Genomic DNA, 107971 nt, shown 5'->3' with positions numbered 1-107971 from the left:
GCCCTGTTCGGCTTCGGCAACGCGATCCTGACGGCGCTGGTCGTAACCCTACGTGGCCGAGGTCCTGCACGCAGCAGCGCAGACCCTGGGCCTGCTGTTCGGGGCCTTCGGGATCGGCTTCGTCGTCGGCGCCCCGATCAGCCATGCCGTGAACAGCAGGTATTCCTCACGGGCGGTGATGGCCTGGGGCTTGGTGCTGGGCGCCGCGTGCTTCGCCGTCACGTTCAACGTGCACGACGCCGCCTGGGACGGCCTGCTGTTCATGCTCATCGGGCCGCCGATGGTCTGCTACATGGTGGCCGCGGGCACGATCCTGCCCAGGTCGACCCCAGACCGCCTCATGGGCCGGGTCGGCGCGAGCTACGGCGTGCTTCAGGCGGGGGCCTCGTTGGCCGGCATGATCGCGGGTTCCTACCTCGGCCAGCGGCTCGGCATCATCGCCTCCATGAACCTGGGCGCGGGGCTCGTCGCCGTCTCGGCGCTCCTGGCCCTGCGACTGCCCCCGGGACCGTCCCAGCCGATGGCGCAATCGCCCGCTCTCGGTTCCCCGGACAGTACCGTCTCCACCCCATAGCCAGGACCTCGGCAAAGCCGCGTGGCCCCCGTTTCGTGATCACGCGAGTCCGAGGAGGCTGGGCGCCTACCGTTGAGCCCTGGGCAGCAGGCGAGTCAAGTGGTGCTTCGAGCCGGCCCTACCCCGGTCGACCGGCGACGGGCCCGTGTGGAGCCCCCCTTTTTTAGAGCCCGGACGTGGGAGGAGTCGACCACGCAGCGGGACCAGTCCAGCCGCAAGGCCGCGTTCAACTCGGCCAGCAGAACTTCGTGGAGCCGTTGCCAGACGCCGGCCTCGTTCCAGTCCCGCAGCCGCCGCCAGCAGGTCATGTCCGAGCCGAAGCACAGCTCTTTGGGCAGGTGATCCCACTGGATGCCGGTGTGCAGCACGTACAGGATCCCGCACAGCACCTCCCGGTCCGGCAACGGCTTGCGGCCGGATACCGGAAGCGCCGCTCGCGCTGCGGCAACAGCGACTCAAGGCGATCCCACAGCTCATCCAACACGATCCACGGCGACATCCCCACGCCGCACCGAACGCTCAACTCCCGGCCTGGACACGACCATCAGGACCGATCCACCTCATCGTGTCAGCCCCTGTAAGTGGCAGTTACAGTAGGTCGACCAAGTGTCACCTAGTGAGAAAAGTCGCAGTCAGGGCAGCGTGAGGACGCGGGGGCCGCCCTCGGTGATGGCGATGGTGTGTTCGATGTGGGCGGCTCGGCTGCCGTCGATCGTGCGCAGGGTCCATCCGTCGGGGTCGGTGCGGTAGTCGTTGCGTCCTCCAGCCATGAGCATGGGTTCGATGGCGAGGGCGAGGCCGTGGCGCAGGGGGAAGCCGCGGCCCGGGCGTCCGTGGTTGGGGACGTGGGGGTCTTCGTGCATCTGGCGTCCGATGCCGTGGCCGCCGAAGTCGGCCGGCATGCCGCAGGCAGCTTTGCGGGCGACCCTGCCGATGGCATACGAGATGTCGCCAATGCGGTGACCGACGGTGGCCGCGGCGATGCCGGCGTCCAGTGCCTGCTGGGTGGCGGCGATAAGTTCCAGGTCGGCGGGACGGGGGGTGCCGACGGTGAAGCTGATCGCGGCGTCGCCGGTCCAGCCGTCGAGTTCGGCTCCGCAGTCGATGCTGACCAGGTCGCCGTCGCGCAGACGGTAGTCATCGGGGACGCCATGCACGAGGGCGTCGTTGACGGAGGCGCAGATGACCGCTGGGAAGGGGACGGGAGCGAAGGAGGGCTGGTAGCCCAGGAACGGAGAGCGCGCCCCGGCCTTGGTCAGGACGGTGCGGGCGGCTTCGTCGAGCTCGCGCAGCCGAACTCCCACGGCTGCCGCTGCGCGGGCGGCCGCGAGTGCGTGGGCCACGACCCGTCCGGCTTCTCGCATCGTCTCCAGCGCCGCGTCGGTCTTGATCTCCACCATGTGTCGTGACTCCCTGCGTTGCAACGCTACCCAATACTTATACCGGTATTAGTATCACGGGTATGGTGAGAGTTCCTTTGAGTCCGCAAGAGCGGCAACGTGGAGAGCGTTTCGGGGCCCTGCTCCGCGAAGCCCGCGGTGATCGCAGCATGGTGGACGTAGCAGCGGCAGCCGGGGTGTCCGCTGAAACACTTCGCAAGATCGAGACTGGCCGGGCCCCGACCCCGGCCTTCTTCACCGTGGCGGCTCTGGCCCACGCGCTGGACCTGTCGCTGGACGACCTGGCCGCAGCCTGCGCGGAGGATGCCGACGGCGGCGGGCAGGCCATGTCGGCGTGAACGTCAGGCGCGCGCAAACTGGATCACCGGCAGGTGGCCAAGCATGTCCAGGCCGTCGCCGATGCTGCGAGCGGGATCGACTGGGACATCGACGTCGGCTCCACCCCGATCCGCGCCCACCAGCACGACGCCGGGGCCCTGAAGGCCCCACCGCCGGCACCGTCCGGTGCCTCAAAAAGGGGCCGTGGAAAGATCGGCTCACGTGCGCGCGCACTTGCGCCTGCGTCCGTTCCTGGAGGAGGTGAGGCGCTCGGTCCGTCCCGCGGTGGACGGTGATCAACAAACTGAAGCAGTTCGGGGCTCTCGCCACCCGCTGTGACTAGCGCGGATACGTCTACCTCGGCACCGTCACCGCCGCTGCCCTGTTGAAATGGCTCCGACCTGACCGCGGAGCGGACAGTAGATCGCGGCTGGCGCCGCGCCGGGTCCTACTTGCTGTGCACGATCTGGATCAGGTTGCCGCAGGTGTCGTCCAAAACCGCAGTGGTGACCGGGCCCATCTCCAGCGGCTCCTGGGTGAAGTGCACCCCGAGTTCGCGCAGCCGGTTGAACTCCGCAGGTACGTCGTCCACGGCGAAGGAGGCGGCCGGGATGCCGTCCTCAACCAGCGCCGTCTTGTACGGCTGCACCGCGGGATGGCTGGAGGGCTCAAGCAGCAGTTCGGTCCCGTCGGGATCCTCCGGCGAGACCACGGTCAGCCACCGGTCCTCGCCCAGCGGGACGTCGTGCTTCTTCACGAAGCCCAACGCGTTCGTATAGAAGCGCAGGGCCTTGTCCTGGTCATCGACGAAGACGCTGGACAGGTGGATCTTCATGGGGTGCTCTCCGGTGCATCGGGCCTGAGCCATCGGGTCACGATGAGATCAAGGGGTTCGGTGTTCAGATCGTGGAACTTGTAGCGGCCCTGGCGCCGCGAAAGGACCAGACCCGCGGATTCCAGTACGGCCAGGTGCTGGCTGATCGCCTGGCGGGACAGTCCCAGACCGTGTTTGGTCACCAGCCGTGTGCAAATCTCGAACAGGGTCTGGCCGTCCCGTTCCACCAGCTCATCAAGGATGCGCCGACGGGTGGGGTCGGCCAGTGCTTTGAAGACATCCTCCGCCATAACCCACACCATAGGCAAGTGACAGCTTGCCTATCAAGCGCCCTGGAGGCGGCGACAGGTTGGCGAGGTCCACAGGTCATCCGGCCCGGCCGTGCTCCGGGCGCTGATCCTTGTCCTCGGCGAGCGGACCGCCGCCGTACCGGACGCGCTCGCGCACGACGCACGCGCCCAGCGGCCCTGAATAGCGCGCACGGCAGGAGTGCTCCGAGCGGCTCAGGAATATCGTGGAGACATGTCCGTTTATGTGAAGCTGGTCCACGAGGCCCTGGAGCCCGCGGAGCCATCCCGCGGGCCACTGGACATGCAGTACGAAGACAAGCCCGGGACCGTTACCTACGAGTACGACCTGCATCCGAGCGGGGCGTTGCGGATCCTGCGCGTCTCCGAGAACGCCCCCCACGTCGTCCAAGGATTCTTCGGGCCCGGAGCCTGGCTCCAGGTTTCCGGCACATACCTGCGAAAGGGTTCCGAGTACTGACGGGCGGGCGCTGGGTAGCGAGCAGGGGGCGGTCCTCGACGCGGGCGGCCACAAGGTCGGCACACGGAGGCGATCTACGTCGACACCCGAACCGACGAGCCCTTGTCTCCTGGGGGCGTAGGGCGTCGGCGAAGCGGCAGAAGCCCGGGTCGCAGAGGCCGGCTGGTCGACCGTGGGGCAGCGAGGCGGCGCATTCAGGCTGGCGATGCGGACCTCAAACGGCCCCGGCGCATTCACGCAGTCACACCGAGGCCGTCCCTTCCGGGCCGTTCCACGTGAGAGTGGACGACCCACTTTCCAGGCTACCGCTCCAGGCCGCGCTTGCCGCTCGGCGGTCAGGCAGCTCGCGGCGGCGTCATCATCCGGCCACGACTCCGCCCGACGATGGCGCCACGTCAACCGAAGGGGAGCACCGTGGAGTTCACGGCTGCGCCGCCGGCAGATCTCCTGATGCCCGGGATGACCGCACCGTCATCGTCGTTGGCGTGAGCCTGGACGTCCCTTCCGGTTCCGTCGGCCGACTCCTGGCAGGACATCGCTGTAGTGGAAAGCCGTGATCCTCTCATCGTGCTGCGTGTTGAGCCGATGGATCACGAACATTCCCACGATGACGACAGTGATGATCGCAGCCACGATAATGAAGGTCTGCGCGTCCTCACCTCCCGCGGACTGAGGCCGGCGACCCGACCGGGGTCCTGACCCCCGAGGCGGCGCCGCCTTCGGTCTCCCACTCCTCTTCCCTGCTCAGCGCCTCGCTCGCGTCACGGGTGTCCTCGCTTGTCATCAGCCCACTTTCGCTGAGGAGGCCGCCGGGGGTGGCCGCGGCGGACATCAGCCGGGCGGCGGCAGCCGCACCGGTCTCCGGCGGGATCACCAGCAGGTCCCATCGGCCCACCGTGTAGGAGAGGAGGATCAGTTTGTTCGCGTCCTGCTCGGCACCGAAACAGCCCACGCCCACCGCGCGCCCGCTCACGGGCACCTCGTGCGGGATCACGGGCCAGTGCGCCGGGTTCACTGCGATGTGAGTGATCCGCCCCCAGCGCACGTCCAGCACGTCCGTAAGGGCAGGGAGTTCACGGGAGAGATCGCGAGAGCGGGGCCACCACGCACCGTCCAGGAGACCTGGAGCCGACCCCGCCGGGGTCAGAGACAGGCGAACCGGTGGTGAGGGCACGCGCTCATTGATGGCTGTACGGTCGCTCGTCGCGGTCATGGCGCGAACCCATCCCCGGGCTCGTCTCCGACGTCCCGGTATTGTTGCTCACCGTGAACGACACCGACGTGGTAGCCGGTGTCCGAAGTTCTCCCGGTCCTTCCACTTTACTCCGGTCGGTAGTCCGTGAATGGGCGTGTGACCAGCTATTTTCCCGGAAGGACGGGCCGTGTGCGGACGTCGGTCCGGTCGGCTTCGCGGAGCACACCGAGACAGTGCCGGCTGCCAGCGACGTTCATGGGCTGCGCCCATGCGAGTGATTGCGCTCGCCGATACCGCTGGCCGCCTTGCTTCGGCATGGGCCCGGCTCCAGCCTCGTACCGTCCAAGGCACCCGTTCACAGCGCGAGGAGCAACCGACGATGGCGGTATGCGAAGTCTGCAGCAATGACTACGAGATGGCATTCGAGGTACGTGCAGCGGGAGTGCTTCACATCTTCGACAGCCTGGAGTGCGCGGCCCAGCGGATCGCTCCGGTCTGCGAAAACTGTCAATGCCGGATCCTCGGCCACGGCCTTCAGTCAGACGGCCGGTACTTCTGCTGCGCACACTGCGCACGGCAGCAAGGCCACGCGAAGCTCGTCGACCACGCTTGACCGGCTTGACGGCCTGTGTATCGGGGATGGTCACTGTCTGTCTGCGACGGGTGAAAAGTGGACCAGCAGCGATGGCTGGGTTCTCGGGTTTGTCGCAACACGCCTGATCATGTGAGGCGCGTTGATGGCGAGACCTGGACCCAAGCGCACGCTCGATCTCGAGTCGGAATATTGGCGGCTGCTGCCGTCTGGGGTCAGCACGGTCGAGGCGTGCAAGGTGGTGGGGATCGGCCGGAAGACGGGCTACCGATGGCAGGCGGAGAACGGCGGTCTGCCGCCGCAGCGGCTTCCCGAGTCCCCTCGTTCTGGCCGGTATCTGTCGCTGTTGGAGAGGCAACGCATAGCGACTCTGCGGGGCCAGGGCCCGGGCATTCGGAGGATCGCCGAGCCCCTGGGGCGATCCCCGTCGACCGTTTCCTCCGCGTGGGCGGTGAATCCGCTGTCGGCGAGGGCTGGCTGGTGTCCGTGCTGCGGGAGCCGGGTTGGCGTCGGGAAACGGTCTGCGCCGCCAGGTCACCAAGGCCGGGAGCGGTTGGGACGGAGGGAGGGATTCACTGTTCTGCTCGTGCGTCGACGCAGATCACTGTCTGCTGGCCTGTGGCAACGAGTGACCGCTCGCTGCCTTGGATGCCGAAGACTTCCAGTCGGCATACGGTCAGCGTGCGGCCGGATCTCAGGACCGATCCCACGGCCTCGATGTGGTCGCCCACGGCGGGCGCCAGGAGATTGATCTTGTATTCGACTGTGAGCACCGAGGTGTTCTCGGGGAACAGGGTGAAGGCCGCGTAGCCGCCCGCGCTGTCGGCGATGGCGCTGATGGCACCCGCGTGGAAGTAGCCGTGCTGCTGGGTCACTTCGGACCGGCTGGGCAGCACGATGTATACACGCCCTGGTGCGATGTGCGCGATGCGTGCACCGAGATGACCCATCAGCCCCTGGCGTTCGAAGCTGGCCTGGATGCGCTCCTGCACCTCGGGGCTCGCCTGTTCCTGCTGCGTCTGGTCTTCCACGTGCTCTCCTTGAGCGGACGTCTCGGTGTGCGGCCTTGTCTTCCGGGGGATCGGGCGCGGCGAGGCCGTCAGCGGGCCAGGCGTTCCAGGAGGAGGAACCCGCCGATGGCGATCATCATGGCACCGCTTACCCGGGTGACTGCGCGAGCCGCTGCCGGCCGGGTCTTGAGCACGGTGCGTGCCAGGACGCCGACGGTGAGGTAGACGACGGCGCAGCCGGCCATGTGGAGTGTGCCGAGCAGGCCGGTCTGGGCGGCGACGGGCCAGGTGGCTGCGGGGTCGATGAACTGGGGGAACAGGGAGAAGTACAGCAGCAGGGCCTTGGGGTTCAGGCCGCTGATCCCGGCGCCTTTCAGCATGATCTGCCAGGGTGAGGCGGCCACGGCGTCCGTGGAGGGGTGGGGGCCGGCAGGCCGTGCCAGGACGCTCCATCCGAGCCACATCAGGTAGGCGGCCCCGAGGACGGTCAGTGCGGTGAGCGCAGTCGCGGAGCTTGCGACGATCATGACCAGGCCGGCCACGGCGAGCAGGGTGTATCCGGCGTATCCGGCTACCAGCCCGGCGACCGCGGGGACGACCGACCTGCTCCGCAGACCTGCCGCGATCGCGTAGGCCCAGTCCGCGCCGGGGGTGAACACCAGCAGGAGGTCCACTGCCAGGAAGGCCGCCACTGTGCCCAGGTCCATGAATCGATCCCTCTCCTCGTCGCTACGAGAGGGAAGATTAGGTGCTTTTCGCCCGAAGGTGTTCCTGTATTTTCCCCGAAAGTGCGCCAAGTGAGGGAGAATCTTCTCCATGGATGCCGTGGATCGGAAGATTCTTACCGAGCTTCAGCAGGACGGCCGTCTGACGGTGACCGAGCTGGCCGCCCGCATGCAGCTGAGCGTCTCGCCGTGCCACCGGCGCGTGCGCGACCTTGAACGCACAGGCGCGATCCGCGGCTACCGTGCTGTCGTCGACCCGGCCGCCGTCGGCCTGAACTTCGAGGCCCTGGTGTTCGCCACCCTGCGCTGGGAGGACCGAAACACCGTCGCCGACTTCGAACAGGCCGTAGCCGCCCTCCCACACGTGATCCAAGCCCAGCGCCTGTTCGGCGAACCCGACTACCTCCTGCGCGTCGCCACCGCCGACCTCGCGGCCTTCCAGCAGCTCTACGACCAGCAGCTGGCCACCCTCCCAGGCGTCCAACGCCTGACCTCCACCCTCGTCATGAAGCACGTCGTCAACGACCGCCCGCTACCCGAGTAGCCAGGCCCAGCCAGGCGCGCACAGGTCCGGTCATCGCCAACTGCTCCGTCCCGAGCCCCGGCGTCCGCCACGCCCCGGCAAAGCCGGGCCGCACTCTGTCCCGGGCCATCGTCGGCGCGACGACGTCGAACCACTCCCGCACCGGATAGCTGTCACCGCGGCGCAGCACCCAGGAACGCGAGATGCGGTACTCGTCGGCCTCCACGCCGGTGTCCCGTTCGCGGCCGTCGGCTGGTGCAGCCGAACACCGTGTAAGGGTGCTGTGCACCATCTCCAGGTGGGCTTCCGGGGTCGGAGGCACCCTCCCTAGGCTGCCATGGACATGACGGTAAGTCAGATGGGGGCGGTGCTGACATGCGGAGCGGACGTACGCGTCGGCGTTTTCTGGCGGAAGCGGGCGTCATCGGGGGTACGGCCGTGCTGGGCGCGCCATACCCATCGGCGGCGGCCGAACGCACGACGGGGACCGCGTCGGTGGCTGTGCTCGGCGGTGGAGTGTCGGGGCTGAGCGCGGCGCAGGAACTGGCCGAACGCGGCTACGCGGTCACGGTCTACGAGTACCTCACAGCCCTCGGCGGCAAGGCGCGGAGCATGGACGTGCCCGGCACGGGCAGCGGGGGCCGCAAGCCGTTGCCAGGGGAGCACGGCTTCCGGTTCTTCCCCGGCTTCTACCGGAACCTGCCGGACACCCTGCGTCGTATCCCCGTTCAGGGGAACGCGAACGGCGTCCACGACAACCTGCGCAACGCCACGGACACCGTGATGGCCCGCAACGGCGGCCGTCCGGATCTGCATCTGCCGTTCCGTACCGCGACTGCGCCCCCCGACCCCGGCGAGCTCACCCCCGAGGCGCTGCGCGAGACGATCGCGGGGCTGTTGGACACCGGGCTGAATCTGCCCGCCCATGAGGTCGCCTACTTCGCCAACCGCCTCCTGGTGCACCTCACCAGCTGCGACCTGCGGCGCGAGAAGCAGTGGGAGAAGGTGCCGTGGTGGGAGTTCATCCGGGCCGGGGAGATGAGCTACGACTACCAGCGGCTGCTCGCCGTCGGCCTCACCCGTAATCTCGTCGCGACCAAGGCCGAGCAGGCGAGCACCCGCACGGTCGCCCGGGTCATCGTCGAGGCGTTCCTGATCAACGGGCTGCTCGGCCTCGGCCAGGACGGCCAGATCGACCGCGTGCTCAACGCGCCCACCAGCGAGGCGTGGATCGACCCCTGGGTGGCCCATCTGAAGTCCCTCGGCGTCGCCTTCGAACTCGGCACCGAGGTGCACGAGGTGCTCTACGACGACGGCCGGATCACCGGCGTGAGCGTCGCCGCGGCCGACGGTAGCGCCGCCCGTATCGTCACCGCCGACTACTACATCTCAGCGATGCCGGTCGAACACGCCCGCACGACCTGGGGCGCCGCACTGCGCGCCGCCGACGCCCAACTGGCGGCCTGCGACAAGCTGAACACGGACTGGATGGTCGGGGTGCAGTTCTATCTGCGCGAGCCCGTACGGATCATTCACGGGCACGTCGACTACCTCGACTCGCCCTGGTCGCTCACCACCATCAACCAGGCGCAGTTCTGGGACGTACGCGACTTCCCCGCCGACTACGGGAACGGCGACGCCGCCGACTGCCTGTCGGTGTGCGTCTCCGAGTGGAACCTGCCCGGGATCCTGTACGGCAAGACCGCCAAGGAGTGCACCCGGGACGAGGTGATCGAGGAGGTCTGGGCCCAGCTCAAGGACTCCCTCAACGACAGCGGCCGCACCGTCCTGGACGACGCGAACCTACGCTCCTGGTTCATTGACCCCGCCGTCACCGGAATCGGCGGCCCCGACCCTCACAACCGCGAGCAACTGCTCATCCACCCCACCGGCACCCTCTACAACCGCCCGGCCGCGGCGACCGCCGTCCCGAACTTCTTCCTCGCCGGGGACTACGTAAGAACCGACGTGGACCTCGCCACCATGGAAGGGGCCAACGAGTCGGCCCGACTCGCGGTCAACGCCCTGCTCGACGCGGACGGCTCCGGCTCCGAACGCTGCCGGATCTGGAAGCTCTACCGGCAGCCGGCGATGGAGCCGCTCAAGCGCGTGGACGAGGTCCGCTACCGGCTCGGGCTGCCGAACACCTTCGACCTGGGGTGAACGCGGTGACGAGGAGAGCGAGGGGCCGCGCTTCGCCGTCACGACCTGTTCCGGTCAGCGACGGCCCCCCGTGTTCCAGGAACGTCACCTCGATGCCGGCGGCGAAGTCGATGGTGCCCGGGCCTCCTTCGCGACGGCCGTCCCCGCCCGGAGCGCGGCAACGGGGTCAGCCGCCTCGTCCAGCTCGATGAGCACGATGCCGGCACCGGGAGTGAGTGACATCGCGTCGGCCCATCCTCTCCAGTCCACGATGCCCGTGCCCAGTTCGGTCATATAGGGCTGCTGCTGAGCGAAGACCGTTTCGTCGATGGTGAGTTCGACATCGATCGGCTTGACCGCGTCCTTCCAGTGCGCCAGTGCGATGCGCTGGGAGTGGCGACGCGCGACGGCGACGGGGTCACCTCCCCCGAGTGCGATGTGGCAGGAGTCGGGGCACAGCCACACGTAGCGTGGATCGGTCAGAGCCATGAACAGGTCGATGTCCCTCTCGTACCAGAGCGTGCTGTTGGACTCCGTGTGGAAGGCGAGCTTCGCGCCCTGCTGTGCGACGGCCTCGCCGACCACGTGGGCGATGTCAGCCATCCGGGTCATGTACGCGGCGTCGACGAAGAAGGGCGGGCGCGTCCCGAACGACGCGCGCATGGGGAGTCCGGCGACGAGAAGTTCCGCCCCCACGTCGGCGAGGAAGGCCGCACGTCGCTCGGCGTCGGCGACGATCACGGGCAGGTTCTCGCTGTGCCGCCAGTCGGGGCATTCGCTCGCGGCGATGAAGGCGCTCACGACGGACAGGCCCCGGGCCTCCAGTTCCCGGCGGAACGACAGTGCGTTGCCGAAGGCTCGCAGGACCGAGTCGATGTCGCCGGGCGCGAAGGTCAGCTCGATGCCGGTGACACCGGCCTCGGCCAGCGCGTCCATCACCCGCTCCCAGAAACTCTCAGGGTTCTTGACGGCCCAGTCGCGAAAGGCGCCGGCGGAGTCGAGTCCCCAGAAACCCGGGTGGTAGAAGGTCACGATGTCGGTTGCGAAACGTGGTGCCACGATGTCTGTCTCCGGGCGGATCGGTCGTGTCATTCGGCGCCTCCGCGGGCGTTGTAGACGACGACGCCGTGGGCGTCGAGGGCGTCCCGGTAGTTGCGGAACACGGCGAGCGCCTCGTCTCGGAGCACGTCCCGCACGACCTTGATGCCGCGTGCCTCGAACTGCTCGGCCCAGTCCGCGCCGAGCGGGCCCTCGTCGAACGTGGTGATCTCCTCGAGTTCCGGGCCGTTGCCGGCGACTACGAGGCCGCGGACCCCGGACCACATCGCCGCGCCGTAGCACTGGATGCACGGACGCCAGTTCACGACCAGTTCGTGCGCCGGCATTCCGTCGCCGCCGAGGTCCCAGCCGCCGGTCGCCGTCTGGGCCAGTCCGAGGGCGACGACCTCGGCGTGGGCGCTCGAGACGCCGGAGGCGAGTACGACGTTCACGCCGACCGAGACGATCCGGCCGGTGTCCTGCTCGGCGACGAGTGCCGCGAACGGGCCGCCGTTGCCCTCGCGCCAGTTGCGGTCGGCGAGGCGGTGCACGAGGCGCATACGGTCGTGGCGTTCGGGGATGACGGCGGGAACGTCGGTCAGCTCATCGTCGATCCAGGACGGCAGCGCCACCCGGTATTCCTTCTCGATTTCGATCATGATCGAGCTTCCTCTCAATGTGCGGCGAGCGCGGCGTTTCGTGCGGCGATGGCACAGGCCGCCCGTACCGCGGTCACCGCGCCGGTCAGGGTGACATTGGCGGCCATCGCGGTGGGGATCACGCCGTTGCCGGCCACGTACAGGTTGTCGAAGCCCCACACCCGGCCATCCGGGTCGCACACGCTGGTGCCGTCGTCGGCGACGCCGGCGCGGACGGTGCCGGTCTGGTGCAGCGACGAGCCGGGCGGGAGCAGCGCACATTCGGTCGCGGGATCGAACGAGCCGAATTCCTCGGCGATCGACCGGACCTCGTCGAGTGCCTGCCGGATCAGCGCGCGGTCGGCGTCGGAGTAGCCGAACTCGACGCCGATCCGCGGCATCCCGGCGAGGTCGGTCCCGGTCTCCGAGAACACGAGCCGGTTCTCGGGGCGTGACTCGACGGGGGCGAACAGCGAGAGGCCCACGGAGTGCGCCAGGGGGCGGCCGGCTTCATCCACGTACGTTCGGTTCATGATCTGACCGTGGAACGGCTGCGCCGCTCCGTTCTGGGGCAGCCAGAGCGAATCCGTGCTGAACTCGCCGGGTCGCGGCAGGGGCAGGGCGTCGAGGCCGATGCCGAACCGGTCGAGGTCGAGCAGCACCTGGGAGGTGATGAACGCGTGCTCGTTGAGGTAGCGGCCCAGCGCCTCGGGCCGGATGCCCGAAGCGAACAGCAGTTGCGGGGTGCGCAGTGCGTCGGCGCACACCACCACGACGTCCGCGAGGAGTTCCGACTCGGCTCCGTCGGCGACGCGACGTAGCCTGGCGCCCGCGACCCGGCCGCCCGAGACGATGAGCGACGTCGCGAGCGTACCGGTCACCAAGGTGAAGGCCGGGTCCCCGCCCGTCGCGATCGCGGGGAAGATCGTCCCCGGAGCCGTGCGCGGCATGGGACCCGATGCCGTCGCGGTGACTGCCATGGGCATCGGCTGCGGCCGACGGTCGTCCGGCCCGACGCCGTCGAAGCGCCGGCCCAGAACGTCGAGCACCATCCGGCCGGCCTCGGTCGGGCCGATCGCGGAGGGCGTGACCGCGAGCACCCGGTACGCGGTGTCGAGATCCGCTGCCCAGCGGGCCGGGTCGCCGAAATCGAATACCTCGTCTCTGGCGGGCCAGGGCGTCGCGGCGGTCCAGTGCACCCCCATACCGCCTGCGTTCCACGCGAGCGCTGTCGCGGGCATCGCCTCGGCGTCCTCGCCGAAGGCGAGTGCGTGGAACATGCCGGGCGGGAGATCGGTGAGGCTTCCCGCGACGTCGCGAACCACCTCGGCGCCCGTGTACATGCCTTGGATGCCGCTGACGACCTGTTCGTTGTAGCGCGACCAGAGGACAGGATCATCGACGTCGTGCAGGTGCAGGCCAGGGGCCTTGCCGATCGTACTGCCGCCGTCGACCATGGTGATCTCCAGCGCTGGATCGGTCTCTCGTAGCAGTCGGGTCACGACGGATCCCATGATGCCGCTGCCGACGATGAGGACGTCGGCGTGAGTGGTGTCGGTCACAGTGAGACTCCATGTGTTGTGTCACGGGTGCTGATGCGGAGGCGCGGTGCGCGATCACGTGCTCGGGACGAGCGGACCGAACAGCTCGGTGTCCATACGGTCGAGTGCCAACTTGACGGCGCCGACGAGCGCGGCGTCGCGGCCCAGGCCGGTGGCGCGCAGTTCGACCGCAGGGGTGCGGGCATTGCGCAACGCCTCGTGCACGCGGGGCAGCAGCACATCGGCCGCGTCTTGCAGACCGCCGCCGAGCACGATGAGGGACGGTGCGACAGTCCACGACAAGGTCGTGAGGATCGACGCGATGTTCTCCACGAATTCGTCGACCTCCGCGAGCGCGGTCGCATCGCCGGCACGAGCTGCGTCGAAGCGGTCAAGGGCGACTTTCCGTTGGGCCGGTTCCGGTGAGGTGAGCCATGCCACAGGGCGGTCTTGGATCGAGTCGGTCGGCATCGACACCGCCTCGACGATCTCGCCCGCGGCGCCGTCGAGACCGCGGTGCACGGCACCTCGGATGAGGATGCCGAGACCGGTCCGGTTCCCGAGTACCGCCCACACGACGTTGTCGTGATCACCCGCCACGCCCCGCCAACGCTCCGCGAGCGCACCGAGATTGCTGTCGTTGTCCGCGAACCAGGGCACCCGGATGCGTCGCGTGAGTTCTTCGGGCAGGTTCACGCCTTCCCATCGTGTCGTGTGCACCAGGCGCCGTACGACTCCGTCGTCGTCGATCGCACCACCGCCTGCGACCGCGCCGGCTTGAAGACGGTCTGTCGACCCGCCCGCGTCATCGAGCGCCTCCAGCACGAGCGCCGCCGCGTCGTCGAGCGTGGTCTGCGGATCCTGGTAGGCGCGCAGCGGCCGGTGCGCCCGGCCGAGGATGCGGCCGCGCACGTCGGCGATGACCGCGGTCACGTCCAAGGTGGTGATGTGCATGGCCGCCAGGAGTGCGTGTTCGGCCCGCAGCTCGTACCGTCGGGCGGGGCGCCCGGCACAGCCGCTGGTCGGCACGCGGTCGAGCTCGGTCACCCAGCCCGCTTCGACGAGTGAGTCGAGGATGAGCTCAATGGTGCGGCGGGAGAGGCTGGTCTGCTCGGCGAGCGTGGTCAGCGTCGTCGGCTCGGCCGAGACCGCCAGTGCGCGGAGGATGACCGAGGTGTTGACGCGTCGGACGGCGCTCTGGTTCATTCCGGACATCAGCACGCCTCCGCCTCCTCGGACACCGCCCGTACCACGGGATTGAACACACCCGTGGTGTCGGCCGCGAGCGCTGCGCCGGGCCGGCCGTATTCGCGCGCCGGATCGCCGAGCGTCCCTCTCGCCCTCGCCCAGGCCGGTGCTTGGCCCCGGACGAACCCGACCAGATCGGCGTGCATCAACGTGGCCAGTTCCGCAGGCGCGTTCGGTCCGAGTGCCTCGGCGACGCCCGTCGCGTCGAGTACGTCGAAGGAGAACGGGATGTCGATGCAGTGCGTGGCGCCCCCGAGTACGGGGGAGGGCCATTCGAAGGAGTAGAGCCAGGTGCCGGCGGGGGCGTCGCGGCGGGAGAGCGCCGTGCGCGGGCAGGCGGCGCGGAACAGGGTGTCCGTCACGCGGGTGCCTGCCGCGCGGGTGGCGGCGAGTTCGGCGGCGTTGTAGGGGCTCGGGTGCGGGTTTTCCGGTGTGGAGGCGCCGTCGAACTCGTCGCCCGTCGCGCCGAGCAGCAGAGGTACGCCATGCCCGTGCACGGTGAGTCCGTCGGTGATGGACACCGGCAGGATGTCGTCGCCGACGAACGGGCCGAGCACGAGCGTGTCGTGACCCCACTCGCTCCACAGATCGATGACCCCCCGCTGGATGTGCTCCACGGTGCGGCCGGCGAATCCGGCTCGCGTCGGCGGCACGCCGAGCCTGTACCCGAGCCGTTCGAGGAAGTCGTGTGCGGCGTCTGCGCCTACTTCGAAGGTGCCACCGGACAGGCTGACCGCGCGGTGGAAGCGGCCGCTTCCGGCGGGCGACGACAGCAGCGCGAGCACTGCCGCGCCCCCGGCCGACTGGCCGGCAACGGTGACCCGGTCCGGGTCACCGCCGAAAGCGGCGATGTTCTCCTGTACCCAGTCGAGGGCGAGCAGCAGGTCACGCAACCCGAGGTTCGGGGGGACATCGTCCAGTGGGGCGAATCCGTCGACGCCCAGCCGGTAGCCAACGGTGACGCAGATGACGCTGTCGCGGGCGAAGGCGCGGCCGTCGTACCACGGGCTGGCCGGGCTTCCGCCGAGGAAGCCGCCGCCGTGGATCCACACCATGACCGGGAAGGGCGCGCCGTCGTCGTCCGCGGCGGGAGCGACGATGCCGAGGTTGAGTACGTCGTCGCCCGGCACCGACGGTTCCGGCACGGTGGTCGTGGCGAACAGCGGCACGGCTTGCGAGGTGGCACCGTGCCGGGACGCGTCGAAGGGTTCCGTGAACCGGCCGCGGGGGGCCGGTGCAGCGAACCGCTGTGCACCGGTGGGTGCTTCGGCGAACGGGATGCCGAGAAAGCGCCGTACCCGGCCGATGCGACGGCCGACGATCACGCCTGCGGGAGCGTGCACGATCACGGTCCCCCAGCCTTCGGCCGGGGGGACCCCCATCTCGCTTCGCTCGCCGGGCGCGTCGAGTGAGTCCGTCCGGTCGTCCATCTCGGTCACCGCATTCCCGTTCCGGCGATGCCCTGCACGAAGTAGCGCTGCAGGAGCAGGAAGAGCACAAGCACCGGCAGCATCACCACGATCGCCCCGGCGAGCATCAGGCCGTAGTCGGTGACGTGCGCCGCCGCCTGACTGGTGGCGGCCAGACCCACTGGCAGCGTGTAGCTGGATGTGCTCTGAGCCACGATGAGCGGCCAGATGAAATTGTTCCACGAGCTGAGGAACGACATGATCGTGATCGTCGCGACAGCAGGTCCGGCCAGCGGGAGGAAGATCCTGAAGAAGATCCGGAACTCGCCCGCGCCGTCGATCCGGGCCGCCTCGAGGAGTTCGTCCGGAATCGACATCGCGTACTGCCGCATGATGAAGACGGACATCGGCATCGCCACGCCGGGCAGTGCGATACCGGTGAGGGTGTCCGCCAGGCCCATGTCGACCGTGATCACGAACTGCGTGACGAACACCGTGGTGAACGGCACCATCATCGCCGCCATGACCGTGGCGAACGCGATCCACTTGCCCGCGAAGTCGAACTTCGCGAGCGCGTAGCCGGCGGCCGACGCCGCCACTATGTTGCCGACGACCACGATGACCGCGACCACGATGCTGTTGGTCAGGAACTGGGCGAATCCTTCGGTGTTGAACAACCGTACGAAGTTGTCGAAGGTGACGTCCTGCGGGAGCCAGGCACCGGGGTCGGAGCGTATGTCGTCGAGGCTGCGCAGCGACCCGCTGATCACCCAGATGAACGGCAGCATCGTGAGCAGCGCGCACAGCACCAGCGCCCCGTACAGCACGGGCCGGGCGAGGGACCGGCGGCGTACGGCGGTCCGGTCGGTGGTCATGTCGGCGTTCTCCCATGCGGCGACGGCGGTCATGCGCGGGGCCTCAGCAGCCGGAACTGGACGACGCTCACCAGCATCACGAGGACGAGCATCACGAAGGACGCGGCCGAGGACGTCCCGAGCTGGCCGACCCCGAACTGGTGGTAGGTGTACAGCGCCACCGATTCGGTGGAGCCCAGCGGGCCGCCGTTCGTGAGCAGGTACGGCTCGTCGAACACCTGGAGGTAGAAGACGGTCAGCAGCACCGAAACCATGAGGGTGGTGGGCACCAGCAGCGGCAGGGTGATGTGCCTCAGCTGCCCCCACCGACCGGCCCCGTCGAGGGCGGCCGCCTCGTACACGTCCTCCGGAATGGCCTGGAGCCCGGCGAGGAACAGCACCATCGCGATGCCGAAGTTGCGCCAGACGCCGAGCAGGACGACCACGGGCATGGCCAGGTGCTGGTCGTCCAGCCAGTTCGGTCCGGCGAAGCCGACGGCGCCGAGCACCTTGTTGACGGTGCCGTTCGCGTTGAACGCGTACTGCCAGATCAGCGCGACCGCCACGATGTTGGTGACGACCGGTGCGAAGAAGACCGTGCGGAACACGCCGCGCATGCGCCGGATGCCGGAGTTCAACGCAACGGCCAGCGCGAAGCCGATCCCCATGGTCAGCGGCACGCCGACGACCACGAACAGGGCTGTGTTCAGGATGTCCCGCCGGAAGCTCTCGTCCTGGAACAGACGGACGTAGTTCTCCAGGCCGGTGAAGTCGACCGCGAACGGATGACGCAGATCCGTGCCCCGCAGGTCGGTGAGGCTGAACCCGAGCGCGGCGACGGTGGGTATCGCCGTATAGAGCAGGAACACGAGGGTGAACGGCGCGAGGAACAGCCAGGCGACCGCCGTTCGACGGGAGCCCCGGGAGCGACGCGCCTTGCGTGCCGTCCCCGGGACGATCGTGGTAGTCATCCGCGGATCACCCCGTACCCGCGCCGAGGCTCTCGGCGTACGACTGGATGTTCGAGGCGGCCTTCGCAGCGGTCTCCGTGCCCTTGGCCACGGCCTCCATCTCCTTACCCAGCCGGGTCGCGACCTGCTGCCAGGTGCTCACCTGCGGGAACGCCCGGGTGTTCTTCAGCTGCGTCAGGAAGGCGTCCAGCAGCGGCTGGCCCGCGATGGCGGAGTCGTCCCAGGCGGAGATGACCGCCGGCAGCGAGCTGTACGCCTTGTACTGCGAAATCTGGGTGCTCGGCTTCGAGATGTACCGGACGAGCTTCCACGACGCGTCCGCGTTGCCGCTGTCGGTGAGCACGCCCCAGCTGCCTCCGGCGGAGAAGGAGACGCTGCCTGAAGCCCCGGCCGGAAGCGGTGCGGTGGCGACGTGGGACGCCGTCCAGCCGTCCTTTTTCGCGGCGGTGTCGAGCTGGCCGACGACCCACGGGCCCGTGATCATCGTGGCGGTCTTGCCGGCGACGAAGTACGGCTGCGCGTCGAGGAACGTGGGCGTGGCGGTGTCGGCGGCGCCCGACGTGAAGAACGACGCGTTGTACTGGAGCGCGTTGACCATCGCCGGCGTGTCGAGTATCCACTTGCCGCTGGAGGAGAGCAGCGAGCCCCCGGCCTGCCATGCGTACATCGCGACGTCTTGGCCGTTGAAGATGTCCCAGCCGTTGTCGGCCCCGAGGCCGCGCCCGGCTCCGACGCCCTGGAGCGCCTTGAAGAACGGCACCATCTCGTCCCACGTGGTCGGCGCCTTGACGCCCGCCTTCTTGGCGAGATCGGAGCGGTAGACGAGCGCATAGGTGTACGCGTACCAGGGCACCGTGTAGGGGATGTCCTTGACCACACCGGCGTCCCAGAGACTCTTGAAGAAGCTGTCCGGGTTGACGAGGCCATCCGGAACGGCCTGCAGGATCGACGGATCGAGGAACTGCGCCTGAGACTCGGGGAAGAACTGGGCGACATCAGGCCCCTTGCCCGCCGCGATCGCCGACTGGAGCTTGGTGTAGTACTCGGCGTTCGGGATCAGCGTGAACTTCACGTCGACGTCCGGGTTCGCGGCCTCGAAGGGCTTGATGACCTTGTCGAGCACGTCGGCGTCGCCCTGGGCGGCCCAGACGTTGACGGTGCCAGTGGCCGGGGAGTCGTCGATGGGCTTGGCGGAGGCTTTCGCGGCGGTGGTGTCAGCGCCGCGCCCACAGCCCGTCAGGGCGAGGGTGCCGAGGAGAGCTGTGCCGGCGGTCAGTCTGAGGACGCCGCGTCGGGAAGGATTGGACACTCGGGGCTCCTGTCACATGAAGGCGCTGAGGGCAGCAATGTGATTTCCGGCGAAAGCAGCATTTTTGGTCTGATGGACCTCATGAGATCGATGGGTCCTAAGCGACTGATAGTGACGGTATGAATGATGTGTTTCGGCCACATGGCTGACCCATCACGAATAATTTCGGAACTTGTAGCGAAATCGACCCGTACGTTTTGTCGGAGCAGTCGCCTGCCTCACCTGGAGCTTCGACGCGCGGTCGGCCGCAGCCTGGTTGAAGGGTTGTCAGCCGGGAGGGCCGGCGGGCTCGCGCCAGACGTCAGGGGCGACGACGCCTAGGGAACGCCCGTACGGATCGAGGATGTGGCCGAGCAGCTTGTCGTGGCGCAGAGTGATCTCGCGCTGGACGACATCGAGGGTGGGGTGGGCGGCAGCCAGATGTGCCTCGAAGCGCACGATGTCGGCCACGGAATGGAGGCTGGCTTGCAGGATGAGGTTGTGCGGGCCGCTGATGGCGGCACAGTTGCGGGTTTCGGGGAGCCGGACGTCGAGGGTGTAACGGGACAGGGCGCGCAGGTCGGAGGCGGCCACCGTGGCGAGGAGGGAGTGGTCGCCGGCCGAGCGCTCGATGGTGAGCATGTGCGCGTGAGCGCAGAGCGCGCGGGCAACGCCGTCGGTCCTGCCCGGGACGGAGTCGATCTCGACGAAGGCGGCGCAGACCTGCTCCCAGATCCTCGGGCCCGGTGAAAGCCCGATCCATGCCTCGCCACGCTCGGCCAGGCGGCTCCAGCGCCTGGCCACAGTGACCGGATCCACGTCGAGAGCACGGCCGAGATCGGTCCAGGAGCCACGTGGCTGCAGTTGCAGGGCGTGGATGAGCGCCAAGTCGTCCTCGCTCAGCAGCCTGGCACTACCCTGCATTCTGCTCCGCCGGGTGCGAGATTCCTGCGTTATCACAGCGTCCCGTAAGCAGTCTTGCACAGTGGTCACGAGCGCGCCGGAGGGTCCGGGCCCGAGTGAGAGGACGTGTGTCATGGAGAAGGCGTTCGGTTCCTACCAGGACGAGATCTACCTCGACGGACTGCTCGGCGTCGTGCCGCAGTTCCCGATCGGCTACGAGGAGCTAGAGGCAAGGGCCCAAGCCGCGCTGCCGGCGTCCGTGCGCTCGTATGTGGCCGGGGGCGCCGGGAACGAGCACACCCAGCGGGCCAACGTCACTGCGTTCGAACGCTGGGGGCTGTTCCCCCGCATGTTCGTCGGGGCCGCGCAGCGGGATCTGTCCGTCGAGCTGCTGGGGCTGACGCTGCCCTCTCCGCTGTTCATGGCCCCGATCGGCGTCATCGGCCTGTGCGCCCAGGACGGGCACGGCGATCTGGCCACCGCGCGGGCCGCCGCTCGCACCGGCGTCCCGATGATCGCCTCCACCCTGTCCGCCGACCCGATGGAGATGGTCGCCGCAGAACTCGGCCCCACCCCAGGGTTCTTCCAGCTGTACACCCCCACCGACCGCGAACTGGCCCAGAGCCTGGTCCACCGTGCCGAGACGGCCGGCTTCAAGGGCATCGTCGTCACCCTCGACACCTGGCTCACCGGCTGGCGCCCGCGCGACCTGAGCACCGGAAACTTCCCGCAGCTGCGCGGCCACTGCCTGACCAACTACACCTCCGACCCCATCTTCCGCGCCCAGCTGGAGCGCACCCCGGAGGAAGACCCGCAGCGCGCGATCCTGCACTGGGCCCAGGTCTTCGGCAACCCGCTCACCTGGGACGACCTGCCCTGGCTGCGCTCGCTCACCAGCCTGCCGCTGATCGTGAAGGGCCTGTGCCACCCCGAGGACGTGCGCCGAGCCAAGGACGCGGGCGTGGACGGCATCTACTGCTCCAACCACGGCGGCCGCCAGGCCAACGGCGGCCTGCCGGCCCTCGATGCCCTCCCGGCCGTGGTCGCGGCCGCCGACGGCCTGCCCGTCCTGTTCGACTCAGGTATCCGCAGCGGCGCGGACATCATCAAGGCCCTCGCCCTGGGCGCCACCGCGGTCGGCGTCGGCCGGCCCTACGCCTACGGCTGCGCCCTCGGTGGCACCGACGGCATCGTCCACGTCCTGCGCTCGCTCCTGGCCGAGGCCGACCTGATCATGGCCGTCGACGGCTACCCCACCCTGGCCGACCTCACCCCCGAAGCACTCCAGCGCATCCACTGAGGGCCGTCGCCCCCCTCGCACCGCAGGACCTACGCGGCTCCGCGTTCGGCATGCTCGCCACATGGATGGTGCTCGCCCTCGTCGGCTCTGGGCCACCCGCACCGGCGGCTGGGACGCGTGACTCACGCCCGGCAATTCATGCGAGGTCGCTCTTGTGGGCGATGTTGCGGGAAGCGTTCAGGTCGGCGTGCGCAACGACGCCGCACGACCCGCACTGGAACCGGGCCCGGGAGGCCCGGTTCCGTTCGTCTGCGTAGCCGCACTCGCAGCACGGCCGGCTGGGAGACGTCAGGGCGGTCGGAGTGTGTGTCCTGCGGCTATGCCAGGCCCAGGCCCAGCCGTACCGCGCGCTCGACGGGGGAGTGGGCGCCATCGTGGCGGTCCAGGTCGAGCGGACCGGTCGGCATCAGCGGGGGCTGGGCCATGAACCGTGGGACAGTGCCGCGGTTGGCCTGGGCCGCGTGGACAAGGAACGGGTGGCAGAGGTAGACGTCACCGGCCAGCCCGGTGGCGAGTGCCAGCGGGCTGGCCGGTGACGTCGAGCCTGTCCGCCTTGTTCATGGCCACGCAAAGGGCGAAGACATCCATGCCCTTGTCACCGGCGGACTGCAGGAACGACGGGACGTCCAGGTGTGAGCCGACCTTGATCCTGGTCGGCCCGGTCTCGGCGTCCACGTCGGAGAAAAGGAACAGCATCAGCAGCGCCCGGCCGTGGGAGTTGAGGTTGAGCCAGTATCCCGTTTCTCCTTCGGGGGTGTAGCCGGCGTCCATGTGCCAGCCGGTGTCGCCTGGGTCGGCCGGGTGCGGGAACCGGATGAGAAAGGTGCCGAGACCGACGCGTGGTGCCCACCGGCCCGGGCCGACGAGTTGGTCAAAGGCGCCGTGCAGGCGCTCGGTGGTGACCGCCCGCTGGAACGGCTCGTCCGAGTAGCCGCCGAGCCTGACGACGGGCTCGGTCCAGGTCGCCGGGTCGTCCGCGTCGAGCCGGGTCTCGCGCCACAGAAATGCCCGGCACTCCTCTGCCAGTGAACGCGGGAACGCCTCCGGAAGACGGACGAAGCCGTCCGTGACGAACCGCTCGATCTGATCCGCTGTTAGCACACCACCCATACGGCCGATTCTCGACACGCTCGCGAAGATCGGCAACCGTGTTTCCCCGGAGCCCACCGACCGCCCATGGCGACAGCGATCCCCTGTCAGCGGCACGCCGGACCAACGATCCGATGATCGGAAAGAAGCGGCCTAGGTGCCGTGTATGCGCAGCCGGTGCTCGTAGGCGAAGATGACGACCTGCACGCGATCGCGGAGCTGCAGTTTGGCGAGGATGCGGGTGATGTGGGTCTTGACGGTGGCTTCGGTGAGGAAAAGGCGTTCGGCGATCTCGGCGTTGCTCATACCGGCGGCGATGAGGTGGAACACATCTTTCTCACGGGCTGTCAGCTGGCCGAATTGCGCGGCGGCGTTGTTGTTGTGGGGCCACGGGGCGATCTGGGCGAAGCGATCGACAAGGCCGCGGGTGATACGCGGGGTGAGAACGGCGTCGCCGGAGGCGACGGCGCGGATCGCCGCGTGCAGCGCGTCCGGGACGACGTCCTTGAGGAGGAATCCGCAGGCTCCGGCGCGGAGGCCTTCGAAGGCGTATTCGTCGAGGTCGAAGGTCGTGAGGATGAGGACGCGGGAGGCCGTCGCGTCTGTGATGTGATGGGTCGCTTCGATGCCGTCCATGACGGGCATGCGCACGTCCATGAGGACGACGTCCGGCAGCGTCCGCCGCGTGATGTCGACCGCTTCCTTCCCGTTGGAGGCTTCGCCGAGGACCTTGATGCCCGGCATCGTGTTGAGGAGGCTACGGAAGGCCATGCGGACGAGTGCCTGATCGTCGGCGAGGAGGACCGAGATGGTCATCGCGGCTCACCCAGCCTCAGCTCACCGGAGACGACCCAGCCTGATGCGGTGGGACCCGCACGGAGGTCGCCGTCGAACATCGCGACCCGCTCCCGCATCCCGGTCAGCCCGTTCCCGGCACCTCCCTCAGCGTCGGCATTGGGGGCCGGCCTGCCGTCGTCGGTGACGCTGAAGCCGACCGTGTGGGAACCGACGTGCAGAACGACGTCCACCTTGGACGCGCCCCGGGCGTGCTTGACGACATTCGTGAGTGACTCCTGCAGAATCCGGTAGATCGTCGTCTGGACGGCCGCACTGAGGGTTTCCCGTGGGCCGGTTTCGGTCAAACGGACGTCCAGACCGGTGCCGCGGGTCTCGTCCACGAGAGCCTTGAGCGAGTCGAGGTCCGGCTGAGGGGTCCGGTCGGCATCGCCGTCCGCCCGCAGTACGCCGAGCAGCCGACGCATCCCGGCGAGGGACTGCCGCCCGGTCGACGCGGCCTGGAGCATCTTCCCGCGAGCGCCCTCCGGATCGGCCGCCGTGGTCGCGGCCGCGGCTTCGGAAAGAGCGACGACGACCACCAGACCGTGGGCGACTATGTCGTGCATCTCCCGCGCGATCCTGGTGCGCTCGGCCGCCGCGGCGAGCTGTGCCTGCTGGGCCCGCTCCTGTTCGAGGCGTTGCGCACGGTCCTCGATGGAGGCGAGGTACCGGCGCTGGGCCCGCACGGTGGTGCCGAGGAAGAACGCCGCGGCGGCCAGGCCGCTGAGGACGACGAAGGCGTCGTTGACACTGTCGGACGGCGCGAAGCGCACCGCCACCAGGATGACCCCGAGCTCGACGGCCGCCGCCGCGCTGAGCGAGTACCGCAGGTCCCGGTGGGCGGCCACGGTGTAGAGCGCGACGAGCACCGCGAACTCGGAGAACGAGACGGTGCCGAGCGCCCAGGTCGCCATCGCTACTGCCCAGCAGAAACAGAACACGACGACCGGTGCCCGGCGGCGCAGCACGAGGGGCCAGATCACCGTGATCGCCAGCACCCAGTTCAGCATTCCGGACCGGTTGTAGAGCAGCTCATGCGCTGCGGCGACCGTGCAGATGACAGGCGGCCCGAGAAGCAGCACGGGTGAGAGCGTCAGGCGCGCCCGAACCAGCCGGCGGCTCTGTCGCAGGTATTCCACCTGGCCGAGTACGTCGGAATGGCGGTCGTGGGCAGTGGAGCCGCGCCGCGACCGTTGAGCAGCGGCGGGAAGCTCCGGGCCGGGTGGGATCACTGTGCCGAGATTACGGAATAGCAGGCTGCGCGGCATCAACCGAAGGTCGTACATCTTCGGGAAAGTCACCACCCACGTCGGATCTGCAGCGCCCGACTCAACAGAGGTCAGACGAAGGTCGTATGACGGCCACCGAGATCAGACCGCGTGCTGACGACTGGCGCAACCGCTGCTCCTAGCGTTGTGAGTGCACGAGCGGATCGGCCAATGGTTGCCCTGCTGACCGCGTTTGGGTTTCGCCGTGTGTTGAATGACGCCCTGGCCTTCTCCCAAATGGAAGAAAGTGATATGAGAACACGACCCGAGACCATGGCCATGAAGGTGCCGGAGATCGCACTCATCTTCTGGACAGCGAAGCTGTGCACCACCGGCTTCGGTGAGGCTTTCTCGGACTACGTCTTCTTCAACGACTACATCGGGCAGCATCGGGCGATGGTCATGGGTCTCGGACTGCTCCTCGCATGCTTGGCCATGCAGATCGCCACCACGAAGTACATCCCATGGGTCTACTGGCTTGCGGTGACAGCCGTGAGTATCTTCGGGACGATGTCGGCGGATTTCCTCAACAAGGATCTGGGCATGCCGCTCTACTCCTCCACGCTGATGCTGGTGGTCGTCCAGATCGCCGTCTTCGTCGCCTGGTACGCAACACAAAGAACCTTGGACGTGCACAGCATCAACAATCGTCCGCGGGAGCTGTTTTATTGGCTGACCGTTCTGTGCACCTTTGCACTCGGGACGGCCGCGGGCGACTTCGTGGCCACCACTCTGGGGCTCGGCACCTTGGCCTCGACCTTCGTCTTCCTGGGGGTCATTCTGGTCCCGGCAGTCGGCTACCGCTGGTTCCGTCTCAACGAAGTCCTGGCTTTCTGGTTCGCGTACACCATCACCCGACCTCTGGGCGCCTCCTTTGCGGACTGGCTCTCTGTACCTGCTCCGTATGGGGACGGCCTTCAATGGGGAACCGGACCCATCAGCCTGATCTTCGGGATTCTGCTGGTGGGAGTCATCGCACTGATCAGTTCGCAGCACCGCCGATCAAACTCCCCGAAGGAAGCGCTCCTGGAGGTGACTGCTCAGGACGGTTGATCACGCGGTGAGGGCAGCAGCGAGAGGTTTCCGGTGAAGAGGTCGCGGAGGAAGGTGAACGGGTTCCGGCCGTGGGTGGCGGTGGACAGGTAGGAGCGCGCCAGAAGCCGGCGGTCGCAGTCGAGGGTGCGCCGGCACCGCCGTCGGTATTCGGATTCTCGAATACCGACGGCCCGCTGTCGTCACGCTGCTTGCGGATCCATCACGGAAGCGACGAGGCGATTCACTGCGACAGGAGGAGGTAGTCGATGTTGAAGCCGCCGGTCTCGCAGTAGAGCGTGACCACCTGGTCTCCTTCGGAGAGGCTCACCGGCACATGCACGGATTGGTAGGAACCCCAACCGCCTGTGTCCGGTACGGACACCGTGGCCAGCGTGGTACCGCTGCTGTCGCGGAAGGACAGAGCGTTCGGGACGACTGGATCGCTGCGCGCAACACCTGCGAGGTCGTCTGCGGGAACCGCTGTCACCACGATGCCCGGGGAACCCGCGGAGCCGGATATGGGCCGGAGTCGACGCCGGCAGCCGACCCCACAGATGGACGCAGATCGGCGGGCGGAATCAGTACGGTCGCTCCGACTCGGCTGTGTTCGCCATGGCATGCCCCCTCTGCCGGCCTCCGAGGGGAGTGCGCGCGGACGTGTTTCCGGTGGTGCGGCTCAGTGGGCGCTGTGATCGACTCATGCCACCGCCGGATGAACGGCGAACGCGGCGCTGGGCGACAGGCAGCGGAGATCCGCGATGCCGACCTGGGGGTGCATCTCCGTCTCCGTAGGACGTCAAAAGATTCCTTCCAGGTGGAGAGGTCAGCACGCCGGCCGGTGGGGCAACGGCCGACTTGGCTGAGTGTCCACGAATATGACGAGTCATCAAACCACCTCCGCCTGCCAACTGCCTCATCGAGACGAGCAGATCGAAACAGTCTGTGAACCTTCTGTCAACGCTTGAAGAAAGTGCCTCCTTCGTCTTCGGCGCCCCTGGCCCGGCGGCCGCCGCCGAGGTGCTCGGCACGGGCTCACGCTTACAGCTGGACCGGTGAGCTGCCAGGGTCGTGAACTCACACGGCGGTGCCGTCGAGGTGGCCGGCGGTCCGGGACACAGCGCCTTCCGCGTGACACTGCCGGGGGCCGGCACACCGCTGCTTCACCGACCCCGTAACTTCATACATCCGATGGATGAGAGAAGAGAGTTGCCTATGTCCTGTAAGAAGCATTGACAGGGCATCACAACGCTCCAATCATCGGATGTCATGACCGAACTTCCCAGACGTCAGGTACTCGGAATGACGGCAGGAGCGGCAATCGGCGCCGCTCTGATCAGCCCGGCTACAGCCGAGGCGAGTCCGCTCCTGGGGGACTCGTCGACAGCCCAGGCACCGGCGGAGCCAGGTGACGGCTGGGGCACAGTCCCCGCGGCCGTCCCCGTGCCGCTGGAGTCCTGGTTCGACAACGACGGCATCGACACCGCCGACGCCCGTGGTGGCGACTTCGACGGCTCCGGCTACACCTTCCCCGGCGAGGAACTCCCTGCGGGCGAGCTGGAGATCGACGGGATCACCTACGCCTTCCCGGCTTCCGGGGCGGGGGCCGAGAACAACATCGTGGCCCTCGGCCAGCGCGTCGATCTGCCGCAGGGCCGCTACCTCTCCGCCCTCTTCCTCACCTCCTGCAGCTACGGAGCGGCGTCGGGAACGGCCACCGTCCACTACGCCGACGGCACCACCTCCAGCGGCGGACTCGGCGGATCCGACTGGTACTCCGGCAGCGGCGCCCTGACCGCCCCGTACCGCTACGACCCGAACGGCAACAAGGACCAGCACCAAGTGGTCATCGGCACCTCCGAGCTCGCCATGGACCCGTCCAGGGAAGCTGTGGCAGTCACCCTGCCCGTCACCCACAGCGCGACCGAGGGCAACGCGTCCCTGCACATCTTCGCGCTCTCCCTCCAGCCGGCCGCGCAAGGACGTGCGTTGTCCCTGCGCGACACCCACTCGACGACGTCGCTGCTCGACCACGGCGCGCAGAGCGTCGAGGCCACCGTCGTCAACGCGGGCACCGTCGGCATCCTCGCGTCCGACGCGCTGACTCTCACGGTGGAGGTCCCCGGCGCCCGTACCGTCGCCCCGGCCACGATCGCCAGGCTCGCTCCAGGCGACCAGGCCCGGGTCAAGATCGGCATCCGCTCCTCGCCGGGCACCGCACCCGGCACCAGCAGCAGCGGCCGCATCACCGCCACCAGTCACGGGCGCCGTGCCGCTGAGAGCACCCGCGACCTGACCCTCGGCATGCCCGACTACCAGCCCACGGACGCCTCCCTGAACACCCATCAGGCACCGTACTGGTTCCAGGACGCCAAGTTCGGGATCTTCATCCACTGGGGCGTCTACTCCGTGCCCGCCTGGGCGCCGGTCGGTGTGCAGTACGCCGAGTGGTACTGGGCGCAGATGCAGGACCCGAACAACCCCACCTACGCCTACCACCGCGACACCTACGGCGAGTCGTTCGCGTACGACGACTTCATCCCGATGTTCCGCGCGGAACGCTTCGACCCGCGCGCGTGGGTGGAGCTCTTCCGCGACGCGGGCGCCCAGTACCACGTCCTGACGTCCAAGCACCACGAGGGCTTCGCGCTCTGGGACACCAAGGTCTCCGACCGCAACTCCGTGAAGAAGGGCCCGAAGCGGGACATCATCAAGGAACTCTTCGCCGCATCAAAGCGGTACACCCCCGAGCTGCACCGCGGCCTGTACTTCTCGATGCCCGAGTGGTTCAACCCCGACAACCCCTGGCAGGGGCACGGCCCGCGCAACCCGTACACCCTCGAACCCCTGCCGTACACCGGCTACACGGCCGGGAAGGACTACGTCAAAGACCTCCAGGCCCCGCAGATGCTGGAGCTCATCGACAACTACGACCCCGAGGTCATCTGGTGTGACATCGGCGGCGACAACGACAGCCACCACGTCCTCGCCGACTACTTCAACCACGCCAAGGACCGTGCGCGGCCGATCGAAGTGACCGTCAACGACCGCTCGGGAATTGGCCCGCACGACTTCACCACGCCCGAATACACCACGTACAACACCGTCGTCACCGCGAAGTGGGAGGCAAGCCGGGGCCTGGACCCGCGCTCGTACGGCTACAACCGGGCCACCCCCGACGACCGGTACATGACGACCGAGGAGGTCATCCACTCCCTCGTCGACATCGTCTCCAAAAACGGCAACTTCCTGCTCGACATCGGCCCCCGCGCGGACGGCACGATCCCCGAGATCATGCAGACCAGGCTCCGCGAGACGGGGCAGTGGCTCAAGACCAACGGCGAAGCGATCTACGGGAGTACGTACTGGGCGCGAATGCCGCAGCTCGGTGACGACCTGCGCTTCACCATCAAGCCGAACCAGGCGTTCTACATCCACTCCCTCGCCGAGCCCGCCAGCACCCTCACGGTCGAGGCCCCTGTCCCGGTCCGGCCCGGAGACCGGATCACCATGCTCGGCCACGACCGGCCGCTGACCTGGCGTACGACCGGCGACAAGCTCGTCGTCGACGTGCCGGCAGCTGCCCGGAGGGCGGGGCAGCACGTCTGGGTCTTCAAGATCGACTGGAGGTCCTGACGGGCTTCCCGGCGCTGTCGACAACGCCCGGCCGGGATCGGCCCTGACGTCCTCGACGTGATCGACGCGACGAACTCCCCTCGTGACAAGGGCGATTGGCCGCCCCCACTCGAGTTCATCGTCTGCTCGCACTATGGCTGCCGTCCTGGCAGGGCGCTCCACTGGAGGAAAACGATGAGAAAGCCAATCCGCGGAGTGCTGGCCGCGTTCACCGGAGCGCTCCTGCTCTCCACGGGGATCGCCGCGGCCGGGGGACCGACGGCCAAGGCCGAGGACAACGGCCTCGGCGCTAAGCCCGCCATGGGCTGGAGCAGCTGGAGCTTCATCCGCCGCAACCCGACTGCCCAGAACATCGAGGCGCAGGCAAAGGCGATGAAGGACAGCGGCCTGACCAAGTCCGGCTTCATCTACGCCAACGTCGACGACTTCTGGTACCACTGCCCCGGCAGCCAGGGCCCGAACGTCGACACATACGGCCGCTGGGTCACCGACGAGACCGCGTTCCCGCCGAGCGGTACGGAGAACGGCATCCAGGTCGTCGCCGACTACGTCCACTCCCTGGGCCTGAAGTTCGGCCTGTACGTCACCCCCGGCATCTCCAAGCAGGCCGTCGCCCAGAACACTGCGATCGAGGGCACCGCGTACCACGCCCAGGACATCGCCACCACGACGGCGGAGCAGAACTACAACTGCGGCGGGATGGTGGGCATCGACTACACCAAGCCCGGCGCGCAGCAGTTCGTCAACTCCTGGGCGGACCAGTTCGCCGGCTGGGGCGTGGACTACATCAAGATCGACGGCGTCGGCACCCCCGACATCCCCGACGTGCAGGCGTGGTCCGACGCCCTGAAGCAGACCGGGCGCCCCATCCACCTGGAGCTGTCCAACAGCCTGGACATCAACAACGCGGCGACCTGGGCGAAGTTGTCCAACGGCTGGCGCACCGGCGGCGACATCGAGTGCTACTGCGGACCCAATGGCAGCAGCTATCCGCTGACGCAGTGGTCGTCCCTGTCCTCCCGCTTCAACCAGGCCGCCAACTGGGCGCCTTACGGCGGCCCCGGCGGCTTCAACGACTACGACTCGTTGGAGATCGGCAACGGCGCCAATGACGGCCTGACGCCGGACGAGCGCCAGACGCAGCTGAGCCTGTGGTCGCTGGCGGCCTCGCCCCTCATCCTGGGCACCGACCTGACCCACCTCGACCCCACCGACCTGAGCCTGCTGAGGAACACCGACGTCCTGTCGGTCGACCAGGACGCCATCGACGCCAAGCGGATCTCCGCGGACTCCACCACCCAGGTGTTCGCCAAGACCGAGAAGAGCGGTGACGTGGTCGTCGGCCTGTTCAACACGGGCTCGACCCCCCGGGCCGTCTCCACCACCGTCGCCGCACTGGGGCTGCCCACGGCACGCGACTACTCCCTGCAGGATCTGTGGAGCCACAAGCAGACCGAGTCGACCGGCACGATCGCGGCCGACGTCCCGCCGCACGGCGTGGCCCTGTACCGCGTCCACGCCCTCGATCACGTCATCCGGGGTGTCGACCCCGACGTCTCGCTCGCGCTGAACTGGGCGCCTGCGGCCGGCGACAGCACCCAGCGCACCGTGACCGAGGTGCTGGCCGATAACGGAGCGACTCCCATCACCGGCGTCGACCTCAAGCTCACCGGGCCCTCCGGCGTGACGGTCACCACCAGTTCCAGGACCAAGGTCAGGAAGGTGAAGGGCGGCAGTACGGCACAGGCCACCTTCACGGTGACCATCCCACCGTCAACCGCGCTCTTCACCTCCAGCGCGTGCCACGCGTCCGCGACGTACCGGTACGTCTCCGGCACGACCGCTCAGCTGTCGGTCGGTGACACGATCACCGTCAACCACTCCGTCCTGGCGCCCTACAAGACGTTCGCCGCGACCACGTCCGACTTCAGCCAGTCCGGCACCCAACTCGGTATCCGCGCCCAGGGCGCGGACTTGTGGGACAGCATCAACGAATACGGTTCCATCTACCTGCCGGGGGCCGAGCACGACGGTTCCACAACCACGGTGAAGATCAACTCCCAAGCCGACACCGACGTCTGGGCGAAGGCCGGCATCATGGTCCGCAATGACATCACCAGCGCCGACACCTCCCCGGGCTACCTGGCCCTCGTCGAAACCCCCGGCAACGGCTATCTCCTTGACTGGGACAGCAACGGCGACGGCCGGCTCGACTCCCAGGACTCGATCGGCACGGCCACCTACCCCTCCTGGCTGAAGCTGGTCCGCAACGGCACCACCTACAGCGGCTACTACTCCACCGACAACACCACCTGGAACCTCGTCGGCACCGTCACCGTCCCGACGGCGGCGAACACCCAGGACGTCGGCCTCGCCGTCACCTCGCACGCCCCGGGAACCACCGGCGAGGTCGACTTCGACGGCTTCACCACCAGCAATTAGCGCTCCGCAGATGATGTGATGCGCCGGGTTGCCCCGCGGGCGGGCGCGATGCCTGCCCGCGGGACACCCGGCAAACCCAAGTGCCACGGCGCTGTGACGATGCCCTGTCAGCCGCTACGCGGGCGACGACGTTGATGCTCTTCGGAGCGGGGGGCGTTGATCACCGCCCCGGGCCGCATCGAGCCGCGACTCGGGCGACGAGAGCGCCGGGGCACGGCCAAGGGGGCCGAAGACGTAGGCGACGTTGTCGAGGCAGGTCCGACGCAGCCGTCAGTACCTCTCCCAGTCGGTCCACCGAGCCGGCCTTCGCGTCGGGCTTCCTCGATCCGGGTGATCAGGTTGTCGCGTACTTCGAGGAGGCGGGGACGCCGGGCGGGCTCCGGACGTGCTCCCAATCAAGCGGGGCGGACTTACCCGCGGCCTGGCGCACGAGACCGAATAGCGCAGGGCGAGAACACTGCCTCTTCACCAGTTGAACTGGAGGAGTGGGAGCGGGCCCGGCTCAGCGAGAAGCTCAACCCAGTTCCGCCGGATGATCACGAGCACGATCGGCCCGCACCTGGCGCTCTTCCCCAAGAGCACCTGGGCCTCTCCGCCCGTCAGACGTCGCGAGCTGATCGTCCGCCCGTTCTGTTCGGAGCTCTGAGCGGCTGACCGGGTCCTGCCGGTACCGGTGCCCAGCGCCATCGGCGACCAGCTGGTACGACGTTCACGTTCTGTAAGATTTTCGGCCGCCCCCGGCGCACCGAATGGGACGAAGCTGAGTGATGAACGCGCGGGTACCGTGACAGACGTACCGGTGCAGAGAATGGAGCGAATATGTTGGTCCGCAGTATCGGTGGGATTATTCTCCTCGTGCTCGGCGCGGTCTGGATCGCGCAGGGCACCGGCGCGATGAGCGGCTCGGCCATGTCCGGCCACGGCCAGTACGCACTGCTGGGCGGGGTGGTTGCGCTGATCGGACTCTTTCTGCTGGTGCAGGCCTGGCGGGTGCGGAACCGCGACCCCCGCCAACGCCTCTGATACTTCCACCGATTCCGCCGCCCGGTGGTCGGCGGCAAGCTGGGCTGCCAGGCGGGTGCAGAAAGGATCCGGCGGTTCATGATCCCCACGCCGGGACAGTGGGGTCGCCGCAACTGCTGATGCTGTCCGGTATGGGTCCCCAGTCGGCCGACCAGCGCGGCGGTCGCGGCCACGGTCAGGGAGCGGGGAGGAACACTCGCCGGTTCATGGGCACGGTCATTTCCCTCCATGAAAGCCCTGGGTGAAGACAGGATGAATAGGTCGATAGGCCTTCGCAAGCGCTCCGTACGCCGCCGGCGCGGGCCCTCAGCCGGCGGCCTCGGCCCGCGGCGGTGTGACGCCGAGCTCCTCGGCCTTCTCCAGCAGTTCGCGCCATATTTTCGGCGCCACGGGCACCCCCTTGGCGGCACGCTCCACGGCCGCGGAGGCGCTGCGCTCGCCGGGGTAGAACACGCCCTCCGCGCCGTCCGCCGCCGGTAGCCCCTTGAGGGTGTTCAGGGCGGCGTCGACGGACGTGGTGAAGCTGTCCGCGTCGCCGAAGGCTGCGGGGTCGAGGGCGATGAGAAGGGCGTTCTGGCGGTGTTTGCGGCCCTGGGGGGCGTCGGAATGGAAGGAGGAGAGGATGGGCGCCCCGACGAGCACGCCGGTGAGCAGCTCGAAGGCGAGCGACATGCCGGATCCCTTGGCGCCGCCCAGGGGTAGCGGCATGACGGCCTTCTCCGGGTCGGTGGTGGGGGTGCCGTCTTCGGTGGCGGCGGCGCCTTCGGGCAGTGGGGTGCCGCTCACTTTGGCCTGGCGGATTTTGCCCAGGGCGATGGTGGCGGTGGCCATGTCGAGCAGCAGCGGCGCGTGGCTGCTGGCGGGCACGGCGATGGCGAGCGGGCTGGTGGCCACGGCGGCGCCCTTGACCCCCGTGTAGCCCATGTTGGGCATCCCGGCGACGAAGCCGATGCCGATCAGGCCCTGTTCGGCGATTTTGGACACGTAGTAGCCGATGGCGCCGGTGTGGACGGTGCGGCGCACCCCCACGGCGGCCACGCCGCTGGTCCTGGCCCGGGTCGCGGCCTCCTCGGCGGCCGCGGTGAGGGCCACCGGGCCGGGGGCGCGGTCGGCGTCGAGGACGGCGACGGCCGGCGTGCCGGACTCGATCGTGATCTTCGGCTTGGCGTTGGCCACGCCCTTGGCGAGCAGTTCCAGGTAGGCGGGGACGCGCGCGATGCCGTGGGAGTCGACGCCGCGCAGAGCGGCCCAGACGAACACATCGGCGGTGGTGCGGGCGTGCCCGGGACTGAGGCCGCCCTTTTCGAGGAGGGCGGCGGCGAAGGTGCGCAGGTCCTCGGCGGGGACCAGAACCTTGCCCGGCTTGGGCGTTGGGGTATTGGGCATGGTGGCGGGAGCCTCCTGGGTCAGCGGGTGACGAGGACGTCGACGACGGCGGTGGTGCCGTCCGCCACGGCCTTGAGCGCGCGTTCCAAGGCGGGGGCGAGGGCGTCGGGTGCGTCGACGGTTTCGGTGTGCATTCCGAACGGTTCGGCGAACGCCGCGAGCCGCGGCAGCCGGTGCAGGTCGGTGCCGAGCCACTCGCCGGTGCCGGCCGCCGCGCCCTCGGGGTAGAACCTGCGGTGGTTGAGGTTCATCGATTTGTAGACGCGGTTGTTGAAGACCACGATCAGCAGCGGCAGGTCGTACGTCTTGGCGGCGTCGTACGACTGGATGACCGGGTTGTAGGTGAACGCGCCGTCGCCGATGGTGAGGACCACGGGCCGCTGCTGAGCGGCGAGTTTGACGCCGAGCGCGACCGCGATGCCCTGCCCGAGCCCGCCCTGCACGTAGAAGTACGAGTCGGGGTCGGCGGTCCGCATATGGCGTTTGACGACGCGGCTGTGGGTGATGGTCTCGTCGACGACAATCGCACCCTGGCCGTCGAGCAGCCTGCGCAGGGTCGCGGCGACGAGCACGGGGTCGATGCCCTCGCCCTGTTCGGCCTTCGTCTCGGCTCCGGCGATCGCGGCCTGCTCGGCGGCGTACCGCTCTTCCTGGACCGTGCGGCGCGCGGCGACTGTGGCAGTGTCGAGATCCTTCGCCCGTTTGGTGAGCTGGCGCAGCGTATTGGTGACGTTGCCCTCCAAGTACCGGTCCGCGAACAGCACTTGGTAGACGACATGGGGGCGCTGCGGCACCTCGTCGATGACGACGACCTGCGCCTTGGACGGGCGCCGGCTCGGCGGGTAGAAGGGGGCGCGGCAGTTGACCAGGAGGATGAGGTCTGCTGTGTCCATCCACGGCCCGATGTCGGAGCCCGCGTGCAGCGGGTGGGTGCGTGGGAAGTTGCCGCACACCGCCGAGTCGGGTTCGACGACCGGGATGTTCCAGGCCTCGGCGAAGGCGACGAGGGCCTCGAAGCCGGCGGCCTCACGGCCGGCCGTCTCCGTGACGATCACGGGGTTCTCCGCCTCGCGGATCATCTGGGCGACGGGGTCGACCTCTTCGGGCGAGCTGTGCGTGGAGCCCGGCTGCACGACGGTCCTGGCCTCGCGGCCGTCCCACTCCTGGAGAAGGATCTCCAGCGGGATGTTGAGGTACGCGGGGCCTGCGGGGGCCCGCCAGGCCAGCTCCGCCGCCCGGGTGATCATCGTGGGCAGGGTGTGGACGCTCCCCACCTCGTTGGACCACTTGGTGAACGGTTGGGCGATACCGTGCGGACCGCCCACGATCGACAGGTTGCGGTACCACTGGCCGCCCGGGTCCTGGCCCGCACCGTCGCCGTAGGTGGTGGACTCCGAGGAGGTGACCACCATCGGGACGCCGGCGAGCAGCGCCCCGTGGACGGCCATGGAGCCCTGCAGCAGGCCGGGAGCCGCATGCAGGAGCACGCCCTGCGGGCGGCGCCTGACGAGTCCGTAGCCGGTGGCCATGCCGACGGCGACCGTCTCGTGTGTCAGGTCGAGGTACTTCGGACAGGGGAGCCCGTCGCGGTGGTGCCGGGCGAGGGACTCCCACACCGGGGCCCATTCGGACCCGGACGAGCAGAAGATGTAATCGGCGCCGAGGGCGTTGAAGGCGGATACGACGGCGTCACCGCCGTCACCGCGGTAGGCGCCTGGCGTGTTCTTGGTGTCCGTCATCTCTTGTGGTTCCTCAGCCCTCGATCGGCCAGTTGAGGACCTCGGAGATACCCCGGCCCATGATCCACTCAAGCTCCTCGGGCGTGAAGTCCCAGTGCTTGGTGAACTGCTCGATGGTGTCGGTGTAGGTGATGCCGTGGCCCAGCAGCCGGGTGATGTCGGTGCCGTAGAAGCAGCGCTGCGGGCCCATCTTGTCGACCATCTCGCGCACGTACTTCTCGATGTTCTTGTTCGGGAAGGGCTGCGTGGAGTAGCCCGGCAGGGCGGAGACCTTGACGTAGATGTTGTGGTGCTCGGCGAGGTCGGCGGTCTCCTGGACCCAGTAGCCGATGGCGTCGTCCACGCAGCGGGCCATGATTCCCATGTGGTCGATGATGATCTTCAGGGCGGGCTGCTTGGCGGCGATCTGGCCGAGCTCCCGCTTCCAGATCGGGGCGTGGACCATGGTGGGGACGCCGAGCTCCTCGGCGATCGGCCAGTACCAGTCGTTGGTTCCGTCGATCATCCAGTTGCGGTCCTGGGGACGGTGGAAGGTGAGACGGGTGCCCTTGATGTACGGGTTCTGCGCGAAGTCCTTCAGCATGGCCGTGCCCTCGACCGGGTCGTCCTGCGGGACACGGGCCATGATGCCGAAGCGGTCCGGGTGGGCCTCGCAGGCCTCGAGCGCGTAGTCGATGCGGTTGCCCTCCCACGACGGGGGCAGGATCAGTGCCCGGTTGACGCCGGCCTCGTCCATCAGCTCGAGGGCCTCCTCGTAGGAGAAGGGGTCCTCGCGGTGGCCGTTGAGGCGGATGCGCTCACGCGCGCCCGGGACCCAGGGGCGATCCGGGGCCTCTTCCTTCCAGATGTGGATCTGCGTGTCGACCACGAACATGGTGTGCCTCTTTCGTTTCGATGTGTGGGGTGCGGTGTGCGGTCAGACGTTAGGGCGGGCCGGTGGTGCTTGCGCAGACCTGGGAGTGCAAGCAGTTGTTGCGCGAACGGGTGCTCTGAGCGGGGCATTTCACCGCGCGGCTCAGTCGCGGAAGACCGCGTCGGTGATGTGCTCGGCGATCGCCATGCTGGAGGTCGCGGCGGGCGAGGGGGCGTTGCGGACGGTCGTGACGTTGCCGAGGCGGTGGACGCGGAAGTCGTCCACGAGGGTGCCGTCGCGGTCCAGGGCTTGGGCGCGTACGCCGTTCTTGGCGCGCGCGACGTCCGCTGTCCCGATGTCGGGCACATAGCGTCGTGCGGCCTTCATGTAGGCGCGTGCGGACAGCGAGCCGCGCATCTCCTTGATGCCGGTACGCCAGTGCTGCCGGGCCATGTGCCAGGTGCCGGGCCAGCCGGCGATGCGTCGCAGCTCGGCCGGGTCGACGCGGGAGCGGCGGTAGCCCTCGCGGGCGAGGGCCAGCACCGCGTTGGGGCCGACCTCGACCTCTCCGGTGACCCGGCGGGTGAAGTGGACCCCGAGGAAGGGATAACGGGGATCGGGTACGGGATAGATCAGGCCGCGGACCATGTGGGCCTTTTCGTCGACGACCCGCATGTACTCGCCCCGGAACGGGATGATCCTGGGCTCCTCCGCGTCGGCGGCGAGCCTGGCCACGGTGTCGGCGTGCAGTCCGGCGCACACGACGAGACGGTCGACCCTCAGGGTCTCGTCGCCGGACGCCACCTCCAGGGTGTCGCGGACCGAGGTCACGCGCGTCACGGGGAAGCGCAGGCGGACCTCGCCCCCCGAGTCGACGATGTCCTGGGCGAAGGATTCCGCGATACGTGTGTAGTCGGTGACGGCGGTGCGGGGAGAGTGCAGGGCGGCCAGCCCGGTCGCGTACGGCTCGATGTCGCGTATCCCGGCGGGGGAGAGGCGGCGCAGTCCGGGGACGGCGTTCTCACCGGCGGTGACGTGGAGTCCGTCGAGCCGCGCCACGTCGTCCTCGGTCACCGCGACGACGAGCTTGCCGCACTCGTCGTAGGGCAGCCTCCGGTCCGCACAGTAGTCGCGCAGCATGTCCCTGCCACGCGTGCACAGCCGTGCCTTGAGGCTACCGGGCGGGTAGTAGATGCCGGCGTGGACGACGCCGGAGTTGTGACCGGTCTGGTGGAGGGCCGGCTTGTGTTCCTTCTCCAGGACCACGACGCGGGTTCCGGGGCGCCGCAGCGAGATCTCCCGGCCGACGGCGAGGCCGACGATGCCGGCGCCCACGATGCCGATCGTCTCGTCAGCCATGGGGGTTCTCCGTTCTCATGGTCGTCATGAACCGAAATGGAAGGCGACGGTCTTGACCCGGGTGTAGAAGCGCAGGGCGTCGGTGCCCTGCTCCTTGAACGGCGATCCGGAGTCGCGAAAGCCGCCGAAGGGGTGGTGGACGTCCCAGCCCGTGGTCGTGGTGTTGACGGCGATCTGGCCGCAGTCGGCCTCGTCGGCAAAGCGGTGGGCGGCCGCCAGGTCCCGGGTGAACAGTGCGGCGGCAAGGCCGAACCCGGAGTCGTTGACCTCCTCGACGGCCTCATCGGGTCCGTCGACGGGCCGCACGACGAGCACCGGCCCGAACACCTCGTCGCGCCACACACTCATCTCACGGGTCACGTCGCCCAGCACGGTGGGGTTGACGAAGCAGCCGTGGGCGTGCGCCTCGTCCTTCGGAGTGTCGCCGCCCGCCAGGACGGTCGCCCCCTCCCGCACGGCACGTTCGATGTCGGCGAGCACGCTCTCGCGCTGACCGGTGCTCACCAGCGGGCCGACGGCCGTGTCGGGCGCGGTGCCGGGGCCGAGCCGCAGGGCCGCCACCTCGGCCAGCAGCAGGTCCGTGAACTCCTTGTGGACGGAGCGCTCGACGAGAACGCGGCTGGTCGCGGTGCAGCGCTGCCCGCTCTGCCCGAACCCGGCCGCGATGACGGCCCTGGCCGCGGCGGACAGGTCGGCGTCGGCGAGGACGACCGTGGCGTTCTTCCCGCCCATCTCGGCCTGGAACCGGACGTTGCGGTCCGCCAGCGCCCTGCGCAGCCCCTCCCCGACGGAGTTGCTGCCGGTGAAGGTGACCGCCGCGATGCGCGGGTCCTCGGTCAGGGCGGCGGAGATCCTCCCGATCCGGCCGGTCACCACGCCCAGTACGCCGGCGGGCAGGCCGGCGTCGTGCAGCGCACGGGCCAGGTGCAGCGCGGACATCGGAGTCTCGGAGGCCGGCTTGAGGACGACGGCGTTGCCGGCGCCCAGGGCGGGGGCCAGCTTGCGGGCGGGCGTCAGCAGCGGGTCGTTCCACGGAGTGATCGCCAGCACGACCCCGACCGGCTCGCTGTGGAAGCTGGTGCGGGTGTCAGGGCGCGCGTCGTGCACCAGCGTGCCGTATCCGGCGCGGGCCAGCCCGGCGTAGTACTCGAAGAAGTCCGCGGCCTTCTGCACCTCGCCGTCGGCTTCCTTCAGCGTCTTGCCGTTCTCGGTGACGACGGCCTCGGCGATGGTCGCGGCCCGTTCCCGCAGCAGCCGGGCCGCCTCGAACATGATGCGGGCCCGGTCGAAGGGGCTGGTGCGCCGCCAGGCCGCGAAACCCCGCGCGGCGTGCTCGTAGACGCGGGTGACGTCCTGGGCGCTCATCGCCGGCACCCGGGCGACGGGCTCTCGGACGTCGGACGGGTCGTGGACGTCCAGCCACTCGTCGGACGCCACCCACTGCCCGCCTGAAAGGGTTTCCATCGTACGCATCGAGATCACTGCTCCAGTTGTCGATGAGGTGTTGTGGGTGGTCGGACCGACAACACAGGAAGTCCGGAGGGGCAACCAGACCTGCGGCGGCAGACATTGTTTGCGCGCCGCGACGGCCGGACCTGCGCGAATCGTGCTGGAATCGGCAGCGCTTCGAGCCGTAACCGATCTGGAGGCAGACACATGGCATTCGCCGTCATCGCCCATTACCGCTGTGAGCCCGCCAGCGAGACGACCGTGCGCGCCGCGCTGCTGAAGCTGCGCGAGCACACCCGGGATGAGCCCGGGAACCTGGCGTACGTGGTGCACGCCGAGGCCGACCGGCCGGGCGGTTTCGTGCTGTACGAGCAGTACACCGACCGCGCCGCCTTCGACGCGCACACGGTGACGGACCACTTCGTCGAGCTCAATGTGGAGTGCGTGCGGCCACTGCTGACGGAGCGCACGGTGACCTTCGCCGAGGTGCTCTGAGGCCCCGGCCGGGAAAGCGCGGGTGTGCTTCCCGGCCCCGGCTGCCGTGCGTCAGAACTCGTTGCCCCAGCAGTAGCGGGCGAGGGTCTCCACTAGGACCAGCTTGAGGCGCTGGTCCTCGGCGCTCAGCAGCGGGCGGGTGGCCGAGTCGGCGAAGCCGCGGGAGGGCGCGAGGGCCATGTCCTCGATGTCCTTGACCTCGGCGGCGGCGTCGATGCGGGCCATCACCGTGTCGATGTCCTCCAGTTCGGGCACGCCCGGGTCCACGACCCCCAGGCACGCGTCCCGGTCCTCGGGCAGTGCCTTGAGAAGGTCGAGTTCGGCCTCGGTGCCCTTGTCGTACGGCAGGATCCACCGGTCCGCGGGGACCTCGCCGTACAGACGCTCGGCCCTGGCCCGGTCCACGGCGGCGGGGGCCTCCCAGCCCGGACAGACGCCTATCCGGACGCCCTCGGGGCGCTCGTCGAGCCGTACCGCCAATGCCTCCACGGCCAGTGCGTCCTCGAAGGAGAGCGCGCCGGGGGCGGCCGGTTCTGCGGCGACGTGGCCGAAGAGGAGCGGGTTGTTCAGCTGGATCAGGCGGACGCCCCGGGAGACCAGCATCTCGATCTCGGCGTGGATGATCTCCGCCAGGGCCTCGCCGAGTTCGCGGGCCGATGCGGGGCCGCCCGATGCGGCCGACCCGGGCTCGAAGGTGGTGGCGGCCAGGTAGGCCGGGGAGGGCAGGGACGCCTTCGGCGCGATCACTGTCAGCTCCGCGAGCCGGCCGGCCCGGTCCGCGAGCAGCGGGCCGTTGGCCTTCGGCAGGGACTCCGCCACCCACCGGGACAGGCCGTCCGCCTGCTCCTCGGTTCGCCGGAAGCCGGAGACCGCGTCGAGGACGGCGCTGCGGAAGTCCTCACGGGGGAAGTCCCCGTCGGTGACCACCGTGGAGCGCAGCTTGCGCTGGAAGGCCACCGCCTCCTTGACCGCCGCGGCTTCCGCCTCGTGCAGGGCCTCGGCGTCGATCTCTCCGCCGGCGGCCTTCTCGCGGGCGGCGAGGAGGGCGGCGGGGCGGACCAGGCTGCCGTGGTGGTCGATGCGGTAGTTGAACGTGTCCGCCATGGTTCAGTCGTCCTTTCCTGCCGGCTTGCCCGCGACGCCCCAGGCCGCGAACTCCAGCTCGTAGCCAAGGGATTCGAGGACCTCGTCGGCGACCTGCTGGTCCTCGTCGGCGGTGCCGCCGGCGATGCCGAGGCCGCCGATGATCTCGCCGTCCTTCTTGATCGTGACGCTGCCCTCGGTGGCGAGGATCGGCATGGCCGCGCCGGGCAGCTGGGAGAGCTGGGAGAAGAAGACCGGCTGGCTCTCCTGCCACTTCTTGAGCATCTTTCCGGGCCGCTGCATCACGGCGGCGGTGTACGCCTTGGCGCGGGCGATGTCCGGGGTGAGGGGGCGTGCCCCGTCCGAACGGCGGACGCTGACCACGAAGCCGCCCGCATCCACCACGGCGACGCTGACCGCCTTCCCGATCGAGTGGGCGCGCTTCAGGGCCGCGTCGATGATCTCATCGGCGGCATCGAGGGAGAGGCTGCTCATGCGGGTTCCTTCTGTGCGGTGAGGGTGCGGCGCAGGTGGGCGATGGCCTGGTTGTACTTCTCGGGGGCCTCCCAGTACATGGAGTGCGGGGCGTCCGGGACGATCTCCAGGTGGGAACCGGGCAGCAGTTCGTGGGCGCGGGTCACCGTCTTCACGCTGAGCACGGCGTCCTTCTCGCCGGCCAGGAAGGCGACCTTGACGCCTGCTTCCTGGATGGCCCGGATGTCCTGAAGCGTCGGGCCGTTGGTGTCGAGGTTGCGCAGGTCGGCCATCTTCGCGACGTTGAAGGTGCCCATCTGCCGGAAGAGGAAGGTGAGGTCGGCCCGTTCCTGCTGGAAGCGCTTGGTGAGCAGGCGGTCGATGACAGGGAGCCTGACGGCCTCGGCGCGGTCGGCGGCGGCCAGCTCGGTCAGCTCGGGGTGGCTGACGCCACCGAGGGAGTGGCCGAGGACGACGGAGCTGACCCGCGCGGGTCGCTGGAGGGCGGCGCGCAGCGCGGCGACGGAGCCGATGGACTGGCCGACGAGCATGACGTCGGTCAGGTCCTCCTGGTCAAGTACGGCGATCAGATCGCCGGGAAAGTCCTGCCCGTCGAACTCGGGCATCGACGAGTCGGACTTGCCGAAGCCGCGCAGGTCCACGGTGACGACGGTGAACTCTTCGCGCAGTGCGGCCACTTGCTGCCACCAGGCGGCGTGGTGCCCGCCGCTGCCGTGCACGAACAGGATCGCCGGACCGCTGCCGTGGCGTTCGTAGTAGATGGAGGTGCCGTCGGAGTCGGCGATGGGCATGGAGGTCAACTCCTAGCTGCGTGCTGTCAGTTGGGGCGCTTGCCGTGGAAGACCAGCTCGATCATGGTGTGGTCGGGGTCGTGGATGTAGCAGAACTTGGACTGGTTCTCGGGGCGCTCGATCGGGCGGGTGTGGCGGACGCCCAGCTCCTTGAGGTGGCCGAGGAAGTCCTCCCAGTCGTCGACCTCGACGGCGAAGTGATAGGGCGCCATCCGGTCCATCTCCTCGACCGGGGTGAAGTGGAGGTCGAAGTTGCCGCGGGTCATCAGCACCACGCGGGTGTTGGACTTGGGCATGATCCTCTTCATCCCGAAGACCTTGGTGTACCAATCGGCGGTCCGGTCCGGATCAGTGGTCGGGAAGTTGACGTGGTGGATGTAGCGGGGTTCCCTGCTCATGGCTGCTGCCTTTCCATGCTTTCCGTGGTTTTCCGTGGACGGGGTTGGAAAGGACGCCGATACCGCTGATCTCGACGTCCACGGTGTCCCCGGGATCGATCTGGCACGTGGACTCGGCGCCCATCCACAGGACATCGCCCGGCTGCATGGTGTTGTGCTTGGTGATCTCGACGATGTAGTCGAAGGGGTCGAAGACCATGTCGCCGGTCGGGAACGAGGCGCGGACCTCACCGTTGACGCGGAGCGTGGTCGTCTGCGCCAGGGCATCCACCTCGGTCTCGATCCAGGGGCCCATGGGCTTGAACGTGTCGCTGTTCTTGCTGCGCCAGAAGGTGCGGTCCTGGTGCTGCCAGGTGCGTGCACTGATGTCGTTGCCGATCGTCCAGCCGAAGACGGCGTCCTGCGCTTCCTTGTACGTGGCATGCCGCAAGGTGCGGCCGATGACCGCGACGAGCTCCGGCTCGGCCTCGAACCGGCCCTCGACGCCTGCTGGTTTCACGATGGGCGCGCCGTGGCCGGTCAGCGCGTTGTTGGCCCGGTAGCCCACCTCGGGACGGGTGGGGACCACGGCGGCGCCGTCACCGAGGCCCCGGGCGTGCTCGATGTGCCGCTGGTAGTTCATCCCGACGGCGTAGAACACGGGCGGGACGACGACGGGCAGCCAGGTCGCCGTGGCGCGCGGCACCGTGCCGATGACGGTGGGGCGGCCGTCCAGGGGAGAGCCGGACAGCAGCCGCACGTTGTCGTCCTCCACGCGGCCCCACACGGCCCGTCCGTCGATCGAAACCCGGGTGTACCTCATGGCGGCTCAGCCCGCCAGCAGGTGGGAGACGCGCTTGGTGACCAGGTAGGCGTCCAGGGCCTCGGGCCCGCCCTCCCTGCCGTAGCCGCTCTCCTTGACACCGCCGGAGGGGGCCTCGTGGACGGAGCCACCGCAGTGGTTGACGGAGAGGATCCCGGCCTCGAGCTCGCGTACGAGGTGCTCGGCGGTGGCGGCGGACTGGGTGAAGCCGTACGCGGCGAGGCCGTACGGCAGCGCGTTCGCCGTCCGAAGCGCCTCGTCGAGGTCGCGGAAGGGGACGATGGGTGCGATCGGGCCGAACGGCTCCTCGTGCATGAGTTCCGCGTCCGCCGGTGCGTCGGTCAGGACGGTCGGGGCGAAGAAGTAGCCCGCGCGGTCCAGGCGTTCGCCGCCCGTGCGCACCGTGGCACCGCGGCTGACGGCATCGGCGGTCAGGCGCTGCATCGACGCGAGCCGGCGCTCATTGGCGAGCGGCCCCATGGTCGTGCCCTCCTGCAGGCCGTCGCCGACGACGACCGCCTCGGCGGCCTTCACGAACTCGGCGGTGAAGTCCTCGACGAGGCTCTCGTGGACTAGGAACCGGCTCGGCGAAGTGCACACCTGTCCGGCGTTGGCGAACTTCGCCTGTGCGGCACGGCGCGCGGCCGTGGCCGGGTCGGCGTCCGCGCACACGATCACCGGGGCGTGGCCGCCCAGCTCCATCAGGGCGGGCTTCATGACCTCCCCGGCCGCGGCGGCGAGCAGCTTGCCCACGGGGACCGAGCCGGTGAAGGCGACAAGCCGGGTGACCGGCGAGGCGATCAGGTGGGAGGAGACCTCGGCAGGTTCACCGAAGACGAGGTTGAGCACCCCGGCCGGGAGGCCGGCGTCGACGAAGCAGCGCACCAGGGCGCCGGCGGTGGCGGGGGTCTCCTCCGATGCCTTGATGACGATGGAGCAGCCGGAGGAGAGCGCGGAGGAGATCTTCCGCATCGGCCCACCCGCCGGGAAGTTCCACGGGGTGAAGGCGGCGACCGGTCCGACGGGCTCGCGGCGCACGGACAGCAGGGTGCCGGGGGCGGAGGGGATGATGCGGCCGTAGGCGCGGCGGGCGTCGTCGGCGTGCCAGCGCAGGGTGTCCGCGACACGGCGGGCCTCTCCGGCCGCCTCCGCCAGCGGTTTGCCCTGCTCCAGGGTCATGATCCGGCCGACCTCCGAGCTGCGCTCCGTGAGCAGGTCCGCGGCGGCGTGCAGGATCGCGGTGCGCTTGACGATGGGTTCCCCACGCCACGTCCTGAAGCCCTCGGCAGCGGCGCCAAGGGCGCGGTCCAGGTCGGCGGCGGTGGCGAGGGGTACTTCTCCGATCACCTCCCCGGTGGCCGGGTTCACCACCGGAGCGGTCTGTCCGGTGCCGCCCGCGCACCACTCGCCTGCGATGTACATGTGGATGGCGGGGTAGCCATGGTCGGTCGTCATAGGTGCGTGTGGCCTCTCACGCTCGGCGGATGGGGTGTCAGGAGGTGGAGGAGTCCGGCGTGCCGCGGGAGCCGCGCAGGGTCCAGATGTGGTGGGGCGGCGTGGTCTCGTGGACGCGGGTCTCGTAGGAGGCGTCGACGCGGTCCATGTCCGCCGCGTATTCGACGCGGCCTCCGCAGGGGGCGTGGATGAAGCGGAAGACGTTGGAGCCGACCGTGTGTCGGCCGAGCCGGCGCGCTTCCTGCCATCCCTGGGCGACCATGTGGTTGCCGCCCTCGATGACGTCGTCGAAGCCGGGGACCTCGAACGACACGTGGTTGTGACCGGCGCGGTCGGGCCGGTGGCACAGCAGGAAGTTGTGCTGGTCGTCGTCGCCCTCGCACTGCATGAAGGTGCCCATGGGTTTGACGATGTCGGTCGGCCGGAAGCCGAGGCGTTCGGTGTAGAAGGCCACGGCCTGTTCCTGGTCCGCCTTGGGAATGTTGAGCGCGACATGGCACATGCGCAGTGGCCGCACCCGGCCGACGGGAAGGAGCGGCTCGTTCCAGCGGTGCACCCTGCCCGTCGTGTTCGACGTGCGCACGTCGCGGTCGGGAAGCTTCCGGGGCTGCGCCAGCGTGAGTCCGAGCCCGAAGCCCGTCTCGTCGACGGTGTGGTGGATCCCGTGGCCGGTCTCGGTGACGGACCGGTCCGCGGCCACGTTCCGTACCAGAGTTCGCAGTTCCTCCGGGGTGTCGACGCCCCAGACCACCTCCCGGAGGGTGGGGGAGGGCTCGACGGGTGCCGGCAGGGACGGGTCCGGGGAAGTGTCGAGATGGAGCCTCTGCCCGGCGAGCGTCTCGAAGGCGGCGCGGACGGTGCTCCGCTCCACGAGCGTCAGCCCGAAGTCCTCAAAAAAGCGCACGCACTCGTCCAGATCGTCAACGCTGTAGGTGACCGACTCTATTCTCTGGATTCCCATGCCTCCTCCTTCCCTGCGATTCTGGCATTCTGGCATTCTGCGATTCCGGCCTCAACGGCCCGAGCCCCGTGGATGATGCAATCGTTGGTTGCGCCTCCGGTCGCCTGGTGCTGCTCACTTTTTGAGGGTCGGAATAGGGTTCTGCGAGAACCATGCGGTGAGAAATTCGAGGAATACGCTGACTTTGCGGGGGGTGTCCTGGCCCGGCCCGTAGATCGCGAAGAGCGGCCGGTCGGGTACCGCCAGCTCGGGGAGCAGGACCTGGAGCGCACCGGAGACGAGGTCGTCATAGGCCGGGCGCTGGGGCAGCAGGCCGATGCCGCGCCCGTGGACGGCGGCCTTCTGCAGGGCGATGTAGGAGTTGGACGAGAAGGCGATGTTGCGGATCTTGTGGAGGGTGCTGGCGTGTCCGTGGCCGATGCGCCAGACCGGGTCGTTGACGTGCACGAGACAGTCGTGGGCCGCGAGGTCGTTGGGGTGGCCCAGCGGCCCGTGCTTGTCGACGTATTCCTTCGATGCGCACAGGACGAAGGGGAGGGAGGCGATTTTCTTGAGGCGGACGCTGGAATCTCGCAGGTCCCGCGTGTGGAATGCAATGTCGAATCCGCTGTCGAGGAATTCATACGTTCGGTCGGACATTCCTCCCAGCTCGAATCGGACGAGGATTTTGGGGTGGGTGACCGAGAAGGCGGCGATGGCATCACCGAGATCCAGGCTCCCGATCCATTTGGGGCAGATGATGTTGAGCGATCCCTCGGGCCGGTCGTGGCGCTGTGCGATGTTCGAGTCCTCCGCTTCGATCTCCTCCAGGATGCGCGCGGCGAATTCGGCATAGCGCAGGCCAGGTTCTGTGAGGCTCACCGAGCGGGCCGTGCGGTTGACCAGACGGACGCCGATCTGGCGCTCCAGTTCCGCTACGTGCCGGGAGACGAGCGAGCCCGATGAGTTCAGCACCTTGGCCGCTCCGCTGAAACTGCCGTTGCCGGCGACGGTGACGAAGCTGCGCATCAAGAGCAGACGGTCCATGGTTCCTCCGGCCGTCCACGGCGACGGGCGAGTTGCTCCACGCCGTGTGGAACGTGGGTGTGCGGGTGGGTGCGGGTGAGGGCGGGCGGGTGCACCGGGGTGCGGCTCAGGGGCAGTATTGAGGCGCCTTTTCCAGGTTGTCCTTGGTGACCAGGAGGATCGGGATGTGGGATACCTTGGCGATCTTCTTCTTGTCGAGCAGGCCGAGGGCGTTCTTCACCGCCGTTTGGCCGATGGCCATCGCCGAGTTGGCGACCGTCGCGGAGAAACGCCCGTCCTTGACCGCCGCCAGGCCCTCATCCGTGCCGTTGACCGTCACGATCTTCACGTCCTTGGCGCCGGCCGCGTCGAAGGCCTTCCGGGCGGCGAGGGCCATGTCCTCGTCGGCGACGAACGCGTACTGCAGGTTCGGATGTGCCTGGATCATGTTTTCGGCGACGTCCTGTGCCTTGGCGGCGTTGAACATGCCCGGCTGGTTGGCCACCACCTTGGCGTTGCTCGGGAGGGCTTTGGTGAAGCCGGAGACGAGCAGGTCGGACGCGGCTCCGGGCGCCCCGGCGATGACGCCCACCTGGGCCGCCTTTCCGCCGGTGTCCTGGGCGATCCAGCCGGCGTCCAGGGCCCCCACCTTCTTCAGGTCCACCACCGCTGCCCCGAGGATTCCCGAGGTGTCGCTGGTGGTAACGGACGTCAGGAAGATCGGTATGTTCGCGGCCTTGGCCTTGGCGATGTCGTTCTTGAGCGCGTCGACGTTCACCGTCTGGACGATCAGGGCGTCCACATTGCGTGAGGTCATGTCCTCGATGTTGGACAACTCGGTTCCCGGGTCCTGGTGGGAGTTGGCGGTCAAGAGGGCGGCGCCCTCCTTCTTGGCCTCCTGCTGGACTGCCTTTTGCAGACAGGTGTGGAACGGGGTGGTGGAGCCGTTGACGAACCCGATCGTCACGGAGCCCGAGCTTCCGGCCTGGCTGCTGCCGCAGCCGCTCAGCAGCAACGTGGTGCCGGCGGCCAGCGCGGTGAGTGCTCTGCGGGGACGAACCGGTACGGACATGGGGCGGCCTTTCGTAGGTGCGGGAGGAGTCAGTGCTGTGATGACCGGTGGAGCTGGTTGGCGATGGCCGCGAGGAGGAGCACGGCGCCGACCGAGATCTGCTGGTAGTAGCTGGAAACCTGAAGCAGGTTCAGCGCGTTGGCGACGACCCCGAGCAGCAGGACACCCAGGGCGGTGCCGATGACGGTGCCGTGGCCGCCGGCGAGCGATGTGCCACCGATCACGACTGCCGCGACGGCGGTGAGTTGGAGGGTGAGTCCGCCCGTTCCGGGGCTGCTGGCGCCCAGCCGCGCCAGCAGCATCAATCCGGCGAGCCCCGAAAGGGCCCCGGTGAGGCTGTAGACGATCAGCTTGCGCCAGACGACGTTGATACCGCTGAGGCGGGCCACGTCCTCGTTGCCGCCGATGGCGAAGGCGTCGCGGCCGAAGACGGTGAACCTCATGACCAGAGCGATCGCGGCCAGAACGAGGATGGCGGCGATCAGCAGAACCGGCAGGCCCAGAAGGGAGGAGTCGCCCAGCCCGGACAGCTTGGTCCCGATGGAGACGCTGAGACCGTTGATCACCAGCAGCGCGACGCCGTCGAGCAGCGTTGCCATCGCGAGCGTGGCCACGAAGGGCGCCACCTTGGTGAACGTCACGACGAGACCGTTCACGAGTCCGACGGCCGTGGCCAGCAGGAGCGACACGATCACCGCGACCCCGGTACCGTGCCCGTGCGCGAGTAGCTGGGCCGCGGCGGCGGCGGTGACGCCCGCGTTGCTGCCCATGGAGAAGTCCATGCCACCGGCCGTCATGAGCAAGGTCAGCCCGCCGGCTATCACCGCGACGACGCTGACCTGCCGCAGGATGTTCAGCACGTTGTTGGATGTGAAGAACGAGTCCGCCTGCACGCTGGTGAAGGCCACAGCGAGGATCAGGACGGCGACGAGGCCCGCGTGCGGGATTCCGCCCAGCGCCCGGATCGCACGCCCGACGTGCGGCGCTCCTGTGCGCTGTGCGAGGGCCGGGGCTTCCGGCGGTGCCTTGAGACTCACTGCGGTTGTCCTCCGATCGCGGTGGCGACGAGTTCGTCGCGGGTGATGGCCGTGATGTCGTACTCGGCGACGACGCGTCCTGCGGAGACGACGACGACGCGGTCGGCCAGCCGCATGACCTCCTCGGCGGATGAGGAGGCGAGAAGTACGCCCACGCCCCGGGAGGCGAGATCGTCGACAAGCGCGTGGATGTCCGCCATGGACGCGATGTCGACGCCGTTGGTGGGATCTTCGAGGAAGCACGCGACGGGCGAGGTCTCCAGCCACTTGGCCAGCAGCACCTTCTGCTGGTTGCCGCCCGACAGCCGGCTGACCGCCGGGTTGTCGGTGAGCGAGACAACTCCGTAGCTCGCGCGGAGCGGAGCGGCCCGGCGGGTGAGCGCGGCCCGCCATTGAAGCCGCCGTCCGGCGAGCCGGTCGCCGGCGAGCGTGATGTTCTCGTCCAGGGACAGTTCCGGAATCAGTCCGAGGGCCCGTCGGTCGCCGGTGACGCACCGCAGGCCGCTCGCCAGCGAGTGCGAGACGCGTCCGAACGGAACGGCGGCACCGTCGACGGACAGTTCGCCGGCGTCGGGCCGGCGTCGCCCGGAGAGCAGGTCGAACAGGCGTGACTGCGCGTCCCCGGCGGGACCCAGAACAGCGACGATCTCGCCCTTGCGGACCTGTACGTTGAAGTCGTCGATGGCTCGGCCATGGCACAGTCCGCGGACCGTCAGGGCGACCTCGTCCTTCGGGGCGGGCCTGTGGGGCCGGTGCGACACGACATCGCGGCCCACCATGCTGCGGACGAGACCCGCCTGGTCCATCTCGCCGGCAGGTGAGCTGTGGACGACGGCGCCGTCGCGCAGGACGGTGATCCGGTCCGCGACAGCGAGCACCTCGTCGATGTAGTGGGAGATGTAGACGACGGCGACGCCGTCACCGCGCAGGGTCCGCACGAGCGTCCTGACCTGGTCCGCCGCCTCCGCTCCCAGACACGCCGTCGGCTCGTCCAGGATCAGGACCCTGCCGCCGCGGCGGACTTCACGGGCGATCTCGACCATGGTCTGTTCGGCCACGGTCAGTTCACCCGCGGTCCGCGACACATCGATCTCGATGCCCAGGTCCGCAAGGGCCCTTGCCGCCTGGCTCCTGACCGACCGCCACCGTACGAATTTCCCACGGGTCGGCAGATCTCCGAGCAGCACGTTCTCGGCGACGCTCAAAGTCATGGCCAGTTCGCGCCGCTGGGGCACCGTCGCGATGCCAAGCCGGCGGGCGCGACGCGCCGTCAGCGCGTCCTGGACGCTGCCACCGATCTCGATGGTGCCGCGATCGGCCTGGTGCACTCCGCACAGCATCTGGACGAGGGTGGACTTCCCGGCCCCGTTCATGCCCATGAGGGCGTGGACTTCACCGGGGTGGATGTCCAGGGAAACGTTTCTGAGGGCCGCCGCTCCGCCGAAGGACTTGGTGAGGTCGCGTACCCGGATCACGGGGGCGGGTGCCGTCATGTCGATGTCCTTCTGAGCGCGGCGCACGGGGTGCGTGGTCACGGCTGTCACGCGTTGCCGTCGGCAGCCACGCGTGCGTAGCCGCGGATGTCGGGGAAGGGGGGCTTGCGCCCGGGCTGCAGGTCGACTTGGAAGGCGTTGAGGCACATGGCGAGCATGCTGAAGTTGCCGAGAGAACCGACGGCGTCGACGAGGCCCTGGGCGGCGAAGTACTTGTGGGCGCGGGCGAAGGTTTCGTCCGTCACGAAGTGCTGTTCGAGCAGCTCATGGCAGAACGCGTAGAACGCCCTGTCCGCGGCATCGGCGAAAACCGGCTCGAGGCGCTCGGCGATGGCCTGGACGACGGCCTCGGGCACGCCCGCCTCGATCGCCGTGCCCACGTGGGCGTTCCACGAGTACTGCGCATCCCAGTGGCGCGCGGCCATCAGCAGCGTCAGCTCGCGCAGATGCTTCGGGAGACTCGACTCGAAGCGGACGTACGCACCCAGCGACTCCACCCGCTCGCACAGCTCCGGGCTCTGCAGCCACACCCGGAAGGGACCTCGGACGCCGCCACGGCGTTCGGTTATACGGGCGCTGAGTTCCTGCTGACGCTGGTTCATTTCGTCAACGCTGAGTACGGGAAGCCTCATGGCGGGTGCCTGCCTATCTGTCGGGAACACGGGCACGGGAAGCCGTGCGACGGGAGCCGACGCTACATCCGGGCGGAAGAAGCTCACCCTTCCCGGAACGCAAGGTAAAGGTGCACGCCGGAGGACGCTCATTCGGCTGCAAGGCATCTAACGTCGGACGACGCGTCCTCGCCGAAAGGGATTCCGCATGACCGCCATCATCAAGGCCGCCTCGGTGCCACTGCTGGACCGAGGGGGTTCGATCGTCACCACGCCCCTGGTCACGACGTTGTCCGCCGGAGGAGAGAACCTGATCACGAGCGGGATGAGTGTTTACCCCGTGGAGTCCGGGGCGCCGATGCACTCGCACAACTGCGACGAGCACGTGACGATTCTCGAAGGTGAGGCCGAGGTACTGGTCGACGGCACGGTCACGAGATTGGAGCGATTCGACACCACGTACATTCCGTCACCCGTCCCGCATTTGTTCCGGAATATCGGTGGCGTGCCTCTGCGTATCCTGTGGGTTTATTCCTCGGAGACGGTGACCCGGACTTTCACCGAGACCGGAATCACCGTGGAGCATCTCTCAGCGCAGGATCAGATGGGCTGAGACGGCGCGGGGAGCCCGTTGCCACCCGGCGGGCACGGGGCGGAACCCTCTTGCGGAGACATGCGCCGCGAAGTCGCGCATGCAGGTGAGGCAGCGGGTTGTCCATGTCCTGCTCCTCGAATCTCTTCGATGTCGTACACGGCGCGGGGCAGCCGTCGTTCGATCCTCCACGCCGCTCGTTGCGGCCGGCCCTGGCGGCGGAGTGGATCAGGCCCCCATGGGGGCGACCGTAGTCGGGCCCACGCTATGCAGGCAAGATGTCGTACATAATTGTCAACGATTTATCGCTCCCATTCCTCGCGGGACCGGCGGTCCCGCCCGCGTCGCGCCGAGTGCGCCCGGTGTCGCGCTGCTGTGCGCGGCGCGCTGACCGACACCGCCGTGTCCAGCGCCGCCGTCCGCCGACCGCACCTGCTGCTGGTCGTTGACAGGGCCACGGCGTTCACGCCGAGCCGCGTACGATGACCCGCCCCGGCACGGCGGCCACGTGTGCGGTGTCCAGCCCGAGGGCCGTACGGGCGGCGAGGCGGCCGTGGGCCTCGGCGTCGATGTGGACGGTGGTGAGGGCAGGTGTGACCAGCGCCCCGTACTCGGTGTCGTCGAAGCCCATCACCGCGATGTCGCCGGGCACCGCCAGCCCGAGGTCCCCCAGGGCGGTCAGGGTACGCAGGGCCGCGTCGTCGTCGTAGCCGGCGATTGCCGTCACACGGCGGTGCGCGGCGAGGAAGGCGTTGACCGCTTCGGTGCCGGCCGTCCTCGGCCCGGGCACCACGAACGGCGTCAGCGACGCGATGCCCAGCGTGGCAGCAGCCTCGCGGGCGAAGCGCAGGCGAACCTCGGCCAGCGGGGAATCACGGTCCGGCAGGGCCACGGCGAGGTGGGTGTGGCCGCGGCCTGCGAGGTAGCCGAGCTGCAGGGCGGCGTGCGCGGCGAGCCCGTCCCGCCATCCGCCGCCCTGGTCGTCGAGCTCATGGCCGGTCAGGTAGGCGTCGCCGAACCGCAATACGGCACGCGGAGCGATCGCGTCCAGCACCTGCTGCGTGGAGCCGGGCGCAGAGTGGCCGGGGCGGACGAGCAGGACATGGTCGTGGGCGGCGAGCTCATCGTCCAGGCCGCGGATGTAGCTGCGCGAGTAGTTGCCCTCCAGACTCCATTCGACGTTGAGCACGACGACCCGGGAGGTCCCTTCGCGCAGGGCCTTCGCGATGCCGTGGGGGACGTAGCCGAGATCACGGGCGGCCTGACGCACCCTCTCGCGGGTGGCCGGCGAAATCGTCTGGTGGGGGTCGTCGTTGAGGACGAAGCTCACGGTGGACCGCGACACCCCGCACGCCGCGGCGACGTCCCTGAGCGTCACCCGCTTCGCAGCACCCATTTCCCCTGACTCTCCGGATTCCCTCGCCACGCTCCTGGTCGCAGCCCGACGCAGCGGACCGGTGCCCTGCACGGCGGCCAGTGTAGGTCGGCCGGCCTGGCAGGCCGCCACGCTTACGTGTTCGCGCAGGCCGGTGTCCACGCTCCGGCTGCATCCTCAGTTCTCGCTTCCGACCCTCGAGCCTGCGGAACGCGTCTGTTAACGTCCGGCTAGATCGGTTTAGTTGAGCCGCCGCCGCCCCGCTGGAACGATTGAGCAAGCTTCGGTCACGCGGGCGGCGACCAGCCAGAGGAGCACTCTCTATGGCAGCCCCCAGCCTTCAGGACGGCATCGAGCAGGCGGGTTCGCCGGTGCGGTTGCTGTGGAAGCCGAATGCCGAGCCGTGGACCCCGGAGGTCGTCGAGCGCGAGTACGCGGGCTGGCGCCAGGAGCAGAACGCATGGCACTCGGCGGTGTCCATCTCGGACCTGTCCCACCACATGTTCGACACGTTCCTCCAGGGACCGGACGCCACGCGCTTGCTCGCGGCGGTCAGCGCCAACAACTACCAGTCGTTCGCGATAGGCCAGGCCAAGCAGTTCATCCCCGTCACCCACGAAGGATGATCGTCACGGACGGTATCCTGATGCGCGAGGGCGAGCAGAAGTACACCCTCAGCGGGGTCCCCGCCGCGCAGAACTGGGTCAAGTACCACGCGGAGAAAGGCGGCTACGACGTCGCGTTCACCACCGACCCCTCCTCCGCCTTCCGTCGCGGCGCCGACCCGAGGATCTTCCGCTACCAGATACAGGGCCCGTACGCGATCGACCTCGTCGAGCGCGCGTTCGGCGGCCCGCTGCCGGCCACCAGGTTCTTCCACTCCACCCCTGTCTCGCTGGGCGGCCGCACCTTCCGCGCCCTGCGCCACGGCATGGCCGGACAGGCCGGTTACGAGTTCATCGGCGAGTGGGAGCACGCCCACGCGGTGAAGGAGGCGCTGCTGCGGGCCGGAGAGCCGTTCGGCCTGCTCCACGTCGGCGCTCTCGCCTACACCACGGCCAGTGTGGAGAGCGGCTGGATTCCCTCACCGGTGCCCGGCATCTACACCGGCCCGGAGCTGTTCGACTACCGCACGTACCTCAACCTCCACGGCGTCGAGGGCCAGCGGCCCCTGCACGGCAGCTTCTTCTCCGAGGACATCGAGGACTACTACTGCTCGCCCTACGAGCTCGGCTACGGCCGCATGATCTCGTTCAACCACGACTTCATCGGCCGCGACGCCCTCGAGAAGGCGAAGGGCAGTGTGCGCCGTACGAAGGTCACGCTCGTCCTCGACCCCGAGGACGTACGCACGGCGCTCGGCGAGGACACCGGATTCCGGCTCACCTACGCCCGGCACCGCGTGGAGGCGGACAACGAGCTGGTCGGCCTGACCTTCCAGACCGCCTCCGTCGACCCGGCGGCGACGATCCTCTCGCTGACGCTCATCGACCATGCCTACGCCAAGCCCGGCACGCAGGTGAGCGTGGTGTGGGGCGAACACCCGGGTCCGGGCGCCGCGGCGGATGCGGACCTCAGCTTCCCGCGCATCCGCGCCACCGTCGCCCCCGCGCCGTACGACGCCCACGCCCGCACCCTGTACCGGCGCAACGCCTGAGCAACCCACATCATCTGACGCCCCGCCCACCGCCGCCGCGCGGGCGGGCGCCTGCCCGCGCCCGCCCCGGCACCCGGGTCTGCGCGCACGAACCCGAAGCGGCGGAAACGGCGGATACAGCGCCGGACAAGGAGCACGATGAACCACGCCCAGACACCCCCGGCCACAGCCGTCACCGACCTCCTGGACGACTTCTCCCTGGAGATAACGGGCAAGGACGTTGCCGAGCTTCAGAAGGCCCGGGCCACCATCCCTCCCGGCACCCGGATCAACGTGACGTTCCTCGGCAACGAGGACCTGCGGCTGCGACTGGAGGCCGCACGAGAGGTCAAGCGCCTGGGATTCGTACCGGTACCGCACATCGCGGCCCGCCGCCTGCCCTCCCTGGCCGCGCTGGAGGAGTTCCTCGCCGCGCTCCAAGCCGACGGCACCGCCGACAGCGTGTTCGTGGTCGGCGGTGACCCGGCAACACCGCACGGGCCCTACCAGGACTCCCTCGGCGTGATCCGCTCCGGTCTGCTCGAGCAGTACGGCGTACGCCACGTCGGCATCAGCGGCTACCCGGAGGGGCACCCAGCCATCGGCGAGACCCGGCTGTGGACGGCGCTGGAGGAGAAACACGCTGCCCTGGCCCGAAGGCACCTGTCCGCCGGTGTCATCACGCAGTTCGGCTTCGACACCGGCCCGGTCCTCGACTGGCTCGCCCAAGCACGGAAACGCGGCATCGGCCTACCGGTCCGCATCGGGGTGCCCGGGCCCGCCGGAGTGCGGCGGCTGCTGGGCTACGCCACGCGCTTCGGCATCGGCACGAGTGCGTCGATCGCGAAGAAGTACGGACTGTCGCTGACCAACCTCGTGGGCACGGCCGGACCCGACCGCTTCATCCGCGCCCTGGCACACGGCTACGACCCGCAGCGCCACGGCCCCATCAAGCTGCACTTCTACACGTTCGGCGGACTCAAGACCACCTCGCAGTGGGTCACCGAGTTCCAAAAGGAGTACTGACGTGACGCTTGTCGAAGAAGCAGCCACGCACCTCACCCCGCGCGCGCTCGACCACCACCATGCCTCCCTGATCGTCCAGGGAAAGGACCGAACCGGCATCGTCGCAGCCATCGGCGCCGTACTCAGCCGCCACGGTGCGAACATCCTCTCGCTCGACCAGTACTCCGACAACCCGCAAGGCGGTGCCTTCTTCCAACGCACCGTCTTCGGCCTCGACAACCTGCAGGCCGCCCTGCCTGCCGTCGAAGAGGACCTCAAAGAGCGGCTGGCGAGCACATTCCAGCTGGAGTTCACACTCCGGGACCTCTCCGTGCCCAGACGCGTCGCCATCTTCGCCTCGAAATCCGACCACTGCCTCCTCGACCTGCTGTGGCGGTACCGGCGCGGCCAACTGCCCGTCACCGTCTCCATGGTGATCTCCAACCACCCGGACACGGCGGACGAGGTACGCCGCTTCGGGATCCCGTTCTTCCACGTACCGTCGATGGGCCCGGACAAGTCCGCCGCCGAGGCCGAGCACCTGCGCCTGCTTGAGGGCAACGCCGACTTCATCGTCCTGGCGCGCTACATGCAGATCCTCTCCGGCGACTTCATCGAGAAGGTCGGCGTGCCGATCATCAACATCCACCACTCGTTCCTTCCGGCCTTCCTCGGCGCAGGCCCCCACGCCAAGGCGAAGGAACGCGGCGTCAAACTCGTCGGCGCCACGGCCCACTACGTCACCGAGGACCTCGACGAGGGCCCGATCATCGAGCAGGACGTCGTACGGGTCACCCACGCCGACACCGTCACCGACCTGATGCGCCGCGGCGCGGACGTGGAACGCGCGGTCCTGTCCCGCGCGGTGCTGTGGCACAGCCAGGACCGCGTGATCCGAAACGGCAACCACACCATCGTCTTCGCGTGACCGTGAAAGACACCAAGGCGGAATCACCCAGCGACCACGACCATCGACGGCAAGAAGATCGCCCAGGAGATCCGGTCGAGGGCACGCGGCCGCGACCGCCGGCCCCGGCCGCTCAGCTGCGCTCGCCGTGCGTCAGCGACCCCCGTTTCCGTCAGGGTGTCGCTGCAGTTCGGCGAGTTTGAGGAGGTTGACCTCGGTGCCGATGACGGAGATGACCCGGTCCCGGAACTCCTCGCACGAGCGGGGGTTCTCGTCCGGTCTCCGGTGGTGAGGGTGGTCTTCCATCGGTCGATGAGGGCGAGGATTGCTTCTTCGTCGGCTCGGCGGATGCGGACCCGTGGGTCGGCGTCCTGGGGGCGGCGGCCGTGCGGGCGACGGTGACCGGGATGAGCAGGGGGCGGGGAAGCAGCGCCAGGGCCAATGCCGATCAAGGGGAGGTCAAGCGCTCTGCCAAAACCGAGAGGCTCCCTTCGCCTCCTGGCGGTCGCTCCGGCTCGACCGCCAGGAGACGACGGAGGCCCTGACCGGTGCGGGACGCGCAAGCTTAAGTTGTTGCCGATGCGCTTCCGCGTAACTGCCGATGTCCCCAGACTTCCCGCAATTGACGCGAGATCGGCCCGCGGTCCTTCGTGAGCCACGACCGGCACGTCGTGGACGTGGACGGGCCCGAACTCGCCCATGCGAACCCACCCCGCCCGAGCGGCGACGGTGGGCGGCCCCCCAGAAAAGATCCAGCGTCCGCTCGAGGCAGCGCGGGCTTTCGGCCATGGAGGCATAAGCAATGGCGCTTATCAGGAAACGGCGGCTGGCCCTGTGCGCGGCGCTGCTCGCCGCGTCGGCGGTGCTGGCGGGGTGCGGCTCCGGCGGCAGCTCCAGCTCGTCGGTCAAGGCCGGCTCCCCAACGGGTCTCGCCAGGGCCGAGAAGGAGGTGGCGAGCCTGGAGGCCACCACCACGAGCTACCGCGTCCCGACTGCGAGCGTGTCGGACGTCGCACAGCTCAAGGGCCGCAAGGTGTACTACGTCCCGCTCGTCCAACAGATCCCCGGCTTCGTCGTCACCGCCCAGACGATGCGTCAGGCGCTCGCCAAAGCCGGCCTGTCACAGCAGGTGTGTGACGGCAAAGGCCAGCCGAGCGCGATCGCCTCGTGTGTCCAGCAGGCGATCGCGGCGGGCGCGGCCGGGATCATCCTGGACGCGATCCCTTACGGCATGGTTCAAAACGCCCTCGACGCCGCCAAGGCCAAGGGCATCCCGATCATCATCGCGGACCAGTTCCCCCCGTCCGGCTCCACGAACAGCGACCAGGTGACCTACGTGCCGGGGGCGACCACTCAGCCGAGCGCGATCGCCTGGTGGATCATCGCGGACTCCAAGGGCAAGGCCAATCTGATCATCGCGGCCGAGGGCGACTCGCCCTCGGCGAAGAAGTACGTGACCGACTCGCTGCCGATCTACAGGAAGTACTGCCCCGGCTGCACCGTCAAGGTCAAGATGATCACCGCCGCGACGGACGCGCTGCTGGCCTCGGGTACGAGCTCCAACATCCTGGGCAATCCTGGCGCCGACTACTACTACACGGAGTTCGAGGACAGCCTCCAGCCCACCGTCCAGGGCATCCAGCAGTCGGGGCGCTCTTCGAGCATCTCCCTGTCCGTGGCGGGCGGTTCGGTGAACGGCCTCGGCCTGCTCAAGAGCAACTCGGTCGTCAAGGCGGTCGTGGCCGTGGACCAGGCCTACGCCGGGTACGCCCTGACCGACGAGATCCTGCGCATGATGACCAAGTCCGCGCCCGTCGCCGAGCCGTTCCCCACCCGGTTGTTCACCCAGCAGAACATCGGCAGCGTCCAGGTGACGTCCGCGGCCCAGGCCTCGGGCGAGTGGTTCGGCGACAGCTCCTTCGAGGAGCAGTTCGCCAAGCTCTGGGGCATGGGATGAGGAAAGGTCGCGCATCGTGAACGCCGGCTCGCAGACCGGCCCACCGGAGCCAACCCGGCACCAGCGTCTGGAAGTGGCCAAGCTCTCCAAGGCGTTCGGCTCGACGAGGGCACTTCGCGAGGTTCATCTGCGGGTCGCCCCGGGAGAGCTGCACGGGCTGGTCGGCCAGAACGGGTGCGGGAAATCCACTCTGGTCAAGGTCCTCACGGGCGTGTACGCGCCCGACACGGGAGCCTCCGTCGTGGTGGACGGCCGGCATCTGGCCCTGCCGATCCGCCCGATGCAGCAGCGCGAAGCGGGACTCTCGGTCGTCCACCAGAACATCGGCCTGGTGGACGATCTGACGGTGTGGGAGAACGTACGGTTGGGGCACTATCGGGCGGGCCGGCTCTCGCGGCGGATCAGCCGCCGCGGGGAGCAGCAGGCGGCCGAGCAGGTCCTGGCCCGGCTGGGTCACCGCCTGGACGTCGGACAGAAGCCCGGTTCGCTCTCAGCGCAGGATCGCGCCGTGGTCGCCATCGCCCGGGCGGTGCAGGACCACCGGGCAGGCGGTGGTCTGATCATCTTCGACGAGTCGACACGAGCCCTGGGCGGGTCGGCGCGGGCCCGTTTCTTCGAACTGGTCCGGTCGCTCATCCAGGAGGGCACGTCGGTCCTGCTGATCTCACACCAGTTGGAGGAAATCGTCGAAGTGACCGACCGGGTCACCGTCCTGCGCGACGGCGCCGTGGTCGAGGCAGGCCTCCCCACACGCGAGGTGGACGAGGCGTCGCTCACGCGCATCATGCTCGGACGCCACCTCGTCACGCATCGCCGGGTCGAGAGCCAGGCTCGGGACCAGGTCGTCGCCTCTGTGCGCGGCCTTGCGGTCGGCGCGGTGTCCGGCCTCGACCTCGACGTCCGGCGCGGCGAGATCCTCGGGTTGACCGGACTGATCGGCTCGGGCTTCGCCGAGGCGGCCGAGGCGATGGCGGGAGCACGTACGGCCCGTGCCGGGACGCTGTCGCTCCACGGCCGTGACATCGCACTGGACCGCAGACGCGGCTGCACCGAGGAGTTCGTGGACGCGGGGGCGGCGTTCGTGCCCGAGCGCCGCCTGGACGCGGGCGTGGCCGGCGAACTCTCGGTATCCGACAACCTGACCCTGCCCCGCGTGCGCCGCCGCGGCAGCCGGCTGCGGATCGGCGCCGCGTGGCAGGCCGAGGAGACCGCCGCGATGATCGCGAAACTCGATATCCGCCCGCCTGACCCGCACGCGCCGATCCACACGCTCAGCGGCGGCAACCAGCAGAAGGTCCTGCTGGCCAAGTGGCTGGCCGGCGCACCGAGGCTGCTCGTGCTGCACGAACCGACGCAGGCCGTCGACGTCGGCGCCCGCCACGACCTCATCGACGCGATCCGGGCGGCCGCCCGCGACGGCTGCGGAATCGTCATCGCCTCGATCGACCCGGCCGATCTTGCGGTGCTGTGCGACCGGGTGCTGGTGTTCCGCGACGGCCGGGTCGCCAAGGAGCTGAGCGGCGAACTGGAACAGGACACCATCGTGCACGCGGTGTTCGGCGACGACACACGACCTCACAGAAGGGGGTGGGTCGACTGATGGACGTCACCCGCCAGGAGGACCTCGACGCGCCCCCGACCGCGCCGAAGGCGGCGCACACGGGGAAGCTGGTATCGGCCTCCGCCCGGGCCGGGCACTTCGCGTCGCGTTACGCGGTGATCGGTGTCTGGGTGGCGATGATCGCGGTGTACGCCGTCGCGGAGCCGGGGCTGTTCCTGACCAAGGCGACCTTCCAGACCGTCTTCAGCTCCCAGCAGTCGCTGGTGTTCCTCACCATGGCCCTGCTGTGCACCGTCTGCGTCGGAGAGTTCGTGGACCTGTCCGTCCCAGCGGTCTTCGCCTTCTCCGCCACGATCCTGCCCGTCCTGGTCGTGGACCACGGGTGGCCTTTGTGGCAGGCTGCGGCCGTCGCCGTCCTGGGCGCGCTCGCGGTCGGCGTCGTCAACGGCGTGCTCGTCGTCGTGGTCGGGGTGAACACCATTGTCGTCACCTTGGGAATGAGCACCTTCCTCGAAGGCATCAGCCTCTGGATGTCGCACCTCAACACGGTCAGCGGCCTGCCGACCGGATTCGGCAAGATCGCGCTGTACTCCGTGGCCGGCCTGCCGATCTCGTTCTACTACGGCGCGGCGCTGGTAGCCGGCTTCGCCTACGTGCTGGCATTCACGCCACTGGGCCGCCACATCCGCTTCGTCGGAGCCAATAGAGAGGTCAGCCGACTCTCCGGCATCCGCGTCAACCGGATCCGCTTCGGCTCCTTCGTCGCCTCCGGCGCCCTGTGCGGTCTCGGCGCGGTGGTCGCCGTCGCGGCCCTGGGCGGCTACAACCCCACCACGGCCGACACCTTGCTGCTGCCGACCTTCGCCTCGGTCTTCCTCGGCACCGCGGTCATCGAGCCAGGACGCTTCAACCCGATCGGCACCTTCGTCGGCATCTACTTCCTGGAGACCGGGATCCTCGGACTCCAGCTGCTGGGTCTCCAGGCGTGGGTCTCCTCGGTCTTCTACGGCGGCGTCCTGGTGGCAGCGGTCACCATCGCGACGCTGCTACGTCGCCGAAGTCCATGACCGTTGGCGGCGGTTCGGGGTGGGCAGGGCCGTGCGGCGGGCGAACGCGGTGGCCAGGTCATGGCGCCAGGGCCCCCAACCCCCGTCTGGAGGCGGCTGGTACTCCAGCCGTAGATCGTTATGTGCCCTGGTCTTGGGGCTGTCTGCCGCTGGCCGAGACTCAGGTGGCCTCAGCGCACCATCTGGGTAGAGTTGGGCGGTGCCCGAGCTGAAGCGGCTGCATGTCGGCCATGCCTCCGCGGTCCTGGCCTTCGAGCTGGCGAACCGCGCCTACTTCGCTGCCTCGGTCTCCGACCGCGGCGACGAGTTCTACGACCAGTTCACCGACCGGCACAGCGCCTTGCTGGCTGAGCAAGAGGCCGGCATCGGCGCCTTCTACGTGCTCCTCGCCGAGGATGGCCCGGTTCTGGGCCGGTTCAACCTGTACGCCTTCAAGGACGGTACTGCCGAACTCGGCTACCGGGTCGCGCAGCACGTCGCCGGCCGCGGCGTGGCGACCGCGACCGTCCGGGAGCTGTGCCGGCTGGCGGCCGCGCGGCACGGGCTGCGCACACTGCGGGCGGCCACCGCCCGCGACAATGCCGCGTCCCAGAAGGTGCTGACCAAGGCCGGGTTCGTCCCGGTTGGCCCGGCCGACCCGGCCGCCCTCGGTGGTAAGCCAGGCACCTGGTATCAGCGCGAGCTGGGGCCTGTTGGGAGTTCTGATCACGTGGCGGGGTCGGGGGATGGGGAGCATCCGTGAGAAATCCGACGCAAAGGGTGCGAGGTGGATCACCCTGTCCAGCTGGCGATTTCATTGTCGGCGTTCACTGACGCTTCGGGTGACCCGTCTACCTCGACCGCGCGCTGAACGCGCTGCGGGAGCAGGGGTACCCCACATCGGCATCGACGGGCACTGCAGCTTCCACCTGCCCGACTTCGGGGGTACGCATCGCGCGCTGCGTGTACCCGGACGACGACGAGTGATGGCTCGTACCACTGATATGAGGCTGTTCATCGACCGCGACCATGGCGCGTGTATCGGAGACTGTCGCTCACGCTAGGACATGGCCGGAACCACCGTTGGTCGGCAGGAAAAGGGGTCGGGCGGGATGACGTTCGGTTGGTAGCGTGCGGCAGACCGTGACGTCCCGCGAGGAGGTGAGACCCATGAACGCTGTATCTGTGTGGGTGCTCCCCCTCTTCGTTACGGTCGGGCGATTGACATAGGTTTCGCCGGGAGCGCCTCGACAACAAGACACTCCCGAAAGACAACAACCCATGCACTCTCTGCAGTTCACCGCCGAGTCGTCGTTGAACGGCATGGTCGAACGCAACTTCACCGTGGGCGAGATCCCCGGCGTGCTCTGGTCGTCGGCCTCTGGCGCCGATCGCGCACCCCTGGTGCCGATGGGGCAGGGTGGGGGCACACACAAGAAGGCACCGGCCATGGCGGGCCGGGCACACCGCCTCGTGACCCGCTGCGGCTTCCACGTCGCCGTCATCGACGCGCCCGGTCACGGCGACCGGCCGCGCACGGCGCACGACGAGCAGGAGATCGCCGCGCTGTACCGGGCGAGGGCGGCAGGCGAGCCGGACGGCCCGATCGTCGTCCGCTACAACGCGCACCTGGCGGAACTCGCCGTGCCCGAGTGGCGGGCGACCCTGGACGCCCTTCAGGAACTTCCGGAGATCGGCGCCAATGGGCCGGTCGGCTACTTCGGCATCAACATGGGAACCGCAATCGGAGTGCCGCTTGTGGCGATCGAACCCAGGGTCACGGCCGCGGTCTTCGGTCAGCACTGGCCCGACGTCTTGGCCGAGAAGGCGAAGCAGATCACCATCCCGATCGAGTTCGACATGCAGTGGGACGACGAGCACATCCCGCGCCAATCCGGTCTCGCGTTGTTCGACGCCTTCGCCTCGAAGGAAAAGACGTTGCACGCCAACGCGGGCACGCACAAGGAGCTGCCCAGGTTCGAGGCCGACAGAGCGGTCCGGTTCTTCGCCCGGCACCTCGGCCGGGCCGTCACGTCACCGGCCTGACCTGACGGGTATCGGCGTCCGGCCGCCAGTCGGGCGCCGATACCGCGGTGGCACTTCGGCAGCTGGGCTCTTGCGTTGCGTCCTGTGCGGCGGCAGTCTCGGGGGATGCGCTTCGCGAAGTGGCTTGGCGGTGCGGTGTGGATCGGTACCTGGTATCTGATGTACCTGGAGATCACGCGATGGCAACACGTGAAGCCGTCGTTGGCGTTCAACGCAGGACCCCCGATTCCCGGGACGGACGTCCGGCCGCGTCCCGGGAATCCCCTGATTCTGCTCTACATCGCATGCATAGCGGCCCCGCTGGTCGTCGTGGCCGTCTTGGTGATGCAGATCCGCGCGCGTCGAGCCAACGGCTCCAGCGGTAGACCGTGATCTTGCTGGTGGACCCGCTGCGGGAAGGCTGCGGCCACCGCTGATCACCGGTGTGTGAAGACTGAAGATCATGGGATGGCCGCAGGTCACGGCGTAGACCCTGCCCGCTGGCAGGTGCCGCTCGAGGGCTTGATGTCCCAGACAGCGGGCCGGTGCGCACGGGTCGAACCCCGGCGCCGGGTACGGGACCTGGTACGAGGGCTGCTCTCGGACCTGCCGCGCAAGAACGGCCGGACCATCGCCGAGTGGGCGCGGGAGGTCGCACCGGACGGCATGCAAGCATCGTCAGCGTGAGACGCGAAGGCCTCCTGGTTGGCGGAGCGGTTCCTCGACAGCTCCGCTCCGCAACCGGAGGCCCTCGCCATCAGCCAGATTCAGACCGTGTCGTCACACAAACTCAACCAACCTGCCCGGGTAGTACAACTAGGCGCCCATGGGTGTGGAGTCTTCCTTCGGGACGGGGACGCCCGGGGATCTCTTTCTCATCCCTGGACCTGGTGCGATCTCTCCCGGCCACGATGCCGTCGTCCACTCGCCGCTACGAGGGGCCCGCCCCCGAAACCGTGGTGCAGCCCGCTATGCCACGCACGGGACCGTCCGCGGACTGCCCGGCAGAGACCTACCGGTCCGAATGGCATGCGGCACGCCGACAGCCTTGCTTGCGGATCACTTTCAGCCGTCCAACCTCGCGTCGTCCGTGCCCGGTGGTGCGGGGCCGAAGGCCGCCGGCGGTCTGCTCGGAGCGGGTCCGCCGGGGCCTGTGCCGTACGGACGCTTTGGGGGATGGGCCGGGGGGGGTCAGGGGCCGCCGGGCGGCTGCAGTCCCACGCGGAGCTGCTCGACCGGGACCAAGTAGCCGAATGGCGCTTTCAGCCCCGTCGCCCACCTGTGACTACACGTCTGCTCCGTTCAAATCTTCGTCAAAGCCTCGGGGAAGTCGGCCGGGCGAGTGGACCCGTACGCCGACCGCCGGGGTGCGGCCGGGCCGGGGCTTCCGTGCGGGTAAACGCGTACATGGCCCCCATATCGTCCGTGATCAGGGACATTTTCTTCGGAAGAGGATGTCACCTGGGCCGAAGTTTGTGGAAAACGTGTTCGAGGCGGCGTCGTGGGAGCGCTCGCGAGGCATTGTGGCTGGTGGGACGCGAGTTGACAGACGCCTGACAGGAATTGATGATTGGGCCGCCTCGGCCGGTTTTTTCGGGTCTCTCAACACCTTCGCCAGTGTTCCTTTCCGTGCGGAGCAGGGGGACTCCCGGGGCCGACGGGCGCCTGGTCGCCCTCATTGACTCTTCTGTGGAGGATCATTGTGATATCCAAGCGCGGGATGGTCGCGGCCGCCGCGACCGGCGCTGGTGTGGTGCTGCTGGCCACCGGTACGGCCTTCGCCTGCAACATCAACGACTTCACCGCGGACGCGACGGCTCGGTGCGACACCAGCACGGGCGCCGCGAAGGCCGCCATCACGGTCACGGACAAGGACGCCTCCGGCACGCCCGCCGACATCACCGTGCGGCTGCGGTTCGCCGACAACGCCCCGGGCCCGGTCGCCGGCACGGCGCACATCGCCCACCCGACCGCCGAGGGCGTCAGCACGACGATCCTGGTGGACTGGATGCAGGGCTACAGCTGGTACGTCTCCGTCACGGCCAGCGGGTACATCGACGACCAGCAGCTGAGCGTGCTGCCCACCTCCGCCGACACCCCGTGCGAGGTCCCCGGCCAGTCCACCCCGTCCGGCACGCCGACGGACAGCGCCAGCCCCACCCCATCGGGCACCCCGAGAGCAACCCCCTCCACCCCGGCGGCCGCCGCGGCGTCCCCCTCCTCGTCCGTCTCCCCGGCCGGCGGCACCACCACCGCCCTCGCCGAGACCGGCGGCGGCAGTAATACCGGCCTGATCGCCGGCTCCGCCGCCGCCCTCATCGCCGTCGGCGCCGGCGCCCTCTTCGCCTTGCGCCGCCGCACCGCGACCGGTCGGCGCTGACCCGTAAACCCCAAGCCCGAGGGGCCCGCGACGTCCGACGTCGTGGGCCCCTCGGGCGTTGGCCGCGAAGACGTGACGTCCCACGACCGCTCGGCGTGGAGCTCCACCTGTTGCCGGTCGGCCGACACCAACTCACCCCATGGCGCTGTCAACTTGGTTGACGGCTTGAGATGATCTCCTGGTTGTCGGTCGTCGGGGGTGGGGGCCCAGGAGAGGCGTCGCCGCGGTGGCCGGCCTTCATCAACCAGCGGCGGACGCGTCGGTGCTGTCGTGCTGGTTGCGGGCTTCCTTGACGACGCGCTCCCAGCCGGAATCGTCATCGTTCCGTCCGAGACCCCGTGAAGTTCTGTTCGCATCCCCGCGTCGGGATCGCCCCCTTCAGTCCGGCGCCGCCCGCGCACTCGACAGTCCTCGCCGCAGGTATGTATGGCTATCTGCGCATGGGGGAACATGTTCGGCCTTATCGCCTACCTCACGTTGGGTCGAGCCAAGAACGGTGACGGCGGTGACAGCGGTCGTCAGCGCAACGGTTTGAGGAGGCGGGGTCTCCCGGACTGTCTTCGCCTGCGCGGGGGAGTAGCTCGGCCCCCACGCTCGCTGGCTCGACGAGGGACCGTGGGGAACACACTTGGCGGAAGCGGCGCTCGGCACCTGGGAGTGCGACCTGCATCCGAGCGGGGCGTTGCTGTACGCGTTCACAGTTTCAAGCGACATCAGCCGGTCGATTTCGTAGAATCGCGATGAGAAACGCGGGGCTCGGTCGGCCACGCCGCCAGCGGCAGTTCAGGATTCGGTACGAGCGCTGCCAGCGACATCGCTCATCTCCCGTTCGTCGGGTACCGGATGCCGGGATCCACGCGACTGGGAGGCGTGTGACGTCGCAGAGCGTGGAAAAGAATCAACGCTCACCTATCAATGGGCTGTGTATTGCCTGCATTGTTCGCCAGGAGACAACAAAAAGCTCAATCCCCGGCGCGCCGAGTTACTCACTCTGAGTAACTGAACCGGCTAATGAGATGGCGAGGCGCAGCGCGGGCGGCCCGCACTCACTCGCTTACGCACGCACGGCGATAGGCCGCGGCCTGCATCCTTTGCTTGCATACGTGGTCATTGACGCGATGTAACCGTCTTGAAATCCTCTGGAGCGTGATTCGCAGAGATAAATATCTAGGCGCGTCGCAATCCTGTCGTCGGGTCGCACGCGGAGAAGCTGTCTGGAAATGCCATGAGCGCAGCTTCTTGGAATACCGAGGAATTATTGCGCCACTCGCGGCGTCCCGGCTGCCTCGACAACTACAAAGGAGAACCCATGAAATCACCGAGGTCCCAATTGTGGAGGTCATGCGGTGAGTTCTGAGAACGAGAACGAGAACGAGACGCCTGACGCGACGCTTATCAGCCGTCGTACTCTGTTGGGTGCTGGAGCAGCAGCAGCGCTGAGCACGGCGGCCCTTGCGGCGATGGCAACGCCGGCCCTGGCTGCCGCTTCTGGAAAGGGAACCTTGAAGGTCGGCGCCGGCAAGTCGGCCATCTCCATCCCCGACTCGCTCCTGCCCCTGGACAACTTCACGACCGTCCACGACGACCTTTACGTGCGGGTTCTGCTCCTGCAGAACGGCGACACCACGTTGGCCCTGGTCATCGTCGACCTGACCTCGATCAGCTCCGAGGCGATAGCCGACATGCGGCAGGTCATCAACCAGACGGCCGGCGTCCCGAGCAGCAACATCATGGTGACCGTCACCCACACCTTCTCGGCCCCACACGTCTTCTCCTCGACGCAGTCCACCCAGATGGCCACGTGGGTCCAGAACATCGTCGCGGCCTGCCAGACCGCGGTCACCGCGGCCGTAGGTCGCTTGCAGGCGGCCAAGGTCGGCTACGGATACGGGACGTGCGACGTCAACGTCAACCGTAACGTCGAGACCACAGACGGATGGTGGCTCGGGACCGGCGAGGCGTTGCCCTCGAACAAGACGGTCGCCGTGGCCCGGTTCGACGACCTGAGCGGCAATCCCATCGCGGTCTTGGCCAATTACAACGTCCAGTCATGCGTGATGATGGAATCGGTCATGGCCAATGGCGATCTGCCGATCAGCGCCGATCTGGCCGGCGCCGCGGTGGCCCACGTGGAGTCGCAGTACGGCGGCGACACGGTGGGGTTCTTCCTTGTCGGCGCGTGCGGTGACCAGTTTCCGGCGTTCAGATCCAAACGCTACGTCATCGACAAGGACAAGCGTTGGTCCCAGATCGACGCTCAGGACAATGGCTGGCTGCTGCTGACTGCCCAGGGCGAGCGGCTCGGAACCGAGGTCGTCCGCGTCGCCCAGACCATCAGGGCCAGCCAGGGCGCCGGCACGGCCTTGAAGTTCACGCAGACCTCCGCAACCGTGCAGACGATCGCTCAGGGCCACCCGACTGGGCCGGTGACGAGCTACGACTTCACCCCGACCGGGACGGCCACGGCACCCCTGTGGATCTTCCGGCTCGGCAGCGCCGTGTTCATCGGCGCATCGCCGGAGCTGTCGACGGACACAGCCGCGGACATCCGGGAGGCCTGTGGATTCAAGTACGCCTTCGTCGCCTCGATGTTCGAGGGCGGTGCGAAGAACATGGCCGACCGGTGGAACTACGCCCACGTCACCTACTCGGCGGTGGACTCGGGCTACGCTCCCGGCTCGGCCGAGAAGCTGGCCAAGCAAGCCGAGCGCGTCGCCAAGTCGCTGGCCTGAGGAAGGAACTACCATGACCATCAACAGGCGATCCCTTCTGGCCGGCGGCGCCGCAGGCGCACTGGCGGCCCTCGGCTCCGCGGCCCTCCTCCAGGAGCCGGCCCTGGCCGCTGCGACCATCGACCGCACGAGCCCGCTCGACGCGGGAACCGATCACCTCCGCAGCGTCGCCGCGGTAACTCAGGTCTACGGTGCCGGCCAAAAGCTGACCCATCTCGTGCTGCGATACGACGCGGAGGTGAGCGGCAACCGGCTCTCGACGTCGACATACCAGGTCGCCGACCGAACCATCACGAAGGTGTGGACCGCCGCCAAGGCCGACATCAACCCGGAGCACCAGGCCGACACGGGTCGGCACGTCGTCCTTGAGCTGTCCCTCGACGACGCCGCCGCCCTGCTGTGGGTGCAGTTGCCCAGCACCGGCGACGGACCTGGCGCGGGCGGGCCCGTCGTGGGAGACACGACCGCCAGCCACAAGGTCGTGCCCGCTTCAGCCAGCGTCACCCAGGTCGAGGCCGTCTATACCGCCCGCGGCGTCCGGTACGCGCCGAGCGCTACGCCCGTCATGAACACGGCCACCAGGAACCTGATCGTCGACGACTTCCGGCAGTACACCTACACCGACGATGCGACCGGGCGAGTGTTGCCCTACAACCTGTACCTGCCGAAGGGTTACGACCGGCGCAGGTCATACCCGCTCGTTCTCTTCATGCACGACGCGAGCGTCATCAACGCGGGACCGCTCGCCCCGCTGGTCCAAGGCGTCGGTGCCACGGTATGGGCCAGTCCGCAGGATCAGGCAAGGCATGAGTGCGTCGTGGTGGCACCGGCCTACCCGGCCATCGTCATCGACGATGACTACCAGCCCTCGACCTATTTCGACGCGACGGTGAACTTCGTCAAGTGGCTGACCACTCGATACAGCATCGACCCGACCAAGCTGCACGCCACCGGCCAGTCGATGGGCGCGATGATGTCGCTGGGCATGAACATCCGCCACCCCGACATGTTCGCCTCCTCGTACATCGTCGCCGGCCAATGGCCTGCTGACCAGGCCGACCCGTTGGCCGAGAAGAAGATGTGGGTGTGCGTCTCCCAGGGCGACACCAAGGCCTACCCAGGTATCAATGCCATCGTGGACGAGATCGAGCCCCTCGGTGCCGAGGTCACCACCGCCACCTGGGACGGACAGGCGACCCAATCGCAGTTCCGCGCCGACGTCACGGCGATGGAGTCGGCCCACGCCAACTTCAACTTCGCCTCTTTCACGCCCGGCACGCTCCCGGGAACAGGCTCCGGCGGCAACGGCGGGAGCGAGCACATGGGCACCTGGCAGGTGGCCTACAACATCCCGGGCGTCCGTGACTGGATCCTCAACCACGCCCGCTAGTCCCTCTACTGTGGGTCGGGCACGGTCATGCATCCGGCCGTGTCCGACCACTGTCGGCCGGTGCTGCCCGTACCGTGCCGAAGAAGGAGTACCGGCCGGCGGACCACCCCAACGGCTTGTGAGTCCGCGAAGCCAGCCTGCTGGACGGCCGGGATCGTGCTGGCCGGAGAGTCGGGTGGTCGCTGTGCTGGCACACGTGCACGATCACCGACTCGGGATAGCGGGGAGGGAGCTGTCGCCAGCGCAAACGATCTGATCGGCCCGACGAGTCACCACCTGTCGCGCCAGGGGCACAACCGGTCACAGGTCCAGGCGATTCATTGCTTCCTGGAGGTCATGGCGCGGATGCCAGATCGGTGGCCTGAGGAAGCGGCGGAAAGCGCCGTATGCCGAGAACGCTGGTCCGGGGACGATACGGACGCCGCGCCGACGAGCGTGCTCGACGAGGGCGACCGCATCTGCGCCGGTGTCGATCCACAGCCCCGTTCCGCCGGTGGGACGAGTCCACTTCCAGGGTGGCCGCCTCTGCACACAACGTGCCCGGTTGTACGCAGCTGGAGCTGCAGACTCGAGGCTCGCTGTTCACGGGCCTCGTCCGCTCGCGTGATCAAGTCCGCGGCGATGAGCTGTTCGAGGACCGCGGTGGCCAGGTCGATGGCCTTCTTGGCCTCGGTGAGGCGAGTGATGATCCGCGCATCCCCGCGAATCCAGCCGATCCGCATACCGCCGAGGAGACCACTGGGTGCAGATCCTCCAGTGGTACGACGAGCTCGCGCGCCTGACCGACAGTCCCATCGTCCGGCTCAACCGCGCGGTGGCCGTCGGCCAGGCCGACGGACCGCGCGCCGGCCTGGCGGCACTCGCGGCGCTGGACGACTCACTGCCCCGCCACGCCGCGGTTGCGGCGTACCTCCACGAGCGCGAAGGCGACCTGGCGACGGCTGCACGGCTGTACGCCGAGGCGGCCCACAAGGCACCCAACCTCGCCGAACGCGACCACCTGACGCGCCAGCTCGCCCGGCTCAACGCCCACCGGTGACGCTGACGGGTCGGGCTCGGAATTGCCCGCAGCACTCGGCGCGGCCCCGTGGCCACAGCGGTCGCCTCATGTGAGCAGGCGGGTCGAGACCAGCTGCACGACGCGCTGCCGGCTGGGAAGCTCAGCGACGATGACAGGCGCGCCGGAGACGTGGTGCCTCAACAGACCCGCCCGCTGAAGTCCCCGGTGAAGGCGACCCATCCGCGACGCTTCGGCTGCCCGAAAGCGGCTCGCCCAGGCTGATCCACGAAGACCCGCTGAACCCCTGATCTCGGATGTCCGCCAAAGCGGATCAAGCCCACCTTCCCAGGTGTCCGGACGGAGGAGGCCACACCACAGTCAGCGGTGCCCTACCTCCAAGGGCCGGTCCTCGAAGATCTCGGCGCCGCGCGCTATCGGACGGCTCCGGCCCTGGCCGCGCAGATCGCGACTGTGCCACCGACGCGCGGATCGGACTTCTGTCGTTGCGATGCCCGGCGCTGGGGGAGACGCTGAAGGCATGAGGTGGTGAGTCTCATGACGGCCGAGATCAGTGGGTTCGCCGGACCGGTGCTAACGCCTGGCGATGAGGGGTATGACGAGGCGCGCCGGATCTGGAACGGCGCCATCGACCGCCGGCCCGGCCTGATCGCCCGGTGCACAGGGGCCGCCGATGTGCTGGCGGCCATCCGGTTCGCCCGCGAGCGCGGGCTGCTCGTGGCGATCCGGGGCGGCGGCCACAACGTGGCCGGAACCGCTCTGTGCGACGCAGGACTGGTCCTGGACCTGTCGCTGATGCGTGCCGTCCACGTCGACCCGACGCGCCGGGTCGCCCAGGCCCAGCCCGGCGCGCTGTGGGGCGACTTCGATCACGAGACACTGGCCTTCCAGCTGGCCACGACCGGTGGGATCGTCACCCACACGGGCATCGCGGGGCTGACCCTGGGCGGTGGGATCGGCTGGCTGATGCGCAAGCACGGCCTGACGGCCGACAACCTGCTGACCGCGGACGTCATCACCGCCGACGCAGAGCTCCGCCGCGCCGGCGAGGAGGACGACCCGGAGCTGTTGTGGGCGTTGCGCGGCGGTGGCGGCAACTTCGGAGTGGTGACGTCCTTCCGTTACCGGCTGCACCCCATCCAGCGGCAGGTGCTGGCCGGGCCGGTGTTCTGGGACATGGCAGACACCCCCGACGTGCTGAGGATCTACCGCGATCTGATCAGCGCCGCCCCCGACGAGCTCACCACGATCGTCAGTCTGCGAAAAGTCGCGCCGCTGCCCGTCATTCCCGTCCAGCTGCACGGGCGGAAGGTCTGCGCCGTGATCGTGTGCTGGGCCGGGGACCTTGACGCCGGCGAACGATTGCTCCGACCGCTGCGCTCGTACGGCTCCCCCCTCCTCGACCTGATCGCGCCGCGGCCCTACGCCGCCCTCCAAGGCATGTTCGACCCGACCGTCCCGCACGGCTGGCACTACTACTGGAAGTCCACCGAGCTCGGCGGCCTGAAGGACGATGCCATCGACGTGATCGCCGAGCACGCGCTGCGGATCGACTCGCCACGGTCGTTTGCCCTGATCTTCCAGCTCGGCGGCGCGGTCAGCCGCGTCGCCGAGGACGCCACCGCGTACTCACACCGGCAGGCCGCCCACAACCTCAACATCAACGGCGCCTGGCTGCCGGACGAAGGCGAGGCGGTCGGAGAGCGTGAACGCGCCTGGACGAGAGGCTTCTTCGCCGCGATGGAGCCACATCAGTCAGGCGTTTACGTCAACTTCCTCGGAGACGAAGGGCTTGAGCGCGTACGCCATGCCTACGGTGAGCGCACGTTCCGCCGCCTGGTGGCGCTCAAGACCCGCTACGACCCGGACAACTTCTTCCGCCTCAACCAGAACATCCCACCCACAGCCGGCACTTCCCCGTAGCCGCTCAGCCGCCGCGTTTCATATGGGCCCGGGCGGTAGAGCCGCCCGGCACGTTGTCAGCCGGCCCCGGGAGTAGAACGGGGGCGCCGGAGGGGCGTCCGGAGGGTGACGGAAGGCGGTCATATACGGGAACCCACCGATGGCCGGACTGGGGCTGCTCTTGGCGTACCGCCCCTTGGCCGGGTCAGATTCCTGCGGCGGTGCGTACCGCGTGTGCGGCGGCTTCGGGGTTGGGGTCGGTGACGGCCAGGCGGGCGTGGGGGGAGGGGCGGCGCAGTTCGACGCATACGACAGGTCGGCGGGCGCGGACGGCGGTGAAGTCTTTTCCGCGGGGGTGTTGCCGGGTGCCGAGGGAGAGCATGCCGGGGATCCAGGTGCCCCGGACGCGTTCGCCGCGCAGGGCGCGCCACCAGTCGGGTTCGATGGTCACCTGGTGGACCGTGGACAGGGGCACGTGCACGTTGCGGCGCCGGGCCGCCGCCTTCTCCCACCACGACAGGCGGACGATGAGGTCCTCGCCCTTGACCACGAGCCGCGCCATCGCACCTCCGTGCTCCACCACCCTGGTCGCGTTACTTCGCCTCGCGGATGCCGCACACCGCCACTCCACTCCTTGCGGGTAGGCGGCGCCACCGGAGGGGGACCGCGGCGTGGGCGTGTCGCCGAACGAAGGCGCCCCGCCTGCGGCCGTGCCCCCCGGTACGGAGCCTGGGGGGCAGGTTTGCCGGACCGGGGTCCGGCCGTGCGCGCTGCGCGGGCCACCCTCCCCCCGGCTCGTGACGCTGCGCGAGGTCCGGGCGCTATGTCGTTTTTGCCCGTCTATGGTAGATAGAAAAGGGAGCGACTCGACGGCTGCGGGGTGAGCGAGATGGAGCATCGCGGCGATCCCGTTCTCGTCACGCCCCGTGATCCTTCCGACGCAGCCGAGACGGCCCTGGCCACCGTGAGCACGCGGGGCGTCGTGACGGGCTGGAGCGAAGGCGCCCGGCGCCTGCTGGGCTTTCCGGCCGCCGAGGTCGTGGGCCGCCCCATCACCGGACTTCTCGCCGCCGAGACCCCTGACGGCGTACGGGAAGCCCTGGTCAGCGCGCGGGCCTGGGGCGGGACCGTGGACGTACGCCATCGCGACGGCCGCCGGCTCGGGCTCGGGATGCGCGTCCAGCCGTCGCTGGACGCGCAGGGCAGGGCCACTGGGTTCGTCGTGACCTTCGCCCCGGACCCGCCCGGCGACGGGCCGGACCCGAGGCTGCTCGAGTGGGCCTTCGCCCAGGCCTCGGTCGCCATGTCCACGTACGGCACCGAGCTGCGGGACCAGCGGCTCAACCACGCTGCCCGTGACGTCATGGACGTCAACAGCCCGGCATTCGCGCAGCACCTGCGTCAGGTGACCGAGACCGGGATCCCGGCCCGCTACGAAAGCTACACCGCCGACCGCGCGTGGAACGTCGAGATGTGGCCGGTCAGGGACCCCTCCGGCCGGGTGCGCGGCGTCGGCACCGCCGCCTTCGACAGCAGCGAACAGCACTGGGCCCGGCAGCGGCTGGCGCTGCTCAACGAGGCCGGCGCATGCATCGGCACCACCCTGGACGTGGTGCGCACCGCGCGGGAGCTGGCCGAGCTGGTCGTGCCGCGGCTCGCCGACTTCATCAGCGTGGACCTGCTCGACTCGGTCCTGAACGGTGAGGAACCGACCGCCGAGCGGGTCGATGCCGACGTCGCACTGCGCCGGGTCGCCCACCGGTCGGCCGTCGAGGGCATGCCCGAGGTCGCCGTCGACCTGGGCGAGGTCGACACCTACCCGGGGTTCTCGCCGCCGGCCCGCGCGCTGGCCACCGGCCGGTCCGCGGTGAGCGGGGTGGCGGATCCCGACTTCGTCCGGTGGGTCGAGAGCGATCCGGTCAGGAACGCCAACGTCCACCACAAGGGCATTCACTCGATCATGGCGGTGCCTCTGCGGGCCCGCGGGCTGACCCTCGGCGTGGCCGTCTTCACCCGCCGGGTGCGCCCGGAGCCCTTCCAGCCCGACGACCTGCTCCTCGCCGAGGAACTCGCCGGCCGGGCCGCCGTCTGCGTGGACAACGCCCGCCGCTACACCCGCGAGCACACCACCGCCCTCACCCTCCAGCGCAGCCTGCTGCCACGCGGCCTGCCCGGCCAGGCGGCCGTCGAGGTCGCCTACCGCTACCTTCCGGCCGGCACCCAGGCCGGGGTGGGCGGCGACTGGTTCGACGTGGTCCCGCTGTCCGGCACCCGGGTCGCCCTGGTCGTCGGCGACGTGGCCGGCCACGGCATCCACGCCTCCGCCACCATGGGCAGCCTCCGTACGGCCGTACGGACCCTCGCCGACGTCGACCTGCCGCCCGACGAACTCCTCACCCACCTCGACGACCTCGTCAACCACCTCACCACCGACGAGGAACAGTTCACCGCAGACACCGACGCCGGCGAGATCAGCGCCACCTGCCTGTACGCCGTCTACGACCCCGTCTCCCGCCGCTGCACCCTCGCCAGCGCCGGGCACCCCCCGCCCAGCGTGCTGTACCCCGACGGCACGGTCGAGACCCTCCGGCTGTCCCCGGGCCCGCCGCTGGGCGTCGGCGGCCTGCCCTTCGAGGCCACCGAGCTGGAACTGCCCGAGAGCAGCCTGCTCGCCCTCTACACCGACGGCCTCATCGAGGCCCGCGACCGCGACATCGACGCCGGGCTCGCCGGGCTCCGCCGCGCCCTGGCCTCCCCGGCCCCGTCGCTGGAGCTCACCTGCGACACCCTGATCAAGTCGATGCTGCCCGAGCGGCCCGCCGACGACGTCGCCCTGCTCGTCGCCCGTACCCGTGCCCTGCACACCGACCAGGTCGCCACGTGGGCGCTGCCCGCCGATCCCGAGATCGTCGCCGATGCCCGGATCCAGGCATCCCGCCAGCTGTTGTTGTGGGGGCTGGAGGAAGCGGAGTTCATCACCGAACTGGTCGTCAGCGAACTGGTCACCAACGCCATCCGGTACGGGTCCGTCCCCATCCACCTGCGACTGATCCGGGACCGCACCCTGATCTGCGAGGTCTCCGACGGCAGCAGTACCGCCCCCCACCTGCGCCGCGCCCGCACCTATGACGAGGGCGGCCGCGGCCTCCTCCTGGTCTCCCAGCTCACCCAGAGCTGGGGCACCCGGCAGACCACCTCCGGTAAGACCATCTGGGCCGAACAACCGCTGCCGGCAACCTGTGAAGCGCGGTGAACGCCGACCAGCGTGAAGGGAGCGCGGGATCCGCCGCGCCGACCCGCACGCTCGGACTGGTCTACCCGCCCGGCGGGCGCCGTTACTCGGGGATGCAGCTGGACTTCATCGGCAGCGTGACCGAGGTGGCCCAGGCCCACGACTACGACGTGCTGCTCACCTCCGGCACCGAGGTCGCCGACCCCCCTTTCCAGCGACTGCTGGACGGGCTGCTGGAGGGACATCGTGTGGACGGCGTGATCGTGATGGAGATCCGGCTGGACGATCCCCGGGTCGACCATCTCACTGCGCTCGGCGTGCCCTTCGTGTGCATCGGACGTACCGGCGTGGAGAAGACCTGGTGGGTGGACCTGGACTTCGGAGTGCTGTCGCGTGCCTGCGTCCGGCACCTCGCGGACCTGGGCCATCGCCGGATCGCCTTCGTCAACCGGTCGGAAGCGCTCTTCCGGTCCGGGTACGGGCCCGCGCACCACGGACTTGAAGGATTCACCGAGGGCATGGCGGAACTGGGCCTCACCGGAATGGCGTACCTCTGCGACGACGACCCCGCCGCCGGTGAGGCGTGCCTGGAGCAGATCCTGGCGGACGACCCGGAGACCACCGCCGTGGTGACGATGAACGAGGCGGGCCTCGGCGGGCTGTACCGCGGGCTGACCCGTGCCGGCCGGGTCGTGCCGCGCGACTTCTCGGTCGCCGGCGTGGCGGCCGGGCCCTGGGCCGAACGGGTGACCCCGCAGCTCACCGCAGCCGATGTGCCGGCACAGGAGATGGGTCGGATCGGCGTCGAGCTGATGATGGAGCGCCTGGGCCGGCCCGACGCCCCGCCCCGGCACGTCCTGCTGAGACCGCTGATCTCCCTGCGGGCCAGCACCGGCCCCTGCCGCTCGGGACCGGACGCGGATCTTTGAGGAGTACGTAGCATCTCAAATGCGACATCTCGCATCTCGACATCGCATCTGGAGTGGACCGTGCCGCACACCATCGACCGCCGTGACTTCCTGCGCGCAGCCGGCGCGGGCGCAGGATCTCTGGCCCTCGGCGGGGCCCTGGCCGCCTGCGGCTCAGGCAAGAAAGCCGGCGCCGTCACCCTCACCTGGTGGGACTACTGGGACGCCCCCAACTTCCAGAAGGGGCTGACCGCCGTCATCAAGGACGTCGAGGCTCACCTGCCCGACATCACGATCCACCGGCGGTTCTTCCCGTTCGCCTCCCTTACCGACGCCATCACCCGGGGCGCCCTGACCGGGGACCTGCCCGACATCGCGATCATCGACAACGTCGACATGAACACCCTCGGCGGCAACGGGCTGCTGGCCGACCTCACCTCCCGCGTCAAGGCCTGGGGTCAGGCGGGCCAGTACTACGCGGGCCCCTGGGCGGACTGCCAGGTCGACGGGAAGACCCTCGGCATCCCCAACAACAGCAACTGCCTCGCCCTGTACTGCAACACCGAGATGCTGAAGTCCGCCGGTGTCAGCCCGCCCACGAACTGGGACGAGCTGGCCGCCGCCGCGCACACCCTGACCACCGGGAACAGGTACGGGCTGGCGCTCAGCGCGATCAAGACCGAGGAAGGGACCTTCCAATTCCTGCCCTTCCTCTGGCAGGCCGGCGGTGACCTGGACACCTTCGCCACCGACGGGGCCACCGCGCTGACCTTTCTCGACGAGCTGGTCAGCAAGGGCTCGCTGTCCAAGCAGTGCGTGGAATGGACCCAGCAGGACGTCAACGACCAGTTCCTGAGCGGCCGGGCCGCCATGCAGATCAACGGGCCCTGGCAGGTTCCCGTCCTCAGCAAACAGTCCAGGGTGAAGTGGAGCGTCGTCGCCCTGCCCCGCGACAAGGTCGCGGCCACCTGCCTCGGCGGCGAGAACTGGGTCGTCATGAAAAGCAGCAAACACCTGGACCAGGCCTGGCAGGTCATCGAGCGCACCCAGCAGCCCGGCTCCCTCATCCCGTACCTGGAGGCGCTCGGCGACCTGCCCGCCCGCAAGGATCTGGCCGACTCCGGCATCTGGGCCGGCAACCCGGCCCTGAAGCTGTTCCTCAGCCAGCTCCCCTTCGCCAGGCCCCGCCTGTACGGGCCGCACTACGCCGACATCTCGCTGACGGTCTCCGACGCCGAGCAGGCCGTCCTCACCGGGGCGAGCAGCCCGGACGCCGCAGCGAAGGCCGCCGCGGTCAAGATCGACCAGGCGCTGGGGAGCCAGACGGCGAGCCCGGCAGGGAGCCCGAGCCAGTGAGCCGCCCGGTCCCGCTCGCCACCCGCCGGCAGCGAGCCGGATACGTCCTCTCGCTCCCGGGCCTGGCCTTCCTGGCCCTGCTGATCGCGTATCCGCTGTTCTACAACGTATGGACCTCCGTCCACGACGTGGGCCTGGCCGGGCTGATCGGGAACGCGCCAACGCCGTTCGACGGCGCCGCCAACTACCGGGCCGTGCTGTCCGACCCTGCGTTCTGGCACGCGGTACAGGCGTCGGTGGCCTTCACCGCCGGGTCGCTGTTCTTCCAGTTCACCATCGGCTTCGCGCTGGCCCTGCTCTTCGCCCGGCCCTTCCCCCTCAACGGCCTCTTCCAGTCGCTGCTGCTGGTGGCCTGGCTGCTGCCCGCCGTGGTCAGCGGCACGCTCTTCCGCTGGATGCTCGACGCCGACTCGGGCGCGTACAACGCGCTGCTGCGGGCCGTTGGGCTCGGTGGGCTGTCCCACAACTGGCTCACCGATCCGTCCACTTCGCTGCCCGGCGTGGTCTTCGCCAATGTGTGGGTGGGGGTGCCCTTCAACATGGTGCTGCTCATGGCGGGGCTGCAGGGCATCGATCCGGTACTGCACGAAGCCGCCGCCATCGACGGTGCCAACGCCTGGCAGCGCTTCCGGCTGATCACCCTCCCGCTGATGCGGCCGGTGTCGCTGACGGTGCTGCTGCTCGGCCTCATCTACACCTTCAAGGTGTTCGACATCGTCTTCGTCATGACCGCCGGCGGCCCCGTCGACTCCACCACCGTCCTGCCGCTCTACGTCTACCAGGTCTTCTTCGAGCGCTTCCGGTTCGGGCAGGGCGCCGCCGCCGGGCTGCTGCTGCTCGTGGTGCCCCTGCTCGGCGCGATCCTGTACGTCATCCGGCTACGGCGTGAAGGACGACGGGAACGCCGGGGGGAAGGCCGGGGGCCAGACCCGGGCCAAGGCGCCGTCACATGAGGCCGGGCCGCCACCCCTGGCTGCTCACAGTCGCCGCCGCACTGATCACCGCTGCCTTCCTGCTCCCCGCCTACTGGATGGTCGCAACCAGCCTCAAAGAGCCCGACCGGATTCTCGCCGAACCTCCTCAGTGGATCCCGGCCCCGGCCACCGGCGCGAACTACTCGGCGGCCTTCTCCGGCGGTCTGCTGCTGCGGGCGTTGCTCAACAGCCTGGTGATCTCGTCCGGGGTGGTCGCGCTCACGTTGCCGCTCGCCGTGCCACTGAGCTACGCCATCGCGCGGATCCGGATGCGCGGAGCCGGGCCCATGGTGCTGGGGCTGCTCATCGCGCAGTTGCTGCCCAGCATCGTACTGGCGGCGCCGCTGTTCATCATCGAGCACCAAGCGGGGCTGACCAACACCTACGTGGGCCTGATCGCGGCCGACACCACGCTCACCCTGCCGTTCGCGGTGATCGTGCTCCGGCCGCTCCTGCGGGCGGTGCCCCCCGAGCTGGAGGAGGCCGCGCTGGTGGACGGCTGCGGGATCCCCGGTGTGCTGCTGCGGGTGGTCCTGCCGGTGATGGTGCCGGGTCTGGTCGCGGTGGTCGGGCTGTCGTTCCTGCTCGGCTGGGGCGAGTTCGTGTTCGGCTTGACGCTGGTCCAGAGCACGGACGTGCAGCCCGTCACCGTCTTCCTCAACAGCTTCGTCGGCCAGCACGGCGCCTCCTGGGGACCGCTGATGGCCACCGCGACCCTCATCAGCGTCCCCGTCGTATGCGTTTTCGCCGCCCTGCGGCGGTTCGTCGTCGTCGGCCTCGCCGCAGGCAGCGGCCGGGTCTGAGGAGCAGGAGCGCCCATGTCCGACCTTCATCCCCGCACCCACCGCCCATTCGTCGCCCCGTGCCCACCGCTGACCCCCGCCGGCCCCGACGCGCTCGATCCGCTGACCACGGCGTCCGTCACCCGATCCGGTCCGGACGGCGTCGAGATGGACGTACGTACCGCCGTCGGCCGCGCCGGCACACTGCGGCTGCGGCCCGCCGGTGAAGCGGTCGTAAGGGTCACGCTGCGGATGGCGGAGGTACCGGCCACGTCCCGGGTCCGGACGGCCGGTGCGCGGACGGAGGGCGCGGCCGGAACGTTCGCCGTCGCCCACGCCGAGGGGGCCGTCGTCCTCGAACTGCCCGGCGCACGGCTGCGGGTGACGCTGGAACCGCCGGTGCTGGAGCTGACGGACCGCCGGGGCCGGGTGCTGCGACAGGCCAGGGACGTGACCGACTCCAGCGGCGCCGTCACCGTGCTGCCGCTGGGCGTCACCGAACTCGCCGACGGCCGCCTCGCGTACCACGACAGCTGGTCGGTGGAGCCCGACGAGCACTTCTACGGCCTCGGTGAGCGTTTCACCGGCCTCGACCTGCGCGGACAGCGGGTCGACTGCTGGGTGCAGGACTCGATGGGCTCCACCGGTACGCGCTCGTACAAGGCCAGCCCTTTCCTCATCTCCAGCCAGGGCTACGCGGTCCTGGTCGACACGACCGCCGCCGCCTCCTTCGACCTCGCCCACAGCAACACCGCCGCCTGGTCGGTCACCGTCCCCGACGAGGTCCTCGACTACTACCTGATCACCGGCAGCCCGGCCGAATGCGTCACCGCCTACCGGGACCTCACCGGGCCGGCGCTGCTTCCGCCCAAGTGGGCTTTCGGGCCATGGATCTCCGGCGGATTCAGGCTCGAGACCGACAGTGGCGTACGCGAGCGCGCACGGCGGATCCGCGAGCACCGTTTCCCGTGCGACGTCCTGCACATCGACACCTACTGGCAGCCCCACGGCGGCTGGTCCGACATGCGCTGGGATACCGAGGCCTTCCCCGACCCGCGCGGGATGGTGGGCGAGCTGGCCGGGCAGGGCTTCCGCACCTCGCTGTGGATGAACTCCTACATCGGCGTCGGCAGCCCGTACTACGACGAGGTGGAGAAGAACGGCTGGTTTCTGCGAACCGGCGCGGGAGACACCTGGGTCGGCCAGCTGTGGGGCGGGCACCACCCCGACACCGCGCTCCTCGATCTCACCCACCCCGGCGCCGTCGCCTGGTTCAAGGAGCGAATTCGTGGGGCGATGGCCGGCAGCGGGGCGGCCGTGCTCAAAACCGACTTCGGAGAGGCCATCCCGGCTGATGCCGTCGCCCACAACGGCATGACCGGCGAACGCCTGCACAACCTCTATCCCCTCCTCTTCAACGACATCGCCGCCGAGGTCACCCGCGAGGTCACCGGCGGCCCCGGCCTGACCTGGGGGCGCTCCTCCTGGACCGGCGGCCAGCGACACGGCGCCAAATGGACCGGCGACCCCGACTCCACCTGGACCGACCTCGCCTCCACCCTGCGCGCCGGGCTCTCCCTCGGGCTGACCGGCCACCCCTTCTGGAGCCACGACATCGGCGGCTTCCACGGCACGCCACCCCCCGAACTCTTCGCCCGCTGGGCCCAGTTCGGACTGCTCTCACCGCTGAGCCGGTTCCACGGGATGACCTCCCGACTGCCCTGGGACTTCGGCGACGAGGCCCACGCCGCTGTCCTGCACGCTGCCCGGCTCCGGATGACCCTGCTCCCGTACCTGTACTCCGCCGCCGCCGAGGCCGTCCGCACCGGCGAGCCGCTGGCCCGCCCCATGTGCCTCGACTTCCCGGACCGCCCCGACGCCCACGGCGCCGACCTGCAGTATCTGCTCTGCCCCGACCTGCTGATCGCGCCCTTCTACGCCGAGGGCGGCCGCCGGCCCGTATGGTTCCCGCCGGGCGAGTGGCTGCCGTACGCGGGCGGCGCGGCCGTCACCGGGCCTGCTTGGCGTGACGTCCAACTGCCGCTGGCCACCGCCCCACTGTGGATCCGCGCCGGTGCCCTGCTGCTCACCACCGCCCCCGCCGACCGTGCCGGCGACGATCGCTTCGGGGCGGTGACCGCCCTTTGGGCGCGGCCCCGGGACACCGCCCGGACCGTCCTCCACGACGTGGGCGGTGCCCGCACGGTTGTCATGGCCACCCGGGACGGGGACCGGCTGAGGCTGCAGACGGAGCCGGAAGGGCCCGGGCCAGGACCCAGGATCGCGGTCCTGGACTTCCCCGGCGATCCGCTGTCAGCCCTGGACCAACTATGACCTGACGATCCCGCTAAACCGGGGGTGGGGCCAGCCGCTGTCGTGCCTCAGCCACCGCACGCTTTTACGGAAATCGGTAGAAAACAGCGGACGAGAAAATCTGTAGCAAACGCTTACTATCGGCTTCCCGTTGTGCAAAGATCCCGCCGGGGCTCCGCTGTGCGCGGCGATCGGTCGGCCGCCACCAGCGTCCGGCCCCCGGGTCGGTGGCACTGCAATCCAAAGGAGAGTTGCATGTGGCAGCACATAACGAAGAGGCTCAGACAAGCGCGATGGCGGGCGACCGCAACCACGATGTTTGTTCTGATTGCGGTCTTAGTCTCTGCACTCCCGGCAGAGGGAGCGACTGCCGGCCCGGTAGCCAGCACCTTCCCCACCGTCGCGCTGAACCAGGTCACCAGCAGCGCGGGGTTCGTCCACCCGGGAATCGCTGTGAGTGCGCCGAGCCTGCTTCTGGCTCGTGGGGAGGTGCTCGGCGGTGTGGAGCCGTGGGCCTCCTACTACGCGGCGATGCTCGACACCAAGTACGCGTCGGGGACCCTCGTCCCCGTCAACCGTGGGTCTGGGGTCGACACCCCGCAGACGGACGCATTCGACTCGCAGGGGGTCGAAGCGAAGTTCATCGAGGACGCCTTCGGCGCCTACACCCAGGCGATCCAGTACTACATCACGGGTGACCCCGCCTACCGCGAGAACGGTATGCACATCATCCGCACCTGGTCCCACATGGACCCCACCAAGTACAAGTCGTATGCGGACGACCACATCCACGCCGGCATCCCGCTGATGCGCATGCTCGCCGCGGCCGAGATCTTCCGCTACTCCAGCGTGAACCCCGGCTCCGACGGCTACGACACCACCTGGACCGACACGGACACCACGGACCTGACTGACAACCTTGTCACGCCCGTCATCCAGACCCTCCTGTACGGCAACACGTTCTTCATGAGCCAGCAGTCGTACCCACTCGTCGGTGAGCTGGCCGGCTACATCTTCACCGACGACCGGGCAGGCTACGACCAGGGCGTCGAGTGGTTCTCGGTCAACTCGACCAACCCGGACCCCGACACCAACGGGTCCCTGATCTCCCTGATCCGCCAGATCAGCGCGAACGATCCGCTGAACACTTACGGTCACGCGTTCGTGCAGGAGCAGGAGATCGGCCGCGACCAGGCTCATGCCTGGGACGGCATCAACGCCCTGACCGAGATCGCCCGCATCATCACGGTGCAGGGCACCAAGCTGGACCCGGTCACCGCTACCACGTCCACCAAGAAGAACGCCGTGTCCGCGTACGAGTTCGGCAAGGACCGGCTTCTCGCCGGAACGGACACGTTCTACGCGTACATGATGGGCAGGACCATCCCGTGGATCGACACGACCGGTGGTCCTGGCAAGCCGTCCGAGGCCTACCGGGGACGGCAGTTCGACCCGATCGACGAGCTGTACAACGTCTACAAGTACGACCTGGGCGTCGACGTCGAGAACAAGGCCCCCAACGTCGCCAAGATGCACGAGCAGGCCGACGGCCCCGAGTTCTTCTGGGGCACGGGCTCGTACAACTTCTGGAACAGCAACCCCGACTACAACCCGGACTACTGGCTCTCACTGCCCAAGCAGGTGGCCGGGCAGGACCGGCCCGCGCTGCCCGCCAACCCGCTGGTGCAGGTGGCGCACCGCAGCATCGCCCTCGACAACCGCTCCAAGGACCACTCGTACAACGGACATGACATCGTCCGGATGCAGGCCTCGAAGAAGGGCACCAGCATCGCGGTCCGCACGCTGATGTACGACAACCGCAACGGGTACAGCCCCGTCGGGGTCCTGGTTCGCACAAGCGGCCCGGCAACGCTTGAGATCCGCAAGAACATGTCGCTCGCGCCCTACCACACCGTGAGCCTGCCGGACACGCACGGCCAATGGCGCTACGTCACCTACGACATGGACTACGCCGTCCTGCCCGGGAGCACCGGGGGCGAGAACCTGGCGTACTACACGGTCGTCGGCTCGTCGGACGTGAACGTCGACGTCGACAGCGTCAACCTGCAGGCCAAGTCCCAGCTCACCCCGCCGACTTTCCCGCAGGGCCGGCAGACCACGCTCATCGGGGTGGCCGGCGAGACCCTCGACCGGTCGCTCGCCGCCACCGACTCCGGGGGCGAGGACCTCACGTACGAGGCGCCTGGGCTTCCGGAGGGAGCCACGGTCGACGGCACCACCGGGGAGTTCCTGTGGACGCCCACACGCGGTCAGGCCGGTACCTTCGACAGGACCGTTGTCGCCTCCGACGGCACGGTCGACACCGTGCTGAACGTCCGCCTGGTGGTCACGCCCGACAGGCCGAGCGCACTCACGGCGGCGCAGGCGGGCTTCGACTCCAAGGCGACGTACGTCATCAAGACCCTCGACGCGTTCAACGCCGCCGTGGCCGCCGTCAAGGGGACCATCGACAGCGACGATGACAGCACCTTCCTGGCCGGTCTGGTCACCGTGCAGAACGCGGTGAAGGGGCTGCAACTACTCAACCCCACCCTCACCGACGACGACTCGCTCGCCTACCCGGCGCTGGTGTCCTCATCGCTGTCCAGCACGGCCGTGGCAAACCTGGTCGACGGTGACATCAACACCTTCTCCGGCGACCTGACGGCTCCGTTCACACTCGACTTCGGGGCCGGGTTCCGGGTAAAGGCCTGCGCGTTCGGCCTGCAGGCCCGGTACAACTTCGCCAACCGGTCCCAGGGAGCAAACGTTTACGGCTCGAACGACGGCCAGACCTGGACCCTGCTGACCTCACAGGAGACCACGAACACGAGCCCGGGCTTCGCGATGGAGACGATCCCGGTTCGGGACCAGGTCAAGAATCAGTCGTTCCGGTTCTTCAAGGTCCAGGTAGACGACCCGGGGGTGCCCACCGACCCGAACTACCCCGGGCTCTCGTCCTTCGGCGAGTTCCGGATCCACGGTGTCCGGATCGAGACGGCGCAGGCGATCTCGTCCGCGACGATCTCGTCCGACGACCCCGTGGCGGGCCAGGCCGTCAACGGTGACACCGTGGCTCTCGACCTCGTGGCCACGCAACCGCTGGCCACGGTCAACGTCCGTATCGAAGGCGTCGAAGCGACGGTCACCAGCACCGACAACGAGCACTGGAAGGCTACGGCGGTGCTTCCGGAGAACGTGGACTTCGGCCGCACACTACGGTTCACAGCCGACTACACCACGGCTGACGGCCAACTCGGTTCGACGGTCTACCAGACCACCGATGGCTCCTCACTGCAACTGTGGAACACCCATGTGGTGGTCGCCGACGTCGCGCAGGCCTGGGTCGACGCGTCCACCCCGCTGTGGCCCGGCACCGGCACCACATCCGCCAACGGGTGGCGGATGTTCGACGGCGACCTCACCACCGCCACCGACACCACCACCGCGAACGGTTGGGTGACGGTCAAACCGACGGACGGGTCCTCGCTGGACTTCGACGGGGTGCGGATCCGTCCCCGCGCGTCGTACGCGAACCGGGCCAACGGGACGGTCCTGCAGAGCTCCACCGACGGTGGCGCCACCTGGCAGACCTTCCTCACCGTCTCGGGCGTGACGAGCGATCAGCAGTGGTATGTGTTCAAGCTGTCGGCGCACCAGTCACTTCCGATGCTGCGGGTTCTCGACGAACACGGCGGAAACACCGACATCGCCGAGGTTCAGCTCTTGCAGTTCAACTCGCTGCCGCAGTGACGGCCGGCTGAGATCGGGCGGCGACCCGCACCATGTCCGGGTCGCCGCCCCCGTCCGGAAGCCATCGCTGCTGGTCCGGATTCTTGTGCCCTGGTGGCCTGCCCTGCGTGCGGCTGCCTCGGTGATGCTCAGGCGTGAGGGGGAAGAGGCCAGGTCGCTGAGCGCGCGGTCGAGTCGCCCTGGCCGGCGAAGACGCGGTGGAGGGTGCGTACGGAGATGTTGAGCTCCCGGGCCAGGCTCTGCGGGCCGAGCGCACACCGCTCAGGGAGAGGTCGTCGAGGACGGCATCGAGGCTGTCCAGGTAGGCGGTGAGCAGCCGGAGCGCGGGGGCGTCGGCGGGGCCGTCGACGTGGCGGTCGCCGAGGAGGGGACGCAGTTCGCCGACGTGCAGGGACGGCGGCTGCTGTCGCTACCCGCGTCGGGAGGGCGTCAGCGGATGCTCAGCGCCAGGCAGAAGTCGACGCGGTCACGGAGCGTTGCCAGGCTGTGTCCGGTGAGCTGCTCGACCCGTTGAAGGCGGTAACGGAGTGTATTGACGTGGACGTGCAGTTGTTCGGCGCAGCGGTGCCAGGAGCCTGATGCGTCCAGGAAGGCGCTGAGGGTGCCGACGAGGTCGCTGCCGTGTTCGGTGTCATATCGCTCGAGGACACCGATCAGGCGCTCGCGGTAGAGCGTGCGCACGTCGTCGGGAACGGAGGCGAGCAGCAGCATGTACGAGGAGAGGTCGTCGCCGGTGGCGGTGCGGACCTTGCCGCTGCCCAGGCGGGCGATGCGCTGCGTGTGCCTGGCCTCGTCGAGTGATCTGCGGAGTCCGGCTGCTCCGGTGGCCGGGCTGCCTGTGCCGATGGCGGCCCAGCCGTGGGGGAGGAGCGGGACGAGGCGGTGTGCCGCCTCGGCGAGGAGGGCGGTCGCGTGGTGGTCCGTGTCCTGGTGCGCGGGTATGAGCATGAGGTAGCTGTCGTCCGCGGCGATGGGCGCTGAGCAGCCGGGGATCTGGCCGGCCACCTCGTCGAGGACGACGGCGGCGAGTTCACCGCCGTACGGGCTGCCGGTCGTGCTCACGTGGAGGGCGGTCAGCGGGGACGCCGGGTCGAGGCCGAGGCTGCGCAGCCGGCCCTCGGCCGCGTCCACCTGGCCTTCGCGTAGGAGGTCGATCGACTCGCGCAGGAAGCGTTCCTCGATACGGCGGCGTTCCTGGCGGCCGACGCGGTCCATGGCGAGCAGGGCGCACACCTGGGCGGCGGCGTCCGCGACTCCCGGTGCCCAGTCACGGAAGTCACCGGACGCGGCGAGATAGGCGGCGGGCGGGCGGCGGGAGACCGGCGCCTGCACGGGGAAGAAAGTGAGTTTCCCGCCGCCCGGCACGGGCTGCACGGAAGGGAAGGTTCTGGCTGCGAGCGCCTCGCGGTGGGCGCGATCGAGGTGGTGGTCCGTCACTTCGGGCACGCCGCCCGCGGTGGGGCGGCCCGTCGCGGAGAGCACCGCGCACCACACGCCGGTGGCCCGCGCGAACACCTCGACGAGCCCTTCGGGTCCGGCCCCGGAGGCCATGCCGGCGACCAGATCGCGGTGCAGATCGGCGCCCGGTGAGCGGCGGGCCGGCCCGGCGAGTGCGGCCAGGACCGTCTCGGTGACAGCCGCGAACGAGACCTCGTCGCCGACCGTGAACAGAGCAAGGCCGTGCCGTTCGCACGCCTGCGAGAGCGATGCGGGGAGCACGCCGACGCCCGCGGTGCCCGCGACCAGCGCGGCAACGCCCGCACCTGCGAGAGCGGCGACGAACACATCGGCGTCGCTCGGCTCCCGGTACCAGGTGGTGCTGGTGAGGACCAGTTCACCGCCGTCGAGATAGCGGCCGGGGTCCGGCAGATCGGTGGTGTAGACGCGGCGCACCTGCGGGTCCCGGGCGGAGGAGAGCACCAGGGGGACGAGGCCGAGACCGGGTAGGTCCAGCAGTTCCCTCAGGTGCACTGGTCGTCCTCCTCGTCGCCCGATCATCAGCGCGTGTTACGGACACACACACCGGCGTGCGCGGGGTTTGGACAATAGTACGGGGTCAGAGGCCCATTCCCGGCTGCCGTCTGTAGGGCGGTGCAGTCCCCTGTGGGGCGCGTCGGCGGTTCACTGTTCTCCACCGCGAAGCCCACGGATGCCGACCTGTGTGCGAGGCGAACGCGGTGCCACCCGCCCGAGCCGCATGCCCAGCGTCCTGGACACCCCTGTCCTCCCGCGGGCTGTCCCGTGAGTTCGTCCTGTGAGGAGACCGTCATGCGTACCGAGCCCGCCTCCGCCGCACCGCCGCCATCAGCCATCCCCGAGAGGGCATTCAGCGTCGAGCACGCGGGTGCCGAGCCAGTGCCCTCGAAGGACCGTCACGGCCGCCCCTGGTCTTTGTTCACGCTGTGGTTCGGCGCGAATGTGCAGTTCGCGACGCTCAGCGTGGGGGCCCTGTCCACATCGGTGTTCGGCCTGGACTTTCTACCGGCCGTCTTCGCCATCGCGCTCGGCACGCTGCTCAGTTCGGCGTTGGTGGGCCTGTTCTCCACCCGCGGTCCGCTGACCGGAGTGCTCCAGCTCATCCAGTCCCGCGGCCCCTTCGGCCGCCTGGGGAATCTGCCGTCGGCCGCGTTCACCGTGGTCAACGGCGTCGGCTGGTGTGTGGTCGACACCCTGCTCGGCATCTTCATTCTGCGCGATCTGACCGGGCTCGGCTTCGCCCCCGCGCTGCTGATCATGGCAGTGGGGCAGATCTCGATCGCCGTCATCGGATACCGGATGATCCACTACGTGGAGCGCGGTCTCGCCATCCTGCTGGTCGTCGTTTTCGCCGTCGTCTCCGTGTACGGCTTCGGCGAGGTCAGGGCGCAGGCGCCGAGCGAGCCGTTCGCGGGCAGCACCGCCGCGTTCCTGCTCGTCGTAGCGGTCACTGCGGCCCGCGTGCTCGGCTGGTCGGCGTACGCGTCCGACTACAGCCGCTATCTGCCCGCCTCGGCCAAGCCCGGGCGGGTCCTTCTCGCCGCGGGCGGCGGCAGCGCGGTCGCCGGTGTGTGGATCGGTGTCCTGGGCGCCGCGATGGGCACCGCCGGTGCGGTCGACAACCCCAGCGCCATGGTGAGTGGTCTGCTGCCCGACGTCCTGGGTACGATCGTGCTGCTGTCGCTGCTGCTGTCCACACTGGCCTCGACCGTCATCGACCTGTATTCGGGCGCGATGGCTGCGCTGGTCGCCGGGTTCACCATTCCCCGGTGGGTCTCGGTGCTGGTGGTCGGCGGGCTCGGCACGGCGCTGTCCTGGTACGCCGGGCACGGCGACTTCGCGCAGCAGCTCCAGGACTTCCTGTTGATGACCGGCTACTGGCTGGCCCCCTGGAGTGCTGTGATCATCACCGCCTACTGGTGGCGCAAGCGCGGTACGTACGGCGTCACACGGCTGTACGACCCGGGCCATCGCTTCGGCTGGGGGCTGCCGTCGGTGCTGCTGGCCCTGCTCGTCGAAATCCCTTTCATGAACCAGTCCCTGTACACCGGCCCCATCGCCGCCGCCCACCCGGCGCTCGGCCCGCTCGGCCTCTTCATAGGATTCGCGGTCTCCGGTCTCGCGTACGCCGGGCTGACCGCGTGGCGGCCGAGGCCGCGCACTGAGTCCGAGCCCCGGGTCCCGGTGGCCGCCGGCGCCGAATAACCCCTGCCCGTACAAAAAACCGAGGAGAGACCGTGTCCGCCATCCCCACCGCCGAGGACGAGAAGTTCCTGCTCGCGGCGATCGAACTCGCCGCACACGCCCGTCGGGGCGGCAACCACCCCTTCGGCTCACTGCTGGTGCTCGAGGGTGAGGCGACCCTGGAGGCAGGCAACACGGTGGTGACCGAGCAGGACGCCACCGGGCACGCCGAGACCAATCTCGTGCGGCTCGCATCACGAACGTACCGCCGCGAAGAACTCGCCAAAGCCACCCTCTACACGAGCGCCGAGCCCTGCGCGATGTGCGCGGGCGCCGTGTACTGGAGCGGCATCGGGCGGGTCGTCTATGCCCTCGGTGAGGACGAACTCCTTGCGCTGACCGGCACGAACGACGAGAACCCGACGATGGCGCTGCCCTGCCGCGAGGTGTTCGCCGCCGGGCAGCGGCCCATCGACGTCATCGGACCCTGCCTGTACGAACAGGCCACCGCCGTGCACGACGGCTTCTGGAACTGACCGTACCCAACGCCTGCAAGGAGCCGCACCATGACCCGGACCCGCACCCTGATCCAGGGCGGCATCGTCATCCCCTGCGAGGGCCGCAAGGCGGTCCTCGACCCCGGATCCGTCCTCATCGAGGACGGCAGGATCGCCGCCGTCGGCACCGTGGAGGAACTGGCCGCGGCAGCCGCCGACGCCGAGGTCGTCGACGCGACCGGCCACGCGGTCATCCCAGGACTGCACAACACCCATCTGCACTCCGGCCTGCTACGCGGCACAGCCGAGTCGAAGTCCCTGTGGGACTGGCTGCGCGACTACGTCGACCCCGCCCACAAGGCCCTCACGCCCGAGATCGCCGAGACGGCATCCCTGCTCTGCTACACCGAGTCGCTGCGGGCCGGCACCACGTCGGTGATGGACATGTGGCGTCACATGGAGGGTTCCGCTCACGCCGCCGAACGGGTCGGCATCCGCGCGACGCTCGTCCCGTACGTCGCGGACCTGCCCGGCTACGACTACTTCGAGACCCTCGACACCAACCGCCGTCTGCTGGAGCACTACCGGACGTACGCGAACGACCGCGTCCGTTCCTGGGTCGGGCTGGAACACCTCTTCTACTGCAGCGCCGAGGGCTTCAAGGCGGCGGCCGCGCTCGCCGCCGAGTTCGACACCGGCCTGCACACCCACTCCTCGGAGACGATCTGGGAAGTCGAGGAATCGCTGCGGCAGTTCGGGCGGCGCCCCATCGAGGAGTTCTACAAGCGGGGCATCCTCGGCCCTCGTACCGTCGTCGCGCACTGCGTCTGGCTCGACGACCGCGAGATCGAGCTCCTCGCGCAGACCGGCACGAGCGTGGCGCACTGCCCCTGCTCCAACATGAAGCTCTCCTCAGGTCCCGCGCGCGTGATCGACATGCGCCGCAAGGGCATCGCCGTCGGCCTCGGCAGTGACGGCGAGAAGGAGAACAACAACCTCGACCTGCTGGAGGAGATGAAGTTCGCCTCGTTGCTGCAGAAGGTCTCCACACTCGATCCGACGACAGGCGACCCGTGGGACATCCTCACCATGGCCACCCTGGAGGGCGCGCGAGCCCTCGGCCTGGACACCGAGACCGGCTCGCTGGAGCCCGGCAAGAAGGCCGACATCGTCACCGTGAACCTGCTGGGGCTGCACACCACCCCACTGCTGCACGGCGACGACTTCAACGCAACCGCCCATCTGGTGTTCTCCGCCGGCGCCAGCGACGTCGACCAGGTGTGGGTCGACGGCACGCTCCTCGTCGACGGCGGCCGGGTGCTCAGCGTCGACACGCAGCAGGTCCGCGAGCGCGCCCAGAGCGCCGCCGAGGACCTCTTCCGCCGCCGGGCGGCGCTCACTTCGCGGGGATAACGGCGAACGCCGGGGACGCGAACCCGTTCCTGCACGTAGAAAGTGCCCTGCCGGCGTGCGCCAGTTCCTTGATGCCGGGGATTCCGTGTATCGCGGGCGTATCGAAAATCGCATACGCCACCGCAACGGCCCTCCGTCTCCAATGGGGGCATGAACCACATCGCATCCCTGTCAGCACCGCCCCGCCGCGCGCGCAGGATCGTGCTCCTCGGCCTGGCGATCCTCGGCATGGCGAGCGCCGCGTTCGTCGTGCGGCGGCCGCTCATGATGTCCGCTCCGATGTGCATGGCCGGGCGGTGGCACGGCTGCTTCGATACGTTCAACGGTGTGGTGCTCATGACGTTGGTCGCGCTGCCGTTGGCCGCGCTGGTGGCGTGGGCTCTGGCGCGCCGTCGGCGTGCCGCCGGCGTCACAGGGGCGTGGCGGATGTCCCTGGCCGACGTGGGGATGGTCCACGGGACGGTGCCGTTCCTGTGGCTGACCTTGATGCCGGGCGCCGGGGCCGGCATCGTCCCCGAACGGGTGAGCCTGGTACCGCTGCGGGACCTGGTCACGATGGGGCCGCTCGGGATCGTCGGCAACCTGCTGGTCTTCGCGGCGCTGGGGTTCTTCGCCCCGATGCGGTTCGCCGCGCTGGCGTCCGTGCCGCGGATCCTGGCGCTCGGGGCGGGCTGCTCGGTCCTGGTCGAAACCGCACAGTACGTCCTGCGGCTGGACCGGGTGTCCTCCGTGGACGACGTACTGGTCAACGCCGCCGGCGCCGTGCTGGCCGCGCTGGCGTCGCGCCGCTGGTGGCGCACTACGGCGGAAGCGCCGTCGGACCAGCCTCGCCCCGCGCCGGCACCGGCAGGCTGAGTCGCGTGTCCGGTGTGCACACGTCCTTGCATACGTCGGCGATATGTTGTGCTGCTTACGCTTCAGACATGCGCGTACTGATCGTGGAGGACGAGCCCTACCTGGCCGAAGCCGTCCGTGACGGCCTGCGGCTGGAGGCGATCGCCGCCGACATCGCCGGCGACGGCGACTCCGCCCTGCAACTGCTCAGCGTCAACTCCTACGACCTCGCGGTCCTCGACCGCGACATCCCCGGCCCCTCCGGCGACGCGGTCGCCCGGCGCATCGTCGCCTCCGGCAGCGGCATCCCGATCCTCATGCTCACCGCTGCCGACCGGATCGACGACAAGGCTTCCGGGTTCGAGCTCGGCGCCGACGACTACCTCACCAAACCGTTCGAGCTGCGGGAGCTCGTCCTGCGGCTGAGGGCGCTCGACCGCAGACGCGCATACGCCCGGCCCCCGGTCCGCGAGATCGCGGGCCTGCGGCTCGACCCCTTCCGCCGGGAGGTCTTCCGCGACGGACGCTACGTCGCGCTCACCCGCAAACAGTTCGCCGTGCTGGAAGTTCTCGTCGCCGCCGAGGGCGGGGTCGTCAGCGCCGAAGAGCTGCTGGAACGGGCCTGGGACGAGAACGCCGACCCCCTCACCAACGCCGTGCGCATCACCGTCTCCGCACTGCGCAAACGGCTCGGCGAACCATGGATCATCGCCACGGTGCCCGGCGTCGGCTACCGGATCGAGACCGGCCCCGACACCACCCGCACCAGCAGTACGCATGCTTAGACGCCCAGGGCTCAGCGCCCGACTGAAACTCACCCTCAGCTACGCCGGGTTCCTCGCCGTCGCCGGCGCTCTCCTGCTGGCCGTGGTGTGGGGGTACCTGCTGCGCTACGTACCCGACAACTCCCAGGGCCTTCTCGGGATCTCGCCCAACCGCTACCTCCTTGTGCACACCTTCGCCCCCGCCGCGGCGGTGGCGATGGTCTTCCTGCTCGTGTTCGGCCTCGTCGGGGGATGGATCCTCGCCGGCCGGATGCTCGCACCACTCACACAGATCACGGATGCGGCACGGATGGCCGGGAACGGGTCGCTGTCCCACCGGATCCGCATGAAGGGCCGCCAGGACGAATTCCGTGAACTCTCCGACGCGTTCGACTCGATGCTCGAACAGCTCGAGTCCCACGTCGCCGAGCAGCAGAGGTTCGCCGCGAACGCCTCCCACGAACTGCGCACCCCGCTGGCGATCTCGCGGACACTCCTCGACGTCGCCCGCAAGGACCCCACGCGGGACCGGGGCGAACTCATCGACCGCCTGCACACTGTCAATACGCGGGCGATCGACCTCACCGAGGCCCTCCTGCTGCTCAGCCGCGGCGACCGCGGAAACGTCACCCGCGAGAGCGTCGACCTCTCCCTCATCGCCGAAGAAGCCGCCGAAACGCTGCTTCCCCTTGCCGAACAGCGCCGGATCACGCTCGACGTCACCGGCGGGGCGGCCCAGACCAGCGGCTCCGCGGAGCTCCTGCTGCGGATGGTGACGAACCTCGTCCAGAACGCCATCGTCCACAACCTCCCGTCCGGCGGCACCGTGACGGTCCACACCGAGGCGCACGGCGACACGAGCGTGCTGCGGGTCGAGAACACGGGCCGTCGGCTCCCACCGGAACTGGTACCGACCCTCACCGAACCCTTCCAGCGCGGAACGGAACGCGTACGCACCGACGAGCACGTCGGCGTCGGCCTCGGCCTGGCCATCGTGCACAGCATCGTCCGCGCCCACGACGGGACCCTCGACCTCGTCCCCCGCCCCGCCGGTGGTCTCCTCGTCACGGTCCGGCTTCCCGGCACGCCGTAGGCGCCGAGTCGTTGCCTTCTCCCCGACCCGGCCGCCGCGATCGGATTCGCCGACCGCTTGTCCTTCGTCTGATCCGGGGAGGTGGGGCCTACTGGACGAGCTCCCAGTCCTGCGAGCCGTCCGTGACCGCGTTCTGCAAGGTCAGCGCCGCCCCATTGGACGCACCGGTCACGTACAGGTTCGTGTTCTTGACCGCCTGCAACGTGTAGAACCCGTCGTCGGTCTTGAGGAGGTTCCAGCTGCCGGTGGCGCTGTTGTCGACCCACTGTCCGATCTTCTGGCCGACCGTCGCGTTGCCTGTCCAGATGGCGGCCGCGCGGCCGCCCGACTTGTTCAGCAGCGTCACGCCACCGTTGGACTCGGTCACCACGTGCCAGTACTGGGTATCGGGGTTCGCCGCCGAGCCGGGGTCCTCCAGAACGACGTCGGGAACGTCTCCATTGCCGATGTTCGCGTCGTTGGTCTTGTTGCCGGTGCCGATGACCTGGTCGGTCTTGCGGTTCACCAGCTGGTAGTAGGCGCCGTCCGAGTGGCCGAGGTCGACCTCGGCGTAGGCGAGCGTCGATGTGCCCTGGTTGTTGAGTATCGCGATGCGGCCGGTGCCCTCGACGTACTGCAGGTTGCGGCTGTACCCGGCCCGCGAGGTTGTCTGGTACTCCTTCCAGGCGCCGTCGCTGCGTCCGCTGTCGTTGACCCAGACGTTGCCGCTGCCGGCGGCGTTGTAGACCAGGCGCCCACCGGGAAGCCTGATGAGTACCGGACTTCCGCCGGTGGAGAGGGCATGGGAACCGGAGTCCACCGGCAGTGAGGTGACCCCCGTGCCGGTGGGTGAGCCGGTGTAGAACTTGAGCGGGTCATCGGCGATCCGGTACCTGGTGTTGGCTCCGCCGCCCCAGTACTCGTAGGTGAGGAGCCACTTGCCGTCCGCCGTGCGGACGACGTTCGCCATGCCCGGCCGGCCGCCTCCCAACTCCGACTTGCCGCCGCCCATGTCCTGGGTCAGGCCGGTGATGTCGACGACGGGGGCGCTCCATTGCGCACTGCGGCCGTCCCAGGTCTTGTGGACGAGGATCTGGCCGAGTGAATCCTTGGCGATGTCGTTCGCGGGGTCCAGGGTCGGGACGCCCGTGGCCGGATCGAAGCCGGTGTAGTCGTTCTCGTCGGAGTAGTAGCAGACGAGCGTGCCCTTGTAGACCATCAGGTACGGCTCCCAGAGGGGATCCGTCTGCTTGTTCGTGTTCGCGGCCGCGATGTTCTGCCCGAGCGCGCCCGCGCTGCCGCCCTGCCAGCCGCCTGTCGCGATGACGTTGACGACCTTCCACGTCACGCCTTCGTCGGTGCTGGAGTACAGGGCGATCGCCAGATCCTTGCGGTCTCCGTCGTTGGACGGCGTCCAGTTCGGGTCGGCTGCCTTGTGCTCGCGGTAGTAGTAGTCGTCGCCCGACACGACACTGGCGAGGAGCAGCGTGCCCTGCTTGAGGTTTCCGACGTCCTGCGGAAGCGTGTAGAGGTACGGGTTCGTCCAGTTGCTCGTGTACTTCGCGTACCGGGCATCGCTGGAGAGGTACGCCGGAGCCTTGACCTCGGAGAGCGGCTGCCACGTCGTTCCGTGGTCGTCGCTCTTGTAGACGGGGAGAGTCTGCTGGTCGGCGCTTCCCGTCTCCGGCACGACGGTGGATTTCTCGAACGACGCGACCAGACGCCCGCTCGGCAGCTGCGCCGACTTCGGGTAGATCGCGCAGTTGCCCCGCCCTTTGAGACACGGCTCGTTTCCGAGCTGGTAGAGGATTCCGCCCGTCGGGTTGTACGCCTGCGCACTGGCCATGGGTATGGCCAGCATCGCGGATGCCGCGACGAAGGTTCCCAGTGCCTGCCCCAGCCTTCTTCTCTGCATAGCCCCTCCTTGGGGGATGACCATGGTGATGTTCGGTTCTAGGAGCGGTGGCCTGCTTCAGCGGCCGGGGTGCCGTCCGTATCGGCGGAGACGAACACGCGTACGTCCCACGGGCCGAGGTCCAGCGCCGTGCCCGCGGAGAGGGTCGTGCCGTTCAGGGCGTCGGCGAGGTCCACCGGGGCGGGGACGCTCGCCGGCTCCCAGCTCCAGTTGTGGACGATGTGGACGCGGCGTCCGTCGGGTGAGGTGCCGGTCGTCGCGGTGACGGATTCCGGGAGGTCCCGCCACGCGCTGCGGGGGGCCGGTGCCATCCAGGCGGCCAGTGTCCGGGCGAGGTCGCGGCCGGGGACGGTGCCGACGGTGGTGACGCGGCCCTCACCGTGGCGGCGGGTGGTGACGGCGGGCCAGCGGCCGAAGTGCGGGTGGTCGTAGACGGCGAGCACGTTGGCGTCGGTGACGGTCAGGCCGTCGGCCCAGTGCGTCGCCGTCGCGTTGTGCGGCAGCTTCAGCGGGCTGTCGGGCGCGGTGCGCAGTGGGACGTCTTGGAGGAGGTTGCTGAACTCGTCGTAGTGGACACCGGCGGCTTCGACGAGGCGTCCGGGGGCCGGTTCTGTGCGGGCTCGGGCCTCGTGGTCGGCGTAGCCGGTGCGCGGGCCGAGGACCAGGTGGCCGCCGGCGTGGGCGTAGGCCGCGAGCCAGTCGAGGGTTGTGTCGGCGGCGAGGTACAGCGCCGGTACGACGAGGACGGGGTGGCGGCGGACGGCCTCCTCCGGGGTCAGGCCCTCCCGTTCCCCGCGGGGGTCGTGCAACTGGCGGGTGTGGACGATGCGCACCTGGCGGCCGGCGTCGAACGCGCCGCGGTAGAAGGGGTCGAAGATGCGGTGGTAGGCGGCCGGGTCGGGCTCGCCGTCCGGCGTGGCGAGCGGCGGGTACTTCTGCATGAGCCACTTGCTGGGCGTCGAGTAGACCATCGTGATGTCGGCGTCCGGTTCGAGCCCGGCGACCAGCGCCCCGACGGCGTCGAACTCGGCGCCCAGGCGGGCGAGTTCGGCGTAGGTGCGACCGGGCTGTCCGGTGTGGGGCAGGATGCCGCCCCAGTAGGTCTCGGCTCCGAAGTGCAGCGTGTGCCAGTGCCAGTACTCGATCATGCGGGCCCCGCGAGCGACGAGCGCCCAGGCGGCCTGCCGCCACTGGCCGTCGTAGGCGGGGCGGTTGTCCCACGGCAGGCCGATGGAACCGGCGTTGGTCTCGGTGACGAGGAAGGGCTCCTGGCGGGAGGAGAACATCCAGTCGGCGGTCTGGTACAGCGCCCACACTCCGGTGGTCTTCCAGATCTGCTGGTGGTCGTCGGGCGTCGGGTCCGGCAGCGCGAGGCCGTCCTGCATGTCGTAGTAGGCGTTGCCCGTGGCGATGTCGAGGCGGTCGGTCAGCTCGTCGTCCTCCACGGCGGGCCGCTTGTAGGAGATGCAGGTGGTGACGAACTGCTCGGGGCGGGCGTACTCGCGCACGAGGTCGGCCTGCCAGCCGATGAACTCGGTGACCTGGCGGGCCTGGAACGCGCGCCAGGCGACGTCGTATTGCGGCTGCGCGTTGCCGTCCGGGGTCCACAGGTCGGCCCAGGTGGAGAGGCGGTGGGACCAGTAGACCAGGCCCCATTCGCGGTTGAGGGTCTCGACGTCGCCGTACGTCTCGCGCAGGTGGTCCACGAAGCGTTGGAAGACGCCGTGGTTGTGCAAGAGTTCCAGACCCGGCTCGTTGTCCACCTGGAAGCCGATGACCGCCGGGTGGTCGGCGTAGCGGGCGACGATCTTCCGGATGACGCGCTCGGCGTGGAAGCGGAAGGCGGGGTGGGCGAAGTCGACCTCCTGGCGGGCGCCCCAGCCGATGCGCTCACCGGTGCGGCGCTCGCCGGTGATCTCCGGGTACTGGCGGGCCAGCCACGGCGGCACCGCGTAGGTCGGGGTGCCCAGGACGACGGAGATACCGCGTTCGTGGGCGCCGTCGAGGACGGGCTGGAGCCAGTCGAGGTCGAAGCGCCCGTTGTCGGGCTCCCAGGTCGACCAGACGGACTCGCCGACCCGGATGACGCTGAGGTGGGCGTCGGCCATCAGGTCGAGGTCGGTCTTGAGGCGTTCGTCGGGGCGTTCGGTGCCGTAGGGGGGCCGGTACTCGTGGTAGTACGCGGCGCCGAAGAGGACGCGGGCAGGCAGAGCCGCCATGAAGGAGACCTCCGAGGAAAAGGGGGGGAGTGGTACGAGGGCTGCGTGCCCTACTGCTTGACGCCGCCGGAGGCCAGGCCGCTCTGCCAGTACCGCTGCAGCAGGAGGAAGGCCACGACGAGCGGAAGGATCGAGATCAGGGAGCCGGTGACGACGAGCGCGAGCATGTCGCTGCTGGCGCCGGCCCCGCCGTTCTGGGCCTGAGCGGCCCAGGAGGAGAGTCCGACCGTGATGGGGTACAGCTTGGGGTCGTTGAGCATGATCAGCGGTAGGAAGTAGTTGTTCCAGGTCGCCACGAGTGTGAAGAGCAGGACCGTCACCAGGCCCGGCGCGAGAAGGCGCAGGGCGATCGTGAAGAAGATCCGGGCTTCCCCGGCGCCGTCGATGCGGGCGGCCTCAAGGATGCTGTCGGGGACGGCGTCCTGTGCGTAGACGCGCATGAGGTAGAGGCCGAACGGGTTGACGAGCGAGGGCAGGATGACCGCCCAAGGGGTGTTGACCAGGCCGGCCTTGGCGAAGAGCAGGTAGGTCGGGATCGCCAGGGCGGTGGCCGGGACCATGACGGCGCCGAGGACGAGGCTGAAGGCGGCCCGGTCGCCGCGGAAGCGGAACTTGGCGAACCCGTATCCGCCGGCGGCCGCGAGCAGCGCGGCGCCGAGGGCGCTGACGACGGCGTACATGACCGTGTTGAGCAGCCAGTGCACGAAGACCCCGTCGTCCTGGGTGAAGGTCTCCTTGACGTTCGTCAGCAGCTGGGGGGCGTGGGAGAACCACAGGCCGAAACTGTTGAACAGGGCCTGGGTGCTCTTGGTCGAGGCGATCAGCAGCCAGAACAGCGGCAGGAGGAAGTAGGCCAGGGCGGCCAGCATGGCAATCGTCAGCGGGGTGCTGCGGCGGCGGGAGGCGGGCCGACGCCGAGCCGGTGCGGCGGGACGCGGGTCCGTCACCGGGGTGGCCTTCGCTGTCGGGGTCGTGGTCGTCACGGGGTCCTCCTGCGGTTCGCGGTGAGCAGGACGGCGTACGAGGCGATCACGATGACGAGGCCGAGGAGGAAGGACACCGTGGCCGCGTAGTTGAGCTGCTGGCCGGTGAAGGCGAGGGAGTAGGAGTAGAGGTTCGCCGTGTAGGAGCTGCTGATCACGTCCGGGGCGATGCTCATCAACAGCTTCGGTTCGTTGAACAGCTGGAAGCTGCCGATCACCGAGAACAGCAGGGTGAGCAGGATCGCGGGCCGGAGCGCGGGAAGCTTCACCGACCAGGCGATCCGCCAGGCGCCGGCGCCGTCCATCGCGGCTGCCTCATACAGTTCCTGTGGGATGGTGCGCAGGGCGGCGTACAGGATGATCATGTTGTAGCCGACGAACTCCCAGGTCACGATGTTCGCCAGACTGCCGAGCATCCAGCCGTCGCTGAGGAAGTGCGGGGCCGGCAGGTCCAGCGTCCGGCTGAGCTGGGCGAAGGGGCCGAAGTCCGGCCCGTACAGGTAGCCCCACATGAGCGCGGCGACCACGCTCGGCACGGCGTACGGGACGAAGATGCCCAGCCGGATCACCCGGGCGAGCCGCAGCAGGCCGCTGTCGAGCGCGAGGGCGAACAGCAGGGCCAGTACCAGCATCACGGGGACCTGGATCACGAAGAACAGCGCGACGCGCGCGACCCCATGGATGAGGAGCGGGTCCTGGAGGGCCTTGAGGTAGTTGTCGAGGCCGACGAACGACGTTCCGCCGATGAGGCGTTCCTGGAACAGGCTCAGGTAGGCGGCGTAACCGAGAGGAGCGAGGAAGAGCAGGAGGAACAGCGTCAGGAACGGTGCGACGAACAGCGGCCCTGCCGCTCGGTGACGGCGCGCGCCCCCGAGCCGCAGGCGTGTCGGCCCGTCTCGGCGCCGGCCCTGGGGGGCCGCGGTTGTGGCAGTCATCATCGGGCCTTTCTGGGGGAGGGACGGTGCCAGTGGGTGGCGGGTCCCGTGCCGCCGCACGGGACCCGACGGACCGTCACGACGCCTTGACGGTGAAGCCCTGGTTCTTGGCGTACGTGGTGAGCCGGGTCTGCCAGGTGCCGAGCGCGCGGACGGTGTCGGTCCGGTCGGCGAGGGACTTGCCGACGGTCTCGGTCCAGTCGGTCGCCGCCTGGTCGAGGAACGGGGGCCACTGGAAGGAGGAGTTGACCGTGGAACTGATGTCGGCGAACACCTGGTTGACTTTCTGGCCGCCGTAGAAGGATGGCGCGGCGCCGACGAAGTCGGAGTCCGTGAGCAGGGCCTTGGTCGACGGGAAGAAGAACTGCTCGGTGGCGAACATCTTCGCGCTCGCCGGGTCGCTGTTGAGGAACTGCGCGAACATGGCCGCCGCGATGGGGTTCTTGGTCGAGCGGATGACCGCGGTGGTCGAGCCGCCCCAGTTGCCCGAGCTCGGCTTGGCGGCGTCCCACTGCGGCAGCGGGGCCGCGCGCCATTTGCCCGCGGTGGACTTGGCGGAGCCGGACAGGAAGGCCGGCCCCCAGGCCGCGGTGATCCAGGTGGCGTACTTGCCCTTGTTGAACCCGGCGTACCAGCCGTCGGTGAAGTCCGGATCGGTGCTGATGACCCCTTCCTTCGCCAGGCCGCCCCAGTACGCGCCGAGCTTCCTGGAGACCTCGTCGTCGACGCCGATGGTGATGTCGCTCTTGCCGGAGGTGGCGTACGGCTTGGCGCCCGCCTGCCACAGCAGGCCGTGCCAGGCCGCGGGCTCGTTCGCCGAGAGGTTGGTCAGACAGACGCCGGGGTCGGCCTTGTGGAGCTTGCGGGCCGCAGCGGCGAACTCGTCCCAGGTCGTGGGGACTTGGATGCCATGCGTGTCGAAGATGTCCTTGCGGTACAGCATGCCCAGCGGGCCGGTGTCCTGGGGGATCGCCCAGACCTCGCCGTTGCTGCCGCTGACCTGTCCCCAGGTCCAGTCGACGAACGCGTCCTTGAGTGCGGAGGCGCCGTAAGGGCGCAGGTCCAGCAGGCTGTTCGTGATCGTGAAGGTCGGGATGGCCTGGTACTCGATCTGCACCATGTCCGGGGCACCGCTGCCGGCCTTCAGCGCCGTACGCAGCTTCGTGTACTGGGGGGTGCCCTGGCCGGCGTTGACGACCTTGACCTTGATCGCCGGGTACTTCTTCTCGAACAGCGCGACCTCCTGCGCGATGTTCGGGACCCAGGTCCAGAACGTCAGCTCGGTCGGCGTCTTCATCGCCTTGTCGATGTCGGCCTGGCCGACCGGCTTGGCGGACCCGGAGGAACCGCCGGAGTCGCCGCCGCCGCACGCCGTGAGGGCGGCGCCGAGCGACAGGGCACCCGTCGCGGTGAGGAACAGCCGACGGCTCATCGAGGAAGGGCTGGATACGGACGTGGTTCTGGGCATGGTGAACTCCCGCCGGTGGCGAAGATGACGGCACGCCTGGCTGGGGCGTGCGGAGGCGTTTCGGAGGAAGGGCGCGACGCGATGACCGGGGCTCGAGCGCCGACGTGGTCGGGTGCGCGTCCTGGTGGAACGGGGCCGGCGAGCGTTCCGCGTGCGTGTGCTGCGCAGGTGGAGGTCGCGGCCTGAGACGAAGGGGTGGAGCAGCGACGGTGTGGAAACCTGGCTCAGCGCCTGCCGGGTTGAGGGCGGCCCTGCGTCGGATCGTGCGACGGGGCGTCCCGAGGGGCGGGGGCGTGACCGGTCAGGCGGCTTGTCCTGGGGTCACTCGCCGGCCGTGAGCTTTCGCTGTCCGGGCTGACCGGTGTCGTTCAGTGGCGGGTGGACGGGTCTCCGTTCGGGAGCGGCGGACCGTGCGTGGCCCCCCGGGAAAGGGAGGCGGTACGCCGCCCGCGAGCCGGGGTCGTCCGGCTCGGCGGAGGCGCGGTCGAGGTGCGGATGATGAGGTCGACCGGTGGGCCGCTCGCCGGCAGGGGGTCTGCGTTCGGGTTCTCTATGGCATGCACCAGGCGCTTGAGTCCTTCCTGTGCCACGGCGTCGAACGGCTGCCGCACCGTGGTGAGGGGAGGAGTCACATAGGCGGCGACCGGAATGTCGTCGAAGCCGACGACGCTGACGTCCTCCGGAACGCGCCGTCCGGCCTCCGCCAGCGCACGGATCAGGCCGATCGCCATGTCGTCGTTGGCGGCGAAGACCGCGGTGACCTCACCGTCTTCGGCCAGTTCGCGTCCCGCCCGGTACCCGGACGCGGCCGACCAGTCGCCCTCGACGACCGGAGGGACGTCCCTCCCCTGTGCGGTCAGCGTCGCCCGCCATCCATCGAGGCGGTCCCGGGCGGCGTACCACCGCTGAGGACCCGCCAGGTGATGAACCGTCGCATGGCCGAGGTCCAGCAGGTGCTCGGTGGCGGTGCGGGCCATCAGGTCTGCGCCGCCCCCTGCGGTCAGGACCGTGGGGGACGTGGCAGGTGGTGGCGCACCGAGGACGAGGACCGGCACGTCGACGCGGAGGGAAAAGTCTTCGTCGTCTCCCTCCTCGTCGATCGGTTCGGAGATCACGATGCCGTCCACGCCCTGGTCCAGGAGCGAGTCCACGGCGCCGGCGATGCCCGCCGGGTCGCCTTCCATCGTGTTGACCACGCGCAGCGCGTAGCCCGTGTCCCGGACGACTCGCTCGACACCCATGAGCAGCGAGGCGGGCCCGTACAGAGCGGTGCCCAACGTGACCACGCCGATGGAGCGGGTCCGCCCGGAAGCCAGTGCCCGGGCCGCGTTGTTGCGCCGGTAGCCGAGCTGTTCGGCGGCTTCGAGGACGCGTCGGCGCACCTCGGCGGAGACGTACGGCTCGTCGTTGAAGACCCTCGACACCGTCTTCTGCGAGACCTCGGCCAGACGGGCCACGTCCACGCTGCGCGCAGCCGCGGAACTCCCGCCCCGTCCTGTTCCTCGCGTCATGGTGCCTCCCGTTGACCGCACGATCGAGCCCAATAATGTCAGACGCCGCCTGACTGACTACGCAGTCATGTCTGCGCTGTCATGTCTACGCAGTCATAAGGCTGTCGTCAAGAGTTCGGAACGCATCCGTAACGCCAAGCCCGGGAGAATCTGACGGCACAGTGATCAGCCCCTGCCAGGACCGAGGACAGCTCGGGGCACCCAGGCCGGGGCGCCTTCAGGTGGCCGGGCCTGTGGTGGTACGGACGATCAGGCGGGGGGCGAGGACGGTTTCGTGGGGGGTGGTGCGGTCGTTGTCGAGGCGCTCGACAGCGGCGATGACTGCCTGCCGGGCCTGCTCTTCGGCGTTCTGGCTGACGGTGGTCAGATCGAAGCAGGTGAGTCGGGACAGCGCGTCGTCGTCATAGCCGACAACGGATACGGCGCCGGGGACCGCGACTCCGGCTCGGCTGAATGCGGTGAGGAGGCCGATGGCGCATTGGTCGTTGAACGCCACGACGGCGGTGGGCAGGTCACCGCTGGCGAGTAGCTGGCGGGCGGCGCGTTCGCCCGATTCCTCCGTGTGGTCTCCGGTGAGGATGCGGATGTGCTCGTCCAGATGGTGGCGCCGCATGGTGTTGCGGTAGCCGCGGCGCCGGTCGGTGGCGATGACGCCCTTGCCGCCGTCGACGTAGACGATCGCGCGGTGTCGCAGGCTCACCAGGTAGTCGACGATCTGGCCGACTCCGGCGTCGTCTGCGGTACGTACGACGTCCAGGTCGGCGGTGGCGATCCGGCGGCCCACGGCGATGACGGGGAGCTTCTGGTCGAGGGCGGTGAGGGTGGCGGCGGGTGCGGTCGGGCCGAGGAGGATCAGTGCCTCGCTGCGGAAGGCCAGGAGTGTCTCGACGGCGGTGTTCTCGTCGCGAGTGCGGGTCTGGGTGCTGAGTACGAGGTCGTAGCCGACTTCCTCGGCCGCCGTGTGGAGGTGCTCGACCAACTCGGCGTGGAAGGGGCTGTGGATGTCGACCATGACGCCGAGCAGCCGGCTGCGCCGGCGAGCCAGGAGGCTGGCGTTGCGGTCGGCTCGGTAGCCGAGTTCCGCGGCCGCCTGGAGGACACGCTTGCGGGTGCGCTCGCTGGGACCCGGCGCGTTGCGCAGGACCAGGGACACCGACGCCGTCGACAGGCCGACCCGTGCGGCGACGTCCTCAAGCCGGGGGCGAGTGGCCGCACTCGTGCCGTTCGGGCGGGGTGCGGAGCCTGCTTCGTGCACATGTCCTCCTGCCGGATTCTCCCGGTGCAACACCCTTGACACGCTCGTGAAACGAGACTCATAGTACCAGCAACTTAAAGCGCTTTAAAAAGACCTGTTGACCGGACAAACTTGAGTGACGCGCCTTGGCGCGCTGGAGAGGAACCACGATGAGTACCAAGCCGATCGGGGTGGCGGTCATCGGGGCCGGCATGGCCGGCCGCGCCCACCTCAACGGGTACCGCGCCGCCTCGACCCTGTACGACGCCGACCTGCCCGAGGTGCGCCTGGTGGCCGTCGCCGACGCCCACGAGCCCTTCGCCCGCGATGCGGCCCGTCGCTACGGCTTCGAGCGTGCCGAGACCGACTGGCGGGCGATCGCCAAGGCGCCCGACATCGACGCGGTCAGCGTCGTGGTGGCCAACCATCTGCACCGCGAGATCGTGGAGGGCCTGCTGGCTGCGGGCAAGCACGTACTGTGCGAGAAGCCGCTGGCACCGAGCGTGGCCGACGCCGCCGCCATGGTGGAGGCAGCGGAGAGCAGCGGCCTGGTGGCGGCCACCGGCTTCACCTTCCGCCGCTCACCCGCCATCAACGCCATTCGGCAGCAGGTGACCGACGGGCCGCTCGGTCAGGTCCAGCACTTCAACGGGCACTACTGGTGCGACTACGGGCACGACGCCGACGCCCCCATCAGCTGGCGCTACCGAGGCGGCCTCGGTTCCGGGGCGCTCTCCGACATCGGCAGTCACCTGATCGATCTCGGCGAGTACTTCTGCGGCCCGGTCCGGAGCGTGCAGGGCGCGGTGCTGTCGACCCAGGTGCCCGACCGCCCCGTGCCTGTGGGCGCCGCCGTGGGGCACTCGGCGAACGTACAGGTCGGTGAGGAGCGGCAGGCCGTCGAGAACGAGGACATCGCCACCTTCACCGCGATCTTCGAGTCCGGCGCCGTCGGCACTTTCTCGGTCTCCCGCGTCGCCTTCGGTCTGGCGAACTCGCTCGGCTTCGAGGTCTTCAGCCGGGGCGGGGCCGCGGCCTTCGACCTGTCCCGCCCAGCGGAGTTCACCCTCGCCGACCCCTCCCTGCCCGAGCGGGCAAACGGCTACCGCCGGGTCGTCATCGGCCCCCAGCACCCGTACATCGCCGGGGGTCTGCCGATGGACTTCCCCAGCGTCGGTCACGGGCAGCACGAGTTCTTCGTCTGGCAGGCACGGGCCTTCCTCGAACAGATCGCCGGACTGGACCGCCTCCCGCACTGCCCCTCGCTCGCGGACGGTCTGCACAACCTGCGCGTGATCGACGCGATCGTGGCCTCCGCCGATGCCGACGGCAAGGCAGTCAGCGTCCAGTGACGCCGGCCGCCCCGGCCTTCCGCCCGAACACCCGTCCCCGTAAAGGAACATGCCATGAAGCTCGGTGCCTACACCGCAGTGCTGCACGACAAGCCCCTCGCAGAGGCCCTCGAAGTACTCCGCAACCTGGGGCTGGACAGCGCGGAGATCAACTCGGGTGGTTTCCTGGCCGCCCCGCACCTGCCGATCGCCGACATCAGGGCGAGCCGGGACGCGCGTCACGCGTACCTCGCCCAGTTCGAGGCGGCAGGCGTGGCCCTCACCGCGCTGAACTGCAATGGCAATCCGCTCCACCCCGACCCCGAGGTGCGCGACAAGCACGCCCAGGATGTGCGGGACGCGATCGAACTGGCCGCTCTCCTCGGCGTCAAGCGCGTTGTGACGATGTCCGGGCTGCCCGCCTCCGACCCAGGCGGCCGGCTTCCCTCCTGGACGGTGCTGCCCTGGGACAGCGCCTACCTCGACGCCCTCGACTACCAGTGGGACGAGGTGGCGATCCCCTTCTGGAAGGACATCCAGGCACGGGCGGCGGCCGCCGACGTGAAGATCTGCATCGAGATGCACCCGCACAACCTGGTCTACAACGTCGGAACGATGGAGCGCCTCGCCACCGAGATCAACGCCACCCACGTCGGCGCGGAGATGGACCCAAGCCATCTGTTCTGGCAGGGCATCGACCCGGTCGTGGCCGTCAACCGCCTCGGCAGCCTCGTCTACAACGCCGCAGCCAAGGACACGCGCATCAACGAGGAGGCGAAGGTCAACGGCGTCCTCGACCACCGCCACGTGCGGGTCCGGCCCGACGAGCCGGACGTCCTCTCCCTCGGCGGCCGCTACACGCTCAGCCGCTGGCCCAAGAACGCCTCCTGGGACTTCGTCGCCGTCGGCCGCGGCCACGACGTCGCCTTCTGGACCGAGTTCCTCAAGGCCCTGCACGCCGTCGATCCGGACATGGCGATCAACATCGAGCACGAGGACCAGGAATTCGACCAGATCGAAGGCTTGCGCCTGGCCGCCGAAAACCTCAAGGCCGCCGCAGCCGCAATCTGACCCCGCTCCCTCACCAGCCATCCCCCCTCGTCTCCCCCTCCCCTCCATTGCACAGCGAGGTGCATGCACGATGAAGCACACGTCCCCTCCCCGCCGCCGCAGATTCGCCCCGGTCCTGGCCGCAGCCGCCGCGGCCACCCTCCTCGTTGCCGGCTGCTCCAGCAGCTCCGGCGGTAAGAAGGCCGACGGGACCGCCGACATCGGCTCGGCAGGCAAGGCCAACACGCCCCGGATGACGATCGCCATGGTCACCCACGCGCCCTCCGGCGACACCTTCTGGGACACCATCCGCAAGGGCGCCCAGGCCGCCGCCGCCAAGGACAACGTCAAGCTCATCTACTCCAACAACGAGAACGCCGCCACCCAGGCCAACCTGATCCAGAACGCGATCGACCAGAAGGTCGACGGCATCGCGGTCACCCTTGCCAAGCCCGACGCCATGAAGGCCGTCGTCGCCAAGGCCGAAGCTGCCGGCATCCCGGTCGTCGGCTTCAACGCCGGCCTGACCGACTGGAAGAAGCAGGGCCTGCTGTCGTTCTTCGGCCAGGACGAATCCGTCTCCGGCCAGGCACTCGGCACCAAGCTCAACACCACCGGCGCCAAGCACGTCCTCTGCGTCGTCCAAGCCCAAGGCGACGTCAACCTCGAAGACCGCTGCGCAGGCGTGAAGAAGACCTTCCAGGGCAAGACCGAGAACCTCTACGTCACCGGCACCGACATGCCGTCCGTGAAGTCCATGATCACCGCCAAGCTCACGCAGGACCCCTCCATCGACGAGGTCGTCACCCTCGGCGCCCCGTTCGCACTGACCTCGGTGCAGTCCGTCTCCGACGCCGGCAGCAAGGCCAAGGTCGCCACCTTCGACCTCAACAAGGACCTCGTCAGTGCCATCAAGGCCGGCGACATCCAGTTCGCCGTCGACCAGCAGCCCTTCCTGCAGGGCTACCTCGCGGTCGACTCCCTGTGGCTCTACAAGACCAACGGCAACTACAGCGGCGGCGGCGAAGCACCCGTCCTGACCGGACCCGCGTTCGTCGACAAGACCAACGTCGACACCATCGCCACCTTCGCCGCGAAGGGCACTCGGTAACCGCACCACCCCGCCTGCGGTGGGGGGGGGGCGTGGGGCGGGGGCCG

The 107971-nt window shown here is 69.0% G+C and carries 89 protein-coding genes and 5 pseudogenes; 44 read left to right on the top strand and 50 right to left on the bottom strand.

The genetic code is table 11. The annotated features are described in order from the left end of the window. The first annotated feature begins 52 nt into the window (after positions 1–52). Positions 53–574, top strand: a complete 522-nt coding sequence (locus ACFXJ5_RS14695) for an MFS transporter (protein ID WP_384630727.1) — start codon at positions 53–55, stop codon at positions 572–574. Between the two features lie 96 nt (positions 575–670). Here ACFXJ5_RS14695 and ACFXJ5_RS14690 read toward each other — a convergent pair. Next, a pseudogene (locus ACFXJ5_RS14690) lies at positions 671–1073 on the bottom strand (IS5 family transposase); the annotation flags it as partial. A 133-nt stretch (positions 1074–1206) separates the two neighbouring features. Continuing rightward, positions 1207–1974: a type I methionyl aminopeptidase gene (gene map, locus ACFXJ5_RS14685; RefSeq protein WP_384630726.1), complete on the bottom strand. Its 768-nt coding sequence runs from the start codon at positions 1972–1974 to the stop codon at positions 1207–1209. Between the two features lie 62 nt (positions 1975–2036). Between map and ACFXJ5_RS14680 the strand changes: the two genes are divergently transcribed. Further along, entirely contained in the window at positions 2037–2312 is a 276-nt protein-coding gene (locus tag ACFXJ5_RS14680; RefSeq protein WP_384630725.1) for a helix-turn-helix domain-containing protein, read from the top strand. Between the two features lie 428 nt (positions 2313–2740). Here the strand turns inward: ACFXJ5_RS14680 and ACFXJ5_RS14675 are convergent, their stop codons facing one another. Together ACFXJ5_RS14675 and ACFXJ5_RS14670 are read right to left on the bottom strand one after the other, a co-directional pair. Beyond that, the gene (locus ACFXJ5_RS14675) at positions 2741–3127 is read right to left on the bottom strand and encodes a VOC family protein (RefSeq protein ID WP_384630724.1); all 387 of its coding nucleotides are present in this window, start codon (positions 3125–3127) and stop codon (positions 2741–2743) included. Continuing rightward, positions 3124–3417: an ArsR/SmtB family transcription factor gene (locus tag ACFXJ5_RS14670; RefSeq protein ID WP_384630723.1), complete on the bottom strand. Its 294-nt coding sequence runs from the start codon at positions 3415–3417 to the stop codon at positions 3124–3126. Before ACFXJ5_RS14670 ends, ACFXJ5_RS14675 begins: the two co-directional genes overlap by 4 nt. Before the next feature lie 232 nt (positions 3418–3649). Between ACFXJ5_RS14670 and ACFXJ5_RS14665 the strand changes: the two genes are divergently transcribed. Beyond that, positions 3650–3895 (top strand): hypothetical protein, encoded by a 246-nt coding sequence (locus ACFXJ5_RS14665; RefSeq protein WP_384630722.1) that lies wholly within the window; start codon positions 3650–3652, stop codon positions 3893–3895. Between the two features lie 655 nt (positions 3896–4550). On the opposite strand, the gene ACFXJ5_RS14660 is transcribed toward ACFXJ5_RS14665, so the two are convergent. After that, positions 4551–5108, bottom strand: coding sequence for a DUF5994 family protein (locus tag ACFXJ5_RS14660; protein WP_384630721.1), 558 nt, complete (start codon positions 5106–5108; stop codon positions 4551–4553). 361 nt (positions 5109–5469) lie between these two features. Between ACFXJ5_RS14660 and ACFXJ5_RS14655 the strand changes: the two genes are divergently transcribed. Continuing rightward, the gene (locus ACFXJ5_RS14655; protein WP_384630736.1) at positions 5470–5703 is read left to right on the top strand and encodes a hypothetical protein; all 234 of its coding nucleotides are present in this window, start codon (positions 5470–5472) and stop codon (positions 5701–5703) included. 124 nt (positions 5704–5827) lie between these two features. Beyond that, positions 5828–6067 (top strand): annotated as a pseudogene (locus tag ACFXJ5_RS14650) (IS30 family transposase); the annotation flags it as partial. 187 nt (positions 6068–6254) lie between these two features. On the opposite strand, the gene ACFXJ5_RS14645 reads toward ACFXJ5_RS14650, so the two are convergent. Together ACFXJ5_RS14645 and ACFXJ5_RS14640 are read right to left on the bottom strand one after the other, a co-directional pair. Beyond that, positions 6255–6713, bottom strand: a complete 459-nt coding sequence (locus tag ACFXJ5_RS14645; RefSeq protein WP_384630720.1) for a PaaI family thioesterase — start codon at positions 6711–6713, stop codon at positions 6255–6257. Between the two features lie 68 nt (positions 6714–6781). Further along, a complete protein-coding gene (locus ACFXJ5_RS14640; protein WP_384630719.1) occupies positions 6782–7399 on the bottom strand; it encodes a LysE family translocator in 618 nt (205 codons plus the stop codon). Between the two features lie 109 nt (positions 7400–7508). Between ACFXJ5_RS14640 and ACFXJ5_RS14635 the strand changes: the two genes are divergently transcribed. After that, positions 7509–7961 carry an Lrp/AsnC family transcriptional regulator gene (locus ACFXJ5_RS14635; protein WP_384630718.1) on the top strand — a complete coding sequence of 151 codons (453 nt, stop codon included), beginning with the start codon at positions 7509–7511 and terminating at the stop codon, positions 7959–7961. On the opposite strand, the gene ACFXJ5_RS14630 is transcribed toward ACFXJ5_RS14635, so the two are convergent. After that, positions 7936–8262 (bottom strand): hypothetical protein, encoded by a 327-nt coding sequence (locus ACFXJ5_RS14630; RefSeq protein WP_384630717.1) that lies wholly within the window; start codon positions 8260–8262, stop codon positions 7936–7938. The genes ACFXJ5_RS14635 and ACFXJ5_RS14630 overlap by 26 nt on opposite strands. Positions 8263–8315: 53 nt before the next feature. Here ACFXJ5_RS14630 and ACFXJ5_RS14625 point away from each other — a divergent pair, with 53 nt between their 5' ends. Next, entirely contained in the window at positions 8316–10103 is a 1788-nt protein-coding gene (locus tag ACFXJ5_RS14625; protein WP_384630716.1) for an FAD-dependent oxidoreductase, read from the top strand. An 84-nt stretch (positions 10104–10187) separates the two neighbouring features. Here ACFXJ5_RS14625 and ACFXJ5_RS14620 read toward each other — a convergent pair whose 3' ends face one another. From ACFXJ5_RS14620 to ACFXJ5_RS14580, 9 genes are all read right to left on the bottom strand, one after another. Continuing rightward, positions 10188–11141, bottom strand: a complete 954-nt coding sequence (locus ACFXJ5_RS14620; protein WP_384630715.1) for a sugar phosphate isomerase/epimerase family protein — start codon at positions 11139–11141, stop codon at positions 10188–10190. Between the two features lie 29 nt (positions 11142–11170). Continuing rightward, entirely contained in the window at positions 11171–11779 is a 609-nt protein-coding gene (locus ACFXJ5_RS14615; protein ID WP_384630714.1) for a nucleoside deaminase, read from the bottom strand. Between the two features lie 14 nt (positions 11780–11793). Further along, positions 11794–13320, bottom strand: a complete 1527-nt coding sequence (locus ACFXJ5_RS14610) for a GMC oxidoreductase (RefSeq protein ID WP_384630713.1) — start codon at positions 13318–13320, stop codon at positions 11794–11796. A 54-nt stretch (positions 13321–13374) separates the two neighbouring features. Next, the gene (locus tag ACFXJ5_RS14605) at positions 13375–14514 is read right to left on the bottom strand and encodes an ROK family protein (protein ID WP_384630735.1); all 1140 of its coding nucleotides are present in this window, start codon (positions 14512–14514) and stop codon (positions 13375–13377) included. Continuing rightward, positions 14514–15977: a carboxylesterase family protein gene (locus tag ACFXJ5_RS14600; protein WP_384630712.1), complete on the bottom strand. Its 1464-nt coding sequence runs from the start codon at positions 15975–15977 to the stop codon at positions 14514–14516. Before ACFXJ5_RS14600 ends, ACFXJ5_RS14605 begins: the two co-directional genes overlap by 1 nt. Positions 15978–15982: 5 nt before the next feature. Continuing rightward, positions 15983–16864, bottom strand: coding sequence for a carbohydrate ABC transporter permease (locus ACFXJ5_RS14595; RefSeq protein ID WP_384630711.1), 882 nt, complete (start codon positions 16862–16864; stop codon positions 15983–15985). Beyond that, the gene (locus ACFXJ5_RS14590; protein ID WP_384630710.1) at positions 16861–17781 is read right to left on the bottom strand and encodes a carbohydrate ABC transporter permease; all 921 of its coding nucleotides are present in this window, start codon (positions 17779–17781) and stop codon (positions 16861–16863) included. Before ACFXJ5_RS14590 ends, ACFXJ5_RS14595 begins: the two co-directional genes overlap by 4 nt. Before the next feature lie 7 nt (positions 17782–17788). After that, entirely contained in the window at positions 17789–19090 is a 1302-nt protein-coding gene (locus ACFXJ5_RS14585) for an extracellular solute-binding protein (protein WP_384630709.1), read from the bottom strand. Between the two features lie 267 nt (positions 19091–19357). After that, entirely contained in the window at positions 19358–19993 is a 636-nt protein-coding gene (locus ACFXJ5_RS14580; RefSeq protein WP_384630708.1) for an Lrp/AsnC family transcriptional regulator, read from the bottom strand. Positions 19994–20105: 112 nt separating this feature from the next. Between ACFXJ5_RS14580 and ACFXJ5_RS14575 the strand changes: the two genes are divergently transcribed. Continuing rightward, complete coding sequence (locus ACFXJ5_RS14575; protein WP_384630707.1) at positions 20106–21272, top strand: alpha-hydroxy-acid oxidizing protein; 1167 nt, start codon at positions 20106–20108, stop codon at positions 21270–21272. A gap of 136 nt (positions 21273–21408) precedes the next feature. Here the strand turns inward: ACFXJ5_RS14575 and ACFXJ5_RS14570 are convergent, their stop codons facing one another. The 4 genes from ACFXJ5_RS14570 to ACFXJ5_RS14555 all read right to left on the bottom strand — a co-directional run bounded on the left by ACFXJ5_RS14570 (position 21409) and on the right by ACFXJ5_RS14555 (position 24280). Beyond that, positions 21409–21564: a zinc ribbon domain-containing protein gene (locus ACFXJ5_RS14570; protein WP_384630734.1), complete on the bottom strand. Its 156-nt coding sequence runs from the start codon at positions 21562–21564 to the stop codon at positions 21409–21411. A gap of 200 nt (positions 21565–21764) precedes the next feature. After that, positions 21765–22418 (bottom strand): phytanoyl-CoA dioxygenase, encoded by a 654-nt coding sequence (locus ACFXJ5_RS14565; protein ID WP_384630706.1) that lies wholly within the window; start codon positions 22416–22418, stop codon positions 21765–21767. Positions 22419–22514: 96 nt separating this feature from the next. Then, a complete protein-coding gene (locus ACFXJ5_RS14560) occupies positions 22515–23177 on the bottom strand; it encodes a response regulator (RefSeq protein ID WP_384630705.1) in 663 nt (220 codons plus the stop codon). After that, a complete protein-coding gene (locus ACFXJ5_RS14555; protein ID WP_384630704.1) occupies positions 23174–24280 on the bottom strand; it encodes a sensor histidine kinase in 1107 nt (368 codons plus the stop codon). Before ACFXJ5_RS14555 ends, ACFXJ5_RS14560 begins: the two co-directional genes overlap by 4 nt. A gap of 357 nt (positions 24281–24637) precedes the next feature. On the opposite strand from ACFXJ5_RS14555, the gene ACFXJ5_RS14550 reads away from it, so the two are divergent. After that, positions 24638–25519, top strand: a complete 882-nt coding sequence (locus ACFXJ5_RS14550) for a hypothetical protein (protein WP_384630703.1) — start codon at positions 24638–24640, stop codon at positions 25517–25519. Between the two features lie 223 nt (positions 25520–25742). Here ACFXJ5_RS14550 and ACFXJ5_RS14545 read toward each other — a convergent pair whose 3' ends face one another. Further along, the gene (locus ACFXJ5_RS14545; RefSeq protein WP_384630702.1) at positions 25743–26120 is read right to left on the bottom strand and encodes a carbohydrate-binding protein; all 378 of its coding nucleotides are present in this window, start codon (positions 26118–26120) and stop codon (positions 25743–25745) included. 680 nt (positions 26121–26800) lie between these two features. Here ACFXJ5_RS14545 and ACFXJ5_RS14540 point away from each other — a divergent pair. The 3 genes from ACFXJ5_RS14540 (at position 26801) to ACFXJ5_RS14530 (ending at position 32599) form a co-directional block, all read left to right on the top strand. Continuing rightward, positions 26801–29134 (top strand): alpha-L-fucosidase, encoded by a 2334-nt coding sequence (locus ACFXJ5_RS14540; RefSeq protein ID WP_384630701.1) that lies wholly within the window; start codon positions 26801–26803, stop codon positions 29132–29134. A 174-nt stretch (positions 29135–29308) separates the two neighbouring features. Beyond that, positions 29309–31576 (top strand): NEW3 domain-containing protein, encoded by a 2268-nt coding sequence (locus ACFXJ5_RS14535; protein ID WP_384630700.1) that lies wholly within the window; start codon positions 29309–29311, stop codon positions 31574–31576. Between the two features lie 819 nt (positions 31577–32395). Further along, the gene (locus ACFXJ5_RS14530; protein WP_384630699.1) at positions 32396–32599 is read left to right on the top strand and encodes a hypothetical protein; all 204 of its coding nucleotides are present in this window, start codon (positions 32396–32398) and stop codon (positions 32597–32599) included. 306 nt (positions 32600–32905) lie between these two features. Here the strand turns inward: ACFXJ5_RS14530 and ACFXJ5_RS14525 are convergent, their stop codons facing one another. The 5 genes from ACFXJ5_RS14525 to ACFXJ5_RS14505 form a co-directional block, all read right to left on the bottom strand. Beyond that, a complete protein-coding gene (locus ACFXJ5_RS14525) occupies positions 32906–33985 on the bottom strand; it encodes an Ldh family oxidoreductase (RefSeq protein ID WP_384630698.1) in 1080 nt (359 codons plus the stop codon). A gap of 20 nt (positions 33986–34005) precedes the next feature. After that, a complete protein-coding gene (locus ACFXJ5_RS14520) occupies positions 34006–35724 on the bottom strand; it encodes a thiamine pyrophosphate-dependent enzyme (protein WP_384630697.1) in 1719 nt (572 codons plus the stop codon). Positions 35725–35737: 13 nt separating this feature from the next. After that, positions 35738–36598 (bottom strand): amidohydrolase family protein, encoded by an 861-nt coding sequence (locus ACFXJ5_RS14515; RefSeq protein WP_384630696.1) that lies wholly within the window; start codon positions 36596–36598, stop codon positions 35738–35740. 141 nt (positions 36599–36739) lie between these two features. After that, positions 36740–37936: an L-2-hydroxyglutarate oxidase gene (gene lhgO / locus ACFXJ5_RS14510; protein ID WP_384630695.1), complete on the bottom strand. Its 1197-nt coding sequence runs from the start codon at positions 37934–37936 to the stop codon at positions 36740–36742. Positions 37937–37960: 24 nt separating this feature from the next. Continuing rightward, positions 37961–39400: an aldehyde dehydrogenase family protein gene (locus ACFXJ5_RS14505; protein WP_384630694.1), complete on the bottom strand. Its 1440-nt coding sequence runs from the start codon at positions 39398–39400 to the stop codon at positions 37961–37963. A 192-nt stretch (positions 39401–39592) separates the two neighbouring features. On the opposite strand from ACFXJ5_RS14505, the gene ACFXJ5_RS14500 reads away from it, so the two are divergent. Then, positions 39593–39880 carry a putative quinol monooxygenase gene (locus ACFXJ5_RS14500; protein ID WP_384630693.1) on the top strand — a complete coding sequence of 96 codons (288 nt, stop codon included), beginning with the start codon at positions 39593–39595 and terminating at the stop codon, positions 39878–39880. 51 nt (positions 39881–39931) lie between these two features. Here the strand turns inward: ACFXJ5_RS14500 and ACFXJ5_RS14495 are convergent, their stop codons facing one another. The 12 genes from ACFXJ5_RS14495 to ACFXJ5_RS14440 form a co-directional block, all read right to left on the bottom strand. Next, a complete protein-coding gene (locus ACFXJ5_RS14495; protein WP_384630692.1) occupies positions 39932–40984 on the bottom strand; it encodes a methionine synthase II (cobalamin-independent)-like protein in 1053 nt (350 codons plus the stop codon). A gap of 3 nt (positions 40985–40987) precedes the next feature. Continuing rightward, positions 40988–41458: a heme-binding protein gene (locus ACFXJ5_RS14490; protein WP_384630691.1), complete on the bottom strand. Its 471-nt coding sequence runs from the start codon at positions 41456–41458 to the stop codon at positions 40988–40990. Beyond that, positions 41455–42249, bottom strand: a complete 795-nt coding sequence (locus ACFXJ5_RS14485) for an alpha/beta fold hydrolase (protein WP_384630690.1) — start codon at positions 42247–42249, stop codon at positions 41455–41457. The genes ACFXJ5_RS14490 and ACFXJ5_RS14485 overlap by 4 nt, the downstream gene beginning before the upstream one ends. A gap of 26 nt (positions 42250–42275) precedes the next feature. Continuing rightward, positions 42276–42647, bottom strand: coding sequence for a VOC family protein (locus tag ACFXJ5_RS14480; protein WP_384630689.1), 372 nt, complete (start codon positions 42645–42647; stop codon positions 42276–42278). Next, a complete protein-coding gene (locus tag ACFXJ5_RS14475; RefSeq protein WP_384630688.1) occupies positions 42598–43449 on the bottom strand; it encodes a fumarylacetoacetate hydrolase family protein in 852 nt (283 codons plus the stop codon). Before ACFXJ5_RS14475 ends, ACFXJ5_RS14480 begins: the two co-directional genes overlap by 50 nt. Positions 43450–43455: 6 nt before the next feature. Next, on the bottom strand, positions 43456–44904 hold the full coding sequence (locus ACFXJ5_RS14470; protein ID WP_384630687.1) for an NAD-dependent succinate-semialdehyde dehydrogenase: 1449 nt from the start codon (positions 44902–44904) through the stop codon (positions 43456–43458). Positions 44905–44941: 37 nt separating this feature from the next. After that, complete coding sequence (locus tag ACFXJ5_RS14465; RefSeq protein ID WP_384630686.1) at positions 44942–45865, bottom strand: VOC family protein; 924 nt, start codon at positions 45863–45865, stop codon at positions 44942–44944. 114 nt (positions 45866–45979) lie between these two features. Continuing rightward, positions 45980–46891 carry a LysR family transcriptional regulator gene (locus tag ACFXJ5_RS14460; RefSeq protein WP_384630685.1) on the bottom strand — a complete coding sequence of 304 codons (912 nt, stop codon included), beginning with the start codon at positions 46889–46891 and terminating at the stop codon, positions 45980–45982. 106 nt (positions 46892–46997) lie between these two features. Beyond that, complete coding sequence (locus ACFXJ5_RS14455; RefSeq protein WP_384630684.1) at positions 46998–47942, bottom strand: sugar ABC transporter substrate-binding protein; 945 nt, start codon at positions 47940–47942, stop codon at positions 46998–47000. A gap of 29 nt (positions 47943–47971) precedes the next feature. Further along, positions 47972–48979 (bottom strand): ABC transporter permease, encoded by a 1008-nt coding sequence (locus tag ACFXJ5_RS14450; protein ID WP_384630683.1) that lies wholly within the window; start codon positions 48977–48979, stop codon positions 47972–47974. Continuing rightward, the gene (locus ACFXJ5_RS14445; RefSeq protein ID WP_384630682.1) at positions 48976–50472 is read right to left on the bottom strand and encodes a sugar ABC transporter ATP-binding protein; all 1497 of its coding nucleotides are present in this window, start codon (positions 50470–50472) and stop codon (positions 48976–48978) included. The genes ACFXJ5_RS14450 and ACFXJ5_RS14445 overlap by 4 nt, the downstream gene beginning before the upstream one ends. A gap of 47 nt (positions 50473–50519) precedes the next feature. Then, the gene (locus ACFXJ5_RS14440) at positions 50520–51074 is read right to left on the bottom strand and encodes a carboxymuconolactone decarboxylase family protein (RefSeq protein WP_384630681.1); all 555 of its coding nucleotides are present in this window, start codon (positions 51072–51074) and stop codon (positions 50520–50522) included. A 217-nt stretch (positions 51075–51291) separates the two neighbouring features. Between ACFXJ5_RS14440 and ACFXJ5_RS14435 the strand changes: the two genes are divergently transcribed. Beyond that, complete coding sequence (locus ACFXJ5_RS14435) at positions 51292–51696, top strand: cupin domain-containing protein (protein ID WP_384630680.1); 405 nt, start codon at positions 51292–51294, stop codon at positions 51694–51696. Positions 51697–52138: 442 nt separating this feature from the next. Here the strand turns inward: ACFXJ5_RS14435 and ACFXJ5_RS14430 are convergent, their stop codons facing one another. Then, positions 52139–53071 (bottom strand): LacI family DNA-binding transcriptional regulator, encoded by a 933-nt coding sequence (locus ACFXJ5_RS14430; protein ID WP_384630679.1) that lies wholly within the window; start codon positions 53069–53071, stop codon positions 52139–52141. A 302-nt stretch (positions 53072–53373) separates the two neighbouring features. Between ACFXJ5_RS14430 and ACFXJ5_RS14425 the strand changes: the two are divergent. The 3 genes and pseudogenes from ACFXJ5_RS14425 (at position 53374) to purU (ending at position 56619) form a co-directional block, all read left to right on the top strand. Next, positions 53374–54707: pseudogene (locus ACFXJ5_RS14425) on the top strand (aminomethyl transferase family protein). 138 nt (positions 54708–54845) lie between these two features. Further along, a complete protein-coding gene (locus ACFXJ5_RS14420) occupies positions 54846–55712 on the top strand; it encodes a methylenetetrahydrofolate reductase (protein WP_384630678.1) in 867 nt (288 codons plus the stop codon). Position 55713: 1 nt separating this feature from the next. Beyond that, positions 55714–56619 (top strand): formyltetrahydrofolate deformylase, encoded by a 906-nt coding sequence (gene purU / locus ACFXJ5_RS14415; protein ID WP_384630677.1) that lies wholly within the window; start codon positions 55714–55716, stop codon positions 56617–56619. 132 nt (positions 56620–56751) lie between these two features. On the opposite strand, the gene ACFXJ5_RS14410 is transcribed toward purU, so the two are convergent. Further along, entirely contained in the window at positions 56752–56904 is a 153-nt protein-coding gene (locus ACFXJ5_RS14410) for a hypothetical protein (RefSeq protein WP_384630676.1), read from the bottom strand. A gap of 496 nt (positions 56905–57400) precedes the next feature. Here ACFXJ5_RS14410 and ACFXJ5_RS14405 point away from each other — a divergent pair, with 496 nt between their 5' ends. From ACFXJ5_RS14405 to ACFXJ5_RS14355, 11 genes and pseudogenes are all read left to right on the top strand, one after another. Continuing rightward, positions 57401–58555, top strand: a complete 1155-nt coding sequence (locus tag ACFXJ5_RS14405; RefSeq protein ID WP_384630675.1) for a sugar ABC transporter substrate-binding protein — start codon at positions 57401–57403, stop codon at positions 58553–58555. A gap of 73 nt (positions 58556–58628) precedes the next feature. Continuing rightward, complete coding sequence (locus ACFXJ5_RS14400; protein WP_384630674.1) at positions 58629–60155, top strand: sugar ABC transporter ATP-binding protein; 1527 nt, start codon at positions 58629–58631, stop codon at positions 60153–60155. Further along, positions 60155–61183 carry an ABC transporter permease gene (locus tag ACFXJ5_RS14395; protein WP_384630673.1) on the top strand — a complete coding sequence of 343 codons (1029 nt, stop codon included), beginning with the start codon at positions 60155–60157 and terminating at the stop codon, positions 61181–61183. The genes ACFXJ5_RS14400 and ACFXJ5_RS14395 overlap by 1 nt, the downstream gene beginning before the upstream one ends. Positions 61184–61382: 199 nt before the next feature. Next, positions 61383–61925, top strand: a complete 543-nt coding sequence (locus ACFXJ5_RS14390; RefSeq protein ID WP_384630672.1) for a GNAT family N-acetyltransferase — start codon at positions 61383–61385, stop codon at positions 61923–61925. Positions 61926–62443: 518 nt separating this feature from the next. Next, positions 62444–63208, top strand: coding sequence for an alpha/beta hydrolase (locus ACFXJ5_RS14385; RefSeq protein WP_384630671.1), 765 nt, complete (start codon positions 62444–62446; stop codon positions 63206–63208). 504 nt (positions 63209–63712) lie between these two features. Further along, positions 63713–63859: pseudogene (locus ACFXJ5_RS14380) on the top strand (IS701 family transposase); the annotation flags it as partial. A gap of 1030 nt (positions 63860–64889) precedes the next feature. Beyond that, positions 64890–65567, top strand: a complete 678-nt coding sequence (locus ACFXJ5_RS14375; RefSeq protein WP_384630670.1) for an LAETG motif-containing sortase-dependent surface protein — start codon at positions 64890–64892, stop codon at positions 65565–65567. 1502 nt (positions 65568–67069) lie between these two features. Continuing rightward, positions 67070–68299: a hypothetical protein gene (locus ACFXJ5_RS14370; RefSeq protein ID WP_384630669.1), complete on the top strand. Its 1230-nt coding sequence runs from the start codon at positions 67070–67072 to the stop codon at positions 68297–68299. Positions 68300–68312: 13 nt separating this feature from the next. Continuing rightward, complete coding sequence (locus ACFXJ5_RS14365) at positions 68313–69689, top strand: alpha/beta hydrolase-fold protein (protein ID WP_384630668.1); 1377 nt, start codon at positions 68313–68315, stop codon at positions 69687–69689. A gap of 701 nt (positions 69690–70390) precedes the next feature. Further along, a pseudogene (locus ACFXJ5_RS14360) lies at positions 70391–70728 on the top strand (RNA polymerase subunit sigma-24); the annotation flags it as partial. Between the two features lie 516 nt (positions 70729–71244). Continuing rightward, positions 71245–72630: an FAD-binding oxidoreductase gene (locus ACFXJ5_RS14355; RefSeq protein ID WP_384630667.1), complete on the top strand. Its 1386-nt coding sequence runs from the start codon at positions 71245–71247 to the stop codon at positions 72628–72630. 184 nt (positions 72631–72814) lie between these two features. Here ACFXJ5_RS14355 and ACFXJ5_RS14350 read toward each other — a convergent pair whose 3' ends face one another. Then, the gene (locus ACFXJ5_RS14350) at positions 72815–73171 is read right to left on the bottom strand and encodes a hypothetical protein (RefSeq protein ID WP_384630666.1); all 357 of its coding nucleotides are present in this window, start codon (positions 73169–73171) and stop codon (positions 72815–72817) included. A 327-nt stretch (positions 73172–73498) separates the two neighbouring features. On the opposite strand from ACFXJ5_RS14350, the gene ACFXJ5_RS14345 reads away from it, so the two are divergent. From ACFXJ5_RS14345 to ACFXJ5_RS14315, 7 genes are all read left to right on the top strand, one after another. Further along, positions 73499–75862: a SpoIIE family protein phosphatase gene (locus ACFXJ5_RS14345; RefSeq protein WP_384630665.1), complete on the top strand. Its 2364-nt coding sequence runs from the start codon at positions 73499–73501 to the stop codon at positions 75860–75862. After that, the gene (locus tag ACFXJ5_RS14340) at positions 75859–76770 is read left to right on the top strand and encodes a LacI family DNA-binding transcriptional regulator (protein WP_384630664.1); all 912 of its coding nucleotides are present in this window, start codon (positions 75859–75861) and stop codon (positions 76768–76770) included. The genes ACFXJ5_RS14345 and ACFXJ5_RS14340 overlap by 4 nt, the downstream gene beginning before the upstream one ends. Positions 76771–76830: 60 nt before the next feature. Further along, positions 76831–78105, top strand: coding sequence for an ABC transporter substrate-binding protein (locus tag ACFXJ5_RS14335; RefSeq protein ID WP_384630663.1), 1275 nt, complete (start codon positions 76831–76833; stop codon positions 78103–78105). Then, entirely contained in the window at positions 78102–79058 is a 957-nt protein-coding gene (locus ACFXJ5_RS14330; protein WP_384630662.1) for a carbohydrate ABC transporter permease, read from the top strand. The genes ACFXJ5_RS14335 and ACFXJ5_RS14330 overlap by 4 nt, the downstream gene beginning before the upstream one ends. Further along, on the top strand, positions 79055–79882 hold the full coding sequence (locus ACFXJ5_RS14325; protein WP_384630661.1) for a carbohydrate ABC transporter permease: 828 nt from the start codon (positions 79055–79057) through the stop codon (positions 79880–79882). The genes ACFXJ5_RS14330 and ACFXJ5_RS14325 overlap by 4 nt, the downstream gene beginning before the upstream one ends. A gap of 15 nt (positions 79883–79897) precedes the next feature. After that, positions 79898–82195 carry a TIM-barrel domain-containing protein gene (locus tag ACFXJ5_RS14320; protein WP_384630660.1) on the top strand — a complete coding sequence of 766 codons (2298 nt, stop codon included), beginning with the start codon at positions 79898–79900 and terminating at the stop codon, positions 82193–82195. Between the two features lie 432 nt (positions 82196–82627). Then, positions 82628–85927 carry a putative Ig domain-containing protein gene (locus tag ACFXJ5_RS14315; RefSeq protein WP_384630659.1) on the top strand — a complete coding sequence of 1100 codons (3300 nt, stop codon included), beginning with the start codon at positions 82628–82630 and terminating at the stop codon, positions 85925–85927. Between the two features lie 429 nt (positions 85928–86356). Here ACFXJ5_RS14315 and ACFXJ5_RS14310 read toward each other — a convergent pair whose 3' ends face one another. After that, on the bottom strand, positions 86357–87898 hold the full coding sequence (locus ACFXJ5_RS14310; RefSeq protein ID WP_384630658.1) for a PucR family transcriptional regulator ligand-binding domain-containing protein: 1542 nt from the start codon (positions 87896–87898) through the stop codon (positions 86357–86359). A gap of 297 nt (positions 87899–88195) precedes the next feature. Here ACFXJ5_RS14310 and ACFXJ5_RS14305 point away from each other — a divergent pair, with 297 nt between their 5' ends. The 6 genes from ACFXJ5_RS14305 (at position 88196) to ACFXJ5_RS14280 (ending at position 94188) form a co-directional block, all read left to right on the top strand. Next, positions 88196–89608 (top strand): purine-cytosine permease family protein, encoded by a 1413-nt coding sequence (locus ACFXJ5_RS14305; RefSeq protein ID WP_384630657.1) that lies wholly within the window; start codon positions 88196–88198, stop codon positions 89606–89608. A 32-nt stretch (positions 89609–89640) separates the two neighbouring features. Beyond that, complete coding sequence (locus ACFXJ5_RS14300) at positions 89641–90123, top strand: nucleoside deaminase (protein WP_384630656.1); 483 nt, start codon at positions 89641–89643, stop codon at positions 90121–90123. A gap of 30 nt (positions 90124–90153) precedes the next feature. Further along, complete coding sequence (locus ACFXJ5_RS14295) at positions 90154–91497, top strand: amidohydrolase family protein (RefSeq protein ID WP_384630655.1); 1344 nt, start codon at positions 90154–90156, stop codon at positions 91495–91497. A gap of 150 nt (positions 91498–91647) precedes the next feature. Further along, entirely contained in the window at positions 91648–92352 is a 705-nt protein-coding gene (locus tag ACFXJ5_RS14290) for a VanZ family protein (protein WP_384630654.1), read from the top strand. 68 nt (positions 92353–92420) lie between these two features. Continuing rightward, on the top strand, positions 92421–93116 hold the full coding sequence (locus tag ACFXJ5_RS14285; RefSeq protein ID WP_384630653.1) for a response regulator transcription factor: 696 nt from the start codon (positions 92421–92423) through the stop codon (positions 93114–93116). Next, positions 93109–94188, top strand: coding sequence for a sensor histidine kinase (locus ACFXJ5_RS14280; RefSeq protein WP_384630652.1), 1080 nt, complete (start codon positions 93109–93111; stop codon positions 94186–94188). The genes ACFXJ5_RS14285 and ACFXJ5_RS14280 overlap by 8 nt, the downstream gene beginning before the upstream one ends. Before the next feature lie 88 nt (positions 94189–94276). Here ACFXJ5_RS14280 and ACFXJ5_RS14275 read toward each other — a convergent pair whose 3' ends face one another. From ACFXJ5_RS14275 to ACFXJ5_RS14245, 7 genes are all read right to left on the bottom strand, one after another. Then, entirely contained in the window at positions 94277–96082 is a 1806-nt protein-coding gene (locus ACFXJ5_RS14275; protein ID WP_384630651.1) for an RICIN domain-containing protein, read from the bottom strand. 38 nt (positions 96083–96120) lie between these two features. Further along, on the bottom strand, positions 96121–98301 hold the full coding sequence (locus tag ACFXJ5_RS14270; RefSeq protein ID WP_384630650.1) for a beta-galactosidase: 2181 nt from the start codon (positions 98299–98301) through the stop codon (positions 96121–96123). A gap of 50 nt (positions 98302–98351) precedes the next feature. Further along, complete coding sequence (locus ACFXJ5_RS14265; RefSeq protein WP_384630649.1) at positions 98352–99284, bottom strand: carbohydrate ABC transporter permease; 933 nt, start codon at positions 99282–99284, stop codon at positions 98352–98354. Continuing rightward, on the bottom strand, positions 99281–100222 hold the full coding sequence (locus ACFXJ5_RS14260; protein WP_384630648.1) for a carbohydrate ABC transporter permease: 942 nt from the start codon (positions 100220–100222) through the stop codon (positions 99281–99283). Before ACFXJ5_RS14260 ends, ACFXJ5_RS14265 begins: the two co-directional genes overlap by 4 nt. Positions 100223–100295: 73 nt before the next feature. Then, entirely contained in the window at positions 100296–101687 is a 1392-nt protein-coding gene (locus tag ACFXJ5_RS14255) for an ABC transporter substrate-binding protein (RefSeq protein WP_384630647.1), read from the bottom strand. A 368-nt stretch (positions 101688–102055) separates the two neighbouring features. Continuing rightward, positions 102056–103198, bottom strand: coding sequence for a LacI family DNA-binding transcriptional regulator (locus ACFXJ5_RS14250; RefSeq protein ID WP_384630646.1), 1143 nt, complete (start codon positions 103196–103198; stop codon positions 102056–102058). Positions 103199–103415: 217 nt separating this feature from the next. Further along, positions 103416–104453: a LacI family DNA-binding transcriptional regulator gene (locus ACFXJ5_RS14245; RefSeq protein WP_384630645.1), complete on the bottom strand. Its 1038-nt coding sequence runs from the start codon at positions 104451–104453 to the stop codon at positions 103416–103418. Between the two features lie 149 nt (positions 104454–104602). On the opposite strand from ACFXJ5_RS14245, the gene ACFXJ5_RS14240 reads away from it, so the two are divergent. From ACFXJ5_RS14240 to ACFXJ5_RS14230, 3 genes are all read left to right on the top strand, one after another. Further along, positions 104603–105784 (top strand): Gfo/Idh/MocA family protein, encoded by a 1182-nt coding sequence (locus ACFXJ5_RS14240; RefSeq protein ID WP_384630644.1) that lies wholly within the window; start codon positions 104603–104605, stop codon positions 105782–105784. A gap of 54 nt (positions 105785–105838) precedes the next feature. After that, positions 105839–106834 carry a sugar phosphate isomerase/epimerase family protein gene (locus tag ACFXJ5_RS14235; protein WP_384630643.1) on the top strand — a complete coding sequence of 332 codons (996 nt, stop codon included), beginning with the start codon at positions 105839–105841 and terminating at the stop codon, positions 106832–106834. Positions 106835–106904: 70 nt separating this feature from the next. Continuing rightward, positions 106905–107924 (top strand): sugar ABC transporter substrate-binding protein, encoded by a 1020-nt coding sequence (locus ACFXJ5_RS14230; RefSeq protein ID WP_384630642.1) that lies wholly within the window; start codon positions 106905–106907, stop codon positions 107922–107924. Positions 107925–107971 lie beyond the last annotated feature (47 nt).

The sequence above is a fragment of the Streptomyces sp. NPDC059373 genome (assembly GCF_042751495.1).
Taxonomy (GTDB): Bacteria; Actinomycetota; Actinomycetes; order Streptomycetales; family Streptomycetaceae; genus Actinacidiphila.
Note: the sequence above shows the minus strand (reverse complement) of the source record. Positions and strands in the feature narration are given on the sequence as shown.

Bases quoted from the DNA above. Each gene is read 5' to 3' on its own strand.
- ACFXJ5_RS14230 (WP_384630642.1), top strand. From the start codon at position 106,905: ATGAAGCACACGTCCCCTCCCCGCCGCCGCAGATTCGCCCCGGTCCTG.
- ACFXJ5_RS14605 (WP_384630735.1), bottom strand. From the start codon at position 14,514: ATGTCCGGAATGAACCAGAGCGCCGTCCGACGCGTCAACACCTCGGTC.
- ACFXJ5_RS14480 (WP_384630689.1), bottom strand. From the start codon at position 42,647: ATGAGCAGGGAACCCCGCTACATCCACCACGTCAACTTCCCGACCACT.
- ACFXJ5_RS14285 (WP_384630653.1), top strand. From the start codon at position 92,421: ATGCGCGTACTGATCGTGGAGGACGAGCCCTACCTGGCCGAAGCCGTC.
- ACFXJ5_RS14295 (WP_384630655.1), top strand. From the start codon at position 90,154: ATGACCCGGACCCGCACCCTGATCCAGGGCGGCATCGTCATCCCCTGC.
- ACFXJ5_RS14545 (WP_384630702.1), bottom strand. From the start codon at position 26,120: ATGCCATGGCGAACACAGCCGAGTCGGAGCGACCGTACTGATTCCGCC.
- ACFXJ5_RS14535 (WP_384630700.1), top strand. From the start codon at position 29,309: ATGAGAAAGCCAATCCGCGGAGTGCTGGCCGCGTTCACCGGAGCGCTC.
- ACFXJ5_RS14270 (WP_384630650.1), bottom strand. From the start codon at position 98,301: ATGGCGGCTCTGCCTGCCCGCGTCCTCTTCGGCGCCGCGTACTACCAC.
- ACFXJ5_RS14290 (WP_384630654.1), top strand. From the start codon at position 91,648: ATGAACCACATCGCATCCCTGTCAGCACCGCCCCGCCGCGCGCGCAGG.
- ACFXJ5_RS14320 (WP_384630660.1), top strand. From the start codon at position 79,898: ATGTCCGACCTTCATCCCCGCACCCACCGCCCATTCGTCGCCCCGTGC.
- ACFXJ5_RS14325 (WP_384630661.1), top strand. From the start codon at position 79,055: ATGAGGCCGGGCCGCCACCCCTGGCTGCTCACAGTCGCCGCCGCACTG.
- ACFXJ5_RS14520 (WP_384630697.1), bottom strand. From the start codon at position 35,724: ATGACGGACACCAAGAACACGCCAGGCGCCTACCGCGGTGACGGCGGT.
- ACFXJ5_RS14490 (WP_384630691.1), bottom strand. From the start codon at position 41,458: ATGAGCAGCCTCTCCCTCGATGCCGCCGATGAGATCATCGACGCGGCC.
- ACFXJ5_RS14345 (WP_384630665.1), top strand. From the start codon at position 73,499: ATGGAGCATCGCGGCGATCCCGTTCTCGTCACGCCCCGTGATCCTTCC.
- ACFXJ5_RS14350 (WP_384630666.1), bottom strand. From the start codon at position 73,171: ATGGCGCGGCTCGTGGTCAAGGGCGAGGACCTCATCGTCCGCCTGTCG.
- ACFXJ5_RS14540 (WP_384630701.1), top strand. From the start codon at position 26,801: ATGACGGCAGGAGCGGCAATCGGCGCCGCTCTGATCAGCCCGGCTACA.
- ACFXJ5_RS14275 (WP_384630651.1), bottom strand. From the start codon at position 96,082: ATGCAGAGAAGAAGGCTGGGGCAGGCACTGGGAACCTTCGTCGCGGCA.
- ACFXJ5_RS14500 (WP_384630693.1), top strand. From the start codon at position 39,593: ATGGCATTCGCCGTCATCGCCCATTACCGCTGTGAGCCCGCCAGCGAG.
- ACFXJ5_RS14670 (WP_384630723.1), bottom strand. From the start codon at position 3,417: ATGGCGGAGGATGTCTTCAAAGCACTGGCCGACCCCACCCGTCGGCGC.
- ACFXJ5_RS14470 (WP_384630687.1), bottom strand. From the start codon at position 44,904: ATGACGACCGACCATGGCTACCCCGCCATCCACATGTACATCGCAGGC.
- ACFXJ5_RS14445 (WP_384630682.1), bottom strand. From the start codon at position 50,472: ATGACGGCACCCGCCCCCGTGATCCGGGTACGCGACCTCACCAAGTCC.
- ACFXJ5_RS14305 (WP_384630657.1), top strand. From the start codon at position 88,196: ATGCGTACCGAGCCCGCCTCCGCCGCACCGCCGCCATCAGCCATCCCC.
- map (WP_384630726.1), bottom strand. From the start codon at position 1,974: ATGGTGGAGATCAAGACCGACGCGGCGCTGGAGACGATGCGAGAAGCC.
- ACFXJ5_RS14515 (WP_384630696.1), bottom strand. From the start codon at position 36,598: ATGTTCGTGGTCGACACGCAGATCCACATCTGGAAGGAAGAGGCCCCG.
- ACFXJ5_RS14455 (WP_384630684.1), bottom strand. From the start codon at position 47,942: ATGTCCGTACCGGTTCGTCCCCGCAGAGCACTCACCGCGCTGGCCGCC.
- ACFXJ5_RS14595 (WP_384630711.1), bottom strand. From the start codon at position 16,864: ATGACCGCCGTCGCCGCATGGGAGAACGCCGACATGACCACCGACCGG.
- ACFXJ5_RS14625 (WP_384630716.1), top strand. From the start codon at position 8,316: ATGCGGAGCGGACGTACGCGTCGGCGTTTTCTGGCGGAAGCGGGCGTC.
- ACFXJ5_RS14475 (WP_384630688.1), bottom strand. From the start codon at position 43,449: ATGAGGTACACCCGGGTTTCGATCGACGGACGGGCCGTGTGGGGCCGC.
- ACFXJ5_RS14660 (WP_384630721.1), bottom strand. From the start codon at position 5,108: ATGACCGCGACGAGCGACCGTACAGCCATCAATGAGCGCGTGCCCTCA.
- ACFXJ5_RS14635 (WP_384630718.1), top strand. From the start codon at position 7,509: ATGGATGCCGTGGATCGGAAGATTCTTACCGAGCTTCAGCAGGACGGC.
- ACFXJ5_RS14395 (WP_384630673.1), top strand. From the start codon at position 60,155: ATGGACGTCACCCGCCAGGAGGACCTCGACGCGCCCCCGACCGCGCCG.
- ACFXJ5_RS14615 (WP_384630714.1), bottom strand. From the start codon at position 11,779: ATGATCGAAATCGAGAAGGAATACCGGGTGGCGCTGCCGTCCTGGATC.
- ACFXJ5_RS14485 (WP_384630690.1), bottom strand. From the start codon at position 42,249: ATGCCCATCGCCGACTCCGACGGCACCTCCATCTACTACGAACGCCAC.
- ACFXJ5_RS14460 (WP_384630685.1), bottom strand. From the start codon at position 46,891: ATGGACCGTCTGCTCTTGATGCGCAGCTTCGTCACCGTCGCCGGCAAC.
- ACFXJ5_RS14280 (WP_384630652.1), top strand. From the start codon at position 93,109: ATGCTTAGACGCCCAGGGCTCAGCGCCCGACTGAAACTCACCCTCAGC.
- ACFXJ5_RS14580 (WP_384630708.1), bottom strand. From the start codon at position 19,993: ATGCAGGGTAGTGCCAGGCTGCTGAGCGAGGACGACTTGGCGCTCATC.
- ACFXJ5_RS14505 (WP_384630694.1), bottom strand. From the start codon at position 39,400: ATGGAAACCCTTTCAGGCGGGCAGTGGGTGGCGTCCGACGAGTGGCTG.
- ACFXJ5_RS14640 (WP_384630719.1), bottom strand. From the start codon at position 7,399: ATGGACCTGGGCACAGTGGCGGCCTTCCTGGCAGTGGACCTCCTGCTG.
- ACFXJ5_RS14365 (WP_384630668.1), top strand. From the start codon at position 68,313: ATGACCATCAACAGGCGATCCCTTCTGGCCGGCGGCGCCGCAGGCGCA.
- ACFXJ5_RS14680 (WP_384630725.1), top strand. From the start codon at position 2,037: ATGGTGAGAGTTCCTTTGAGTCCGCAAGAGCGGCAACGTGGAGAGCGT.
- ACFXJ5_RS14405 (WP_384630675.1), top strand. From the start codon at position 57,401: ATGGCGCTTATCAGGAAACGGCGGCTGGCCCTGTGCGCGGCGCTGCTC.
- ACFXJ5_RS14430 (WP_384630679.1), bottom strand. From the start codon at position 53,071: ATGGGTGCTGCGAAGCGGGTGACGCTCAGGGACGTCGCCGCGGCGTGC.
- ACFXJ5_RS14495 (WP_384630692.1), bottom strand. From the start codon at position 40,984: ATGGCGGACACGTTCAACTACCGCATCGACCACCACGGCAGCCTGGTC.
- ACFXJ5_RS14530 (WP_384630699.1), top strand. From the start codon at position 32,396: ATGTTGGTCCGCAGTATCGGTGGGATTATTCTCCTCGTGCTCGGCGCG.
- ACFXJ5_RS14385 (WP_384630671.1), top strand. From the start codon at position 62,444: ATGCACTCTCTGCAGTTCACCGCCGAGTCGTCGTTGAACGGCATGGTC.
- ACFXJ5_RS14235 (WP_384630643.1), top strand. From the start codon at position 105,839: ATGAAGCTCGGTGCCTACACCGCAGTGCTGCACGACAAGCCCCTCGCA.
- ACFXJ5_RS14240 (WP_384630644.1), top strand. From the start codon at position 104,603: ATGAGTACCAAGCCGATCGGGGTGGCGGTCATCGGGGCCGGCATGGCC.
- ACFXJ5_RS14420 (WP_384630678.1), top strand. From the start codon at position 54,846: ATGAACCACGCCCAGACACCCCCGGCCACAGCCGTCACCGACCTCCTG.
- ACFXJ5_RS14600 (WP_384630712.1), bottom strand. From the start codon at position 15,977: ATGGACGACCGGACGGACTCACTCGACGCGCCCGGCGAGCGAAGCGAG.
- ACFXJ5_RS14655 (WP_384630736.1), top strand. From the start codon at position 5,470: ATGGCGGTATGCGAAGTCTGCAGCAATGACTACGAGATGGCATTCGAG.
- ACFXJ5_RS14665 (WP_384630722.1), top strand. From the start codon at position 3,650: ATGTCCGTTTATGTGAAGCTGGTCCACGAGGCCCTGGAGCCCGCGGAG.
- ACFXJ5_RS14435 (WP_384630680.1), top strand. From the start codon at position 51,292: ATGACCGCCATCATCAAGGCCGCCTCGGTGCCACTGCTGGACCGAGGG.
- ACFXJ5_RS14410 (WP_384630676.1), bottom strand. From the start codon at position 56,904: ATGGAAGACCACCCTCACCACCGGAGACCGGACGAGAACCCCCGCTCG.
- ACFXJ5_RS14575 (WP_384630707.1), top strand. From the start codon at position 20,106: ATGGAGAAGGCGTTCGGTTCCTACCAGGACGAGATCTACCTCGACGGA.
- ACFXJ5_RS14560 (WP_384630705.1), bottom strand. From the start codon at position 23,177: ATGACCATCTCGGTCCTCCTCGCCGACGATCAGGCACTCGTCCGCATG.
- ACFXJ5_RS14465 (WP_384630686.1), bottom strand. From the start codon at position 45,865: ATGGGAATCCAGAGAATAGAGTCGGTCACCTACAGCGTTGACGATCTG.
- lhgO (WP_384630695.1), bottom strand. From the start codon at position 37,936: ATGGCTGACGAGACGATCGGCATCGTGGGCGCCGGCATCGTCGGCCTC.
- ACFXJ5_RS14550 (WP_384630703.1), top strand. From the start codon at position 24,638: ATGGTTGCCCTGCTGACCGCGTTTGGGTTTCGCCGTGTGTTGAATGAC.
- ACFXJ5_RS14255 (WP_384630647.1), bottom strand. From the start codon at position 101,687: ATGCCCAGAACCACGTCCGTATCCAGCCCTTCCTCGATGAGCCGTCGG.
- ACFXJ5_RS14440 (WP_384630681.1), bottom strand. From the start codon at position 51,074: ATGAACCAGCGTCAGCAGGAACTCAGCGCCCGTATAACCGAACGCCGT.
- ACFXJ5_RS14525 (WP_384630698.1), bottom strand. From the start codon at position 33,985: ATGCCCAATACCCCAACGCCCAAGCCGGGCAAGGTTCTGGTCCCCGCC.
- ACFXJ5_RS14355 (WP_384630667.1), top strand. From the start codon at position 71,245: ATGACGGCCGAGATCAGTGGGTTCGCCGGACCGGTGCTAACGCCTGGC.
- ACFXJ5_RS14590 (WP_384630710.1), bottom strand. From the start codon at position 17,781: ATGACTACCACGATCGTCCCGGGGACGGCACGCAAGGCGCGTCGCTCC.
- ACFXJ5_RS14675 (WP_384630724.1), bottom strand. From the start codon at position 3,127: ATGAAGATCCACCTGTCCAGCGTCTTCGTCGATGACCAGGACAAGGCC.
- ACFXJ5_RS14250 (WP_384630646.1), bottom strand. From the start codon at position 103,198: ATGACGCGAGGAACAGGACGGGGCGGGAGTTCCGCGGCTGCGCGCAGC.
- ACFXJ5_RS14260 (WP_384630648.1), bottom strand. From the start codon at position 100,222: ATGATGACTGCCACAACCGCGGCCCCCCAGGGCCGGCGCCGAGACGGG.